Genomic DNA, 114,031 nt, shown 5'->3' on the forward strand with positions numbered 1-114,031 from the left:
CAGGTCGCCATCGGCGGCCCGGTCAGCGCCGGCAAGTCGACCCTGATCAACGCGCTGCTGGGCCGCTGCGTCGCGCCCGTGCGGGCGCGGGAGACGGCCCAGGTCACCACGGTCTACCGGCAGGCGCCGCCGGGCTCGCCGACCCGGGCCTGGCAGATCACCACCTCGGGGCGGCACCGGGTGCCGCTCACCGCCGACGGCCGGATCCCGGTGCTGCCGATCGCGCCCGAGCTGCTGCGCATCGAGGCCGAGGTGGACGCCGAATCGCTCACCGGCCTCGACCTGGTCGACACGCCCGGCCTCTACTCGGCCGACGCGGCCGGTCCCAGCGAGCGAGGCCGGCGGTCGCTGCTCGGGCGCGACGGCGAGGTGACCGTCTACCTGCTGGCCGAGGCGCCGAAGGGGAAGAACGCCGACACGATCGCCCTGCTGCGCTCGCGGCTGCCCGAGTCGATCCGGTCGCGCGGCCTGATCGCCGTGCGCAGCAAGGCCGACCAGCACGGCGGCCCGCTGGCCGGCGCCGCCGCCATGATCGCGGACACCCGCGCCAAGCTCGACGGGATCGAGGTCGTGGCGGTCAGCGCGCTGCTTGGCCAGGCCGCGGCCGCCGGATCGCTCGGCCTGGACGACCGCTCGCTGGAGCTGATCGAGAAGCTCGCGGCGGCGCCCGAACCCGCGGAGCCGGACGCCATCCGGATCCGGCGGATGACCGGTGCCACCCGGGACGAGGCCGACCGTCTGATCGATGTGCTCGGAGCGTACGGCGTCGGGGTCGCCGCCGAACGTGTCGCGGCCGGCCGGGACCGGGCCGGGACGCTGAAGGACCTGCGCGTGCGTAGCGGCGTGCCGCGACTGGTCGAGACGATGCGTGCCCGGTGGCTCGGCCACGCCGACCTGATCAAGGCCGTACGTCTGCTGACCGATCTTGTCGAGGTGGTGACCGACCCGGCCTTCGGCTCGCCGCCCGGCGTGCGCGCGTCACTGGCCGCCGAGGCGGAGCGCCTGCTGGGCCGGCCCGTCCTGCACGAGCTGCACGAGTGGCAGGCCGCGGACGGGCTGCGCGCCGCCGGACGGCCCGGCGGGCTCGGCCCGGTCTCCCGCCGCGACGCCGTCCGCCTGCTCACCGGCCCGACGCCGGCCGCGCGCCTCGGCCTGGCCGCGGACGCCGCCAATGCCGACCTGTACGACCGCATCGCCGCCGAACAGCGACGGTGGGCCGCGATCGCCGCCCGGCGGCAGGCGCTCGGAGATGCCGAGGCCGACGCCGTCGACGCGGTGCGGCGAACCCTCGCCGGCCTGCTGCACGACCTGAGCCTCGCCGGCCCGCTGCACGCCCCGAGCCTCGCCGGCCCGCTGCACGACCTCACCGAGGAGGAGACCCATGCCGGACCAGCCTGACCTGGACGGTCTGACCGCCCGCACCGAGGAACTCCTCGACGGGCTGGCCACGCTGGCGACCGATCCGCCCACCCCCGAGCAGATCGCCCGGCTGCGGGCCGGCCTCGCCCGCGCCGAGCGGACGCTGGTCGTCGTGGGCGAGCGCAATCGAGGTAAGAGCTCGCTGGTGAACGCCCTGGTGGGCGCCGAGCTCCTGCCAGTGGACGCGATCGCCGCGACCGCCGCGACCATCTTCGTCCGGCACGGCTCGCGGCCCGCCCAGGCGACCGTGCTGACCGAGGACGGCGTCGATTTCCAGGAGGTACGCGACCTGAGCGCCTGGGCGACGACGGCGCGAACCGGCGCCGGGCAGGTCGCGCGGATCGACGTCTGGTGCGACAGCCCGCTGCTCTCCGGCGGGGTCGTGCTCGTGGACACCCCCGGCGTCGGCGGGCTCGACGAGAACCACCGCGACCGCACGATGACGGCGCTGCGGCAGGCCGATGCGGTGCTGCTGGTCCTGGATGCGCACCAGCCGGTGAGCGACTCGGAGATCGTCTTCCTGAAGGAGGCCGCCGACCTGGCCGGCGCGATCCTCTTCGCCTTCAACAAGATCGACGACCGGTCCGAGGCCGACTGGACCGACGTCCTGGCCGGCAACCAGGGACTGATCGAGACGTGCGATCCCCGGTACGCGGGCGCCCGGATCCACCCGGTCAGCGCGCGGCTCGCGCTGGAGTCCGCATCGGCCGATGGGGAGCTCGGCGCCGAGTTGCTCGAGGAGAGCCGGATCGACGACCTGCGGCAGGTCGTGCGGGACACCCTGCTTCGCGACGGCGACCTGCTCCGGCTCGCCTCCACGACCGGATTCTGTACGGCGTTGCTCAAGCGCCTGCGGGCTGAGTCCCCACCGCCCTCGGCCGGCTCGGCGGAGGGGAGCAGGCGCCTGCGGGACGTCGAGGCGGCGCGCGCCAAGGACGCCGCGTGGCGGGTGGCGTTCAACGACGACCGCGACCGGCTGGCGAAGGACGTTCGCCGGGTCGGCCGGAAGCAGCTGGAGAAGCGCCTCCAGCGGGTGAGCGCGGCCGCGGACCGGCGGTTGCCCGCGGGCGAGCTGGCGGAGCGCGCGGCCGAGGAGCTGGAGGCGCTCGTCGCGGTGCTCGGGCGGCGGGCCGAGGACGGGCTGCGCGACCTGCGGGCCGGCGTGGTGACCGCGCTGCGGCTCGAGGATCTGGTCGACGTGGTGGCCGATTTCGCGACGCCGCGGGTTGGCTCGGTGCGGGCGAATCCGGCCACCGAGGACGTGTGGAAGCTCGCCGAGATGGGCGTGTCGGCCACCGAGATGATGGCGGCCCTGGGTGGGGTGACCCTCCGGAAGGTGCTGAAGTCCCTGAGCGGGAAGGCGGCCACGAAGGTTGGGCTCGCCGCGGTGCCGGGGATCGCGGGAGCTGGCGCGGCCGCGGCGGCTCCGGGCGCCGCGGCCGCCGCGCCGATGGCGGGCGCTGCCGCTGTGCCGGTCGCAGGGGCTGCTGCTGCCGTGCCCGTGGCGGGTGCGGGTGCCGCGGTCGCTGCGCCGGTGGCGGGAGTGGGTGCCGGTGCCGCGGTTGCCGCGCCGGTCGCGGGTGCTGCTGCCGCCGCCCCGGCGGCCGGTGCCGTTGTCGCCGCGCCCGCGGCCGGGGCCGCGGAGGTCGTGGTCGGGACCGGCGTGGCCACCGCCGCTACGGTGCTGACCGTGGCAGCCGTGACCATCGCGGTGGCGGCCGTGAGCTATGCGATCTACCGCGAGTTCGTGAAGCTGAAGGCGGCCGCGGTCGTGGACGAGACCGCCGCGCGCGGGGACGAGCTCACCCGCCGTACGGTCGACGATCTGCTCGCCTTCGCCGACCAGTTGGAGAAGGTCGTCGACGCCCGCCTGCGCCGCCGAGCCGAGAGCTTCGCCGCGAGCGAGGAGGAGCAGAACGCCGCCGCCGACCGCCGCCGGCAGCTCGACGACTGGGACGAGCGGTGCCGCGTGCTGCGTGCGGACATCGCCACCCGGCTTCCCGGCTGACCTTGACTGGCGTCTGGTGCGTCGACCTCGGCGGCCTTTTCACGAAGGCCGCGGCGGCCGGCGGTATCGTGCCGATCGAGGGCGGGCTGCCCGACCGGCCGCACCTGCTGCCCCCGGTGATGACGGCGGACGGAATGATCCGGCCCCGGGACCACCTGGGCGCCGGGCCGACCGCGGATGGTGCGTGCATCGTGGCCGGGCCGGAGGGACCGGTTCTGCGGTCGGCGCCGGGGCTGTGTGCCGTGCTGCTGGGCCGCGCGCACGATGCCTTGCGCGCCCGGTACGGCGGGCGGCCCGACCGGTTCGTGCTCACGCATCCGGGGCGCTGGCGACCGGGTTCGCCCCGGCTGGACGCCCTTCGCGAGGCGGCTCGGATCGCCGGCCTGCCTCCGGTCGACCTCCTCGCCGGGCCGCTCGCGATGCTGCCGGTCGGCGCGGCCCGGGGTGTCCACCTCGTCTGCGATCTCGGGGCCACTGGGGAGATCGCCGTGGTCCGCCGGGGCGTGAGCGGCCGGGCCGAGGTGCTGGCCGCGTGGTCCGATGGGTACGCGGGCGGCGACGCGCTCGACCGGGTGCTTCACCGGCAGGTGGTCGATCGGCTCCGGGCCACCGATCCCGACGTCGCGGCCCGGTATGCGCGGGCCGATGAACTGCCGCTGGTCGATCTTCGCTGGGACCCGCACCGGCGCCGGTTGGCCGAGGCAGTCACCGCCGCCCGCGAGCACCTGACCTCGGCGGCACAGGCGGAGGTGCTCGTCACTTGGCCCGGCGGCGACCGCACGATAGCCATCGGCAGGAATGATTTCGCCAAAGCCGCCGCGCCGCTCGTCGAACGCACGACTCGCGCCTGCCGGGCCCTACTCGAGCACGTTGGCGTGCCGATCGCGGACGTGCGCTCGGTGGTGACCGGCGGCGGCGCGTCCGCCACCCCGGCGACACAGGATGCATTGGCCAAGCTCGGCCCACCGCTCGTCGAGTCCGTCAGCGAGTCGCGGCCCGGCGGCGAGGCTGGGTCTGGCGGCGGGCCCAAGTCTGGCGGCAGGCCTGGGTCTGGCGGCGGGTCGTGGCCTTGCGGCGACCCGCAGCTTGCTGTCGTGCTTGGCGGGGCGGCTCAGCCGGTTGGCGCGGCGGCTGGTTCGGCGCGCGCGGCCCGCAACCACGGGGCTGTTTGGGAACCCGCCGGCGTCTGTCCGCTGCCGGCCGTGGTGCGTGACCTCGCCGTCGCGGCCGGCGGCAGGGTTGTCGCCGTTACCGACGCCGCGCCGGTCTGGTGTGATTTTGCCGAGCGGCCGGTGGTCGTGCGGTCCGGGCGGGCTGACGAGGCCGGCCTACTCGCCCTCAGCCCCGACCGGCGCGCGGTGGTCACGGGGCCGGTCGCGGGGCGGCTTCGCGCCTGGAACGGCCACGGCGACCGGCTCGCGCTGATCGCCTGCGGCGCGGGGGACGGGGAGATCACCGCGGTCGCGCTGGCCGCCGACGGGTCCGTTCTCGTGGTTCGCGCCGAGGGGGCCCTGGAACGCTGGCGGTCGGGCGTCCGGCGCTGGCGGATCCCGGCCGAAACGCACGCCCTGGTGGTGACCGGGCCGGACGGCGGGGCGCTGGTGGGCGGACCGGGCGGCCTTCGGCAGATCGACGGCGACGGTGCGCCCGTCCGGCGGCTCGATCCGCGCCCCGTGACCGCGCTGGCCGGAGGACCGTCGCGCGTTGTCATCGCGTACGGCGACGAGGTTGTGGTCTTGGATCTTGAAGTTGTCCGCTGGACCCGCCGGACCGACCACCCGGTGACGGCGGTGGCGATCGACCCCGGTGGCGCGATCATCGCTGGGGTCGACGGCACGACCGTGCGACTGTGGAACGGCGACGGGGACCGGGCCGGTGAGGTGACCCTGCCGGAACCCGTCACCGGCCTCGCCTTGGCGGGTGACGAGCTCTACGCGGGCCAGGCCGCGGCGGTCGTGCGTTACCGGCGGTCAGGGTAGGCGGAGGGTGCCGGTGGCGCTGACCACCGCGCGACCGGCGAGGACCGGAGCTTCGCCGCCGGATCCTGGTCACGGAAGGTCACCACGAGCCCGTAGAACGGTCCCCGGGAACGGGGATTGACCTGCTGCTGCTCCTCGCGCCACTTCGCGATCTGCCTGATGTCGGCGAACGTCCGCTTCCACTCGGCTGGCGGCTCCTGGCCCAGGCGATCCGACTCCGCCTTCGCCACAAGCGTCCGGGCGCTGATGAGGTACAGGACGACGTCCCGATCCTTGCTGTGCGTCTGCCACTCGGCCCACGCGGCCGCGGGCGCCGCCACGGTGCCGCCGGCGAGGTCCGGCACCTTGCGCAGCCGCACACGAACGGCCCGTACCACACCGTGATGGTGCCGACGATCTCGGTCTTCGCGGTGCTGGTGACGTCCTCAATGCTTGCACCCCGGAGCTGGCGTATCAGGGTCGTCTTGCCGGAGGCCCGCGCGCCCAGCACCGAGACGCTGACGCCCGTGGTTATCGCCCGCAGGCTGACCAATCCGATCAGCCACACCACGAGCAGGATCACGAGAGGCACAAACGCCACAGTAGACACCCGCGTCGCGAGTTCGACCTCCGCTGATGCGGCACAACTTCAGGTCCTCCGGCGCTGGATTTCCGGCAGTGTTTGTGTGCTGTGCCGGTCGGAACGCGCTCGGGGCCGTCGCGGGTCAGGACTCGCCGTCGGCCTGGATCTGCTGGCGGACCAGGTCGATCAGCGCCTCGATGTCCTGCTCCGACAGGCCCAGCGGGACGAGCAGCTTGCGGAGCTCCGCGAGCGCCTCGGCGTCCGGCGCGGCGTCTGGATGGACCGGTAGGCCCACCAGGCTTCTGGCAGCCTGCTCGGCCTCGTTCCTCTTCAGGCGATTCAGCCGGCGTTCCTGCAGGTATTCGCTCAGGCGGGTGGAGGTGAGGGTCACCAGGATCGGCAGGATCGACTGGCTGACGATCAGCTCGAACAGCTCCGCCGCCAGTGCCTGGCCGGGCCGGCCGGTGGCGTGGGTGGCGATCCTGGCGGCCAGTTCCCGGCGGACCACCGCGGTGGCTCCGGCAAGATCCTCGTCTGTCAACGTCACCATGACGCGCAGCCTATGCGGCGGCCGGTCCGGACCAGACCAGCCGTTCGGGCTCGATCGCTCGCTTCGTCAGCCAAAGCCGTACCGCACAGCCCTCGGCGGGCAGCTCGCCGAGGTCGGTGAGCGCCCCACAGGCACTGCGCGCCACCGCACAGCCCACCCGCGCATACGGGCAGGAGAACGAGCTCTCGGCGATCACCGCGTGCTGAAACGAGCGTCCGATGGTGCGCGACACGACCTCCTGCAGGAACGCGGGCATCGCATGCTCGGCGTGGGCCCGCATCGCGTCGGGCAGACTCACCTGAGCCGGCAGGTCGCGCCACGGCTGCGGATCGGTGGCCAGCCAGGCGTACGCGCTGAGCGTCTGCTCGAACGGGAACAGGACCACCTGCCGGCTCGACATCACCCCCTGCAGAATCTTCATTCCGTTGGGTGTCAGATGGAGCACCGGAACGAGCTGGAGCCAGCATTGCATCAGCGGCTCGTTGAGGATGGTGATCGCGGGCGAGCGATGCCGCTCGACCATGAGGCGGAACCGGTACGCGTCGCCGGCGCTGCGCCGCGCCCGCTTCAGGTACGCCAGCTTCCCCAGCCAGGCCTCCGACGTTTCCTGCCAGGTCGGCCAGTCGCACGCCTCGGCCACCAGGTCGAAGATCACGCGGTACAGGTCGTCGGTGTCGCCGCCAGCCGGCATGTCCGGGAATCCGCCCGCCCGCCGGATCGCGGTCAGCGCCGCGACGAACCGCAGGCCCGGCAGGAAGTCCGCCAGCTCGTTGCGGCCCGACTCGATGCGGCTCTCGATGAGCTCGATGGGCGGCAGATGGCAGGCGATGTCGGCGAGGAACATGCAGGCCAGGTCCGCCAGCCCGGACGGCGCCTGAGCGTCGCGGGGCCAGGGCGGCTGCTCGCCGGTCCCCATCGTTCCCAGCACCGCGGTGAAGACCTCCAACGCGTTGCTGTATGGCGGGCCGAGGTGCGCGGGCAGGGCCCCGATGTGCTCGCCCACCTCCTCCAGGTAGTCGAGGTCCTCCTCGGTCTGGCACCGGTGCCGCAGCGCGCGGGCGGCGTGCGCCGCGGCCAGGCCCTCCATCAGCACCGCACCGGACAGCTCGCACGGCTCGCGATCGGGTGTGCCGAACCGGACCAGCACCGTCTCGGACAGCAGCCGCTCGGCCAGCTCCTCACGGGCCAGGATGCTGTCCAGCAGTCGCACGCCGGCCGGGTCGAGACGGGAACGCATTCCGGTCAGCGGCAACCGCAGGGCGGGACCGCCGCGCCACCGGTCGAGCGCGCCGATCAGGAGGCCGAGCGACTCGTCGAGCTGACAGTCCCGCTCGACGGCGACGCCCAGGTACAGATCTTGAAGGAGGTGCGCGGTCTCGTGCAGCAGCGTGACCCCGCGCGCGGTACCGGGTATGCCCTCGTCACGGCCGACGCCACCGGTGATGATCCACGTCTCGTACGGCACGCCGGACATACCCTCGGAGTAGAAGCAGCCCGTCTTGTACGAGCCGACGTCACCGGAGCGCAGCGTGCGAACGCCGACGTGCTCGGCGGTGATGGTTCGGTCATTCACCCTCCTGTCCTCCCTGGGTGTCCCTGGCCCTCCCGCGCCGCCCCGCGCGACCTCCCGCCGACCTCTTCTGATCGACGCCCTTGATTCTGGCCGAACCGGGGGCACATGTCACCAGCCGTTCGACGCCGGAGGGGCCCGGTGCGCGTTGGTGATTACGCGACCTGTTCCCGCGACACCGGCCCCTCGGCCGCCAGCGCCGCCAGAACGAGCGCAGGTACGCCGCAACCGAGTCCGCGGCGGAGCCGGTGGTCGCGCTCAGCCGGCGGTTCGGGGACCGGACGTGGGCGGCGGAGAGCTGCGCCGGGATCGGTCGGCACGTCGCGCAGCGTCTGGTAGCCGATGGCGAGACCGTCATCGACGTGCCCGCCAAGTTGTCGGCACGGGTACGGGTGTTCGACACCGGGCAGGGCCGCAAGACGGACCCGGTCGACGCGCACAGCGTTGCGGTGGCCGGCCTGTGCAGCCCAGGACTGCGCCGCGTCCAGGCCGACGACACGGCGGTGGTGCTGCGGCTGCCGGTCGACCGCCGCGACGAGCTGGGCCGGGCCCGCACCGAGACCGTCAGCCGGACCCACCACCTGCTGCTCGAACTCGCGCCCGGCGGGGCGAAGAAGTTCCTGACCCGTGGCCAGGCCAGCTATCTGCTACGCACCGCCCCGGAGCCGGTCGGCATCGTAGCGCTAACCCGTCACCAGCTCGCCCGCGAGCTCATCGACGAGCTCACCACGATCGATGCGAAGATCCGGGCGGCGGACAAGCAACTGCGGGAGTTCGTCACCGCGGCCGGCAGCCGTCTCACCGACCTCAACGGCATCGGCCCGTCCGGCGCGGTCCGGCTGCTCGGCGACGTCGGTGACATCGACCGGTTCCCTACCGCCGCGCACTTCGCGTCCTGGAACGGCACCGCCCCCATTGAGGCGTCCTCCGGCGACCAACGCCGCCACCGGCTGTCCCGGGCCGGGAACCGGCGCATCAACCGCGTCCTGCACATCATGGCCATCGTTCAACTCCGCCACGACACCCCTGGCCGGTCCTACTACCGCCACCGGCTAGCCGAGGGCAAGACCACCATTGAAGCGCTCCGCGCGCTCAAACGTCACCTGTTCGACGTGGTCTACAAACGCATGATCCGCTACGCCAGACAAGCCCGAGCTGGGGCGGCGGGCCCGGCAGGACAACCGGGAGCGACTCTGCAATCCAGCGCGGCCAGCCCAATCCCGACATCTGGCACTAAGGACAAGCCACAAACCGAACCCGCCACCAACCAGCCCAGAACATTCTGATCCGAACCCCTTGGCCTAGAGGGGAGCCAGATCCGGAAGCTGAGCGGCGTCGAGTAGCGGTGTTGCCGTTGCGGGGCGCTCGCATCAGCCGGCGAGCCGGTGATCTGGCTATCCGCCGAAGCCCGAGGGGACCGGACTCGGTCGTGGGCGCAAAGGGCCTGGCTCAGTGCCTTGAGTGTTCCGCTGGCGCGATGAGCCGACCGCCTTGCTCGGCGGGTTCTCTGCGGCCCGGTGCCGGTACCGGCAACCCCGAACGTCGCAAGATCGCCGGGGCACCGTCGGAAACGATCTTCCTGTCGAGGTCTGAAATCCGGCCGAGGTCAGAAGCCCGGACAACCCTGCTGAACAGCGGTTCGACCGCCCGCGTCGCCGTCCAAGATCCAGACCAGTCGGCACAGACCAGCACGCACCGGCACGGGCCGGTCTGGACCCTTCCGAAACAGCCGATCACTTTTGGAACACATCAGGTCCACAGTGGACGAACGACGAGAGGCGGATGATCTACGTTTCCGCAGGTCAACCGGCTCTTGATATTGCGCGCCCGAAGGGACTCGAACCCCTAACCTTCTGATCCGTAGTCAGATGCTCTATCCGTTGAGCTACAGGCGCAGAGACTGGCCCCGAACGTGCCGCTACGTGCTGTTAGGTGCTCTGTGGCCGACCTAATGTATCGGTTGGTCTACCGTTGTCCAGCAGGGAGTCACCAACGCGGATGGTGACCTACCGGAGTGTGAGCACGGCCGTGCCGCATCTGCGGTTGCCGGGACATTCGCTGCGCGGCATACGCCTGGCCAGGCGTTCCACGGCCGGACGTCGGGGTTATCCACAGGTTGTGATTGATGCTGGTGCGCTCCCCCAGGCCGGCACCATGCTGAACATGGATGGCGACCGACTGGAGGGTCCGATGGCATCAGAGCCAGCGCTCGAACGCCTGGCCAACCGATACCGGCGGGCATCGTCGCTGTCGCCCGCGCAGGTCACCACTCCGCGCGGCCGGCAGCGGCTGCCGGAACGGTCGTTGCACGTCTGGATCCCGGCGGTCGCGGGGGGCCGCTGATGATCGGCTCGACGGTCGGGGCGCTCGGCGTCATGGCCGCGGACGGGCTGATGGTAGCCGCGGGTTTGCGCCCGCCGCCGGGTTGGTTCGGCGGCAGCTACTGGTGCCGGGCAGTGCTGGTCGTGGCCGGGATCGGCGGGCAGGCCGCGGCGCCCTAAACGGACGTTGTTTCGCATCACGACACGGGGAAGGTGTGCGATGTCGTTGATGGTTGAGCCGGAGGCGCTGCGCCGGTTCGGTGCGCTCATGCAACGCGCCGGGGAGGACGTGGCGGCCGGCGCGGAGCACGTGGATCGCTACGCGTTTCGTGAGGACGCCGGTGGTGCGTGGCTGGCGTGGTTCGCTCCGCTTTACGAGCGGACGGTCGACGAGGTCTCGACGGTCCTCGGCCGGCTGCGCGCGGTCGCCGATGCCGCACACGCCGGCCTGGATCAGGCCAGCGCCTACTACACCACCACCGACCAGACGGTCGCCGCCACGTTCGATGCCGGGCTGCCGCCCGGGCAGTGCCCGCCCGGCGACCTCGACACCGAACTCGCTGCAGTATGCCTGCCGGGCGGTTCGTTCCGTGACGTCCGCGAACCCCAGCAGCGGCTGCGCGAGCCAGAGCCACAGGAGCCGACCGGTCCGGGCGGCATCCCGGTCGGGCTCCTCGACACGCTGTCACTGTCCGGCGCCGCCCTCTACACCGCCCGGGCCGTGTTCGGGTTCGACCCCGTCGAACGGCTGACCGGCCCGCTGCTGGGCGACTGGGAACGCATCGCCGCCTGCGGGACCGTGCTGCGCCAGCTGGCCGCGCTGTGCAGCGACATCGCGGTCAATATCGCCGCCGGCGACCGCACTCTCATGACCTACTGGTCCGGTAACGCCGCCGCAGCCGCCGACGACTACATCACCACCCTGGCCGTGCGCACCGACCGGCTCGCCGACCCGATCACCACGATCGGCCAACTGCACGAGCAGGCCGCCACGGTCGTGTTCACCGTCGCCGAGACGATCAAGGGCGTGGTCACGACCCTCATCGATCTGGCCGTCGCCGCCGCGGCCATCATGGCTGCCGGGACGGCGCTGATCGAAACCGGCGTCGGCCCGCTCGTCGCCGCCGGGGTCGCCGCCACAATCATCGGCGAACTGTACGAAACCTACGACACCGGCACCGCCGCGCTGCGCACCGCCTACAACGTGCTGACCGGCCTGGCCGGCCTGATCGCCGCCGCCAGCAGCCGGCTGGAGACAACCTGGCGCTGCGTGAGGTCGCGACCGGTGTCCGCCGCGGCGAATTCTCCCTCCGCGCTGCGATGACCACCAGCGCCTACACCGACACGCTCGCCCCAGCTATCACCGCGACCGCCGATTGGTTCCACAGCCTCGACGAGACCAGACGCACGCACCTGCGGCAACAGAGCAGTGCAGACCTCGCCCGGCTCCATGCCGCGACACGGTAGCCAGAGTTGGACTCCACAATGACCGTCGACACCGGACAGTTGCGGCCGCCGGGCGACGCCCATCCCAGCGGCAAGTTGTTTCGTCCTGGGACGCGCAGGTTCACGGCCTTCTGCCGAGCATGCTGCGCCAGCTGATATACAGCACGTTCCCGACGAGGCAGACGCCGCCAACGAATCCGACGGCAGAGGCAACGTCCGCGTAGCGCTGGATGAACCGATGCAGCGCGTCCGTGGCCGAGTTGGCCGCTGCGTCGGGGATTGCCGCCGTGGCGGCGTCAGTGCCCATCAACGTGAGTCCGACCGCGACGACGGCGGCGGTCATGCCGATGGTGCGCCGCCACGCCGGCCGCACAGCCAGGTTGCCAACGCGCACCACGAATGTCGCCACCGCGTTGACGTAGAGGGCGTCGGACCAGCGGCTGCGGGGCGTGTCACGCCACCGTCTGAGCCCAGTCGCCATGCGCCGGTCGATCCAACCTGCGGCGCGGGTGTAGCCGGTGGTCCCGGCCCACCAGCCCAGAGCGATGACGGCGAGGGCGATGATCCCCGCGAGCAGGTAGTCGACTACCCTGACCAAGTCCGCCAGCGCGGGTGCGGGCACCGCCTTGCCGAGGATCCAGGCCGTGAGCAGCCGGGCCAGCACACCGACCGTCAGGAGCACGGCGTAACGAACGGTGAACTCGCGCACGAGCAGACTCCGTTCTTTCAATGCTCGGGATGACGCGGTCTGAGCACCGCTGCGGTGCTGGACCGTCGCCGTCGATTGTGGCGGATGCGGCAGATGCGAGGCTGGCGTACGTGCCGCGGACGCGGTCTCGTCGGTGGCCAAAGCGGCGTGGCGCGAGGGGATCATGGCGAGTGTGGCGATGTGGTGGGTGGTGCCGGCTATGACCGCCCCAGGGAAGCCGGGGGCCTATGGACAAGTGCACAGCCAGTGTGTCGAATAGGCTGCCGTAGGCGGCCAGCTGGGTGCGGGTGGCGAAGTGGGCGTGTCAGAGCCGGGGTGCCGTCGCGGTGCGGAACGATGCCGGCAGGTGGAGGCCCCCGCGACCTGGTCCGAGCGGTGGCCGCCACGGGCAACTGGGACCAGGCTGGAATCCGGGCCACCGAAAACCGAACGCATCGCCGCATCATCACCAACCGCGCTGGCAGGTGTCGGCCATAGCCGACCTGGTCCACGCAGTAGCGGCGCCGACGACCACGACCGTGCCCGTGCTCTCGCCGACACCAGATGCATCGTCGGCACCATCACCGACCTGTACCGGGCTGCGCAGGCCTTCGTGTCGCTGGCCAGGTTGGCCGGCGCAGCTGGGCGCGGCTGTGTATTGCGCCAGCACGATCCGTTGGGCCGGGACGCTCTCCTTGCGCCAGTGACGCGCGTCGAGCCCGTGGGCCTGCGGCGATGTGCGGATGAGAACGTCCGGGCTGCGACGCTACATCCGGTGCGCTGAGACGTCCGATGGAGATCGCCATATGCGGTTCCAGCACCTCCGCGTGCTGATCAGGTCGGCACCGTTCGCTGCGCCGCGTTGCCCAGTGGCCGCCTTGTGCGAGGCCAGCGTGCATGGATTGGCCTCGGCGTCGGCTGCTGGTCAGAGATGCCGGCCGGCAACCTCGCGCGACTGCAGGTGCGGGACGGGGCCGCACGTCGCCGCTGCCGGGTCGGCTGCGGCGCCGAACGCCTCGTTGGGGGCTATCTCGGCTGCCATGCGATGGTGCCGTTCGGCGCGACGACGCGGCCGGTGATGGTGATGTCGGTGTGGTCGGCGGCGTCGGTCCAGGTGCGCGGTTCGATGATGCCGGTGGTCCACCGGTAGTGAACGCTGGCGGTGCCGGGTGTGCTGGTGGTGACGGTGATGCTGCCGTCATCGGCCGGCTCGAGCTGCAGGTGCGGGTAGGCATCGACGGTCCAGGTCGGCTTGTCAGTGAAGGCGTACGGGCTGTAGTAGACGACGGGGCAGCTGTGCACGGTGGGTGGCGGCCCGACGGCGGGGGTGAAGCTGTGTTGCGCGGCGCAGCTGTCGATGCGGTCGTGGATGAGCTCGTTGATGGTGGTGGCGGCGGCGGGTTGGATGGTGGCCGGGATGGTGATCGGTATGGGTGCGCTGGCCGTGGTGATCGTGACGCTGGTGGTGGCGGGTTCGAGCAGGCTGGTGCCCGGGCGGGTGATCGTGTACTGGCCGGGGGGTGCCCAGAAGGCCCGGGGCGGGTCGGTGCCGGTGGGCGCCGACAGGCGGGCGGCGGCGATGCTGATCGGCGCGGGGGTCTGGGCGGGGGCGGCCAGTTGCGCGCCGGGTGGTGGGCTGGTGATGGCCCAGATGGGGCCGGTCAGGGAGCCGGTGTGGGTGGCGTGCACGTCGACGACGCTGGTCGCGCGGTGCCCGTCGAGGGTGTAGGCGACGGGGACGTGCCGGTCGTCGCCGGCGCCGGTGTCGTCGCCGACGGTGACGTCCTGAGGTGCCTGGTAGCCGGTGTGCAGCGCGCCGGGCCCGCACAGCGGGTTGTTCAGGCACTGCCCGGAGGGGAACCCGGACGTGTCGTGTGCGGTGAGGGCGTCGAAGAAGGCGATGACGACGTCACGGGGCCCGGGCCCGGACGCGGCCCGGGCGAGGACGGCCGCGATGAGCACGAGGACGACAGTGACCGCGATCATGGCAGTCAGCACGAACCGGCGGGTTGCCGGCCGGCCCGGCGGCGGCGGGGCGGCTGCGGGGCGCAACGGGGGCGGGACCAGCGGGGCCGGGACCCGGCTGGCGACCGGGAACCGGGCCGGGTACGGGCGGTCGAACGGGACGACGACGGCCGGGAACGCGGTGGGCGGTGGCCAGGGCCCGGCGGCCGGCTGGATGTGGGGTACGGCGTCGGTCATCGCGGGCTCCATGGCGTGGCACCGCTCGGGCCGCCGTGCGCCGGCTCGGGTGGCGGGCAGGCCTGCTGGCCGGTTCCGGTCTGCAGGCTGGTGATGAGGTCGGTGGTGGCGGGTTCGGGGGGCTGGCCGGCGGCGGTGAGGTTGCCGGTCAGGGTGGTGATGGCGCGGTGCAGGCCGTGGTGGTCGCCGGCGGCGGCGTGCCGGTGCAGGATGCGCCGGTGCACGGCCTGGTTGGCCGGGGCCAGCGCGGCGGCCCGGTGCAGCAGGTGCAGGGCGGTGTCGTGGTCGGGTTCGGTGTCGGCGAGGTGGGTGTAGAGGTCGAGCAGGTGCCGGGCGACGTGTTCCCGGTCGGTGCTGAGCCAGCCGTGGCGCCACCCGGCGGCCAGTTCGCCGCCGGGTACGTCGGCGGCAGCCTGCAGCAGCGCCCGGCGGCGGTGCGGGTTGGTGGTGGTGTCGGCGGCGTCGCACAGGTCCTGCAGCCGCCACAGGTCGACCTGGACCGCGGCCGGGTCGAGCCAGTACGAGCGCTGGCCGGGTGGCGCGCCGGCCGGGTCGTCCTGGCGCAGCACCGGCCGGCCGGCCGCGTCTTGCAGAGTGTGGCGCAGTGCGGACATCGCGGTGTGGAAGTTGTGGTAGGCGGGGCTGCGCGTCGTGTCGGGCCACAACGCTTCTTGCAGCTGGTCCGCGCCGATCCCGCCGCGGTTGAGGGCGAGCAGGACGAGGAGCTGCCGGCTGGCGCCGCGCCGGATGGGGACCGGCTGGTGACTGCCGTCGCCGTGTGGGCGCAGCACGGCGGGTTCGCCGAGGACCTGGACGAGCAGCCGGCCCGGCTCGCCGGACGGCGCGGGCGGCGGGTCCGGCCACCCGGTCAGTGCCGCCGCCGAGCCGGGCAGCGGCCGCGGCCGGACCGCGTGCGGCGGCGCGGCCGCACGGGGCGGGGCGAGTAGGTCGAGGCTGGTGAGGATGGCGACCGCGGTGGCCTGGTCGAGCATCGGCAGCCGGCCGATCGGTGGGGCCGGCCCGGTGATCGCCGTGACCGTGCCGTCCGCGGCGACGGACCAGCAGCTCCCGGCGGCCGTGGCGGCGAGCCGGACCGTGCAGGAGATCGGGTCGGCGCTGTCCGCGTCCGGGTCGGATGGTTCCCCGCGGCCGGCAGGGCCGTCCGGGATCAGGAACTGCACCAGCTGCGCTGCGGGCGGGCGGGCCTGCCCGGCCGGACCCTCGCTGGGACCGGTCGTGCGGGGCACCGGCGGGACGCCCGGTGCCCCGGTGCGCGGCGCGGCCGACCCGCCTGCCGGCACCGTGGGTACCCACGCGGCCGGGCCAAGACCGAGCACGGCAGCGCGGACGTCGGCGGTGAGCTCGAGGCGCACAGCTGCGGGCTGGGCGGCGAGGGCGACGAGCAGACCCCGCGCGCCGTCGTCACGGCCCGGCCCGACCAGGTGCACCGGACCGGCGGCCAGCACGGTGCGCGGCGACCACGATGCCCCGGTGCGGATATGCGCGCCGCGTGCCGGGCCGGCGGCGGCTGCTGCTGCGGCGGCGGGGTCGGAGTCGGGGTCGGGGTCGGGGTCGGGGTCGGGCAGAGCGTGTAGCAGCCGGTGGACGGGCGAGCCCGGCGCGGGTAGGTCAGGATCGTCGCGGCGCCAGCCGCCCGGCGGCTGCGGCGCGTACTGGTGCCGGCGCCTGGCCCATACCGCGGCGACGGTGGCGCCGACGGCCGCGGCGACCGGCAGCGGCAGCCACCCGCCCGGCAGCCGCACCCCGGCCGGTGACGTCGCCGGGTCCGGCGCGGGCGACGGCAAGGCCGGGGCCGATGGCAGGCTCGGGGTCGTGGCTGGTACCGGCGGTGGCGCTGGTCGGTCGCCCGCCGCGGGGACCGTTGCGCCGCGGATGGCCTGCACCGCCAGCAGGATGCCGCCAGCGGCTGCGGTCACGGCCGCGTGCAGCGGCACCGGCAGCCGCTTCGGCGCGCCGCGCAGGGTTCTGATCACGTCGCCGATCAGCGTCCAGAGCACGCTCGCCCACAACGCCCACCCGAGGCCGATCGCGGCGACGACCGCCCCGCCGGGCGACAGCCACTGGGCGCCGATGTCACGCCACGACAGCTGCACCGAGCGCTGGATCACGACCAGCGCGGCGGGCAATGCCGCCAGCACGACCAGCAGCACCACAGCGATGCCGATCGCCCGGGCCAGCCGGCTGAGCGTCCTCATCGCAGGCCGGTCCCGTCACCGTCCCACCGGCCGTTGGCCCCGCCGTCGCCGTGTCCCGCCATCGGCGGGTGTGCAGGCCAGGACGGCCAGGCAGGGGCAGGCCCGGCGGGCGGTGGGCCTGCGGCCGGGCCGGGCTGGTGTGCCGGGTACGTCGCCGGGTCCGCTGTGACACCGGCCGGACGGCGCAGGGCTGGGCTCAGCAGCAGCCACCCGCCCCGGCCCAGCCACCACGCGGCCACGGTCAGCGCGAAGCCGACCGCGACCGCGCCGGTCGTCGGCCACGCCGTCGACGCCCCGACCAGCGCCGCCAGCGGCACCCCGAGCAGCAGCCGCAGCCACGCCCGCCGGACCAGCAGCAGCGCCACCGCCGCGCCGATACACACCCCGCCGATCCGGCCGACCGGACCGATGATGCTCATCCCGCCCGACGGCATCCACTGCTCCAGCAGCCACGCGAGGGGCTGCAACACCCACGGCGCGCCGGTCTCGTCGAACCCGACCAGCACCGCCCCGACCGCCGCCACCGCGATCACCACCGGCGGCAGACGCACCCACCGCGGCCACGACCACCCCAGCGGCGGGTCCGGCCTGCGCCAGACCACCGCGCCCAGCCCGGCCACCGCCACCGCGGCGGGCACCACCGGCAGCACCGACCAGCGCAGCAGCGGACCCGGCGCCAGATCGAAAAAACCGGCCGCCACCAGCGCGTACACCCCCGCCACCACCAAACCGGCCAGCGCCGCACCGCCCAGCGCGACCGCAGTCAGCCGATGCCCAACCCAGCCCCAGCCCGCCCCGCCACGACCAGCCCCCGCCTCGCCGTCGGCGCGCGCGGCCGCCGCCAGCACCAGCCCGGCCACCACCGCGGCCAGCCCGAACATCGACGCGAACGCCAGCACCCCCCACGGCGCCAGCAGCATGCCCGGCTGCGGCAGCTTCTCCACCGGCCCATACCGCTGACCGCCCGCCAGGAACTGCGCCACCAGCGCCACCGAACACAACCCCGGCAGGACCACGGCCACCGCATCCCGCCACCCCACCGGCCGGGCCGGCCGCAGCTCCGCCCCGACCGCCGGGCCACGCTGCACCGCCCCCAGCAACGCCGCGACCTGCGGCTCAGCGACCAGCATCGGCTCGACCCCGCACACCTGCGCCAACTGCCGCCCCACCGCCACGTCCGCACCCGGACCGACCGCACACACCAGATCGAACACGCCCGGCGGCAGTTGCGCACCGGCCATCGCCCGCCGCGCCACCTCCGGCACCCAACGCCCAGGGCTGCCCGCAGCGGCCGGGTGCTCAAGGGCGGCCGGCAGCGCCAACATATCGGCTGCCACGGTCGCGGCATCCACCGTGGACATCACCTCGAACCCCCCTCCGGTGCGGCGCAGCACCGTCGCCGAGCAGCCCGTATCGACCGCACAGACCAGCACCAGTGCCCCCGGCGCCAGCGCTACGCCACCGGCGAGCAGATGCCAGCCCACCGCCACCGGCGCCGGTAGTACCTCCACCACAGCGAACCCGGCCAGCGCCGCGGCCGCGCGCACCTGCGGCAGCTGCTGCGCACGCCACCCAGCCGGCACCACCACCGTGGCCGCGGCCGGTCCCCCGCCGGTCACCGCCGCTGCCACCTGCGCGACCTGCCGGAACCCGGCGACCAGATCCGGTCCCCCATCCCGGCCAGCCGCCACCCAGTCCGGGCCGGTACCCGGCGCCGCGGCCGTCCCACCGGTCGTCGCGCCGGCGACGCGACCGAGCGGCAGGATCATGACCGTAGCGTCGGGCCAGGCCATCGCCGCCTGGAGTCCGTCCGGGCGTACCTCGACACCGATCCATCCCCCGATGATCGACACATGTACATTCTGCACTGTCAGATCAACGACAACCCGCGATTTTCCCCTTCTGAAAAAGTCACACAGCGTGGCGTAGATCGGCACCAGACCGCTCGTCACAATCCAGCGTCACGCTGAGTACTGGCAGCGGACGCGGGTCGGGCCATGACAACGCCTGCAGATTCGTCCGACACGACACCGCAGACGCTGATGGCGATCGCTGGGCTCCGGCGCCGCCACCAGTGCCGCCCAGGCGGGCTGGTCTCTGACGGTGCCCGCGGCGAGGTGACGGTGCGCCGGATCTGTGAGGGAGCGCAAGCGGCCCCGCATCTGCTCCGACGACTGTCCCCCGCCGGGATCGACCCTGCCGCGGCCGTGACGGTGGCGCAAGAGCCTGGTTTCGTGCGCGCGGGAGCGGACGCGATCCGGGTGCAGCGGGACGCGGTCGCCGTGTCTTCGTGCGCAGCACCGCACGCCTGGCTGCGGTGTTCCGGTGGGTCCATCCCGGGACAGACCTGACTGAGATTCCGTACGGAGTCGACGGCACGCCGTGTTGGTCGCAGCCAGCAGCGTGAGGTCACGCCGGTCGAACCAGGCCACTGGCCGGCACGGGAGCAGCACACCCAACGCTGTTTGACGGCGTCGTCAACCAGCGTTAACTTATAGCGACTTAGATTCTGAATGGCTATAAGTTTGGAGTTCGGTCATGACACCGGCTGTGCTGATCACGGGCTGCTCGTCGGGTATCGGGCGTGCCGCGGCCTTTGCTTTTGTCCGTGCCGGCATGCCGACGTGGGCGTCCGCCCGCCAGCCCGAGGCGCTGGCCGACCTGGAAGCTGCCGGTTGTCGCGTCATCCAGCTCGACGTCACCGATGAGTCGTCGCGCGTCCGGGCCGTCGAAGCGGTGGAAGCCGAGCATGGCGCCGTCGGCGCGCTCATCAACAACGCCGGTTACGCCGAGTCCGGCCCCCTGGAGGAGCTGTCGATGGAGTCCGTACGCCGGCAGTTCGAGACGAACGTCTTTGGGTTACTGCGCATGTGCCAGTTGGTGCTTCCCGCAATGCGCGCTCGGCGTCGTGGAACGATTGTCAACGTCGGTTCCGTCGGCGGCTTGATCACCGCGCCGGCCGCCGGCGCCTACCACATGAGCAAGTACGCGCTCGAATCGCTGTCGGATGCCCTCCGCTTCGAAGTTCGCAGGTTCGGTGTGGATGTGGTCCTGCTCGAACCCGACGGCGTACGAACGCAATTCCCCGTCACGGCCGCCGCGACGGCTCCGCGGGGCAGCACCCCAGGCCCCTACGAGGTGCTGAAAACCAGTCACCAGAACGTCCTGGCACGCAGCTACCGCGAGGGCGCACGAGGGCTGCTGACGCCGGAGGAGGTCGCGGACGTCGCACTCAAAGCGGTCACGTCCCGCCGCCCCAAGCCACGCTACAAAATCGGTCTTCAGGCGCGAGTAGCGCCGCCGGCCCGTCGCCTCATCGGCGACCGGGCCTGGGACCTGGTCATGGGTCGTCTGTTCCCAGTCGAATGACGAGGCGAGGCACAGGGGCCAAGAGCGGCGCCTACCACCACGGTGATTTGCGCGCAGCCTTGATCGACGCCGCCATCGGCGTCATCGCCGAGCGGGGAATTCGGAGCTTCTCACTGGCCGAAACCAGTCGTCGGCTCGGGGTTACGGTTGCGGCCCCATACAGTCATTTCACCGACCGCGACGAGTTGCTCGTCGCGGTCGCTCAGCGGGCGGTAGCAGCGCTCGCCGCCTCGCTCGCCGCTGAAATCTCGGACGCCAGGACGGCCACCGCTCGGCTGGCCGCCGCAGCACGCGGCTACGTCCGATTCGCCAGCGTCAACCGGCCGCTGTTCGAGGTCCTCTTTGGCGCCGGCCTGAACAAGCATGACCATCCGGAACTTGAGGAGGCAGCTCAACAGATATCCGAGCACTTTCTAAAACCAGCACATGTGCTCTGCCCGGCCGGAGTCCACGAGGCGGAAAATCTCGCCCTCACCGTGGCCACCGCAGCGCACGGCCACGCCACCCTGCTCCTCGACGGCGCATTCGGCACCGACGACCACGCTGTCCACATTGCCATGACACGCGCTGCGGACACCGCCCGCGCCATCATACTGGGCCGCAAAGCGATCACCGGAACGCCGCGACCTCAATGAAGCAATGACCACCGACCCGGCGTGCACGGCGGGCAGGCCATCGGTGTCGGCGCCGACCATCGGGGCAACCAGCCGAACCGCGGCCCCCGCCGGGCCAGCCAGGCCCGCACGGCCCTACGTTGGCACGGCACGAACCCGCAAAAGCGGGACATGTGCAGCCAGGATGCAACAACATCACGGTGATGCGACGCCTCGGGCGCCGCACCGCAGCTACACCACCGTGACGTACATGATGTGCTGCACGGAATCCGCTCCGTAACTCGCCGCAGCCATCGAGGCCACCCGGCCGCCGCGCGGGCCCAGCACGGCGCCGACGCGCTGCGGGCACGCAAACAGGCCTTGGATACCGCAGTCGCCGCCAGCGCAGCCCCGTCGACGACGACGAGACACAACCACCGACGGCGTTGTCCATCGGCGTCGCAGTCTTCGAGTTCGGCACGCCCCCCGGCTCTCCCCGCACTGGGCGACGAACAGGGCTGGACTGATGAGGTGGTTGCGGAACCTGTGGAAGCGGACCTCCGCCAGCCGGAACCTGCAGCAACCTACAACTCCGAAACGGCGACGTTCACGGTCGTGCCGTCGTCGTTGTCGAGTGGGCCTCACGGTATCGACGGGCGGCGCGTCGTCCGATACCGGAGGTGTCAGCGCTCCGTCCTGCGGCCCGGGCCAGGTCGGCGCCGTTGGGCTCCCGACCAGCAGCGACACCCTGCAGCCACGCGGCGTACATGGCCGCGTCTTGATCGCTGCCCGGCTGGTAGGCCGCAGCCGACGGCACGGGACGGGTAGGGGCGTCGCCGAGCTCCGCGCCCAACGCTGACCTGAGCTCGATGGTGGTAGCCGCTGCCGGCTGCCGTTCGGTGAGGACTCGGTCGGGCGGCTGTCGCCGCCGAACCGGCCCGGCGGGACCGTCCGCGCGGGCCGACACGCCGCTGGTAGATAGGTGTCCGTTCGCCGACTGCGCTGGACGGGCCGTCGGTAGCCGGGTGGCGGCAGGCGCGATGCCAGGCGGGCTCGTCCCGGCTGCTCGGGCAACGGTCGACGGCGCCGCCTGCTGGGATTCGGTGATGTGTGCGTGGCGGACGGCCAGAGCCGCAGCGCGGATGCCGGTCCGGCGTTGCGCACGCCTGGTGCCGCCGGTCGCGGCGCCGGCGTCACGGACCGTGTCGTGCCAGAGGTGGGCGTAGCGCAATGCCCGGTCCGGGTCCTGGAGGCTGTATTCCACGGCGAGCAGCCACGCCCGCACGGTCAGCCCGGGCATCACGAGCCACCGGACGAGCCGGAACTTGGCCGTGGGAACATCGATCAGGCCACTGCGGCGGCGGGCGGCCCGGTACCGATCGCGGAGTTTCAGCAGCCACAGCACGAACGTCACCACAGTGGCCGCGGCGTAGATCCGCCCGGCCCGAGGTCCGCCGTGGGTGAGGTTGGTCCAGGTCGCGAAGCCGGTGATCGCCGCCGCGAGCAGCCACAGCAGGGTCGGGCTGTCGCCGTCGCAGGCGCGCAGGTATCCGCCGAGGATCAGAAAGACCGCGGCGATCTCGAGGATCGCCGGGACGAGGTATCGGCGCCAGTCGGTGATGTCGGCACTGATCGCATACTCGATCTGGCCGCTGGCGGCCAGGGCGGTGGCCGCCGCGGCCAGCAGCCAGCCCAGCACATGGTGGATCATCCGGCTGAATCGTGGTCCCGGGTCCGGCGTGGTGCGGGGCTGCCGCGGTGCCGGCGCACCGATGCCAGCGGCGGCGGTATCCGTGGTGCGGCGGCGGGTTGTCGTGGCCATGGCGCAGCTGGCTCCCTTCCGTGCCGGCAGCCGGGGGCGGCCCCGGGCCTGCCTGGGTGTGGTGGTGCGAGGTGCTCGTCGGTGTGTGGCCGGTGCCGGGTGCCGCTGCGGATGCTCAGCCGTCCGTCGCGGGTGGTTCGGTGGTTGGGATGGACAACTCGGCGGCCAGCGCCAGGGTTGCCGGGCTGGGGGCCTCACCGATCGCGGCGAGGGCCTCGCGCAGCTGCGTAAGGCGCCGACCGGCCGCGGGGAGGTCGCCGATGCCGGCCAGCGCCCGGATCGCGCGCCGGGCGAGTTCGTCGTGCTGCGGGTCGAGATCGGCGGCGGCCTGCAGCAGCTCAGCGGCGGCGGCAGGGTCAGCCGGACCGAGCAACTCGGCCGAGCCGACCCGGGCGCGGATGCCGTGCCGGCGGACGCGTTCGCGGTGCGGGTCGAGCCACTCGTAGTTGCAGCCATCGGCCAGCACCCCGGTGTGCGCGTGCACGGCGCTGAGCAGGTGCTGGATGCGTTCGTCCGGTCCCGCGGCGGCCGCCGCGGCGCGCAGCGCGTCGTCCAGGCGCCACAGGTCGATGTCGACGGCATCGGGGTTGAGGTGATACCTGCCGCCGGTGTTCACCACCGGTTCCACCGAAGCCCGGCCGGCCGGCGAGGCACCGCCGGTGCGGCCGGACCGGGCTCGGCCCGCCGCTTCGCGGACGTGCCGGCGGAGATTGGCCACCTCCGTGGACAGCCGTTCGCCGGCGCGTTTGACGGTGGCGAGGGGCCACATCGCCTCCATGATGTCGGCCAGATCCGCGCCGTCGCGGTGCACCGCCAGATACACCATCAGCTCCCGGGCGTGCAGCCGCAACCCGGTACCCACGCTGCCATCTGCGTGGTAGACGGCTGGTGCACCGAGCAGCCGCACCCGCACCGGCAGCACCGGTGAGGCAGGCAGCCCTGCTCGACCGTCCGCGGGCGCGGCCTGTGGCCTGGCGCCATCCGCGGGCTCAGGCGCGCCCTGGGCGGCAGCGGTCGAGCTCGGCGCCGGGCCAGGATCTGGCACATCAGTGTCGCCGGCCGGGCCGGCAGCCGGGTGGTGTGATGGGTTGTTCGCCGGGTCGGCCGGCGCGGCGGCGGCTTGCCCTGGGCGCTGCGGGTCCAGGGCGCCGACCGGCCCCCGGTCCGGGATGCCTGGCCGCGCATCGACGTGTGCACCGGTGGACGATGTCCGGGCTGGCGGCGTGGGCGCCGGTGCCACCTGGGGGTCGTCGATGCTGCTCAGCAGCTGCCCGGCCGTGGCCGGGTCGAGGGTGAGCAGGCGATACCCGGCCTCCGCAACCTGGCCATCCGGGCGGACGGTACACGGCTCGCCGTCCGGCCAGTCGCCGAGCGTCGCTGCCGTGATGCCCACCGCGGCGCCGAGCTGCAGCACCGCGTGCAGCCGAGCGTGCTGATCCGGCGCCGGCGCGCCGGCCAGCAACAGCACCGGCGGCAGTGCTGCCGGGCCATCGGTGGCGTCGTCCTCGACGCGCCGGCCACGCTCGATCAGCAGCGCCTCCAGATCGGCGATCGCCTCGAGCAGCGACGCCGTGACGTGCACGCCCACGACGGTGGCCACCCGGTCGGCGGCGTCAGGAAACAGCGCCACCAAGGTCTCAGCGGGGATGACCACGCGGCCCCGCTCCCCCATGTCCGGGCCGGACGCGGACACCGTGGTCACCAGCAGGCCTCGAGCGGCAGCATGCGCGCCAGGCCCGCGCAGCGCACGCCCGGCAGCACCCAGAACCGGCACCTCGACACGGCCCGCTCCGGCGACGCCTCCCGACGCAGGCACGCGGCGAGTGCCCCCGTCATCCTGCCGGTCGCCGCCGGACAACCCCGGCATGACGGCACTCGGTGCGTCAGCCACGGGACCGTGCAGGGCTGCCCGGCGAGGCACGGCCGGCGGCTGCGGTCGCCCGCCGGCACGCCGACGCGCCGAGCCGGTCGCTGACGCGGCGCGGGAACGGCGGCGCAGCCACACCGTGGCACCGGTCGCCGCCGCGGCGATGATCGGGATGCTGAACCAGCCGCCCGGCAGCCGACGATCGGTCCGGTCCGGCGCGGTCGCAGTCCGGGCCGGTGCCGGTCCGCTGGTGCCGGTCAGTGGCGCGGCAGCACTCGCCGTGGGCGACGCGGCAGGCGCCGCCGGCGTCGCCGTGGCCGGTGCTGAGGGCACGGCGGTCCGGCCGCTGCCGGAGCCGACGGCGGCGCCGGGACGATGCTCGGCGGTGCCCCTGGCATGCCGGCGAGGCCCGCGGTCGTCGGCGTCAGCGGGCAGGACCAGCCGCCACCCGGCTTCGATGTGATCCGGCCCGCGCCGGCCGGACGTGTCCAGGATCAGGCCCGTGTTGAGCCGCGCCACCTCCGGATACCGGTCGGCGTCACCCAGAAAGCGGCCGCTGATCTGGCCCAGCCAGTCACCACGACGCACCACGTACGTCACCGTCGGCACGCCCGAGCCGTCAGCGACCGGCCCCGGTGGCAGTCCCGCCGGACGGCCGGCCGGCGACGCGGCGACCGGCCCGGCACCCGGCAACGCCGGCTGATGCACCACGGCGGCAGCAAACCCGTCGGCGACCGTGGAGGTCACGGCCGGCGGGGTGGCCGCCGCTGCTGCCGAGCTCTGTTCGAGCACGGCCGCAACGCCCGCGATACCGCCAACCAGCCCCGACCAGCCGACCGGCAGCCGCGGACGAACCTGCCGATGCCGCACGGCCGCGACCACATCATGGACCAGCGCCGTCGCCAGCCACAACCAACCCAGCCAGCCGACCAGCAGCACCGCATACACCACGGTCACCACAGTCGGCGGCTCAGCCAGCACGGCACGCCAGTCCGCGGCCCGCCCCAGCAGCACCTGCAACCAGCACAGCACCACCGGCAGCCCGACCAGACCACCGACCCATCCGACGAGGCCACCGACCAGGCGCAACAGCACCCCGCAGCGGTAGCGCAGCACGAGCCACCCCCACCGATACCCCCGGCCGGGATTGCCCCCCGGCCAGCCGCCCGCAGTCCGCACCGCCTGCACACCACGGACCTCAGCGCGGATCACGACGACTCCCGCCCGACCGACACCCCGTCCACGACATGGGCACGTCGGTACCATGCGCCGCAGCAGTACCGGCCTGCGGCCGAACCCTCGCCCGCCCGTCAGCACAGCCGGCACAGCCGGCACACCCGGCCATCACGACCCGAACGCTGCCCGCTGCGCCGCGACGGCGTCGCCTCGGTCGAAGATCAACCGTCAAGCGCACTATTGCACGGACACCCATCAAGATGATCAACACTCCAAAGATCGACAACGATCACCGGGAACACGTCCGACCGTAAATCCGCGGACTCGGCGCATGCACCTGTGCAGCGTTCACCGCCATGCACACGGATTTCCTGCGATTAACACCCCAGCTCAGGCCGACGATCGCAGCAGAGCCGCCATCGCGTCGCGGGCCATGGAGACTCCACGAACGGCGGACAGTGACGCGTCGGCCATCGCGGGCAGGAACCCGCGACACCTCGCCCTCGCCCTCGCGAGTTACGGGCGAAGCTTCCGACCGCCAGGCGGGGACGCCGGGAACAACGCGGCCGTATCGAGTCCCAGAGAGACAAAGACTGCTGTGTACCGAACGGTATCGGCCGTGGCGTTGTCCGTAGCACCTGGCCCCTCGAGCCGACCTGCCTGAAGTCACGGGCCTGCAGACGCCGCACCGACAAACGTTGACCACCTTGATCACGTGCACGCACATGCTGCCGGTCGATCCTTGATCAGGTGAGCGCTCATGCCGCGTCAGCGCGCCGCTCGTGGTAGATCGTCGCGCATGGTGTCGTGTCGCAGAGGGGCGCGCGTTGCGGTCAAGCATGGCTGCTTGGCGCTGGCTCCCAGCCGCCTTGCCCGAGGTCGGGACGCCAGCGCTCCCCCCGGATTGACTCACGCCGATGGCACCCTACGTGCTGATCAGGTGGGCTGCGTGTCCCACCACCGGGGCAGGTCGATGTCCGGTTCATCCGGGTTGGTGAACTGGAAGGGCACACCGTAATGCCTGGCGACAGCCTGCCCCTGCTCGCTCGCTTGTTGCGCCTCTGGCCACGGCGGCACCTGGCCGTTGAACAGACGGAGATCGCTACCGTGTCGCAGCACCGTCAACGGCACGTCGTCGAAACGCTCATGGTGGCGGCCGGGTCGGCGTACGACGGCCACCAAGCGGACGTGCCAGCCCTGGGTGTCACCGTCCCACAGCGCTTCGATGGCGGCGATCGGCTCGGTGAGCGCGTCCGTTTTCTCGATGAGGTCCTGGATCGTGGGTGGCGGCGGATCGGGCTGGACAAGACCCTGCCGGTCCAGTTCGGCCTGCCGCTCCGCCAAGAGATCCTGCGCCTGATGCAGGGCCGGCCGCGGTCGCAGTCCGCCCTCCCCACGCAAGAGCACGACAGCCGCGATCAGCCGGCGCGCGCACAGTAACTCGTCAATCCGCTTCCGCAGATCCGAGTCGATCGCGTTCCACCAGCCGTCCTGCCCATGCATCCGGCCATTGTCACCGACCGAGCAACCGGCAATTCCCGAGGCTGGCACGCCCAATTCGACATCCGCACATGCCGCCAAGGGATCGCTTCGGACCAGACCGCGCCACGCGCCCGCCGACGCACGCTCACCACCACGCAAGGCCAAGGCCGCAGCCCATCCACCACGACCCCCTGGTCGAAACGACGCAGCCAACATCGGGTTCGAGCCCGTCCGGCATCTCCAATGCCGACGGGCTCGAACCGCTTGCTACTGTTCAGGCGGCGGCACGGGCCAGCATCCGTCGATGATCACGACCTAGGTATCGCCGCCAGCCGCTGCCGCGCCCCATGCTCTGGGGGATCCGCCCCGGAGCGGGACCTGCGCTTCATCTCCGGCAGCAGCCCTGGCCTGCAGATATGCCTCCGCCAGAGTGCACACTCGGGGGTGCGTTTCGGGCTGCGGAAGATGGATCGCACCTGCGCGCAACCAGGCGCCGTCTCCAATGATGGTCGGCATGTCCGCTCGTCGCCTGTCGCAGCAACGACGAGCGCCCCATGCACCTTCGCCCGAGCCCTCGCACAGTGCCGGATCCACGATCCGCATCATGTAACTCCAGAGACGTCTTCCCGGAATCCGTCCGGCGCACCGTGGGCTTCCGGGGTGCGGTCGCGGAGCAATGTGGTTGCAACGGAACGGTGAGACCGTCAACCGCCGATGGGCCTGATGTGAAGCTATGGCTGAGCGGGCTTGCTCTGTTCGTGGCGACTGCTGTTGTCGCGCCGGACACGGTGAGCGCGACGCCGCCGCCGGTGTTGGGTGTCATCGGTGAGTACAGCGCAGCTGATCTGCAGCGTATGCACGTGGAGGGCGGCGCGGGACTAGCCCTTGTGGAGTTGCGCTGGTCGCGCGCGGAGCCGGCACCTGGCCGGTTCGATCTGTCGTATCTCGACGGTGTCCGCCAGCGGATCGGGCAGCTACGGGCGGCCGGCTACGCAGTGGCGCTGAACCCCGGTGTCCAGAACGCCCCGCCGTGGGTCCTTGACCAGCCTGGCGCGCGATACGTGGACCAGTTCGGCCAGCCGTACATGGATTCTGACGAGCCGAACCTGGTGTTCGGGCTCGTACTGCGTCCTCTGGCCGTCCGGTATCTGCGGCAGGTGTTCGCCCGGATCGGGCGTGATTTCTCGATCGTGCGGGCCGGGGGCGGGCACTGGGGTGAGCTGACGTACCCGGCGCGGCTGGACCCGAAGACGGGGCGGCCGGAGTACCGGTACTACGCCTTCGACGTGAACGCGTTGCGCGCCGACCCGGTGCCGGCCTGGCGGCCGGGTCAGCCGAGCCCGCGCGGGGAGTCCACGAAGTTCCTGACCTGGTACCTCGACGCGCTCGCCGCTTATCAGAACTGGCAGATCGTCGCGCTGCGCGAGGCGGGGTATGCGGGCACTGTCGCGGTGCTCTACCCGTCGTTCGGCATGCGGGCTGGGGACTTCGAGCGGGCCGTCGCCACCAACCTGGCCGGCGTGTCGAACGCGGAACGCAATGGTGAGGTGCAGCGCGGGTACGACGCCGCCCGGCAGATCGCCGCGCTCACCGATCCGAACGTCGTGGTGTACGGTACGTGGGCGGAGAACCCCGATACGATCGTCTACCTGACGAGCCTGGCGCGGGCACGGCATCGTCGTGTTATGGCGGAGACGAGCCACTCCTGCTTGGCGGCGCAGCTCCCTGCCGTCATGCGGGCCGCGCGGGCGAACCGGCTCGCCGCGGTGTACGTCGTGCGGTTGCCTGCGGCTGCCGTCGTACAGGGTGCCCGCTACCTCCGCCCGGCCTCGTAGGAGCAGGCGGCGACAAGGCGATGGGCGGCGTCGGCCCAGGTGAACTTCGCGACCCGCGCGGTGCCGCCGGCGATCAGCGTGTCCCGAACCGCTTGGTCGGTGGTGACGAGCCTGATCGTGGCGGCCCAGGCGGTGCTGTCGCCCGGCGGCACGTAGGCGGCCGCGTCGCCGCCGATTTCACGCAGCGCCGGCACGTCGCTGGCTATCACCGGTGTCCCGGCCGCCATGGCCTCGAGCACAGGAAGTCCGAAGCCCTCGACGAGCGAGGGATATGCGAGTACCGCGGCCTCGGCGTAGACCGCCCCGAGCAGTTCCTCCGGTACGAACGGCAAACGGACGACACGATCTGCGAGCTGGTGCCGCTCGATCGCCGGGCCCGCCTCGTCGGGAAATCGGGTGTCGGGCGAGCCGACGAGTACCAGGCGCACGCCTGGAACCTGCGCGACCGCGTCGATGAGGACGCCGACGTTCTTGTGCGGGCGCTGCGCGCCGACGTGCAGGACGTAGCCGCGGGCGAGGCCGAGTTCTTCGCGGAGTCGTTGCGTGGCGCCGGATGCGGCGGTGAGATGCTGGTCCACGCCGTTCGGGATCACCTGGTGCGGCTCGAGCCGCCGGCCGTAGTGCCGGTGGATCTCGTCGGCGCTGGCCCGGCTGACGGTCAGTGCGGTCGTCGAACGCGTAATGAGCGCTGTCAGCGTCCGGTACGCGTAGTTCACCGCCCGTGACGGGGCGAACCGCGCGTCGGTTTCGAAGATGCAGTCGTGCACCATGGCCAGCGAGGGCACGCTGACGAGCGGCGACGCGCCCAGGTGGTAGGGGAAGAACATCACGTCGACTGGGTGGTGGCGCAGGATCTTCCGCCAGCGCCAGAACTGCCGCACGTCGACCGGCGCCAGGTCGACTCGGTGAAGGATGACGCTGGGCTGCGCCGCCAGCGTATCGACGTCGAACCGTCGGGATCGGGTGCGGCCCTCGAAGATCACCAGTTCGGTGCCGGGCATCGTCGCGATCTCGCGGCACAACGCATAGGTGACGCGGCCGATGCCGTGATAGCGGTCGTCGAGGACTCGGCCGTCGATGCCGATCCGGAGTGTCATCGCCGCCTCCGCGGGGCAAGATCGGGAAAGGCCCTCAGCAGGACAACCGCGCCGGCCAGGGCTGCGACACCGAGCCAGGCGGCCGGATGCCTGACGAGCACCAGCGCTGCGGCGATGCCGCCGAGCAGTCCGATGTCGTAAGCCACGTCGCGGGTGGTGGCCAGGTGGCGCAGTCCGGGCCGGATCGACGGCATCAGTAGCAGCAGGGCCACGGCCGGTACGCTCGCGATGGCCGCGCCCACGGCCACGCCCGACACGCCGCGCGCGGCGCCGGACACGGCAACGACGGCGACGAATGCCACGGCCAGGCCCGCGACGGTGATTGCCGTCGATCCGCGGGCGTCGCCGGCTTGCAGGAACGTGACCGCCAGGTTGAACAGACCGACCATCACGCCGAGGACGGCTGCCCAGCCGAGCCAGCGGCCCACCGCGGCGAAGGAGTCCGGCAGGAGCAGTTGCTGGACCGGTGTCGGCAGCGTCACTAGGGCTATCGCCATGAGCGCCGACACGAGCAGGTAGGAACGCAGTGCGGCGGCCTTGCGCGTTGCTGATCCGTCGGCGCTGAGCTGTGCGAACGCCGCGGTGGACACGGCGTTCGAGGCGAACAGCGGCACCCTGCCGAGCGCGGACGCCGCCTGGTACGGGCCTGCGGCCGTGCCGGACCCTAGTACGGCAGCCATGATCACGTCCGTGGCCGATAGCACGGCGACGGATGCCTGTAACCGGGTCTGGCGCAGGGCGGCGCGCAGCAGCTCCGCCTCGGCGCCGCCCCAGGCTGGCCGTCGAACCATATGCCGCAGACCCAGCACCGGCAGCAGGAGCACCAGGCTGCCCACCGCGAAGCCGGCCAGCGCACCGGCGGACTGCCACCCAGCGGCGAACACGAAGACGGCACCGGCGAGGGCCTTGACGACCGCTTCCACGGTGAGCAGGCGGGCGATCGCACCGATCCGGCCGATGCCTTGGAGGTAGCCGACGCCCGTCGATCCGAACGACAGGATCACCGAAGCGGCGGTAAGGACCAGGGCGTCGGCCGCGGATCCGAACGTCAGGACACCGATCGCGACTACGGCGGTCAGTACGGCGCCGAGTGCCAGGTTCGACCAGAAGGCGAACGAGACCACGACAACCCGCCGGCGGTCGTCCTCCCCCGCGATGCTCACCTCTCGGGCGAGCACCCAGGAGATCGCGGCGCTGGAGATCGTGGCGCGCACCATGAGCAGCGCCTGGCCGGCGGCGAAGATCGCGTACTGCGCCGGACTGAGCCCGTGCGTCATGGCCAGCGCATAACCGTAGTTGGCCACACCGGCGGCGGTGGTCGCGATGAGCAGCCAACCGGCGCCGCCGCGACGACGAACTGGCCGGGCCTGCAGCTCGGTGGTCATGTCGCGCTGCGCCGCACGGCCCAGCCGATGCCCGAGATGGCGAGCGCTATCAGCGTCAGTGCGCCGATGAGCATCGCGACGAACCGCGCCGATGAGGCGTTCGCAGCGACTGGTGTGGCGGCGTTGCTGCACGGGTTCGTCAAGGCGGGCTGCTCTCCGGGCACCGACCAGAGCTCGATCGTCTCGTAGCGCCGGCTTTCCAGCCGGTACAACGGGGTGCCGTTGTCCCGGACCCAGCTGTCCAGTTCCGGAGAGCTGTTGCCGTAGCGGAGCCGACTGTCCTTCGTCGACAGCAGGAATAGGTGTACGCCGGATTGTTGGGCCAGCGACCCGTCGGTGTAGGCAGTGACGTGGTTTCGCGTCAACGCCGGCGACCAGCGTGGGGCGTTCCCGGTGGCGTTGACCGCCTGGCATGGAAACCGCGAAGTGATCATCGCGCTCATCCGCGTCGTCGCGTCGTCGCGCACGCTGGCAACGTTGACCGCCCACCCGGTGATCCCAGCAACGGCGGCCACGACGCATACCGCGGCGGCGATCCTCTTGCGCTCCTCACCCCAGGCAAAGAGTGTCAGGAGTACGGCCGGTATCGCGGAGTAGATGCTCAGCTGCTCGTTGGCCTGTCCCAGGAGCACGCAGTAGCCGAGGAATCCGTAGCTGAGCAGGCCGAAGCTCACCAGCCAGGCCGCTTCCCCGTCCAGCCGCCGGCCGCGCAACGCACCGTAACGCAAGATCAGGTGCAGCAGCCCGGCGGCGCCGATCAGGAAGATCAGATAGCCGGCGGCGTACTCGACGAAGGTGTCCGCGAAGACGGCTGATGAGGAGACACCGCTGCGGTTCAAGCCACTGACTTGCAGAAATCCGAACAGCCGCGCAGCGCTGACGTCATGCTCCGACTTCCACCAGGCTCCGGCGCCCTCGCTGACGGCCCACAGTGGGAACACGCTCCAGATCAGCAGTGCCACCACCACCGCGGCCACCGCGCGCCGCACGAGTGCCCAATCCCGCGACAGTACCGCCGCCAGCACGGGAACCACGACGGTGAACAGCAGCGGCTCCTTGACCAGCAGCGCCAGCCCGGACACGCCGCCGACCGCCCCGACATAGATCAGCACCGAACTGCGCCGCAGGCGGATCGCCAGATAGACCACGGCGACCTCGGCCAGCACGGCGGTCGGCTCGATCAGTGCGGTACGGCCGAACGCGAGCACGAATGCGTCGAAGCCGGTAAGCAGCATGGCGGCACCGATGAGCCACGGGCTTGCGGTGAAATGGCGGGCCAGGAGCCCGACGAGCGCTACCGACAGCAGGGTCGCCAAGACACCGAAGATCCGGGCGTCGAACAGTGCCGGTACGACCGCGGCGTGCGAGGCCCCGGTCACCAGACTCCACAGCCCGAGCAGCAGGAAGTGCAGCGGCGGGTGGACCGCGGTCGGCTGCTGCCCCCACGAGATCGATCCGTCGGCCGCGACGTGCTGCCCGGCGATGGTGTACATGACCTCGTCCAAGTCGTAGTCGCGGGCGGTCCGCAGGTTCGTGAAGTACGCCGCCGCGACCGCCGAGATCACGCCGACATAGATCCATGGAGCGGACCGCCGCCGGGCGACCACCGCCGAACGTCGGGCAGGATCATGAAGGGTGGTGTGCACCGGTGTCTGCCTTCTGATGGGTGAGAGCCGGCTCGATGCCGGTCATGATGAGCCGGGCCACGACGTCGTGACCGCGGTCGTTGAGGTGCGCGTGGTCGAGCAGGAAGTGGCTCCAGTACTCGACCGCATCGCGGGTCGGCACGAAGATCACGTCCTCCCGGTCCCGCGCGATCAGCTGCAGAAGCGTGTCGTTGCGGCTCAGCACCGGGTTCGACCGTGGAAACATGTAGTCGTCGATGCTCCACAGGCCGACCAGGACCTTCGGCACCGGCCCGAGCCGGTCTAGCAGCTCGCGCAGGCAGCGGTCGAACTCCTCGGACGAGAGGCGGTGGAACCCGCCCGTCAGCCCGACGATGATCCGCTTGAGCCTGATCTTGGCCGCCGACACAATCCGCTGCCGCAGCGCCCGGTACCTGCGGCTCGAGAAGTACGGGCGCGGTTCCATACCGGCCGGTCCTCGCCAGCTACGGGGGGCGAACCGGTCCAGGACCGCCTGCAGCCAGCGGCTGGGATGGACGTGCGCCTCGGCCGCCCCGAAGGACAGGATGACGAGGTCCGGACGGAACCGGCGTATCTGTTCCACCATCGCCGGCTCGACGTCGGCGATGGTCTGCGCCGAGCGCGACAGCTGGAGCACCTCGACGTCGACGCCGATCAGCTCCCCGACCCGGACCGCGTACGACCGGCCACGCACACCGAGACCGAGCGAGCTGCTTCCGCCCAGAATGACCAGCCTGCGGATCATGACACTCGCCGCATTCCGGTCACGGCGGCATACTGCTGGAAGTACGCCTGCAGGTCGTAGGCGCGTGGACCGCCGGTGCGTTTCCAGCCGACAAGGTCCGTCGGGCGCGCCACCCGCGCGGTGATGGACGACGTGTCGAGCCCGCACCGGTGCAGCAGGGCAGCGGCGTCGCACTCGTCGAAGCCCGCGAGCAGGAGCCTGACCGAGGCCGGCGCGCTACCAGGCTCCTCCCAGTCGATCTGGTCCACGCTGCGCAACCCACGGTAGTCGATCAAGATTGCCTGCTCGATTGGCATCTCGACCACCGTTGCCAGATCGCAGACCGCCCGGCGGTCGGCCTTCATACGCCGACAGTCCTCATGCATCAGCAGGCTCGCCATCCGGTCGGCAGTGGCGTTCCACGCGAAGCGTGCCGACCAGGCTCGGCACCGCTGTGCCCAGTCCCGCGCCGCCGCCGGGTCGTCCAACTCGATCAACGCGTCGGTCAGCCGCGCAGCAAGCAGCCCCGGGTCCGGCACCACCCAGCCCGAGACACGGTTGCGCACCGAGTCCCGCAGGCCCGGTGCCGCAAGCACCACGGCTGGGATGCCCAGGCTCATCGCCTCGGTCACCGCCAGCCCCCAGCCCTCAACCTCTGAGGTGCACACCGTAAGCCAGCTCGTCGCCAGCAGGCGGTCCCGGTCCTCCGCCGGAAGCCGGCCGTGCAGCCACACCCGGTCCCGCAGGCCGATCTCGTCGACTAGGGCCTCGAGCCGCGCACGGCAGGGGCCGTCACCGACGAGATGGAGTTCGACGTGGGGAAGAATCTCCGCCACCCGCGGCATCGCCCGGACGAGCAGCTCCCATCGCTTGTGCGGCACCAGCCGACCGACAACGACAATGCGTGGATTCACGCTGCGGTCCACTCCGGCAACCTCGATCGGCTCCTGCCCGTTCGTCGCGACGTACAGCGGACCGGCGAGGCCGAGCACGCGACGCACCTCGGATCGCGACGACGGCGAGACCACCGCGACCGTCCGCCGGCCGTAAACCTTCCGGTTGCCGACCCGCTCGACCCATCTGGCTACGGAGGCAACCGGGCGGGGAAGATGTTGCGCAAACATGGTCTGATGCACGTGGTGGATGAGAACCACGACCGGTACCTGCCGGCCGACCGCCAACGGCGAGAAAAACGGCACGCCATTGCACGTGTCGACGATCGCATTGATCTGACGGCGGTGGACCAACACCCAGAGCAGCGCCAACAGGTAGACCGTGTAGGAGCTGCCCATGCGCCGCACGGTCACGCCATCGACCGTCTCGGTCCGCTTCATGCCGCGAGGCCGTGCCGTGACGACCGTGACGCGCTGCCCCTCGCGCACGAGGCGCCGGGCCACCGCATGCATGAAGACCTCGGCCCCACCCGCCAGCGGGTGCGCGGAGTCCCGGAAGTTCAGCCACACCACGTGTTCGCCGGCGTGTGACCGATAGCGGCGCTGGGTCGTCATGCGCACATCCCGCGCACCGAGCGCTCGGGAGCGACCGTGCCGTACGCCGCCATCCGCAATCCGGCATAACCCGCGGTGTCCCGTGGCTTCGGGACGAAGTCGGGGCCGCCCGGCATCTCGTCCCCGACGATCATGGCGGCGATGCCGCTATCCATCGCCGTGAAGTGCCGCCCGCCCGACCTAACCGAGACGACATGTATTCCATCGGCGAGCAGACGCACCGCATGCGCGAGCAGCAGCGGGCCGCGACCGCCGAACGAACACGGGTCGCCGAGTCCAACCCAGGCAGCAGACGTCGTGGCGACCCCACGCAACGCACCGGCCGCCCAGCCAGGCCGGGAACTGCCCACCACCCGCACCGGAACGGGCGAGCACTCAGCGAACGCGTCAACAACCTCCACTGTCCGGTCGCTCGAGCCACCATCGATGACGGCGATCGCCCCTGGCGTGGACAAGCGCACCAACCCCTCGGCCGCCGCCGTCAACACCGCCTGCACGCCGGTCTCCTGATTGACCAGCGGCAGAATCAGCTCGACGCCGCTATTTCGCGCCGGCGCCGGGAAGTCCCACAAGTAACCCTCAACGGCCGATTTTCTGTCGAGAATCTGTCGCATCCTGTGCACTCCACCCGTGGCGCTTTCGAACCGGACCTACCGCTACCCGGGTTCGAAACTACGGGGGCAGAGCTCACGACGGGAACGCCTGGAACGCTCGACGACGCTCGCATCCAGCCAGTTCCACAGCCCTAAACGACCGACTGCCGAAGTGGTCACCCGAAGGCCCCACACAGGTACCAGCTATTCGACGGCACGGGGTCCTACTCGGTCGAGCACATTCCGGGTATCAATTGCGAACAACCCTCATAACTACGACGTTCGCTGATGGAGCGAAAGCCGTCACCCCCCGCTTCGGACACCGGCCCAATCCGCCAGATAACTCCGATCCGTGCCAACCAATTCAGCCCGACCGGTTTCCTTCATCAACGGCTTCCTCGCCCAGACCGGCCTGACCCTTGGCCCGCAGCCGCCGTAACCAGCCACACGCCTGTTTCAGCTACCCCGCCGCGAAGCCGGGCGCAAACCGGGCCGAGGGACCCCCGCGCTCGGCCCACCACCGTACACGGCGTACCTCCACACCCGGTATGTCGGTCAGCATCTGCTCTGGATCGACCACGCTGGCCAACGCCTGCGCCAAATCCCCGCGCAGCTCGGCCGCAGCGTCCTCAACCGTGTCCTGCTCACGCGACCAGTCGATGCCCGCATCCCGCAGCCGCCGCACAGCCAGTTCCGCGACCGCGACCGGATCATCGACCACGACCTCAACGCGACAGTACACCTGCATCACGACCGGCTCGCCTACCGTCACGACGGGCAGCATGACACGAAGGCGCAACCTCGGACCAACTCAAATCTCAGCAGTTCAACCTCTGTAGCGGTGCTCGAAATGGGTGAGCACGAGCGCTGCTTTCGCGAGGTCGCCGATTCTGGACAGGCTGGCGGTGACGTGTTGCAGGGCGAGCCAGCGTTGTGCGAGCAGGGCGAGGCCGCGTTCGCCGAGGCAGCGCAGGGACCGCAGCAGCATGTTGTGGTCGACCAGAGTCGGCAGCCCCCGCGCCGCCGCAGCGTAAACGGGCACCGAGGGCGTGCTCGCGAGCCACCGTCAGATCCTGCGGCGAGCCGGGCTCGACCTCGGACACCCAGATCGGCAACCCGTCCGGGCGCATCACCGCCTGGACGTTGCCGCCAAAGTCGTGGGTCTTGCCGGCATACCAGGCGTCGATGACGACGACGTGAGGTGCTGCCTTCCCGATGTTTCAGCGACCTGACAGAATCACGCGGATGCGGCGCCCGTCGGCGATTACATTAGTAACGGTCTCGGTCAGCCTGTCGCTGGTGAGCAACCTCGCCACCAACACGATCCAGATCCATGGAGCCGTGAGAACGACCGCTGTCTGGATTGCGTTGGCCGCCCTCGTCGGCGCGTCGATGCGGAGCGAACTCGCCGCCCGTGGCCGGTCATCGGATGACGCTTTGCGTCGTCTCATGAAGGAGCAGGCCGTGGCGGCCACGCACTCGTACACGTTTGCAAACGATCTACCGGTTCTGAGGGACTTGTACGTGGCGCCGACGCTTTCCGTGCCACCCAGGGCAGGCGATGCCGGAAGCCGCATCGGAGTTCTGTGTACTTTGGCGGCGGACCGACATGTCGTCCTCGTTGGCGACCCCGGAAGTGGCAAGTCCACAGTGGTCAACGCCCTCACGAGCGAATCCACCAACGCCGTGCTGAAGAACGACCGAGATTGGTTCATCAAGGCGAAGGTGGCGCCGTTCGCCCCGATCGCCCTACCGGCAACCGAACTGGTTGGCAGGACCATCGAGTCGGCTCTTGTAAATGCCTGTGCACAGCAGTTCCAGACGGACGCCAGAAACCTGTTCGGCGACCCGCCGCCGGGCTACACCGCGTGGCTGGTGCTCTTGGACGGCCTCGACGAGATCGTCAATCCGGGGGACCGGTCACGGGTTCTCGAACGACTGAACAACCTACTCTCCACACCCTACGGGCCATATCGACTCCTGATCACCACGCGCGCCTTACCTGCCGGGGAGATGGCGAAGCTACGCGTGCCCGGCGTTGCCAGATACGAGGTGCCACCGTTCAAAGATTCACAAGTAGAGGAGTACGCGACCAAGTGGTTCCGCGCAAGTAACACCAACTCCCCCGAAGCCGCACAGGAGAAGTGTCGCAGATTCTTGATAAAAGCGACTGAGGGTGCACTCCCGCGGATGATGCGCTCTCCCCTCCTGCTCTCGATCGCGGCAGCGGTCTTCGAGAAGGAAGACGAATCTCGCTTGCCCACCAGCCGTTTCCTACTCTACGAGAAGTACTTGGCCCACTTGCTCGGTGGCCGCGGCCAACGGACCGTGACGCTTGAGCCGCTCCTGAGGGCACTGAGGTCACACGGAGAACGCGGTGCCGAGCTGGCGGCCTGGTTCGAGCAAAAGATCGACGAGAGATTTCCAATTCTCCTGAATCATCTCGGCGACACTCGCATGAAGGATCCTCATGCGGATCTTCTCGCGGAGGCCCGGCAATGGCTGAGGGCCGATGCACCTCATGATCTTCTTGATGTCGTCGCACTAGCGGGAGTTTCCCCCTTTTCATGATCGACAGGCCGTGAATCGGGGGTTGGGCTGGACTGTCGTACCAAGATCTTGTATTACCCATATATGCCGTCGATCGTGGGGAAGCGCCGTGGGAACCAGACCTACTATTACCTGGTCGAGTCCGCCCGCGTGGATGGCAAGCCTCGGATCGTCTCGCAGCAGTACCTGGGTAGCGCCGAGGAGGTGATGGCCAGACTGGCTGGCGGTCCGGGCGGTCAGCCGGTGCGCAGCCAGCATAAGCGGTTCGGTGATGTGGCCGCGGTGTGGTCCATCCTGGAGGCCCTGGACGCGGTCGGGCTTGTGGATGATGTCGTGCCCCGCCATGTTCACGCGGGCGCGTCGGTGGGCACCTACCTGGCCCTGGCCACCCTCAACCGGGTGGTCGACCCGTGTTCGAAGCGGGCCTTCGTCGAGTGGTGGGCCACCACCTCGGGACCACGGTGGGTGAAGCTGGATGCTCAGGCGCTGGACCACCGCCGGTTCTGGGACGCGATGGACCTGCTCGGCGCGGATGACCTGCGGGCCATCGAGACGTCGATCTACGGCGGCATGATCGACCGGTACGGGCTCGACCTGGCCAGTGTCGCCCTGGACATGACCAACTTCGCCACCTACATCGATTCGACGAATGACCGGGCGCCGATCGCGCAGCGGGGCAAGGCCAAACAGAAACGCACCGATTTGCGGCTGGTCGGCCTGGCCCTCGTCGTCACCCGCGACGGCGGCATCCCGATCGTCTCGCACACCTACCCCGGCGACCGGCCCGACGTCACCCAGTTCTCCACGGTGCTGGACGAGTTGGTCGCCCGCTACCGGCTGCTGGTCCAGGGTGTGGAGTCGCTGACCGTGGTCTACGACGCCGGGCAGAACTCCCACCACAACCATGAGCAGGTCGAGGCCGCCGGGATCGGGTTCGTCGGGTCGCTGCCGCCCAGTGACCACCCCGACCTCCTCGACATCCCGCGTAGCCGTTACGCGGCCGTCGATGCCGACCGGTTCGCCGACCTGACCGCGGTCGACACCACGGTCACGGCGCTCGGCGTGACCCGCCGCGCCGTGCTCACCCACTCACCGACGCTGCACGCCGGTCAGTCCCGCGGCCTGGACCAGACCCTGGCCAAGGCCCGCGCGAAGCTGGCCGGGCTGCAGGCCCGGCTGCACCGCGGCAACACCCGCCGCCCCCGCGGCAAGGTCGAGGCCGACATCGCCGCGATTCTCAAGCCCCGCTGGGTCGACCAGATCATCAACGTCACCCCCACCGGCGAGGAGCCGGCCACCTTTCGGCTGTCCTGGCGCACCAACACCCGCGCCCGCGCCAAGCTGGAAGACCGCCTGTTCGGCAAGCGCATCCTGTTCACCAACCGCGACACTTGGCCGGTCGCCGACGTGGTCGCCGCCTACCGCTCCCAGTCCGACGCCGAGTTCGGGTTCCGGCAGTTGAAGGACCCGCAGGTCGTGTCGTTCAGCCCTATGCACCACTGGACCGACCAGAAGATCCGCGTCCACGTGTTCACCTGCGTACTCGCCCTGGCCGTGGCCCACCTCATGCGCCGCACCGCCGCCAAGACCGGCCTCCACCTATCTGTCCGCGAACTGCTGGAACACCTCGAAGGCATCGGCGAGACCGTACTGCTGCACCACGACGGCGGCAAAGGCCGACCCCGCGCCCAGCGCCTGCTCACCGACATGAGCGACACCCAACGTCGCCTGTTCGACCTGTTCGAACTCCAGCGCTACGCCCCAAACCGCTGACCAGCACCGCCACCCGGCTTGGGTAATACACCAGGGTCCTCACCAAATACACTTCTACCAGCACAAACACAAGAGTCGATCATGAAAAGGGGGAAACTCCCGCTAGACGGAGAACGGCTGCTGCGCTCGCTGCGTCAACGCGGCACGCTGCGCCGCGCTCAGCACGGCCAGCCGAGTACCCAACGCCGGCATCGGCACCCGCTCACCGGCAGCGGTCGCCGTCGCCAGAAACCCGGACAGGCCCAGCGTGCGCCACCGGTCCCGCCCATCGCGCACGCTGACCCGGGCGCCTTCCAGCTGCATCACCTCGACGACCTCACCGTCGAACGCGAACCGGGCGCCAACCTGCAACAACACCGACTGGCCAGTCATCCGGCCACATCCGGTGATCGGCTCGGCCGGACCGCGCTCAGCCCACCCAACGGGACCGTCAGATCGGTGACCAACACGCCGCGCCACACCAGATGCAGCACCACCGGCCGCACCATCGCCGCATCCCGGCCAGCCAGGGAACGTTCGACGTCTACGATCGTCGAGCCAGCACCGACCGCGGCACACACTTGCGGGACCAGGCTCTGATCCACCACCGTGTCCCGGCGATAGCCCGCAAGGAAGCCGACATTGGCCAGTACCTGCCGCGGCGCCCCGTACCACTCCTCGAAGCCCCAACCCCGCAGGCCCACCACGTCCCGAGTCCACGCCATCAACGCCTGCACCTGCGGATCATCCCGCTTATGCGGGGCCTTGACGTCAACCACAGTGACCCCGCCGATCCGGTCAACCAGCAACAGATCCGGCACGTGCCGGCGGGTACGGGCGCCATCGAAACCATTCAGCTGCAACGGTTGCGCGGCGATCGCGACCACCATCGGATCGAAGTCCGCGAGCATGATCAGCGCCAGTTTGAGGCGACTCTCGTAGACCACCATGCGCCGCATCTTCGAGGACCAATGCCAGCCCGAATAGTGCCGACGTCCTTTGTACCAACGGAACTCACGCACCGGAACGCCGCCGGCTACCTCGTCCACGACCACCCGATCGAGCGTCGACTCCACCTCTGCGCCGGTACCCGACCGGTACCGCACCGCGATATGCTCAGCGTCAAGCGAACGGGTCGCAGCCATAGCGCGATCCTGACAGCCAAGCCATCGACAGGTATCACGACACGCCGGAGTAGCTTCTCATCGATATGTCCCCTGGGACAGAACGTGGACATCTCTTTTGAGAATGGGCCATGTTATTTGAGAACCTACAATTCATGTAGGTTCCCGTTTCTGTTGTCCCGGTTGACCGCGCTGACCAGCGGCTGCGTGATCTTTTCTCAGCGTTTTGTCCCACCGGTTCCTCGCACGGGTGTGTCCATTTCTTCGGCGCTGCGGGACAAGCGCACCCGGGAGCCAGGTTGACGTGTGGGCGTTGCCGGCAGCGTTGCCAGGGGGTTGGCGGAAGCACTGCGGGTTGGGGGTCCGGCCGCTACCACCGCGAGTTGCGGCGCAAGTGACGGGTCGCCGGCGTCGAGCGGAGTCGCGGTCGGGGTGGGGGCGCGACTCGCCGCGGCTGATGCCCGTCATGTCAGCGCTGATCGCCGGTCTGGAGGCGGCGACTCTTGGGAGGCGGGAGCCTTCGCGCGGGTGACCGCAGCGGGCAGGTGGCGTTCCGGTTATGGGTGGACGTGTGCGTGCGGTGAGTTGAGGGTTCGACCGGCCAGCGTCTCGGCCGGGTGCTGGTTCAGGCTCTCCCGGTTGGCCGGGGCCAGCCGGTCTGGTCGGCGGGACCCAGATCGCGGTTATCCAGGCGTGTCGCCGTGCTCGCTTCTGAGGTGGGCCAGGACGGCCAGGACGCGGCGGTTGGTGTCGTCGGTCTGGGGTAGATGGAGTTTGGCGAAGATGTTGCCGATGTGTTTGCCGACAGCTGGCTCGGATATGACGAGTTGCCGGGCGATTGCCGTGTTGGAGTAGCCCTGGGCGATGAGGGCGAGGACTTCGCGTTCGCGCGTTGACAGCGTGGGTACCGGGTCGCGGCGGTGGCGCATCAGTTGGGCGATGACTTGTGGGTCGATGACGGTTGCGCCGGCGGCCACCCGGCGCAGCGCGTCGACGAAGTCCTCGACGTCGACTACCCGGTCTTTGAGTAAGTAGCCGATGCCGCGACCGTTGCCGGAGTCGAGCAGGTCTGCGGCGTAGCTGTGTTGGACGTACTGGCTGAGTGCGACAATCGGAAGGTTGGGGTTGGCGCGGCGCAGTTGCACGGCGGCGCGCAACCCTTCGTCGGTGTAGCTGGGGGGCATCCGGATATCGGTGATTACCAGGTCGGGGTTGTGCTCGGCTACCGCGGTCTTGAGTGCCTCGGCGTCGCCGACGATGGCCGCGGTGTGCATGCCGAAGCGTTCGAGCAGGCCGGCGAGTCCTTCTCGTAGCAGGGCTCCGTCTTCGGCGATGACTACCCGGATGGGGGCTGGTTGTGGTTGCACGGGAGCTCCACGCGTAGGTGTGTTGGCCCGCCGGTCGGGCTGGACAGCAGCATCCTGCCGCCGGCAACCGCAACCCGGTCGGCCAGCCCGGTCAGTCCGGTGCCTTGGTTCGGGTCAGCGCCGCCGTGGCCGTTGTCGCTGATTTCGACCGTGAGCATGGTGCCGTGCTGGCGTGCGCGTACGGCCGCGCTGGTGGCCCCGCTGTGTTTCGCGATGTTCGTCAGGGCCTCGGCGGCAACGAAGTACGCCGTGTTCTCCGTCTGGTCGGGCAGTCTGCCGGGCAGGTGGGCGTCGACGGTCACCGGGATGGGGCACTGATCGGCGAGTTCGTCAAGGGCTGCGGGCAGACCGAGGTCGGTCAGGATCTGCGGCTGGATGCCGTGGATGAGCTGGCGCAGTTCGGCCATCAGCGCCTTGGCCTGCTCGTGCGCCGTGGCGACGCCGAGGGCGGCGGACGAGTCGGGCGGCAGGTCGAGCCTGGCCAGCCCAAGTCGCAGGGTGAGGCTGACCAGCTTCTGCTGGGCCCCGTCGTGTAGGTCGCGTTCGATCCGGCGGCGCTCGGCCGCGAAGGCGTCCACCAGCCGGATCCGGGAACGCGACACTTCAACGAGTTCGGCGCGCAACTGTTCGGTGGAGCCGTCCAGCAGCAAGGCACGCGCCACCGTGGAGTGTCCTGCGGCAAGCAGCGTCAGCAGGTACGGAATCAGCGGCAGCAGCAGGACGCCAGCGATCACGTACGGCACCGTCTGCACGGGCGTCGCCGCCGTGCCGACGCCGAGCGCTACGGGGCTGCTACCGGGCTGTTGCGCCATTACCAGGAACGGGCTCGCGATGAACATGCCGACCAGCAGCGCGGACAGCAGCGCGGACAGCGACAGGACCGGCGCGACGGTGCCGAGCAGGCAGGCGTAGCCGACCTCGCGCCAGGTGGTCGGGTCGGCGTAGTGAGCTCGCAGCCACGCCACCGGCCCAGGGGACACCAAGGTCCGGTGACCAGCAACGGCCGGGCGGTTGTCCACGATACGCATGCGCCTGCGCTCCAACCCGGCCAGCGGTGGCGCGATCAGCGGCCCGAGTGTGCTGATCAGCGCGGCCCCGAGCAGGATCAGAAACACGATCACGCCGGCCTGCAGGCCGCCCGCGGTCAATCGCGCCAGCAGGACCAGCCAGGGAATCGCCAGCACGGTAAAGGCCGGAACTGCCATGGGGAGCGTGGTGAGCAGGTAGCCCGCCGACCGCCACGGCCAGCTACTGACCAGCAGCCGGCGCCAGGCCAGGGCTTCCAAGGCCGTCTGCGGCTTCCCGGTGCGCACGCTCAATACGGTAACCGGCGCTACGGCTCCAGTCCCTGTGCCTGGCCATACCCGGCAGGTATGCCTGGCCATACCTACGTTTCGGCACCTGGACGTAGTGATGTTCCCCCAACTGGATGGTTGCCTGGACTCGCAGGCAACCCGGACACGGGCCGCGGCGGCGAGAGCCGGTAGTTCGGCCCGTTCCGGCCGATCCGCCGGGCTTGGCGAGTACCACAAGGGAGGCGCATCACATGCTGGAGTTCGTCAATGTGACCAAGGTGTATCCGGGCAGCGTGCGGGGCGTCGACGGCGTGAGTATGCGACTCGGGGCCGGTCTGGTAGGTCTGCTGGGTCCTAACGGTGCGGGCAAGTCATCGCTGATGCGCATCGCCGCCACGGTGACCCGCCCGAGCAGCGGGCAGGTGCGCTTCGACGGTACCGACGTCGTGGCCCACCCCAATCGGCTGCGGCGTGACCTCGGCTACCTGCCGCAGGACTTCGGCGTGTACCCGCACTTGAGCGCGCGGGAGTTCCTGTCCTACCTGGCTGCGGTGAAGGGCATGCCGGCCAGGGCGGCGCGGACCCGGATCGGGCAGTTGCTTGAGCTGTTCGACCTGACCGGTGCCGGCAAGCGCCCGTTGGGCAAGTACTCGGGCGGGATGCTGCGCCGGGTCGGCATCGCCCAGGCTCTGCTGTCCGACCCCCGGGTCCTCATCGTGGACGAGCCGACCGCGGGCCTGGATCCGGAGGAACGGGTGGTATTCCGCAACCTGCTCAGCGACCTGGCCGCCGACCGGGTGGTGGTCCTGTCCACGCACATCGTCTCCGATGTCGAGTCAGTGGCCTCCGACATCGCGATCATGACCGGTGGCCGCCTCCGGCTACGCGGCAGCCCGCAGGACCTGCTGCGACGGGCACAGGGCCGGGTATGGGAGATGCTCGTGGCACCCGATGGGCTCGCCCGGCTACGGGAACGCTATGTGGTCAGCCGAATGGTCCGGACCTCGGCGGGAGTACGGGTACGGCTGCTGGCGCCATCGCCGCCCGGCCCGGACGCGGTAGCGACTGCCCCGGATCTGGAAGACGCCTACCTCACGATCATCCACGAGGCGCCCGGCCCGGCCGTGGAAGGCGCCACGGGAGCCCGGCGATGACGGGCCGGGTCCTGCCCGCGCTGGCGGTGGCGGACTTCCGGGAACGGACCCGGCGCCCCGCCTACCTGGTCACCCTGGCCGCCGCGGTCGTGCTGGGCTACCTGGTGCTCCCCCCGGCCAACTCCCAGTGGGTGATCATGAACGCGGGAGGATACCGAGGCGTCTACAACAGCGCCTACGCCGCCACCGCGACCGCACTTGCCGGAGCGCTGTGGTTGATGCTCGGCGGGTTCTACGTCGTACGCAACGCCATCGCCCACGACCAGCACACCGGCGTCAGCCAGATCCTCGCCGCCACCCCGCTGAGCAGGGCCGGCTATCTCGCAGGCAAGTTCTGCAGCAACCTGATGGTGCTCGCCTCGATGATGGGCGTACTCGCGGTCACTACGGTGGTCCTGCAGTTGGCCCGCGCCGAATCCCGGGCCGTCGACCCAGGTGCGCTGCTGCTCCCGTTCGTGCTGCTCACACTTCCCGTGCTGGCGGTAACCGCAGCCGCGGCGGTGCTGTTCGAGACCATCCCGGTGCTACGGGCCGGCGTGGGCAACATCGCCTGGTTCTCCCTGTGGACGTTCCTCGCGATTGGCGGCGGCGGCGTGCCGCTGGGTGGACTGGGCGCGGTGGCAACCTCGATGCGGGCCGCCATGGCCGCACAGCACCTGCCGGCGGCGGCAGAGTTCAGCGTGGGCTTCACCAAGATCGATCAGCCGTTGCGCACCTTCGCCTGGGACGGGCTGCACCCCTCTGGCGGGTTCGTCACCGGCAGGCTCATCATGCTGCTGGCCGCGGTGAGCCTCACGGTCGTACCGGCGGTGTGGTTTGGCCGGTTCGACCCCGCTCGCACCCGCCCCCGACCTGGGGGCGCACCGGACAGCGACGCGACGCCGGTCCCCGGATCCGCCACAGCGCCTGGCGCGGACCGGACGCCAACGGCACGACGTTCGCTGACCCTGGCGCCTCTACCGGCCCGGACCCGGCCGCGGCTGGTGTTCCGGCGGCTGCTGGCAGGCGAGGTACGCATCCTCGTGCAGGGCACCTCCCGCTGGTGGTGGCTGGTCGTCGCGATACTGAACGCCGCCAGCCTCGTCGTGCCCGCGAACCTGACCCAGCCCACGGGTGCCAGCACCGCGCTGCTGCTATCCGCGGCCTGGTTCTGGCCGGTGCTGATCTGGTCCCGGCTGGGCACCCAGCGCCGCGAGAACGGGGTGGCGGGCCTCCTCGGCGCTTACCCCAACGTCTACCGCCAGCTTGCAGCCGAATGGGCAGCCGGATTGACGCTCACCGTCGCGACCGGGTTGGGTCCCGTGATGCGGATGGCCGCAGCGGCCGACGGCCCACGGATGGCCGCGTGGGCGGCCGGCGCCGTGTTCATCCCCTCGCTCGCCCTCATGCTCGGCATCATCAGCCGTACCCACCGCACGTTCCAGATCGCCTATGTCACCTTGTGGTACGCCACGGTCAACCAGGTCGCCGCCGTCGACTACATGGGCACCGTCCTCGACCACGGCCGTCCGGTTGGGCCGTCGCCGCTGCTCATCGCCGGGGTCGCTCTCGCCATGATCACCACCGCGTTCGCCGTACGGGCCGCGCAACACGCCACCCGGTGACGGCCGAAACACCGAAAACACACTCCGCGAACCGCCGCCAGGACGCCGCCGCTCCCGAACTTCGCGCGCTGGTGGCCCGCGCGGCACACGCCGCAACCGCAACGGAAGGAACCGCACGAATGTCGAGACTCAGGGGCCTCGTCACATACCTCCTGATCAGCTTCGGCGTGACCTGGACAGTCGAGATCACCGCGAGACTGCTGGGTTTCTCGCTCGCCAACGCACTCGTGCAGTTGGCGTCCCTCGGCTGGATCGCGCCCGCCGCCGCAGCGATCATCGTCCGCCGTTGGGTCACCCGGGAGGGTTTCGCGGACGCCGGACTGGCGCTGCGGATACGTACCGCCTGGCGCCACTACCTCGCGGCCTGGCTCGGACCGCTGGCGTTCACCGCGGCCGCCGTCGGGCTCGCCGCACTTCTCGGGCTGTGGCGGCCGACCCTCGCGCCGCTGAACCACGTGATACCCGGGCTGCCGTGGTGGGCGTTCCTGGCCGTGCTGATGCTCGTGGTCCCCCTGCTGGCGCCGCTGTACTGGGGCGAGGAGTTCGGCTGGACCTCCTACCTGCGGCTGCGGATCTTCCCTGGGCGACCACTGGCCGCGACCCTGGCTACCGGCCTGATCTGGGCGATCTGGCACTACCCGCTACCGTTCCTCGGGTACTTCGAATTCGGGAACGTAGCACTGGGCCTGCTGGTCTGGACGGTGTCATTCCTGTGCCAGGAAATCATTCTCACCTGGCTGCGGCTACGCAGCGGCAGCATCTGGACCACCAGCGTCGCCCACGCCGGGAACAACATGACCCTGTCGCTTCTGACCGGCACGTTACTAGGCAGTACATTCGGCGCCACTACCGTCATCGCCGTCGCGACCGCGCCGATGGCGGTGGTGGCCGGCTGGATCCTGCTCAGCGGCCGGTACCAGTCCACGCCACCGCATACGGCAGACCGGGCCGATCGTCTGCAGGTATCAGCACCGAGGCCAGCCTCCCGGCGGTGGTAGCACGTGGCGTAACGGTGCCGCCTCCACCCAACTCAAGTCGGCAGGCTTGCCTCCAGAGACGCCTGAACCGGCCACCATCGCAATCACGCCCGACAGAGCAACAAACAGCAGCAACCAAACCCCGTGCCAGAACCCCGCGGAGACGGCCGCTCGGGATCGTCGAGAACCCACCAACTACACCGAGACACGGGTCGCTGTCCGGTGACAGGCATCTCGGCCCGGCAGTGCGCCCTTGACCTGCACGGGCCTTTTCGGTTGGCAAAAAGGTAGTCGGCGTCGTGCCATCGAAGTTGGCCGCCGGGTGCTTGGGCAGAGTTTTGCCAGTCATTCTGGCCCGGCGGGGTGAGGGTTGAGTTCGGCTGCGGCGAGGGTGATGGCGTCGGGATAGATCGCTGCGTGAATGTAGGCGTCGTGGTCGGTGGGGGTTCCGTAGCGGTGGTTGGCGGTTTGCAGTGTGAGGAGCCGGTGCCTCCAGTGGAGCGGGATGGCTGCTGGTGAGGTTGGCCAGGGAGGGATCGATTTGGCCGCGGCTTGGTAGGTGAGTAGTAGTTGCTGGGGGGTGTGGCGGCGCAGGAGCCGGTTGGCGCGGTGCTGGGCGGTGATGATCTCCGGGCAGGCGGCGAGGTCGAGGTGGGCCTGGCTGGTGTCGCTGAGCCAGATGCCGTGGCGGGTGCAGATCTTGTGGTGGGCGGGCAGGTGAACGGGGACGGGTTGGAGGATGCCGCGGCGGGCGGTGCATCGGTGGCAGGCGGTGGTAGCGCGGACCGGGCCGTGCGTGTCGGTGGTGCCGAAGGCTGGAAGCGCGCGGGCGAGGCCGGCGGGAGTTGTGCTGGTGAGGCGGGCGAGCGCGTGCAGGGCATCGGTGGTTGCGGGGGCGAGCATGTGGTGCTGGGCGCGCTCGTCGGGGTTGTTGGTCTTCGTGGTGAACCAGGTGGGCAGGACGGCGAGGACTTCGCCGATGGTGAGGTGGTTGGCGGCGGCGAGGCGGGTCAGGTAGGAGAGGAGCGCCTCTCCGGTGACGGGTGGGACTCGTCGTGGCAGCACCGGGGTGTGCGTGGGGGCGATCGGGCGGGACACTGAAGTTCCACCCCAGGATCGGACACCGGGGTTTCATGCCGCGAGGGCGGTGGCCTGACGGTAGCAGACGCGGGCCTCGTACGGGGTTCGGTGACTGAGTGTCGAATGTAGACGGTTGCGGTTGTAGTAGGCAAGGTACGCGAACACGGCTCGGCGGGCGTCGGCCCGGGTGGCCCAGACCCGGGTGCCGATCTCGGCTTTCAGGGTCGCGAAGAACGATTCGGCGACGGCGTTGTCATAGCACGAACCCACGCGGCCCATCGACCCTCTCATGTGGAGCGTCCTGAGCGTGGTGCGGAACTCGGTCGAGGTGTACTGGGAGCCGCGGTCGGAGTTAAACCGAAATCGGTTTAACTCGGATTACGCCGAGTTCTGCGTTAAGCCGAGGGATCGTGGGATGGTCGGTGCCGGAAGGGTTGTCGTGTCTGATTCCTCGGCTTAACGACGGCATGTCATCGGAGGCTGTAGAGGGCCTGGAGCCTGTCCTCGGTGAGTGGCTGCGCGGCTGGCGAGTCGATTGCAGGCGTGGCCGCCTCCACGGCTTGTCGCATCATGTCGATGGTGGCGAAGGCGTAGAACGCTGCTGTGGTCGACATGTTCTCGTGGCCGAGGAGCCGCATGATGACGGGCAACGGGATGCCCTGCTGGTAGAGGTCCATGGCCTTGGTCTTGCGCAGTATGTGGCAGTGGATGTTGTTCGGGATCGAGGGGCAGCTCTGCCGTGCGGCTGTGGCAGCGTGCGTGAGCACTGCGGCGACGGTATCGGTCGACAGCGCTGTTGGCTTGCCGTTGTGCAGGCTGTAGAACACCGGCCGGGTCGCGGGAAGCTGCGTCGTGCCTGGGTGGAACTCGGCGAGGTAGGCGCCCAGGTGCTCGATCGTCTTGCCGGTGAGGGGGACGATGCGGGTCTTGTTCCTTTTGCCGGTGAGGACGACGTGTCCGGGCTTGCCCAAGCGGAGGTCCTGCAGTGTCAGGCGGGTGATCTCACCGACGCGGGCCGCGGTGTCGTAGAGCAAGATCAGCAGCATCCGGTTGCGGCGCGATTTCGCGGTGCGGCCGGTGCAGGCGGCGAGGACGGCCCGTGTCGCGGGTTCGGTGAGGTACTCGATCGGTTTCCGCGCGCTGGCTGGCGTGCGTAGCGCCTTGGCTGCCTGACTGAGCGCGACGAGGGTGATGTCCTCGGCGGAGCAGTAGGTCAGGAACGCTTTGACGCTGGTCAGCCGCAACGCGATGGTCCTGGGCGCGTAGTGCTGCTGGTCGGCCATCCAGGCCAGCCAGCTTTTCAGGTGTGGCCGGTCGAAGTGGTCGAAGCCCACGTCGGGGCGGTCGATGTGCTCGTGTTCGGCGAGGTAGTGCAGGAAGCATTCCAGGCTGATCCGGTAGGCCTCGATCGTGTTCGGTGAGCGTCGGGCCACGGTGGGCAGGTAGGTGTGCAGGTAGTCCCGGGCGAAGCGGTAGAAGTCCGGGGCGCCGGTTGCCGGGTCACGTTTCATCGAACCCGACCTCCGGTAGCAACGACTGGCTCGTGGCGGTGAGGTCGGCGTAGGCGTGCAGGAACTCCGGCGAGGTGTGGATGTAGTAGAAGCTCGACTCGATGTCCGCGTGCCCCATGTAGCGGGCCAGGTAGGGAAGCATCGCCATGACGTCCTTGCCTTGGGCCATCCATCGTTCGACGTTGGCGTAGGCGAAGTGGTGGCGGAAGTCGTAGGGCCGGGGCTGCTGACCGCCCACCGGTCGTGGGAGACCGGCCTGGTCCCAGGCACGGTTGAACATCTTCCCGACGGTCGCGGCGGTGACCTGGTTGCCGGCCGCGGAGACGAAGAATGTGCACCGCGTTGGGCCGAAGCGTGCGCGGGTGACCCGGTCGCAGCCGGCCAGGATCTCGGCGACTTCGCCGGTGATAGGTAGGCGTCGGGAGCGGTTGCCTTTGGAAGCCACGATGTCGAGGTGCCGGTCGCGAAGGTGCACGTGTTCGGGGCGCAGCAGGCGGGTTTCCCCGGTCCGCAGCCCGCAGGAGTGCATCAGCGTGAAGAACGCGACCGCCTGCCACCGCCACGGGGAGGCGGCGTTCAGCGTTGCGGCGGCCGCGAAGAACGCCTCGATCTCGTCCCTGGTCAGCAGGTAGGGGTGGGCGGGGACGACTGCGGCCTTCCACCGATCGGACAGGACGTAGGCGTCGCGCTGCCCGTGGGCCTGCAACCAACGGCCGACGTCGCGGATGTAGGACATCCAGGACCGGTACCGCCCTGAGCGGGTCAGCTGCTGGCTGACCCATCCCTCGACCGTGTCGCGGTCGAAGACGGTCCGCTCGTGTGTGGTGCAGTAGACGTCGAACTGCTTCAGGTACCAGATCCGGGAGACGCCGTAGAAGCCCATCTTCTCCTTGAACGCGAGGTAGGCCTCCAGTTGCGGTGCGAAGGCACTGGTGAAGCGGCGGGCGTTCATGACCGCATTCCGACGGGGACGTCGAGGACGCAGTCGAGCAGACGGTCCTCATCGACGCTCAGATACAGGTCAGTCGATTCCGGGCTCGTATGGCCCAGCACGGCCGAGATCGTCGGCAACGGGACCGCCGCGCGCAGCAGCCGCGACGCGGCGTTGTGGCGCAACAGGCGAGTACCGGCCCTCACGTCGGTGACGCCAGCCTTGCCGAACACGGTGGCGATCACCCGGTGGATCGATGCGTGGTCCGACAGCCGCGTATGTGGCGCCACGCAACGCAGGAACACGTGGTCGTCGGGCGAGTCCGGCCGTTGATCCAGAACGTAGTCGGCGAGCCTGCCGACCAGCAGATCGGTCAGCGGCACGGTCAGCGGGTTGTGCGTCTTCTGCTGCACGATGTCGGCGGTCCGTGCGCGCCAGTCGATGTCGGCCAGCCCCAGGTTGATGATGTCGCACGCGCGCAGCCCCGTCGTCATCGCGAGCAGGGTGATCGCGGCGTCCCGCGCGGCGATCGCCGGTGTCGCGCATGCGTGCACGACCAGGCGTTCAACCTCGTCGGAAAGCACCGGCAGGATCGCGTGGGAACGCCTGACCCCGGCCAGCCCGGCCGCGTCGACCAGGTCGTTGCGGCCGGTGAACTTCAAGAACGGCCGGAAGTTCGACAGCACCCAGAACAGCGACGACGTCGCCCACGTGCCTGTCAACGAGTCCAGAAACCCCAGAACGCTGGACCCGTCGGCGCCACCGAGGCAGGCGATCCCGCGCGCCTCCAGAAACACCAGGTAGGCGCGGCATACCCGGCCGTAGGCGTCGCGGGTGGCCAGCGCCAGGTCACGGTCGGCCATGTCGGCGTCCCACGCGGCAGCCAGCGCGGTGAACTCGCGCGAGACCGGTCGTGAGCCACCCCCGCCACGCTTACGGCACGACAACTCCACCCGGCCGGTCAGCATGTAGGCGTCGAACACCCCGATCAGCCGGCTGTAGTCGAAGCTGCGCTGCGCACTGAACCTGCCAGTACGCGGACTGATCGTCATCGACGCGAACGCAGCACCCAGGGCAGGCGAGTAGACGCCACCGCACTCCGCGGCAAAACACGTCAACGCTTTGATCGACTTCCTGTACTGGCCGATCGTCGACTCCATGTAGCCGGCTGCCCGCAACTCCGTGACAACAACCGACCCGATCCCTGTGACCGTCGTATCCATGGCCGTCTCCTCTCCGCAACGCGAATGGACACGACGGACGGTAGCCACCAACCGCAGGATCGTTAAGCCGAGGAATCAGCCAGGGCCACCCGGCCACCACAGGCCATCCCACGATCCTCGGCTTAACGCAGAACTCGGCGTAATCGGAGTGGAAGATGGCCCGTGGCTTGACCAGACCGCGCCGGTGGGCCAGCTCGACCGCGCCGCACACGAGGTCGGCGCGCATGTGCTCGGCCATCGCGTGGCCGACGACCTCGCGGTTGAACAGGTCGATGGTGGTGGCCAGGTAGAGCCAGCCTTCCTGGGTGGGCAGGTAGGTGATGTCGCCGACGAGGCGGTGCCCTGGAGCGGGCGAGGTGAAGTCGCGGCCGATCAGGTCCGGGGCGGGCGCGGCGGTCGTGTCCTGCTTGGTCAGCGACCGCCGTCGGCGGCGGGTGATGCCGACGATGTGGCGTTCCCGCATGATCCGCTCGACGCGCTTACGGTTGACCCGGCGGCCGCGCCGGCGCAGCTCGTCCGTCACACGCGGCGAGCCGTAGGAGCCCTTGTGCTCGCCGTGGATGGTGCGGATCTCGGCAGCGAGGTCGTCCTCGGCCTCAGCACGCTCCTGACGGGCGGGCTGGGCAGCGACCCACTCGTAGTAGCCCTGCCGGCGACCGACCGCCAGAACGCGGCACAGCCGCGTGACGCCGTAGGTGGCGTGGTACTCGGAGATGAACCGGTAGCGGTGGATCATCGACCCATCTCCTTGGCAAAATACTGGGCCGCCTTCCGGAGAATCTCCTTCTCCAGCTCCAGCTCAGCGACCTTCTTCCGCAACCGGCGCAGCTCCTCCCGCTCATCCGGGCTGACCTGCCCGTCGCGCTCGGAGCTGCCCCCGCTGCCCGCGCCGGCCTGCTCAGCCTGCTTGGCGACGTTCACCCAGTTGCGCAGGGTCTCGTGGTTCACGCCGAGCTCTCGGCCGATCTCACGAATCGTCCGGCCGGGCGAGGAGCGGACCAGCTCGACCGCATCCCGGCGGAACTCCTCGGGGTACTTCGATGGACGTGGCACCAGGACATCCTTCCCCAGACCAACTGTCTGGTTTCAGGGTGTCCGGTCCGCGGGTGGAACTTCACACCTCGTCCAGGTCCGGGGCTGTCGCCTGCTGGGTGGGAGATTGTGCGTGGCTGGATGGTGCGAGCCGGCGTTGGGTCAGCTCCCGGTAGAAGGTCGAGCGGCTTGCCTTGAAGCCGAGTTCGGTGACTTCGTTGAACAGGGTGCTGGGCCGTAGGTGGGGATCCTCGGCGAAGCGTTGTCGGCAGTAGCCGGCGAACAGGTCGGTGAGCAGGCTTGGCCGCGGCGCTCTGACTCCGGGTGTCCTGCGCCCGGCCAGGTAGTCGCGGATGGTTGGCTCGCTGTGGCCGAGGTGGGCGGCGATGGCGGGTACTGACCATCCGGCGGCGCCCAGGGTGAGGATTTTCTCGGCGCGGTCTCGGGGCAGCATCGGTGATCACGCGGCGGGTGGGCGCGGGGTCTGCGAGGTGATGTCGGCGTCGACGGTGTCCAGGGACTTCTTGGTGATCTTCTCGGTGCTGTCCAGAACGGCGTTGATGGCGGCGCTGCGGATCAGCCAGAGCAGGCTTCCGATCATGCCGTGGGTGCGTTGGTGCAGGTAGCGATCGAGCTTGGTGAGAGTGTCTGGCCGGTGGTGGTGGAGCCGGAGGCTGTCTTCCAGGGCCGCGATCAGCGCGGTCCACTGTGGATCCTGGCCGAACGGGCCGGTGCGGACCATGCCGAACCGGCCAGCGATCTGTTCCCCACGGGTGCCAGACAGCAGCCCGGTGCGTTCCAGGCTGATCCCGGCATAGCAGAAGGTGGCCGGGATGCGTTCGGAGAAGTACTTCAGAGTGTCGGATGCTTCGGCGCCCGCGCGGGTGGCGGTGTTGAGGTTGTGCAGTTCGTCGACGGCGACCAGGGTGACGTGGGCGTCCAGGCTCACGCCGCAGACCGCGTCGGCGATGTCGGTGATGTTGCTCCGGCGCGACAGCGGGAGGTCGAAGAACCGGGCGAACTCCATAGCGATCATCTTCGGGGTCGCCGCCGGCGGGACGGTGATGTAGACGACCGGGATGTCGCTTGTCGAGTGTGGGTGGCGGCGCCGGTGGATCACTTCGATGGTCTTGCCGAGCTGGGTGAGCGCGGTGGTCTTGCCGGTCCTGGCGGGACCGGACACCATCAGGCCGCACCGCCCGTAGTGAGCGTTCTTGTTCAGCTGGATCAGGCGGCGGCCGGAGGTGATGACCTGGCGGATCGCGGGAGTCTGGACTACCAGCAGTCGAGAGTGGTGGTCGATGCGGTCATCGTCGTAGCAGGCTCGCTTGTCATCGGTCAGGGCGGCCCAGACCGTTTGGGGCAGCAGATCCGGCACTGCGGGCTTCTCCGCGACGAACCCGCGCCAGCCCGCCAGGGTGGTCAGCTGCAGATGCTCGTGATCGCCGGCTGGATCGCCGCCCGGGCCCGGGCGGGCCGCGCGGGTCACCATCGCTTGTCCGCCTCGGCGAACGGGTCGAAGATGGGCATCGGGATCACCTTCGCCAGCGGCGCGTCCTGTTCTGCCTGCCCCGTGGCCGCGTCCGGTTGCGTGGGGTCGCCGGATGCAGGCTGGTCGAGCTTCCCGCTCGGAGCAGCGACTGCCCTGGTGCGGGCGGCGACTCGGCGGTCGCGCTTGCTCATCTTCGGCTTCTGCTGGTCTTGCGGGCCGGCGTTCGCGCGGCGCAGCAGCGCCGCCACGGCGTCGGCGATCTGTTCTTCGGTGGCATCGCGGCCCAGGCTGCGGCGGGCGTGGTCCCAGGCCAGTTCGCCGAACGGAACCGGGGCGCGGTCCAGGTGCTTCCAGAACACGGTGATCCACCCGTCCGGCCCGCGGACGTGGACGCGGGAGACGTCATATGGATCGTGGCGGACCTCCCACAGGTTCTTCTTCTCCCGGACCCCGGACGGCTGCAGCCGCAACGGGTTCAGCTCCGCACTGTCGTAGCTGCGCCGGCTCAGCTTGATGCCGTAGGCGTTGACCGCGCGCCAGGAAGCGGGCAGCAGCTCGATGTAGTCGTCCGGGCCGAGCGCGACAGGCACGTAGCCGGCGGCCTCGATGAGGGCGGCGTACTTCTCGTTCGGGGTGAACGCCCGCCCCGGGTGCTCAGGGTCGCGGAGCCCGTCATGTGGCCGGTTCATCCAGACCGAGACCAGCCATTCATCGAGCAGTTCCTGCAACTCGCTCATGGACCAGAGCGGCTGGTCCTCGACATGCCGGCCGCGGCGGTCCGGGCTGCGCCCGGCATACCCGGACGCGAACTGGCAGAACAGCGAGGCCACCGACCCGAAATACCGTTCGATGTGGCCTTTCTCCGATCCGCTGCCCAGGTGGGTGGGCTGGATCGAGATGCCCAGGTGCCGGCAGGCGGACCGGAACGCGGCGGACACGAACACGCTGCCGTGGTCGATCACGATCGTGTCCGGGACGATCACCGGCCTCGCGGCGGCGTGCTCGAGCCGCGCGTCCACTGAGAGCAGACGCTCGTAGGGAAGGACCGAGTGCGCCATCTTCAACGCCTCCGACCAGCCCGGCCGCACCGGTTCGGGGGTAACGGCGCGGGCCAGCAGCACGCTGGCGTCCACCGACCTCGTCGTGGGCCGCAGCACCGCAGCGGGCACCACCCTCGTAGCGACGTCGATCATGCCGGTCAACTCGACCCGGCCGGGAACCCCGTCGTCCAGCAGCACCAGCACGTCCAGCGGGGTGGAGTCGATCTGCACCACCTCGCCCGGCGCCGCCGCAGGCAGTGACCCGAACATGCCCTCCGGACGACCAGCCAGCGACCGCCGGGTCGACGCCGAACCCGTCACCTGCCGGCCGTGTGACAGCGTGCCGAACAGCCGGTAGAACGTCCGGTCCGACGGCACGGCACCGTCATAGCCGGCCCCGGCGAGGATCTCCCGCGCCCGCCAGATCACGAAGCCCGCCGTCCGGGAAGAAGCCCTGGCCGTCTCGCTGATCGCCTGCTGCATCGCCGCCACGACCCGCTCGTCGGCCCGCCCGGCGGGCCGCATCCGCCGGGCAAGACGACGGTCGACCAGGCCGGGCAGGCCGTGCGCCTCCCACCGCTGGCGGCGGTGCTTGACCGTGCTGGCCGGGACGGGCCGGCCTGCGGCCGACAACTCGGCGGCCTTGGCCTTCTCCCTTTCGGTCAGGCTGGTCCGCTCCGGGTCGTACTGCGGCCTCGGCCGCGTTCCGACGGCCGCGTCCGGCCGCAGCCCGTAGACGACCTCCGCGATGTGCGCCTCCCACCAGGAGGCTTCCTCCACCGCGGCGGCAGGCAGGCCCTCCAGCCCGATCTCCGGTCGCGGCCCCCGCGGCGAAGCCGCTGCCGCGATCTCAAACCGCTGGTCGGTGGCAAGCTCGGCCGCCGTGACCGTGCGCACCGCACCCTCATCATCGGCCAGCCGGACCCGCGTCCCGGACACACTGACGACCACGTTCGGCTTGCCGCCGACCAGGATTCGGTCACCGATACCGACCCGGCGCCGCCGCACGCCGCTCACCGTGGCCCGCCCGCGTGCACCACGGTCGTCATGCCCAGCGGCCCGGCCGCCAGGTCAGCCACCAACTGCCGCTGCCACATCAGGTGGAACAGCACCGGCAGCACCCGCAGCCGGTCCCCAGCCAATTCAGCGCCCTCGAACAGGGCCCGCCCGCCGGCGAACGCCGCCAGCAGCACCCCCGCGATCCCCGGCACCAAGCACCGCCGGTGCCGGTAACGCGACAGCCACCGCACGTTCGCAGCCAGCACCGGGTCAAGATTCCCTAACCGGCGGTACTCCCAGCCCACCGCCTGGCACGCGGATGCGGTCAGCGCAAACGTCTCCGCGTCCCGGACAGGGATCCGGTCATCAGGCCGGACATCAACGACCACCCCAGTCCCGTCAGCCAGCCGGGCGAAGAAGTCCGGCGCATGCCGCCGGGCCCGACCCTCCCTGTCGCACCAACGCAGCCAGAACGGCTGCGCCGACACCGCCCGCACCGCAGGGTCGAAGTCCATCAGCATCAGATGATCACCTTCCAGCCACGACTCGAACCCCACATGAGCACCCGTCGTAGCGAAGTACCACCAGCCCGCGAAACTCCGCAGCCGCTTCTCGAACCGGAACGGCCGCACCGGCAGCGCCCCCTCGAACCGCACGCCACCACACGACGACAGCGAGCCATGCTCCCAGGCACCACCAACGACCTGAAACTCCAGCCAGAACCGCTCATCCGCAGCATCCGCCGCCGCACCAACAGCACCCGTCACCGTCCGCCCCAGCCATCACAGGGATCAGGAACGGGCCAACTCTAGTGGCAAAACCAGCAGACGGGCCGCATTAACTGGCAAAGGGCTGTCTTGCGTGTCACGGGACAGTCGCAGCCATACCGCGATCCTGACAGCCAAGCCATCGACAGATGTCCCGTCTCATTCCAGTTGGCATCCGACCCGGCGTCTACCTGGCATGGGACAACATGGATGAGACGAAGATGGGGTCGCGTCTCACTGGAGTTGGCTCGTCGCTGCTGAATGCCCCAAGTTGTCTCAGCGAATGTGGCGTGGAACGGGGGTCTCGGCGGCCGACATCAAGGGCTGAAGCTGGGGACCGCTCGGTGCGGGTTGCGGCTGCGGCCTTGTGGTAGTCGTTGAGTTGGCGATGGTTCGGGCCTCAATACGGCTCAGGGGGACCGACTTTGTTGTTGACGCAGCGGCGTTGGACGAGGTCGCGGTAGGCGGCCTTCATCGGCAGGTCTCGGTCGACCGTGATGCGCCGCCGGGTGGCGGTGACCTCGATCTGGCGTATGGGGTCGTAGCCGGGTCGTTGGTAGGTCTCCCACCACAGTCCGATGCCGCGGCGTTGCCAGGTGGGCAGGTCGTTGAAGTTGATGTCGTGGCGGAACAGCAGTTCATTCTTGTCCGCGGTGCTCGCATGTTCCAGCGCGGCAGTGGCCTGCTGGCGGGACCGACCTGCCTTGCGGAGGGTCCAGTAGCACCAGCCGTTGAGGGCGCAGCGTGCCGCATCGGCCTGCCGCCAGGAGAAGTAGTCGACCACGTCCGGGACACCGACCCCTACCCATAGCCGGGAGTCGAAGTGCGCCGGTTCGCTGGCGGCGTGGGTGAACGCCGCCGTGGCGATTCCCGCCGATATCGATACGAGCTTCTCCACGCCGCGGCCGAACAGGTCGAGACTGGGGTCGAAGAGCACCGAGATCTCGTCGCTTTCGGTGTAGGCGTAGCGGCCGCCCAGTTCGGTCAGCACTGTCTCTGCCGTGGTGACCATCAGGTCACTGAAGCGGGCGTCGAACGGCTTGTCGAAGCGCTGCTCGGTGAGGCGGGAGAACCCGCGTCCGTCCAGCCGGATCACCGTCCACGCGCCTGGCAGGACGGTGAGTGCGTGGAAGTATTCGCGGGCGCGCTGCGCCGCCTCGAACGTGTCGGCGTCCACCGGCGACTCAGTCCTCCTCGTCCATGGTCCGGACGTCGAAGCCACCCGCGCCGTCGAAGGAGACCAAGTAGAGGCGGTCGAACCCGTCGGCCCGCGTGGGTGGTCGAAGCTGTTTGAGCGTGGCATACAGCCCGACGTCGGGAACGCGGGCGCGGCCCTCGCGGATGGCGTTGCGTTGCTGGGTCGCGGTCAGGTCGGGCGGAAACCAGTACCCAACCGGCGCAGCACCGTGCTCCCGGGCGGCCTCGATGAGCGGCTGCCACTCCTGCGGCGAGGGGTTGGTGTTGTCCACCGCCACGCTGCGTCCCTCGGCGAGGGCTTCGCTGATCAGCCGCAGCTGGCGGCGTTGCCGGTGCCGCGCGTTCGGGAAGGCGTCCTTGCTTACCACCACATGATCTGCCGCCAATACTTGCCGGCAGAACGTCGTTTTCCCCGACGCTTGAAGGCCGATCATGATAGCCACCTCCATGTTCTCGCCTCCCGGTCCGAGTCTGCCCGATCTTGGTCGGGCTCTCCACGCTATTGATGCTCAGGAGATGAGTTGCGCTCGTGCGGCATGCGGTCTGCTGCTCATGTGGACGTCTCGACGGCGGGCTGGTGCCAGCGGTCGACCTGGGCGCCTCGGACGGCGGCGAGGAGTTGAAGGTCACCGTTGGCGAGGTCGCGATGGGCCGGTGGGAGGCGGCGCTGAAACTCGACCCGGAACCGGTCGTGGTCAGCGGTGGAGGCAGACATGGCGAACGGGCGCCAGTGCGGGGCGACCAGCAACTGGGTGAGGGTGATGATCTCGGGGTAGGTGGTCGCAGCGTGGACCGGGTCGCGGGCGTCGGCCGGCCAGTTCTGGTGTCCGAAAGCGGGTGGTAGCGGGATGTCGCGGGCGATGGCGTGGGGCATCCCCCAACCGCGGTAGGTGAGGGTTTCCCAGATCAAGCGAGCGGTGTGGTAACCGGTGTGCACGACGCCGTGCCCGTTCCGGCGGATGAGGCGTAGGTGACGGACCTGGGCGTGGACGATGTCCGAGTGCGCGGTGAGGTTGACTTGGTCGCGCGGATGGTCCGCGCCGGGGCCGATCCAGAGCCGGTGGCGCAGGCAGATGTTGTGTTCGTGCCGATGCCAGACGTCGATGCGTTCCGCGATGGTCCGGACGGCGGCGCAGTGGCGGCAGGCGGGACGCACCGTGTTGGGTTTGGCGGGCAGGGTGCGTCCGCGCAGCGCCATCGCGGAGTGGTCGGGGTGCTGAGGTCGCAGTTCGGGCAGTGCGTAGGCCAGGGCCAGCGGCGGCTGACCGCTGGCAGTCGCGAGGGCCGCAAGGTTGACCTTGTCGATGGACTGGGACGTGCCGGCGGTGAGGTAGTCGACGAGGTCCGCTCCGGTGATCCGGTTGGCGATGCCCAGTCGCAGCAGGTAGGAGCCGGTGGTTTCGTCCTGGGCGGGGCGGCAGGTCCGCGGCAGTGCGCGTCTGGGCCCGGCACGGAACAGATGGCTGATCGCCGTGACGCTCATGTCTGCGTCTCGCGGGGTCGGGGTGGTTTGGGTGCGGCGGACTCGGTGGCGTGGTCGACCACGATGAGGTCGAGCAGGTCCCGGGTGATCTGCTCGCCGCCTTCCACGATGGCGTAGATCGCCGCGGCACGGATGATGTGTGACAGGCTGCTGATCAGCCCGCCGGTGCGTTGGTGCAGATACTTCGCCTGCCTGGTCAAGAATCCGGGCTCGTGGCGGTGCAGCCGCAGGGCCTGTTCCATAGTGGCCACCATGGAGCGCCATTCGTCGCGGTAGGGGAACTTCCCGGTGCGGGTCATCACGCAGCGGGCGGCGATCTGCTGACCCCGGATCCCGGTGAACAGGCCGCCCGATTCGACGTTGATGCCGGCGAAGACGAACGTGGCGGGCAGGTGCTCAGTGAAATACTTCAGGTGGTCGGACAGGTCTTCTCCGGCGCTGGTCGCCAGGTTCACGTTGTGGATTTCATCGACGATGACCAGATCCGTGCGGGCTTCGGTGAGGACTTCGCAGACGGTGGTGGCGATGTCCATCTCGTTGGCCCGCGACTTGAACGGGGGCATGCCCAGGAAGTGCGCGAACTGGGTGGCCAGCTTCTTGGGTGAGCCCTTGGGTGGTGCGGTGACGTAGACGACCGGGATTCGGTCGGCAGCCGGGTAGCGGTTACGGACCAGCAGTTCGTGGGCGCGGCCGAGCTGTTTGATGGCGGTGCTCTTGCCGGTGGCCGCCGCACCGGAGACGATCAGGCCGCGGCGGGCGCAGACCTCCCGCTGGTTAAGCAGGCTGAGCAGTCGCCCCTGGCGGATGACGTCGCGGACGGTGGAGGTCTCCACCACGATCAGCTCGGAGTGGTACTTGATGCGGGCCTCGTCGTACTCGCCACGGCCTGTGGCATCAAGCTCGGCCCAGTCCGGTTCGGGCAGCAGATCCAGCGTGACCGGATCGTCCTGCACGAACTGCCGCCACCCGGCCAGGGTGGTCGTGGGAGCCCGGCGATCGTCGATGATGCCCAGCTCTGGTGCGCTCACCACCACCGGCTGGCCTCCTCTCGCGCGTCGAACACCCGCAACGGCACCACCTCGGCGAGCGACCCGGTGTCCTCACCGTTGTCCACGTCCTCCTGCACCGGCGGTGGGGCCGGCAGGTCGGGTCGCGGCCAGGCCGGCGCCGCGGTGGCCTTGGTGCGCGCCGCGACCCGCTGCTCCCGTTTGGACGGTTTGCCGGCCCGATCTCGGTCTTGGGCGGGGCCGCGGTCGGCGCGTTGCAGCAGCGCGGCGACTGCTTGCGCGATCTCCGCTTCGGTGGCCTGCCGGCCCTGCGCGGCAAGATGCTGCCGGGCGTGGTCCCAGGCCAGTTCACCGAACGGGGCGGGCACGCTGTTCAGGTGCTTCCAGGTGGCGGTGATCCAGCCGCCTTGGCGGTGGTTACGCACCCAGATCTGGCTGACGTCGTATGGATCGTGGTGGACCTCCCACAGGTTCTTCTTCGCGTTCACACCGGAGGGTTGGCGGCGCCACGGGTTGAGCTCGGCGCTGTCGTAAACCCTGTGGTTGATCTTTATGCCGTAGGTGTTGATGGCCTGCCACCGCGCGGGCAACAGCTCGATGTAGTCCTGCGCGGACAACGCGACCGGCACGTAACCGGCCGACTCGACCAGCGCCGCGTAGCGCTCGTTCGGTGTGTAGGCCCGACCCGGGGTGACCGGATCGCGGAGCCCGTCGTGGGGCCGATGTTGCCACCCGGCCAGAATCCACTCGTCAAGCAGTTCCTGCAGTTCCAGCAGCGACCATAACGGTTCGTCTTCCACCCGTCGGCCCCGGTGCTCGGCGCTGCGCCCGAGGTAGCCGGACACGAACTGGCAGAACAGGGTGCTCACCGATTCCAGGGTCCGCTCGATGTGTGGCTTGTCGGTCGGGGTGTGCGGGTGGGCCGGCTGGAAGTTGATGCCCAGGCTCGCGCAGGCGGTGCGGAAGTTGTGGGAGATGAACACGTTGCCCCGGTCGCACACGATCGTCTCGGGCACGATCACCGGCCGAGCCGCGGCGTGCTCCAGCCGCTGGTCGAGTTCCAACAGCCGCCGGTGCGGCAGCACCGACCGCGACATTGCCAGGGCCTCAGCCCAGCCCGGGCGCATCGGCTCCGGCGTGACCGTGCGGGCCAGCAGCAGCGACGCATCCACCGACTTCGTCGTCGGGCGCAGCACCCCGGCCGTGATCGACCTGGTCGCCAGATCCACCATCCCGGTCAACTCCACCCGGCCAGGCACCCCGTTGTGCAACAAGACCAGCACATCCAACGGGGTCGAGTCGATCTGCATCAGCTCACCCGGCCGCAACGCCGTCACCGCACCGAACGGGCCCGGCGGCCGATTGGCCAACGACTGGCGGGTCCGGGCCGACCCGGTCGTATGCCGGCCGGCCTTGACCTGGTCGAACAACCGGTAGAACGTCGCCCGCGACGGCATCTCCACCACGCCGTCGCCGTGCTCGGCGGCCAGGATCTGCTCGACCCGCCACTGGAGATAGGTCACCGTGCGCGTGGATCGGTCGGTAGCCTCTTCGATCGCCTGCCGCAACGCGTCGACCACCCGCGGATCGGCGCGTCCGTGCGCCGAACGGTGCCGGTCGATGCGCCAGTCGATCAGCCCGGCCAGCCCATGGGTCTCATACCGGTGTCGCTTGCGTTTGAGTGTGCGGATACTCACCTCGCGGCCCTGCGCGGCCAACTCGGTGGCCTTGGCCTGCTCCCGCTGCACCAAGGAACGCATCGCCGGGTCGTAGCCCAGCCGCGGCCGAGCACCGGCCTCGGCATGCAGCGGTCTACCGGTGATGACCTCGAGGATGTGGCTCTCCCACCACTGCGCTTCCTCGATCGCCTCCTGCGGGACCGCGTGCAGCAGCCCCGGCGGCAGCGCCGGCGTCGCGACCCGTTCACCGAGATGTTCAAAACCGTCCGCGGCCAGCAGATGCGGCAGATGCACCACGCTGGTGCGGCCCTGCTCATCAGCCAGCCGGACCAGTGTGCCCGACAACCCCACCACCGTCTGCGCCACAGCGTCGAACCGGACCCGGTCCCCGACCCGCAGCACCATCGGCCTCGACATCAACCCGTCCCCTCCACCGATGCGACCAGGCTGCGCGGTCCGAGGACCGCACCAGCCAGATCGGCACGCAGTGCCTGCCACCACAGCAGGTGGTAGAGCATCGGTAGGACCGCGATCGGGTCGCCGACCTCGCGGGCGCCGGCCAGCACCGGTATCGGCTGACTGAACACCCTCGACAAGTCCTCGGCGATGTCCGGGCGCCGGCACCGGGGATGCCGGTAACCGGCAAGCCAGCGAACATTCGCCGCCAGCACCGTCGGCGGGCCACCCGTGCGGCGAAACTCCCAGCCGACCTCCGCACACGCCTGCGCCGTCACCGCGAACGCCTCAGCCGCCGCCGCGTCGACCCGATCATCCGGGCGCACATCGAGCACAACGCCACCACCGTCGGCAAGCCGCGCGAAGAAGTCCGGCGCGTGTCTGCGCGGCCCGCTCCCACCGGCCCAGTTCAGCCAGAACGGTTGAGACGAAAACGCGATCACCGCACGGTCGAAGTCGAGCATCATCGCCACGTCGCGTTCGACCCAGGACTCGTAACCCACATGGCGACCAGTCGTGACCGACCACCAGTAACCCGGCCAGTTCACCTGATCCTTCGCCGACGGGAACGCCCTGACCGGCAGCACCTTCTCAAACGGCCGGTCCCAGCAGGCCGACAGCGGCTCTCTGCGGCGACGCCCCTCCTCGTCGACGAATACCACGTCGAACGACGAGCCCGCCGCCGAAGCCGTCAGTGCCGCCGAACCCGCCATCGCCTCCCCATGATTGGGATAGCTAGACCTCGATCTTCAACTCGGCACGTTAGCAGCTTCCAGACCACATTCGGTGAGACGACACGCCCAGCAGGCCAACTTCAATGAGACAACCCGACCCGGCCGGAGCGCTCGTGCCAGATTCAGTGAGACGCAAACCCGAACCGGGCCAGCTACACCAAGACAGGTGCCAAATCACGTGAGACGGGACACATCACGACACGCCGGACGAGCTTCTCATCAATATGTCCCATGGGACAGAACGTGGACATCCCTTTTGAGAATGGGCCATGTTATTTGAGAACCTACAAATAGGAGCTATTTCACGACGCGTCGGATGATGGAGATCTGGTTGACCCACTGCGCGATCTTTGTGATCTTGACGGTGTCGCCGGTGTGCGGGGCCTGGACGAGCAGGCCGTCACCGATGGCCATGCCGACGTGGCCGGGGTGCTGCGGGGTGCCGTGGGCGCCGGGGATGAACAGCAGGTCGCCGGGTTGGATCTGGCTTGGGTCGGTGACTGCGGTGCCGGCGTAGATCTGGTCGGTGGTGGTGCGTGGGATGCTGATGCCGGCGGCCCGGTACGCCTGTTGGACCAGTGATGAGCAGTCGCAGTGCGTGCTGGGGTCGGGGCCGTGCGGGTCGGTGCAGGAGCCGCCGAATGCGTAGCTGGTGCCGAGTTGACCGAGCGCCCAGAAGATGGCGCTGGCGACCGCGGGTGGGGTGTTGGGTGGGAGGGTGTAGTCGGCGGGCAGCGGCAGGTCGTCGCCGTTGGGTTGGCCGTCGCCGCCGTCGCCGCACGCGAACCCGGTGTCGGTGCCCGCGCTGGGTTCGGCGCTGCGGTCCCAGAACACGCCACCGCCGATGGCGTTGACGAGCATGGTGGCGTCGGACTCCCACGTGGCGAACGCGTCCGGCGTCGCGCTGGCCTGTACCGCCTGTGCCGCCTCGGTGAGCGCCAGGTCCTGCCAGTTGGGGACGGTCAGCAGCTTGGCGAAGAACTGCTGGCTGGCGTAGACGGGGTCGTGCAGCTGCTGCGGGGTGCCCCAGCCTTGGCTGGGGCGTTGCTGGAACAGCCCGATCGAGTCCTGGTCGCCGCCGGCCGGGTTGGAGAGGCTGGATTCCTGGATGGCGGTGGCGGTGGCGATGACCCAGCCGCGGACCGGGACCCCCATCTGGGCGCCGACCGACACGATGGTGGCGGCCATGGCGACCTGGTCGGGGCTGTAGGCGCCGATCTGCGGCCAGCCGCCGGCGGGTGCGCTCACCGCGGGGCCGGCGGGCACGGGCAGGCTGCATCCAGTCCCGGCGGCGCCGAACAGGGCGGCGCCGCCCACCGCGCACAGCACGATGATCCCGAGGAACGCGGCGATGGCCGCGCCGATGGCTTTGGTGGTCATCGCGGCACCGCCCCGGCCTGCCGGGCCCGGTGTTCGGGTGCGGTGTGGAGCGTGTGGTGTGTTGGCATGGAAGCCTCCAGAAACGAAAAAGGGCACGCTGCGCGCGCCCGGGACAGGGAATGAACCCGGAAATGGGAAAAGGGCGCGCTGTGTGCGCCTATCACGGCGAAGCAGGGGTGGCTGGATGGGTCCTTGTGACTTGCACGTTTGGGTGGCATCTGACACTGCGCCGTTGAAAGCGGTCGCAGGCTTGCGGTTGCACCTGAGTGCCACCAACCGGCTGCGGTCGGCATGCTGGCGGCCGCATCTTTTTGGCTCCGGTCATGTGGGGTTGAGCGTGTATCGATGGCTGGCAGGTACGCCGCTGTGTCGTGTGGTCCAGTGCCCGGCGCTGGGCAGTTCGAGCGCGGTGAGTTGGGTGCGGTTTGACCTGTGGCCGACGGGATCCGCGAGGGCAAGTGGTGACCGTTGCCCGAGCCGGGAGGGACCGGGCGACGGTGCGCCGGGCCACCGGGTGGCCCGGCGCGTGGGTGGTGGTCAGGTCGTGGAGGTTGCGGGAGGGGGCAGGTGGCCGTTGCTGCGGGCCAGTTCGGCCAGCCGTACGGCGGGTGGGGTCGGCGAGTTCAGCAGTCCGGTGGGTCCGACGCTGCGGATCCACTGGGCCTGCCGCAGCGAGATGCTGTGTTGCTCAGCGAACACGTGCAGGTCGATGTCAGGGACGGCAGCCAGTTCGGTCCACAGCTGCCGCCACCGGTCGTAGGCGGCCTGGTTCGTCGGAATCCGGCGCAGCACATCCGTGGGTGGCATCGCCGGGCCTGTGGCCGGCGCGGCGCCCGGGTCGCCGCCGTCCGCGGTGACGGCGGCCGGCAGCGGCGGGGGCAGCAGGTCGGCGCCGATCACGCGGGCCCAGCCGGCCACGTCGGCGTGGGCGCTCAGCGCGGCGGCGACGGCGTCGATGTCCAACGTGGTGGCCGCGATCGCCGCCCGGACCGGGTCGGCGTGCCGGGACCGGATGAGGGTTTCGACGTGCTGCGCGAGCGCGGCGCGGCGCTTTTCGTCGCGGAGTTGCGTACGGGCGGCGTCGAGGGACTCGTGCAGGGTGTAGCCGTATGCCAGGGCGAGGGAGTGGGCGCGGCGGGTGACGGCAGGCTCGCGCCGCCACTGTGCGAGTCCATAGACGGGTGCGGTGTCGGCCAGTTTGCCGGCGGCGCGCAGCGCGTCGCGGCGGCGGGCCGCGGCGTGCAGCAGCCACACGGTGTAGGCGAACACGCCGAGGCCGCCGAAGACGACGGCCAGATAGGGTACGTCGGCGTGGCCGAGGATGTTGATCGCGACGCCGGTGGTGACGGCTCCGGCGGACAGGACCCGCCAGCCGTAGGCGGCCTCGCCGAGGCGCTGCCGGGCGTCGGCGAACGCGGAGGTGACGACGCCGCCGAGGTCGATGACGGCGGCGAAGGGGGTCACCATCGCCGCGCGCCACCACCAGTCCAGATTGGCAGGCCAGGGCGGGGTTTGCACGCCGACCCAGATCTGGCCGATGGTGGAGCCGGCCGCGGCGATGCAGTAGAACACCCAGGCCGCGCGTTCGGCGGTGTGGCTGTGCGTGGTGTCGGTGCCGTAGGCGGTGTCGCCGGGGTTCATGCGCCACCTGCACGGCGGCGGGAACGGTCGATGATCCAGTGCACTGGGTTTCCTCCTGCACAGATGTGCAGGCGTAGCGCCCCCTTTGCGGCGGGACGCTGCGCCTGGCACGGCGTGGGCGTCCCGCAGGTGCGGGCACCGGATGAGCGCCCGCCGCCGAAGTGGCGTGCAGGCGCGATCGTGTGGTCGATCAGGGCTGGCCGGACACGTGACCGTCCGTTGTGGATAGACGGTGTTGCGGCGCGGGCCGGTGTGGGTTAGGCGGGCGGGGCGGCCTGGTAGCGTTCCGGCCGCTGGGTGGTGCGGATGGCGAGGGTCTCGTCGGCGAGCTGCCGGCAGATCTTGATGATCGCGCCGCGGGAGGTGCGCCGGTCAAGGGCGTTAGCGAGCTCGGCCGGGCTGAAATCCAGCGTCGGATGCACGCGCAGGTAGGCCAGCACCATGACGTACAGCTGCCCGGCGGGCAGCGCGGGACGGCGCGGCGCAGGCCGGCCTACGGTGGTGTCTGGTCTGCTGGCGGCCCGGCGGCGGCGGGCTCTCACCGTGGCTCCGGCCGGTCCGGGTCGTGCTGCTGTGGCGTGGTGAGGTCTTCCCACGCCTGGCCGGTCCACAGTTGCCACCACGCCCCGTCAACGACGGTCAGGCGCTCCAGCTGTGCGGTGAGGGCGTCGCGCTGGGCGGGTGTGGTGACCTTCGCCGCGGTGTGGTGTCCAGCGGTGGAGTACACCGCGTCCAGGCCCTCGTCGGCGCCGAGCGGCGCGCGCAACCGGACCGGGCTGCGGCCAGTCCTGGTGGCGCTGGCGACGTGGCCGGCGTGCTCGTATTCGGTGACGAGTTCCTCAAGCAGTGCCTCCTCGGTCAGCGGCCGGCCGTCGGCGCCGCGGCTGGCGGCGACGAACTCGGCCAGGCGGCGGTGACCGAAGGTGGACCCGGCCGACGGCCAGAAGCTGGTGGCACCGCCCGCGCCCTCGTTGTGGATGGCGCCGACCGGGACACGGCCCCACTGGACGGTGGCGGTGTACGCGACCCCGTCCGGGGTGGGCAGCTCCTGGTAGGACATGACCCGCAGCGTCGGATCCGGGACACGGATACCGGTATGCGGCAGGGTCACCCGCGTCATGGCGGGTTCCACGGCCGGCGCTGTGGTGCGTCTGGTCGTGGCCGGGGTGCCGCGCGGCGCCGGGGCGTTGCGCCCGGACCCGGCCTGGACGGTGCGCCGCAACGCGGCCTGCAAGGCCGGCAGGTAGGCGCCGAGCTCCGGCAGCGCCGCGACGATGACGAGGGCTCCGGCCGGGTTGTCCGGGTCGCCGATGACCAGTGCCGATCGACCGGCCGGGTCTTCGCCGAGCACGGCCCACCAGGCCGTGTCGTCGGGCCCGACGAGCGCGATGAGTGGCGTGGCCGGTAGGACATACAGCATGAATGCCGTTCCTTATCTTGTCGGGGAGGTGGGATTGCGTGACAGCAGCGCCGGGCGCCTTGCTCCTGGCGCGCAGCACGCGGCATGGATGAGGCCGGGCAGGCGGTGTGGCTGTGCGGTCGAGGCGGTGGTGGCGTGCCCGCAGCGATACCGCGGTTGCCGCGCTAAGCAGCGGGCGAGGTCGCGGTTGGTGGCGTGGTGAGGTCGGCCAGCACGTCGGTGCTGCCCCGCACGAGGCGGGCCTGCGAGTGGGCGCGCAGCGTCTGGTGGGCGCCGTCGGACAGGACGGAGGTGACCGGGCCCGGCACCACCATCGTCGGGCGGCCCAGCTCGATCGCGTGCCGCACGACGGTGAGCGCGCGGCTGCGGCCGCCGGCTTCCACCAGCACGGTCCCGGCGGTCAGGGCGGCGACCAGCGCCGCGGTGGCGATGTACCGCGCCCGGGTGAGTCTGGTGGCGGGTGGCCACGGGCTGACCAGCATGCCCTCGCGGGCAACCTGCTCAAGCAGGTCGGTATTGGCGTGCGGGTGGGGCCGGTCCACGCCGCTCGGCAGTACGGCCACCGCCGTGCCGCCGGCGGCGAGCGCGCCGCGCAGCGCGGCGGCGTCGACGCCGAGGCCGCCGGTGGACACGACGCTCCAGCCGGCACCGGCCAGGTCGGCGCCGAGCTGCCCGGCGACATGCATGCCGTAGCTGGTCGCGGCGCGCGCCCCGACCACCGCCACCGCACGGCCCAGCACGTCGGACACAGTGTGTGGCGGGTTACTGCGCACCCACAGACACAGCACCGCCCCGCGACCGGGGGCGGTGGCCAGGTCCGGCAGGCGTGCGGGCCACTCATCGTCCTGCGGGATCACCACCCGCGCCCCGGCCCTGGCCGCCTGCCGGGGGACGGCGGCAGCCTGCTCGCGCAGGTGGCCGCCGGTGGCACCGTCGGGCAGCACCCGCAGCAGTGCGCTGGGCAGGTTCCGGTCGGCGAGCCGGGCGAGGGCGTCGAGGGGCCCGTCGGTGGCGATCAGCTCCACCAGCTGCGGGTGGCGGTCGTGTGCCAGCCCGGCGAGGGTGGCCCGGGCGGCGCGGACCTCGTCGATGGCGGCCATCATCGCACCTGCCCCGGGTCGAGGTTGGCCGGGCGCAGCGTGACGGCTTCGGTCAGTTCGGCGTCGCCGGGTGCATCCTTTCCGGCGAGGTCGGCGAGGGTGCATGCGACCGCGAGGACCTGGCCCGCGTCCTGGAAGGTCAGATGCGCGGCGGCTGGGCGGGACCGTAGCCCGGCCAGCAGCGCCGCCCACCGGCCGACCAGGTCGGCGCGCAGGGCCGCGGTGGCGGCCTGGGCGTTGGTGGCGAATCCGGACCGGCGCCAGCGGGCCGCAGCCACGGACCGGGCCTGGGCGACCCAGGCGGCCACGACGCTGGTCGACTCGCCCACCGGCAGGGCCCGGCCGGTGGTGGCCGGGAACGGGCCGGGCTGGGTGACGCGCAGGTCGATGTGGTCCCGCACCGGCGTGAGGCGCCGCAAGTAGCGGTGGCGTACCTCGGCCGGGCAGTCGCAGACGCCGCCGGGGTGCTGTGCGCTGTTGGGGCAGCCGCGGGTGGCCATGACGAGTTGGATCCGGGCCGGCTGGACCCCGCGCGTGCCGCCGCTGGCCACCTGCAGGCGGCCGTCGATCAGCGGTTGGCGCAGCACCTCCAACGCGCGCGTGGGCAGTTCGCCGACCTCGTCGAGGAAGAGCACCCCGCCCTGCGCGAGACCGACCGCGCCCGGCCGGGTGGAGGTGCCGGTCAACGCCGCGAGGCTGATCGTGTGGTGCGGGGCCTGCCACGGCGGGCGCGCGACGACGGGGGCGTCGGGTGCCAGCAGTCCGGCCGCCCGGTACGCCTGCGCGACCTGGCCGGCCGTGGTGGGGTCGAGGGCGGGCAGCAGGCCGGGCAGCTGCTGCGCAAGGATGACGGTGCCCGATCCGGGCGGGCCGGACAGGAGCAGGTGGTGCCCGCCGGCGGCGGCCACCTCCAGGGCGCGCCGGCCCGGCAGGTCGGCGCGCAGGTCGGTGAGGTCGATGCCCGGTGTCGGGGTGTGGCTGGGCCACGCGGGTGGCCGCAGCAGGTGCACGTGCCCGCGGAGGGCGGCGACCAGGTCGTGCAGTTTGACGGCGCCGCGGACGGCGCCGCCGAGCATACGCACGGCGTGGGTCAGGTCGCCGGCCGCGACCACGGCGGCGGTGAAGCCGCCGCCGGCGATGGCGGCGGCCCGCTCGCGCAGGCCGCGCACGGGGTACAGCTGCCCGTCCAGGCCGAGCTCGGCGACGACGGCAAGCTGCTGGATGGCGGCGGCGGGCACCTGTTCGTCGACGGCCAGTAGCGCGAGGGCGAACGCGGCGTCCAGGCCGCTGTCGCCGACCGGCAGCGGCTGCGGGAACACCCGCAGGGTGATCGCCCGGTCCGGTCGGCGCAGGCCGCTGTCGTGGATCGCCGCGAGCAGCCGGTCGCGGGTGTGCCAGGCCGCCTCGGCCGGCAGCCCCGCCAGGCTGATTCCGGTCGCGCCGGCGTCGGTGAACGCCTGGATACGGATGAGGTGGGTGGTGACGGCGGTGTACGCGGCGGCGGGAACCGTTGCCGCCGGCGTGCCGCCGGTGGGTGCTGTCACTGTGGTGTCCTTTCTGGACAGTGCAGGTGGTCGGCGTGCAGACGCCGACCTCGATCGGGTGAGGCGTGGGCCGCTTGGCACGCGTGGGCCGCTGCTGGCTGGTGCCACGCGGGACCCGCCGCCCGCCCGTGCTCGCGTGGACTGGCCTGCGGCGCGGGTGCGCGACGCAAAGTGACGGGTCCGGTATCCAGTCGTGGTGGATGTGCCGGCGCGGATTGCCGGGGTTGTGCCTGGTCGGGTGGCGGCCCGCGCGTCGGCGGGTCAGAGGCGCTTTCGAGTGCCTGCCTGGCCGCGAGGTGTTCGGCTTCGGCGATGTCGGTGGTGGCGACGCAGAGGAACCACAGGCCCTCGGGGAAGGTCTGCTCGTCGCCGCCGTAGACCTCGTGGCGGCCGACGACGACGGCGACGACGGGCTTGTCGTCCTGCCAGACGCCGATGACGGTGTAGTCCATGGGTGCTCCCTTGGGATTGGGCCGCGGTCATGCGGCAGCGGCCGGTCGTGGTGGGGACGGGCGGCATCCGGGGCGCCCGCGCCCGGCGCTGGCGCTACGGGCGCGGCATTCGCGGGTGCGGCACTCGCGGGTGCGCCGACCCGCGCGGCGAAAGGGTGCCGCCCCGACGCACGGCAACGCCCCGGTCGAACGGCGCGGGGCGTGGTACGTCGGGGCGGCGACCCGGGGACAGGGGGGTTATCGGCGGGTCAGGGTCAGCAGTTGCCGGTGGGCCCGGGACTTGATGTCGTCGTTGCTGCCTTCCAGGACCGCGGTCGCCCGCGCGGCGAGGTCACGCCCGCGCAGCGACCCGGTCGGCCGGATCGGCTGCTTCCAGTCGACGTACTCGGTGATGGCCCGCTCTGCCGCGTAGGCGGTGGCGCCGAGCCGGGCGCTGTTGGCCGCGTACAGGTCGCGCAGCGCGTCGACGCGGTTGGTGTGATGGGTGATGGTCCGCTTCGGCGCGCCCTCGTCCGGGGAGGGCCACAGCTGCTCCAGCAGCTGCTGGAACTCGGCGATGGTCAGCTCGGTCTGGGCGAGGGTCTCCTCCTCGGCGGCGAACGCCTGGAAGTACTGCACGGACAGGCCCAGGGTGCGTCGGGCCTCGGCGATGCGGTCGAGGGCGTTGCGGGTGTGCCGCGCCCCCCAGCGGGTGAAGGCGTCGCGGACGGCGAACCGTTCGGTGTTGCCGCACTCGATCCGCCACGGCGTGACCACCACGTGGGCAATGCTGGACCCGTCGTGGGAGTTGATCGCGGCGATGTAGGGCACGATCTGGTCGTTGACACCGGCGGCGTCGATGGTGACCGTCTCGGGCAGCCGCAGGCACACGAACACCCGCCGGCCCCCGCGCAGCGCGCCAGCGGACTCCCAGATCACGTCATGCTTCGCGACGAGGTCCTGGAGGAATTCGAAGATGTCCCGGTTCTGGAACACCTCGTACCGGCCACCGACGACGCCGAGGCCCGCCTCGGTGTCTTGCCGGACGGTCACGAACTGGTCGGCCAGGACCTTGGTCGGGCCGCCGAGGATGTTCTGGTAGAGCACCGGGCGGCGGATCACCTCGAAGCCGATCCCGCCGGCGTGAAGGACGGTGTCGATGTCGCTGGTGCCCTCAGGGATGACGGTGCCCAGTTCGTGCCAGCCGGGCACGCGGGTGTAGAGGGCGACCGTGCCGGTGGTGGTGTCCAGGCCGTGCTCGGGCAGGACCTCACCGTTGGTGAGGGTCCAGACTTCGCCGTTGTCCCAGCTGCTGGGGTCGTTGACCTGGTAGCGGTTGTTGCCCAGCGGCACGAGGGTGCCCGCGGTGATGCGGGCCTCGATGTCGGCCCGCCGTCCGGCGGCCGCGTTGAGCTGGCTGTGCCGCTCGGCGGTGAACGCCGCGTTGCGGTCGCTCACGGGTAGGGTGTTGGTCATCGGGTCTTGACTCCTTCCAAGGGTTGGTGACCCGTTGTGGGAGCCCCGGGCGGTGCCACGCCCGGGACTTCCCGGTGTGCTGACCGCACGCGCCCGCGACCACCCAGGGCGCGGGCGCTGGTGCGCGGTCGGGTGGTTATCGCGATGCCGACCCCAGGCCCGCTACGGGGCGTGGACGGGGGCGGCGGTGGTGCCGATGCGGGTGGTGCGTTGGTCGCCTGCCGATCAGGCGGTGCCGGCGTCGTGTGGCTGCGCAGGTGTGTGTGCGTGGTGGGCTTACCAGCCGCGTTGCTGGCGCAGCAGATGGTCGCGGATCTCGCCGATCGCGCAGCAGACGGCGGCGTCGGCGGTGGTGAACGCGACGACGTGGCCGGCGCGTTGCACGTGGTAGCCGACGTTGGTGGACATCACTTCGACGGCGTAGGTGTCGCCGCTGTCGTTGACGGTGATGGCGGCGTAGGCGCCGGGTGTGCCGAACCTGAAGGTGTCCACGTCCACGCCGGGCGGGCTGACGGTCACGGCGCGGAAGGTGTGGTTGATGACGGTGTCGTGACGTTCCCGGTAGACGCTGGTGTAGCCGTCGGGTACCGCGATGGCGAGCACGGCGTCGAGCATGACGCCGACGTGGTCATCGGTCATCTGATGGTCTCCATGGATCACGGTGCGGGTCGCGGTGGCTGCGTCGACCGGCGCCGGTTACCAGGGCAGCAGGTGCTGCCAGGTGATGGGGCGGATGCGTCGGGGCCGGATGCCGGCGTAGGACGCGGCGGGCTGGCCGTTGCGGGGGTCGACGACCACGGTGTAGTGGGTGAGCCAGACCGCGAACCAGGGTTCGGCCGGCGCACCGAGCCGGGCCGCCTGGTCGGACGCCGCTGCCATGCGGGGGCCAAGCCGCAGGGGTGTGGTGCGGTAGTGGGTCAGCCGGCCGGCCACCATGGGGCAGGCGGCCTGCGTGTATGCGGCGCAGACCGGGTCCAGCGGGGGCTCGCTGGTGCGCTGCTGCGGCAGGTCGGACAGGCGCATGAGCAGGATCAGCCGGTCGCCTGACGCGTCGCGCAACGCGCGTCCGCAGACGCTGCACAGCTGACCGGTCAGGCAGCGGCGTTGGCGCAGCGTGTCGACGCCGCCGAACAGGTACCGGCCGTCGTCGGTGCGCGGGGTGATGTACGGGACCGCGAGGCCGCCGACGGTGGGCCGGTGCGCGAGTCGGACCGGGATCGGCGGCACCGCGGGGTCGGCACGGGTCGGGGCGTCCGGGTCGGTTTCCGTGGGATCATTGCTGGGGTGGGGCACGTGGGCCTCCTCCCGGTCGCGTGGCCGGTCGCGGCTGCGACCCGCCACTGCCGTGATGGGCTGACAGTGTGTCCAGGCCGAGGGCCGCTGACCGTGCGGCCTGGGCCCGCATGCCAGGTACCTATCGGTCCCGGCGGTTCGGTGGGGTGGCCGGCTGCCGTGCCGTCAGGATGCGGGCTGGCTTGCCGGCCCCGGGTCTTTCGGTGCCGGCGATGTGGCGGCGGTGGCCGGTTGGATGTCCACGTGCACGTGCGGGCCGTCGCGGCCGACGCGGGCGGCCATCCAGGGCTTGTCGTCGCAGTCGATGAACACGTCCCCGTCGCGCAGGTCGGCGATAGCGACCTCGTCGCCGTCGCGGATCACGGTGTAGTCGGTGTCGTAGTTGGCGCAGCCGTCCCCGTCGTGGTGGTCGTGGGCGGGGATGCCCAGCAGGTCCGGGACGTTGTCGCCAAAGTCGTCGAAGTCCACCGCCCCGGTGTGCAGGTCCACCCCGAGTGCCGCGCTGCTGCCGCGGGTGCCGTAGGCGTCGGTGAGCAGGTCGTCGACGCAGCTGCCGTCGAAGTCGACCTCGACCGAGTCGCCGTCCGGGAAGTAGACCTCCGCGGCGGTGCCGGTGAGGAAGTGGCCGTTGTCCCACTCGTCGGTGTGGAAGATGACCCAGCGGGGTTCGCGGCGGTAGAGCTCGTGCGGGATGGTAGCGAGGTGGTCGCGGATCGCGGCGAGCAGCGCCGTCTCGTGGTCGGCGTCGTGGGCGTCCTGCAGTTCGTGCAGCAGCGTGTCGCGCAGGGTGGCGTCGAGGCCGTCGAGGGTGTGGACGGTGGCGTGGCCGCGCATCATCGGCCAGGCGGTGTCCAGGGCGTGGCGGATGCCGCCGTCGTCGACGGCGCGGCGCAGCACGGCGGCGAAGTCGCCGGCGGCGTCGGCCTGCGGCAGGTCGTACTCGCGTGCCCAGTCGGCGGCGTCGTAGTCGAATACGAGCGCCAGGATGACGTTCATCAGGATCTGCCTTTCCGGTCGTGCTGGTTTTTCGGCGGGCAGCCCGAACGCGCCGGCCCGGTCGGGTCGCTTCGGGTTGTCGGCGGGTGCCCGGGCCGCCGCCGCTGGTGGTGGTGCCGCCGCCGCTGGTGGCGGCGGTCGGGGTCAGGTGGTCGTGGGTCGGCGGTGGAAGACCTCGATGCCGTGCCAGGGTTGCCAGCGGTCCAGGTCGATGCCGGTCACCGCGTGGGTGAACAGGTGCTGTTCGAACCTGCGGTGGTCGAAGTAGGGCTCCAACCCGTGCGTACGCAGCAGGTCCGTCCAGCCCAGCTGCTGCATGCGGTGCTCGACGTAGTGGCGGCGGGAGGCGAACCGGCCGATGTAGGCGTCGGTGAACTGGCCCGCCAGCAGCTGCGGGTCGACGTGGCCGGCCAGGCCGTGCGCGTCGTCGATCCAATGGCCGACGATGGCGAGGGACACCGGGTGTGCCGCGACAATCGCGTGCATCGCGCAGAGCACCGCCAGGCTCAGCCGGTGGGCGTGGTCGCCGTGGTGGCCGTAGCCGACCGCGGTGACGATCACCGCGTCATCGGCCGCGCCGCCGCGCACCGCTCGGGCCACGGCGGCGCGGGCGGTGTCGAGGTCGGCGCCGACGCGGACCCACCGGGTGGCGGTCGGGTCGGCGGCGGGGGCCACCCGCAGCGCGCCGGGCATGGTGCGCTCGTCGGCGGTGTCGGTGGTGGGCCGTGCGTCGCGGTGGTCGCGTTCGTCGGCCAGGGCGCGCAGGGTGGCACGGTCCAGGTCGGCGAGGACGGCGACGGCCTGCCGTTGGTGTCTGGCCTGGATCGCTGTCATCGGCAGGTCCGGGGTGACCACGGCGGCGGTGACCGTGGCCCAGGCCACCGGCAGCCCGTCGGAGAACACGAGGTACTGCGGAGTGTCGGCGGTGACGGTGCCGGCGGTGCGGGCCTCGACCAGGCCGGCGAGGCGGGCACCCCACGGGGCGGGCACGGTGTCCAGTCCGGTCAGGTCGTGCAGGTGGTCGGCCACGTCCACGCCGCGCAGCCGACCGGTGTCGGCGTCGCGCAGGTGCCGCATCTCGTGCAGCGCTTCGGCCATCGTGTATCTCACAGGGTTTCCTTTCGGGTGTGCGGCGCCGCCGGCGACGCGCGCTCGGGCCGCCGTTCCGGCGGCGGGTTCGGCGCTCCGGGCTCGGGTACGGCTCCCGGACCTGGTCCGCGGCTGCCGGTGGGCACGCGACGGCGTCGCCGTTGCCCGACGGTGGCGTGCGGACGCCTGCCGGCGTGGCCGTACGCGGGGCCGGGCCGATCAGGACACGCCGGTGACCAGCCCGACGACGGCGGTTGCCGGGCCGTGCGGGGTGTCCAGCACCAGCGGCGCGGCCCGCAGCTGGTCGACCAGCGCGGTGAACACCACAGCCCGGGTGATCGGGTCGCGCAGATCGGCGTCGGCGTCCACGGTGATGTGCGCGGTCAGCGTGTAGCCGCGTCGGGACCGGGCGCCGGCGGGCGGTGTCGGATCGGTCACGGCCGACCCCCCGGGCGTCCAGTCCCACAGCGGCACGGTGACGGTGGCCGGCTGTGCCCGGCCCCGGCCAGGGATGCCGTCGCGCCACTGCCACACCGGCAACTGGGTCGCCTCGCCGGTCTTGGTCAGCTCGCCCAGGGGCGTGCTGATGCTGCCCGGGCCGCCCGAGGCCCGGACCACGATCCGGCCGTCGTGCGACGGACCGCGGAAGGCGCTCGGGCGCAACGTGATGGACCCCGCACCGGGCAGCGGCTGGCCGACGAAGCCGTCGAGGACGCCGATGTCCCCGGCGTCGGCCTCGTACCACGGTGTGGTGAGCCGGACCGCGTCGCCGCCCTGCGGCCCGCGCAGTCCGGCCTCGATGTCGAGGAGGTCCCACAGGGCCAGGTCGGTCCACTCCTGGCGCAACCGGGTGCCGGGCAGCCCGACGTAGTCGTGGCGGATGCTGCGGGTGGACGCGGTCGCGGGCACCAGGTATTCCTCGGTGCGGAACCGGCCCGTGCCCAGCCGCACCAGCACGTTGAGCTGGCGGCGTCGGCTGCCGGGGGTGAGGCCCAGGACAATACCGGGCACCAGGGCCGTGCCAGTGTCGAACACCAGCGCCGACACCCTGGTTCCTGTTGTGGTCGGTACCAGGTCATTCACGGATGAACTCCTTCGCAGAGGTGGTGGTGCGCGGCCTGCGGCCCCGCCGCCTGAACGAGAGCAACGTGCGTCGCCACGCGGCGGCGGTCGCGGGAATCCGCGCCGGCAACCCGGGACGGCTGCACGAGCCGTCCGCTGTGGGCGCGGGCGGTCGTGCGTATGAGGGCTGTCACCGGGCGGGTGCCGTGCCCACCGGGTGCGCCCACTCACGGTTACGGCTTGGGCCGCCGCAGTGCCCGCACGCTCAGGCCACGCCGCTGTGGATGGACGATTGCTGGTGCCTGGTTCGGGCTACCGGCCAGCGCCGTCGCGGGAAGCCTGGTCCGGGGGCGGGGGTGCAGCGGCCAGCATCCGCACGACCGTGCTGGCCTTGATGGGCTTGTCTTTCGGGCCGCGCACCTGGGGCACCACCAGGAAGGGCCGGCGCAGGGTCCGGCCAGGTCCGTAGGCGAGCTGGCGCCAGTGGGCCTTCACCCACCATCGGTACTCGTGCGGGGTCGGCGGCCGGTCACCGGCCGGCCGTGGGGTGCCCGCGCTGGTGGCCCGGGTGGGGTTGGTGCCGCGGATGCGGACCAGCCGCACCTCGGGTGCAGGTCGGCCGCTGCGCTGGTACGCCTTGCGGATCGCCTTGTCTACCTCGACCGGCGTGGTTTCGGCGAGGCGTTGGGCGATCAGCAGCCAGGTCGCCACCAGCACCGCGGCGGGACTGGTCGCGTCGAGCGGGGCGCCGGGCGGCACGTGGGTGTGAACGCGCGGGCCGAGCCAGCCGAGCTGTTCGCGCAGCTGTTGCAGGGGTGTGGGTGGCAGGCCGGCGCCGATGCTGCGGTAGCCCACCACGCGCAGCCCGTGCGGGCCGCTGCTCCACGAGGCGGCGACCAGGTCGGCGCGTGGGCCCACCGGGTGGGCCCAGGCCAGCAGGCCGTGCGGGGCGGGCAGGTCCACCGGCGTGAGGGTGGTGGCCGGCAGCGACCCGGCGGCGGAGTCGGCGAGCTCGGTGAACTCGGGGTCGATCCAGAACAGCCGCGCGACTGCGACGCTGCCGGCCACGTCGGCGCGGATCTGGGGGTCGTCGAGGCCCAGCGGCAAGCCGAGGGCTCCGCCGAGCAGGGTGGCGAGCCGGTCGCGGACCTTCGGCAGGATCCCCGCGGGCACTGGGGTGGCGGGCCAGCGGCCGATCGCGGCCACAGCCGCGCCGGGCAGCAGGCTTTGCACGACCGCCTGGTGCATGACCCGCACGGCCGCGGCGCCCTGGCGATCCAGCGGTGGCCCGTACTGCCGCAACTGCTCAGACAGGCCATCAAGATCGTTGGCCTGCAGGTGGCCGCCGCACGGGAAGCACGCCGACCAGTCGGTGCCGTACTGCTCCACCAGCCGGCCGCGGCCGGTGTCGGCGACCACGCCGATCGGCGTGGTACGCAGCGTGTAGGCGATGCGTTCGTCGCCGCAGAAGTCGCACACCTGTCGGGTGTCGATCTCGTCCATCGGCGCCGGGTCGGGGTCGTGGCCGACCGGGTCGACGTCGACGCCCAGCGGGTGGGTGTAGGTGACCTGCCCGGTGGTCAGGTCCACGTAGCGGCTGAGCGGCACGGTGCAGGTGCGGCACGCCATGCGTGGGATGTCGTCTGGGTTCACGGGGACACCTGCCGCAGCCGGCCGTGGTGCCGCGTGGCGGACGGCGTCCGCCGCGCGGGTCCGGACCGTTCGCGGTGGGTGCGCGGGCGGCGCAAGGTGGTGCGCATCGTGGTTCCTCCCTCGTGGTGCGCCGGATGTGGCGCGCGCCGTCGCGGGGGAACCGGTGCGTGGGCGCCCGCCGCCGCGGGCGGGACCACACACCGGTGTCCCCCGTGGCGGGGCGGGAATCATGCTCGGGCCGGCCGTCCCGGCTGGACGGGGCGTTGGGCTGCCCGGGCGGGCAGCCGCAGCGGGCCGGCGATCTGTCGCGGCCGGCTGCTGCTAACCGTCGAGTTGCTTGGGGTATGGCAGACCGGTGATGCCGCGGCCGGCCAGGCAGCTGACGGTGCCCACCAGGAAGCTGCCCGGGTCCGTGTCGGCGCCGCTGGGCAACCGCAGGAGTACCTCGCGGCGCGCGGCCCGCGAGGTGAGCATCGCGTAGCGCAGGTTGCCCCCGTGCCGCAGCCGCACCGCGTGCACGTCATCCAGCGCGTCCCACACCCACACCGCCGGGTTCATCCCGGCCCGCAGCCGCCGTGCTCCCAAGGCGTGCAGCCGCCGCTCCACATAGGAGTGACCGACGTCCTGGGCGCGAACCTTTTGCAGCGCTCGGTCCGACAGGCTGGTGCCATCCGGCAACACGATCAGGTACCGCGGCGTCGACCGGCCCGTCAGCACCGCGTTGCTGGACTGATAGATCGTCCCGACGTGACCGACGAACAAGGTTCTGCCCGCAACGACTCTCGGGACCGGGTCAGCGAAACTCACCACCCCGGCTATGCCATCGACGGCCAGGAATCGGTAGCACTGGCGCAGGAACCAGCTTTCCGAGTTGCCCGGGGCGCGGCCCGCCGGCGCGGACGGCCCGGCGGCAGATAGTGGTTGCCCTTCCAACACGAACCTCGCCAGTTCCAAACTCTCGACGTAGGGGCGAAGCTCGGGAAAGACATTTGTCAATACTCTGGGCTGGGCGGGGACGGCGAACACGGCCACGCCGACCAGGTCCAGCCCGTCCGGGGTGCGGACGAACAGGCCGTACCGGCGCGACGCCGCGACATAGCTGCCGCTGTAGTGCATCCGCTCCACATAGGACTTCGCGACCGGGTCGCTGATCGGGTGGACCTCGTACCGGTCCGGGTTGAAGCCGCCGTCGGATCGGCGTACCCAGGAGTGCCAACCGCCGTACCATCGCTGTTCGACAGTGGACGACGGGTCGAATTCCGGGAGCCGCCCGTGCTCGGGCAGCCGGTGAGCGCGCCGCGCCGCGGTCATGATGCGTGGTCCTGGCCGGGTTTCGGGTGTGGCGTGGCCGGGCCGCGGCGCCGCGGTTGCGGGTGGGCCGCGGTGGAGGTGCGTGACGTCATGGAGGTTGTCCTTTGCGGTGTCACCGCGGGACCTGACGCGCGCACGTGGTTGGCCCCGGACCGAGCCGGGGGCGCCGCGTTGGCGTCAGGTCCCGACTTCGGGTGGGCAGTTGCGTGGACGGGGTGGCCCGTCACAGGTGTGGCAACCGTCGATCGGCTGGTCTGCCGGCCGGCCTGGTTACGCGGCTGGCCGCCAGGTCCAGGTTTCGCCGGTGCCGTTGGAGCCGGCGCGGAAGCCGTACATCACAGTGGCGCCGGCGTCGTTGACGACGCGGACCTGCCAGTAGCAGCCCAGGCCGCGCAGCTGGGTGCGCACGTAGGCTTTGACCGCGTCGAGGTCGGCGAAGCGGGTGCCGATCCCGGGCGGCACCGCCTCGACCGGGTGCACGTTCGGTTGCCCACCAGATAGCAGGCTGTGTCGCTGTGCACGGACACGCACAGCAGCCGCAGCGCCGTGCCCGGTGGCCCGGCTGGTGGGGTGTCCGTCGGTGCCTCGGGGTCGTCGAACACGCCGGGCATCCGGTCGAGCAGGTCGGCACGCGCCTGCGCGTCGGTGCCCCACACCTCGGCGCGGCGGCTGGCCGCGTCGGCGATGGCGTCCCACTGGGTGACCGGGATCTGCCAGTCCTCCGGGTGGATCCGTCCGCTCCCTCTGAGGTCGGCGAGGCGGCGCCCCTCCTGCTGCAGCAGCGCGTCGTAGACGTGCGCCAGGACCGTGGCCAGCAGGGTGGCCGGCTCGTCGACGGCCTGGATCGCGTGCTGGATGGTGGTCATCTGGGCGCCGGTGAGGGTGCGGCGGGTCGGGGCGGTCACGGCTGCCCCGGTGCGCTGCCGGCCGGCCGCATGGTGGGTACCGCGGTCAATTCGAGGCGGCACCGTTGGGCGCAGGTCGGGCAGTAGATGGTGTGCCGGCTCTCGCAGTCGCACGGCTCGTCGCGGTCGCCGTCGTCGTAGGCGAGGCAGTCGCGGCACTCGGCGTACGGCGCGCCCGGGGTGCGGCCGAACACGTCGCGGAAGTCGAGGTAGCTGCCGGTGTCATCGAGCAGGCTGGTGTGGTCCAGCCAGGTCCAGCGGTGCCCGGCCGGGCAGACGATGTCCACCGGCTCGACCTGCGCCCAGGAGTCGTCGTCGGTGGTCAGGTCGAGGTAGACGTCCGGGTCGTCGTGGCCGATCTGGACCAGCGCGTACGCGCGCCGATCCTGGTCGGTCGCCAGGACGATGCTGACCGATTCGGACAGCTCGTCGTGGGTGTGGTGGTGGGTGCTTTCCGGACCGGTGCTCCAGCCACGGGCCGCCGCCCACAGCTGCATCCGGGCGCTGGTGTCCACGTGCAGGTGCAGGTCATCGAAGACCGGGTGGTCGGTGAACTCGGCCAGCGCGCTGGTCAGCTCCGCCACTCGCGCGCCGGTGCGCTGGCGCACCCACGCCGCGGTGTCGATGGTGTGGTAGCCCGCTTCGATGCGCACGGTGTCATCCATCGTCGTTGGTTCCTTTCCGCAGGGTCAGGCCGGTTGGTGCTGTGGATGTGCGCGGTTCGAGTCGTCGCCGATGGCCTGGCGCCGCGGGAACGTGGCCAGGTGCGTCGGGCAGAACCGGCTGCCGTCCGCGGCGTCCGCGGCGCAGCCGACCGGGCCGTCACCGCGGTCCGGGTCGAGGTACTCGCACAGGTACGGCTGGGAGTAGGGCACGCCCTGGTGCAGCCGGGCGCACAGCGTCTGGATGTGGTGCGCGTGCCGCTGGGCGAAGCGGCGCGCGTCCTGGCCGATGCTGTTGTCCTCGTGCTGGCGGGCGATCTCCGCGCTCCAGGCGAGCCAGCCGGGCCGGCACCAGTCACACGGCTGCGGCAACGGCAGGATCTTCAGGGGTCGCATCAGTTGTCCTCGTGTTGAGGTCCGCGCAAGAGCGGACCCAGAGCCGGTTGGGGTTGGGGTTGGGTGGCGACTACGGCAGGTCGGGACTGGCGGGCGGTCCGGCGAGCCAGGCGGTGAGCCGGGCACGGATGCCGGCGTCGAGTGCTTCGTCGGTGGCGAGGTGGTCGGCGAGCAGCACCGCCATCTGTTGGTGGGTCTGGCCGATGCCGTTGCTGCGCAGGTCGGCGCCGCAACGGCGCAGCCGCTCACCGTGCCACAGCCCGTAGATCCAGCCGTTGTTGGCGTAGGCGCGGCCCACCGTGCCGCCGCCGAGCGCACTGATGCCTAGCCGCAGCGGCACGTCGGTGTCGGCTGTGGCCGCGATCGTCCACACGGCTTCGGGTGTGGTGCGATAGGTGGCGAACCAGTCGCGGGCCGCCGGCTCGGTGGCCTCGTCGGTGACCGGCCCAGGGGTGGGGTCGTGGCGCGTCGCTGCCGCCCGGCGGCGCGGCACATGCACGCCCGCCGCGACGTTGTCCGGGTCGGGTGGGCACACGCTTCGGCCGCCACCCGGGCTGGTGTAGTCCATGCCGCCCAGGCGCCGTTGACCAGCGTGATGGGGGTGCCGCAGCGCGCGCATACATGTGCTGCGGTGGCGGCGTAGGCGTCGCCGGCCTCGTTGTGCCAGCGGCGGACGTTGCTGTTGATGGCGTGGGTGTTGGCGCGGTCGTTGACCAGCCAGGCGTTGGGGAACACGCCGCCGGCCAGCATCGCTCGGGCCAGTTCGAGCTCGGCCACGTCCTGGCTGGGATAGTCCCCGACCCGAGTGCCGTCGAGGCTGACGTGGTAGCGGCCCGCTCGAGGGTGACGTAGGCGTCGCCGTCGCCGGGGACGCCTTCCCACTCGTCGAGGATCTCCTCGTCGACGTCCTCCGCGAGGTGGTGCAGGCTTTGCGCCAGCAGCGACGCGCTGTCGTAGCCGCCGCCGACGCGAACCCGGATGGTGGTGTGCTCGGCGCGGATGGTCAGGGTGACCTCGCCGGCCGCGTCGCGGTCGACACCGAACTCGGGTTCGGGGTCCTACAGGGTGACCTCGCCCATCACGCCCCATCCCCGCAGCCGTCGCCGACACCGGTGCCGTCGAGGTCGGTGTCATCGGCGTAGGCGGCGATCACCTCGGCGGCGCGGGCGGCTGCCGCCGGCGACAGGCGCCGCGCGGACTCCAGCTGCCCGGCGACCCAGTCGGGTGTGATGTCCTGCGCGCCCAGGTCGATGTCGTGCGTGATCACCCGCACGTGGTCGGTGCTGCCGTGCGGGCGGACCGTGCCGTCAATGACGACGGTGGAGTCGTTGCTGGCATCGGGGTCGCGCACGACGACGACCTCGACGGTGTGGTGCGCCAGCAGGCCAGCGCGCTCGGCCAGGCTGCGCTGGGCCTGGGCGAAGGTCAGGTTGTACTCGCCGTGTTCGGCCTTGCTGCGGTCGGGCCAGACGTACACCCGCAGGGTGGCGTACGGCTCGCGGGGGGTGGGTTCGCCGCAGTCGACCAGGACGACGAACTCGGCCGGGTGCTCGGCGGTGCTGACCCGCACCGCCGACAGCACCGGCCACCGCAGATCGCCGACCGTCGTCGGCACTACCACAGGGTGCATGGCATCTCCCGTTGTGGATGTCAGGCGGAACTGGTGGGTGGTTGCTCAGCCGTCGAGGTCGGCCTGCAGCAGCGCGTAGGCGCGGGCCGCGAGGTCGAGCTGGCGGCTGGAGAGGTCCTCGCGCATGCCGTACACGGCCTCGGCCGCCGTGACGACGAGGGCCTCCACATCACGGGGGCTGAACCGTGCACTGATGCCGACCAGCCGCACGTCCGCCGTCGGCTGCGCCGGTGCCGCGCCGGTGGCCGCGTCGCCGGGGGCGGCGTCGAGGATGACGGTCAGGTGCTCCATCAGCCGGGCGTAACGGGCCGCCCGCGCCGCGGCGGACCGGCTGCCGGTCGCGTCGCCGCCGGGTGTCGCGTCGGTGTGCGGGGTGGGTTGCGGGGCGCCGTCGGGCGGCGCGGCGGTGCTGGTCCACAGGTTCAGCGCGTCGCGCAGCCCCTGGTACAGGGTGTGCGTGTCGGCAACCGACAGCAGCAGCGGGATCAGGTCGTCGCCGGGGGCCGGCAGCCAGGCAACCCCGGCGCCGGCGAGGGGGTTGACGTCGCGGCGGCGCAACAGCGGCCGGGTGCCGTCCGGGCCAGATTGCGGATCGCGGACCGGGTCGTATACCCGGATCTGGTTGCCGCCGTCGCGTTTGGCGGTGTACATGGCGGCGTCGGCGCAGGCACGGACGTGGTGCGCGTCACCCGGCGCCTCGGCGCGGTGGTCGGCCGGGTCGGTGGCGGCGACGCCGGTGCTGGCCCGCGGCTGGAGGTGGTAGCCGGCGATGACCGCCGGACCGGCCAGGGCCGCGCCGATGTCGTCGGCCAGCTGCTGCGCGGTGGTGCCGGGCGCGACGATGCTGAACTCGTCGCCGCCGTGCCGCACCAGCACGCCACCGGCCGGGACCGCCCGGGCCAGACGGTCGGCGACGACGCGGAGGTACTGGTCGCCGGCGGCCAGGCCGAGGTTCCGGTTGACCATGTGCAGGCCGTCGACGTCGGCGAGGGCGACCGTCACCGGCGTACCGGTGCGGGTGGCCCGGTCGAGCATCTCGTCGGCGAGGGCCCGGTTGGGCAGTCCGGTCAGCGGGTCCCGGCGGGCCTGGGCGACCTGGTCCCGACCACGGTAGGCCGCGGTGGCGTAGCCGGTGCCGTACAGGCCGATCAGGGCCAGCACGCCGAGCACGGCCAGCAGGGTGTGGCCGGTCAGTACCGCCAGGATGGTGGCGGCCGGCAGGGTCAGCACGGCCAGGTGCGCCACGGTCAGCAGCCGGCGCACCGACGCTGGGCGTCGTTGGGCGAAGCAGGTGGCGAACGTGTTGGACACGAGGTCCTCCCCAGTGGATCTGTCGTTGAGCCGGTACCGGCAGGCGTGCCGGTAGCGGTGCCGCCGGGCCCCGGTGACCGGGGTCCGGCGGGGGTCGGCTTCGGTCGGCGTCAGGTCAGAGCCCGAACTCGAACTCGCGTCCGAGCAGGGCGGGGACGGTGGATGCGGTGATCCGCACGAAGTAGGCGGCGTCGCCGTCGGTGCGGCCGGTGCCGGTCGCGGCGAAGATGTGCTCCTGGCACCAGTCGTCGTAGGCGTCGCTGTCCTGATCGGCGGGCGGCACCGGAATGGTCACGGTCGCGGTGGTCTCGACCATGCCGTAGCGCTCGTAATGGTTTTCGATGTGCAGGGTGACGGTGGCCAGCTGCGGTGCGACCACCCCGTCGACCGCCCATCCGCGGTTGGCGGCGTCGTGCGGATGCGAGGAGTCCCACAGCTCGGTGAGGACCGAGTGGCCGTCGTGGTCAGCCCACCGCTGAGCCCCGCGGTCACGGGCCTCGCGCGTCGCGTAGGCGACGACGCCGGGAGTCTGGCTGTGATGCCGCCGGACCCGGAAGGCACGCAGCGGCTTGACCGGCACTGGAAGGTCGTGTTCTGACATGGTGATGCGCTCCGTGGCGTGGGTTGTCGTCGTGCCGGCCCGGCGCGCATCCCGCCCCTGTGGCTGGCCACCGGCGCACAGCAGGCACGCGTCGCGCATGGCCCTGAGCCACGCCCGGGAACTCGGCCGGAAACGGCCGGGACGGGACGCGTCCGGCGGCGCCGGACGGTGCGGCAGTCGGGCACGGGCTTGCAGGAGCGACGAGGAACGGTCCACCAGCCCTCGCCGCCACCGAACCGCCGCCGCGTATGTGCATTGGCTCGCGCGAGTCACGCAGTGCGCGGCTCGGGTCGATCGATCGGCAGGACGGTGCGCTGGCGCGGGGTGAGACTGGCCCAGGTGTGGGGGTCGCTGCCGTCGCGCAGCGTACCGTCGAACCCAGCCGCTTCTGCTTCGTCGAAGCTGAGCGGGCGGTCACGCTCGTGCAGCAGCGTGTCGATGCGGTCTTGCACTGCCGTGACGAGGTCGTCCTCGGCTCCGTACGCCTCGACGTCGGCACTGATGCGCAGTTCCTCGAAGTAGCAGCCCTCGTCGATGTACTGGCTCAGGTCGTGCCAACAGCGCACCGGCGCGTCGCGCAACGGTCCGCCGGCGCGTTCGTCGCGCTCGATCAACGCGAGGACCCCGTGGGCGTAGGCGTCGATTGCGGTGGTGTTGGCGGCGACGAACCGCGGCCCGGCGTAGGCGATGTGCCCGAACAGGTGATGGCGTCTGTCGATGTCGTCAAGGCGGTCGACCAGAGCTGCCCGGTCGTTCCACCGGTGCACGATGACGTGGTGGCCGCCGCCGGTCACCTCGCGGGTATAGAGGCCGGCCGGTACCGGCACGCCACTGACCATGGTGTCGGCGGGTACGTCGTAGGCGATCAGGGCGAGCTCCCAGTCGACGCTGTCGCCGGCGCCCCGCCACGGCTCCAGCTCGTGCAGCGCCTCCACCACGAGGTCGTCGGTCACCTGAACGTACGGCCAGGGACTGGTGCGCCGGTCGGGCTCGGGCCGCCGCGTCACCGCCGGTCTCCCGCCACCCCAGACCCGCTTGCTCGCGCTACCGGTACGCCGATGACGGCTGCACCGCCGGCGGCGCCGGGTTCGTCGCCGAACGACTCCTCGGTCAGCCGCGCGCCGGTCCCCAACAACGTGTCGAGGTCGAACGGCGGGCCGTCGCTGTCGTTGCACTCGATCCGTTCCATCTCGGCGACCCGGTTGCGGACCGTGTGCCGGCCCGCGATGGCGCGCCGCCTGACGGTGTTCACGGTCGGTGCCCTCCCGAGGCCGTGGCGGCCTGGTGGCGGCAGCGCAGCTCGATGAGGGTCAGCGGCCGGGAGATGCCGCCGCGGCGCTCGCGCAGGATGGCCACGTCGCCGAGCTCGGCGCGTAGCTGCTGCTCGTGTTCCTCGGCCTGGGCGTAGCGGTCTGGGAACACCGTCAGCAGGTGCAGCCAGTGCTTCTGTCCACCTCGGACACACACCCCGCCACAGTTGTTGTGGCTGAACCCCAACTCGTACAGCCGCGGCGGCGTCAGCCCGGCGGCGCGGGCTGCATCGAGCATGTCCTGTTTGGACAGATGGGGCTCGTCGCACATCGGGAACCGCACCGTCCATGGCGCCCAGCCACGCACGATCGCGGGTGTCCGGTGGGCTTCCGACCAGTCGATGCCCACGTACAGGACCGTGGTCGCCGGGTCGGCGTGCCCGTCCAGCCACGCCCGGGCCGGTCGTTGCTTGAGCAGCGACGAACAGGGCGCAAGCCGAGAATTTCCCAGGAACCGCTGGTCGGCGAACACCTGGAACGGGGTCCGGCCGTCGGCCACCACGGTCGGTGACACTCCGATGTGGACTGTGCTGTCCCGGACGAACCGCCACAGGTCCGGGTCTTCGACCCGGGTGTCGGCTGCCAGTAGGACCAGGTTCGTCGTACCGTGCTCGGCGACGACCCGTTGGGTGGCCGCCCAACTGCCGATGCCGCCAGAGTACTGCACCACATGCAGCGTGCTCATCGTGCGGCGCCCAGCACCACGAACGACCCGGGGTCGGCGGCGGGCGGGGCCGGGTCGCTGCCCGGGTGCACAGTACCGTCGAGGGGCGCGTAGCCCTCGACAGTGTGCGGGTCGGCGACCCAGACCTGCAGGTGCGGCGGGCACCCGCGCAGCCGCTCGATCAGCTCGGCCACGGTGACCCGGCCCGCCGTGACCGCGGCGCTGCCGGTCGGGGCGGCGATGCCGTGGCAGGGGTTGGCGGCGTGGTAGGTGTCCAGCAGCAGCGACACCTGGTTGGCGATGTGGGCCAGGGCGGCCAGTACGGCGGGGATGCCATGCTGGCCGCGGCGGGCGAAGGCTTTGACGTCTTGGTGCAGGGTGCACAGCCTCACCCCGTCGGCGAGGTCGACGGTGATCAGGGCACCTCCCTCGCCGTCGTGGACAGGCCACAGCTCGACGCGGGTGAGGTCGGCGCGGCGGTGCAGCCCGTCCGGCTCGGCGGCCAGGATGTCGTCGATGGTGCCCAGGAAGTCGCCCATGCCGGGGGCGGTCAGTTCGTCGTCGACGCCGAGGTGCTCGGTGCGGGTCTCGTCCGGGTGCTCGCCGGCAGGCTGGGCCAGCCATGCCTGGATGGCGGCGGGGTCGACGATCAGCGGAGGCGTGTCATACACGGTGATCCTCACTCAGGTGTTCGTCCCCCTGGTCGCCGCGCTGGGGCCGCGTACCGATCCCCGGGGCGTCCCCGGGTGGCGGCACGCGGCCGGCGCAGGTCCCCGGGGAGGGGTCAGCAGGTTTGGTGAGCAGGTCCAGCACGCGGTCAGCGCCGGGTAGGCACGGCGCGGGTGCCGGTCGGCTGCGGCGGTGTGGCTAGTCGTCCGTCAGGGCGGGCAGCGTTGCCGCCAGCGCGGCGGTCTTGGGGGCGGTGCGGAACATCGCCACCGCGTTCTGTGGGATGTCTGCGATGCCGTCGGCTTGCTCCTGGCGGGTGAAGGGCAGCCGGGCGTGGGGACCGACCCGGAACGCGGGCAGGTCGGTGTGTTCGCGGGCGACGATCGTTTCGTCGGGTGTGCGGTAGTCGTAGCACGCGCCGAGGCCGAGCCCGTCGATGTCGGTCTCCTGGTTGCCGGTGCAGACGACTACCAGGTCGTAGCTGCGGCCGTCGATGAGGCCGGCGCCGGGCAGCGCGACGGGCCGGGCCCGGCGGCCCAGCACGGTGAGCAGCCGGTCGGGTCGCAGGTAGCGGCCGATGGCCTGGTAGCGGCCCCGGATCTGCTGCTGCCACGCCCCGCAGGTGCCCGGCAGGTCGGCGGCGTACCAGTCGATGCGCTCGACGCTGTCCAGCGCGGCGGCGGCCATCAGCGGCTGCGGTGCGATGCCCAGCAGCGACTCGACGGCGCATTTGGCCGAGTCACCGCTGCCGACGACCGCGGCGCGGCGTACCCCGCGCAGCGGCCACATCCCGCCCATCCGCGCCATGAACTGGCCGAAGGTGAGGATGCTGACGCCGTCGGCGAAGCCCTGGCTGATCGGGTCGCCCGCCCCTCGCGCGTCGATCAGCCGACCGGCCGGCAGCGGGCCGCGGCCGGCCACCTCGATCTGCACCCCGCTACTGTCCGGCGTCGCGGCGCGCACGGTGGCGTTGGTGACGACGTCGGCGAACTGGGCCAGGGCGAGCCGGATGACGAACGCCATCTCGGTGTTGGTCTGGTACTCGGTCATGCCCACGTTGGATGCCTGGATCGGGGCGCCCGGCAGGTGGTTCAGCGCGGCCGTCTGGTCGCCGGCCAAACCAGCGTTGCCGGCCCGGTTGCGGGAGTTGAGGTAGAACGTGGGCCGGGCGGTCATCGCGAAGGTGCCGCCGGCGCGCGGGCCGCGTTCCAGCACCAGCGGCCTGGGGTGTCCGCTGCGGACCCGGATCGCGGCGTACACGGCGGCGTGGAATCCGCTGCCGATGATGACTTCCCGGCCGGTGCCGGCCGAGCTCAGCGTCTGCTGCTGGCGCGCCTCGTCGGCCCAGTAGGCGTCCAGGAACTCATCGGCGTAGCCGCGGGCGGCCGGGTCCAGGGCGATACCGGTGAGCTGGGCGGCCAGCCGGTTCGGGAACTCCGCCTCACGTTCGGCCATCGCCCGCATGGCGTCGGCGCCGCCCTGCTGCAGCAGGATCGCGGTCAGCAGAGACTCGATCGGCGCGGCCGGCACGGCGGGGTCAACCATCAATGGGTCGGTCACGGTGCTTCCCCTTTCTCGGGAGTGCACCGGGTCACCGCACCGGGGCGCGCACGCCACACCCGGGTCGGCCCGGGGGTGCGGCACGCGGCCGGCGCGGTGTCCCGGGGTCGGGTCAAACTGGGTTGATTGGCTGGGCTCCCTGGTGGCTACCGGTGCCAGGCGGGCAGGGCGCCGACCTGGTCGGCGTCGGCATCGAACAGCACGTAGTCACAGCCCAGGTGGCGGGCGTAGCGCTGCACGGCGACGACTTCGCCGGGCAGGTCGGGGTGGTCGGCGGCGTGCGCGTCGGGGTCCGGCGGCACCCACATCAGCCAGCCGTGTTCCAGCTGGTAGGCGATGACACCGTCCACACCGGACAGCCAGGCCCTACGGCCGGTCGATGCGAGTGCCCAGGCCGAGTCGGGCGCCGATGGTCGGTCCCTGCCGGACCGCGGCGACCGCGGTGAGCAGGTGCCGGCGCCGCCAGCCGAGTAGGGCGCCGGTCAGGTCCGCGCCGTGGCGGGTGTGCTGGCGCAGCGCGGTGACGAGGCCGTCGGCCTGTTCGATGCCGTTGACGGCGCCGCGGGCGGTGTGGGCGCGGGGCGGGGCGAGGGCGTCGCCGAGCAGACACGCATGGCCGTCGCCGACCGGCCAGGCCATCCGGGTGGGTGGGGCGATGTCCAGCACCGGCAACGCGGCCCGCCCACTCGTGGCGTGCACCAGGTCGGCCAGGTGGGCCGGCAGGTGCGCGGCGGCCTGCGCGTCGACGTGGTCGCGGGCGGCCGGGCTGACCTGCGCCGTGGTGGCGTAGACCCGCTGCCGGGGTGGGGCACCGAACCAGTCGGTGTACTGCTGCGCCGTGGCGTTGAGAAAGAAGATCCAGTCGGCGCCGCCGGGCACCGGGGCGAGGTTGAACTGCACGCCGGGGCACGGCTCCCACCGCTGGAAGTCGTCCAGGTCATCGGGGCGGGTGCTGGCGGTGCCGCGGTGGGCGATGTATCCGGCGTAGTGCAGCCGCCGGGCGGGGTCCAGCAGCCTGCGGCCGACCGAGGTGCGGCCGTCGCAGTAGGCGACCAGGTCAGCCGGTTCGCGCCCGCCGTCGGTGAAGTGCAGCATCGGCCGGCCACGCTCGGCGGTCATGTCGGCGATGCGTCGTCCGTGCTGGACCACGCCGGTCGGCAGGCGGGCGGCCAGGGCGTGGTGCAGCAGGGTCCAGGTGGTGAACCGGCCCGGGTAGGTCCGCCGACGGTGGCGCTGGTCGTGCGGGCCGTAGCCGCGGATCTGGGTGATCGTCTCGAACCCGTCTTTGACGTACTCGTGTTGCGCGATGTCGAGACGGTCCAGCACGTCCAGAGCGGTGTGCTCCAACGACAGCACCCCACCGGTGGCCGTGGGCAGGTCCGGGTTGGCCTCGTAGACGGCGACCTGGTCGAAGCCGGCCTGGATCAGCAACAACGCGAGGACCGGCCCGGTCAGCGACCCGCCGACCACCGCGATGCGAGGCCGCCGCCGGACCAGCGCCGGGATCGCCGGGAGATGGCCGGCGACCAAGGTCCCGGGCGGCATCGGCGGGTGATGGTCGTGCTCGTGGTGGCCCATTCGTGGGCTCCCTTCCGATGCGGTGGGCAGCCCAGGCACGGGCCGTGTCGGCCGTGCCCGGGCGGTGCGCGCAATGGCGCGGTGCAGTGCTGGCCGGGCAACGGCCACGGGGTGGTGCGGGGCGGAACCGGCGGCGTGCCGGCGGTGCCGGCGCACCGTTGGGTGCGGTGTCCAGGTATGCAGGTCAGACGGGTTGTCGGCCTCGGTCGGGTCCGACGGGACGACGCGGTGGTATGACCTGCTGGCGGCGGTCGTGCGGCAGGGGTTGGGCTAGTCGATGCGCTGCTCGCGGCGCAGCCCGGCGAGCAGGCCCGCGAGGGCCTGGCCGGCGGCGGTGCCGCGTCCGGTGATGGACTCAGCCGCCACGATGCGCCGGGCCGCCTTGACGAGCTCGGTGAGGCTGGGCTGGTCGGCCAGGTCGGTGGTGATGATCTCCACTTCGGGTTCGTCGACGATGCGCGTGTCATCCTGGAAGGCGGTCAGCCGGTCGGCGAGCTGATCGCCGACGCGGCCGTGCAGCAGCGACGGGTCGGCTGTCACCGCCGCGACGCTGTGCCGGGCAGCGCCCGCCACCGAGGCCAGGTTCAGGTGATCGCGGTAGGTTTCGGTGCACGTCCAGGTGATGGTGATCGTGGCGGGCGCGTCGACGGCGCCCTGGTCAATGGTCATGGCGAATGTCCCTCCTGTGGACAGGTGACGGCCCGCCCCGCGATGGGCGTGACCGGGGAGCCCCCACGTCGGCGCGTGGCGGCATGGGTGGTGGGCGGCGCCGGGCCGAGCGGGGTCAGCTGATGTCGGGCTGCCGCTCGGCGTCCTCGGTGCGTGCTCCCCCAGGCAGCTGGCGGTGGCAGACCCGCGGGCCTGCCACATTCGGGTCGGCGACGCCGACGAGCGTCTCGACAGCCTGGCGGGCCTGCCCGGCCGACGTGCAGCCCTCGCCGATCAGCCGGCCGTCGGCGGTAAACGGCAGCCAGAGCACCGCCGCAGGTGCACCGGCGCCGTCACCGATGGCCCGAACGACCCGGGCGGCCCGGCCCAGGACGTTCCCGGTGCGGTGCAGGACCCAGCCACGCCAGGCGACCTCGGCGACCTCCAGCCAATGCCACTGCGGGGCCGGATCGGCCTCGGCGGCCGGGTCCACCCCGTAGCGGTGCAGGCAGGCGGCCATGGTGGCGCGGGTGACGGACGGCACCTGCCAGTGGTCGTAGCGGCGCCACACCCGGCCGCTCGGGGCGGCGTACTCGGGGCGGCCGTCGTCCTCGAACGTGTCACAGTAGAAGGTCACGTCGCGGGGTGCGTGGTCCTCGCGGGCCTGCGCGACCCGCATGTCGATGTAGGCGGTGGAGCTGTGCAGCATCGCACCCCAGGCCCGCAGGTAGGGGTAGTCGGTCTGGTCGCGGGTGGGCATCAGTTCGGTGTTCCTTTCCCGATCACTGCGGTCGCGTGATCGCCCTGTCGACCGATCAGCCGCCTATCCCCGATCCCGCTGCCGTGTCGGCCGCCGCCACGCGGGTGATCATGCGGGCGGGTTCGGGCAGGACATGCACGGCGAGCAGGAACAGCCAGCGCCGGGCGCCGCGGGTGACACCGAGGCGCAGTTCGTCGCGGTGCAGCGCCGGGTCGGTCAGGGCGTCGCTTGAGTCGTCGGCGCGCCAGTGCAGCCGCAGCACGTCACCGGGCCGCAGCAGCGCGGCGATCGACCGCCACACCTCGTGCAAGTGCGCGGCGTCGAACACGGCCAGCGCGGCGGCGCCGGGCAGGTCGTGCTCGCGCCAGCGGCGCACGTCGTCGAAGCCGGCGATGGCCCCACCGACCTGGATGCGGCGGCGCCGGTCGAGCCGGTCACCGTCCGGGAACAGTCGCTGCTGGCGGGAGGTGTAGATGCGCGGCTGCGCGAACGCGGCGCTACTCAAACCCGCGTCGATGCGGGCGACGCTGGCGGCGTTGGTGTGGAAGGTGATGGTGTCGGCGGCGCGCAGCGCCAGCACGTCGTTGGGGTCCAGCTGGCCGACCGAGCCGGGGTGGCTGGTCGTCGGGTCGGTGTGTTCGGTCTGTCGGTGCTCGGCCATGGTGATGCCTCCGTCGAGGTCGAACGGTTTGGTGTGGTGGCCGCGTGCGGTGCCGCCGGCAGCGCGCCGGAGCGAAGCGCGCGGGTGTGCGGCGGCCCGGGGCGGCAGCGCCGACGTGGTGTGCGGGTTACCGGTCCCAGTCCGCCGCGTCGGCCAGGTCGGTGTCCGGGTGCTCGACCGCGGCGTGCGCCTCGACGAGCAGGGCCACCTGCCGTTCGGACAGGCCGACCGTGTCGCCGGTGGCGGTGGCGGTGAACAGTGCCGGGCCGCACACGAACGGCAGCCCGTGCGGGCCGGTGAACACGCCGCCGGACAGGGCGGCGCACATCTGGGTCGCGGCCCAATTCAGTTCGCCGCTGCCGTCCTGGTCGTCACCGTCCAGCCAGACGGTGACACCGGCGCGCAGCGCGACGCGGTGCACGGCGCCGCCGATGGTGCGCCCGGCCAACGCCACGCCCGTAGCAGAGCCGTTAGCGGCGTCCATGATGGACAGTCGGTGATTCGGGTTGACGGTGACGTAGCAGCCGCCGTCGGTGTCGGCCGGCCGGGTCGCGGTGGGGGCGGCCGTAGGCCGGGTCATCGTGATGGTCATCGTGTGCCTCCGTGTCCGTCAGTTCGAGTAGGGAAAGCCAGCCGCGAGTGCGGCCGGCGGGCATGGGCGATCGGTCGACCGGGCACCTGGCCGGGTCGACGGGTGGCATGCGATGGGTGGCGCGCCGGTGACCGGCGTCGTGGCCCGCGCGGCTGGCGTGGGCCGGGGTTTGGTCAGGCGGCGACAGTGACGAGGACGTCGTCGGGGGCCGCGTCGGCCAGCTGGAGGATGGCCTGCTGCATGTGGTCGATCAGAGCCTGCGGGCTGGTCTCCTGCGGATACAGGCAGGCGCCGGTGGCCATGATGATCAGGGCGTCGCCGGTCAGCCGGCGCAGACTGTGGTAGGTGACGTAGGCGGCCGGTCCGGCGGCCAACAGCGCGGACTCGACCGGATTGGGGCGCCGGGCGCCGATCCGGCCGGTCGCCGACCAGGTGTCGTACCGGGCCCGGGCCTCGGACGCGGCGAGCGCGCCGGTCGCGGCGAGGTCCAGCAGCCGCAGCGGGCCGCCGGCGCACCGGATCGGGTCGCCGTCGCCGGGCGCGGCCAGCAGACCGCGGTTGGCGCGCGAGTGCGGCTCTGCGAGGAGCCGACGCGCCGGGCGCAGGTCCTCGTCGAACAGGCAGGCGAGGGTGGTGCGCCAGTCGGTGATGCCCAGGATGGTGGCCGGGTACCAGAACGTGACGGTGCGGATGGTCAGGCCGGTGGGCAGGTTGATGGGCATGGTGGTGCTCCTTCCACGCATGTGATGGCTGTGCCGGGAATCCCGGGCTTGGTGTTGCTGCGGCGGCACCGGCCCGAGCACTGTGTGGGCGGGCTGCGGCTCCGTACGCGGCTGGATCGGACGTGAGGCAGCGGCCGAGGCCCGCCAATCGGCGCATGGCGGTTTGCAGCGATGCTCGGAGCGGTGTCGGTGTCCTCGGATGCCGCAGCCGTCGGTTCGGCATGCGCGGCGGTACCCCGCGTCCCAGGTGGTCAGGTGGTGCCGCAGGGCGCGGCGGCGGTGGGCGCGCCGCTGATGTCGCGTAGGCACCAGGCGTGCGGCTGCCCGACCGCGTCCGGGGCGATGCAGTGCTCGGCCAAGCCGCGCCCGCAGCGGTCGCAGCCACGACGGCGGGTGAACGCGGCGAGGATCAGCTTGACCCGGGCCCGGTTCCGGTGGCGTCGGAATGCGGCTGGTGGTTCATCCGTCCGCTCCGTCGAGGTGGACCAGCCGGCCGATCAGACACGTCGCGGCGGCCCGGTCCACGGCACTCCACTCGCCGGGCAGGGTGAGCGTGAGGGTGTCGCCGTGCAGGGTGCCGTCGCCGCAGCCACGGCCAGCCGCGTCGGCCAGGATGATCCTGGTCAGCCCGCGCGCCGGCCGGTCCGCCCACACCGTGACCCGGTGCGCGCCGACCGATGTGTGACCCAGCCGGACGGGCCGGTCGGTGAGCGGCGGTAGCGACACTGTGAGGTTGGTGAGGCTGCCAGGGTGCGGTCCGGTCATCGGGCGATCACCACCTCGTCGTCGAGGATGGCGAACCACGGGTCCGCTGTGGTACGGCGCAGCCATGTCAGCCATGCGTCGATCGCCGTGATCGGGCCGTCGGGGTCGGGCAGCGGATGCTGGTCGGTGAGGTCCGGCGCGTCCTCGACCAAGCTGTCCGCGGCAGTGCGGGTGCTGGCGAAGATCCGGATCGCTTCGCGTTTGACCGCTGCGGCGGTGGCGCCGACGATGAGGATCGGCGCGTCGTCCCAGTCGATCAGCCCGTACACGTCCCCACCCGCTGCGACCGTGGGTCGCGCGCCGAGGCGGCAGATGACCAGCCTGCGGGTGTTCATCGGCCCCGCCTGCCCTCGGTGTGGGACGCGGGCGGGCCATCGAAGCCACGCATCATCGCGGGGCCGAAGATGGCGGTGTGGCCACGGCCGGCCTGTTTCGCCGCGCGCATGGCGTGGTCGGCGCGGACGAGGGCCAGCCGCGGACCACGGTCGGCGCGTGGCGTGGAGGAGGCGACGCCGGCGCAGGCGGTGATTGCGGCGGTGACCGACCGGCCGGAGAGCAGGATCTCGGTCGGTTCGGCGACGGACGCCAGAAGGCGCGAGGTGTGGTCCGCGCCGCCGGCGGGGTCGTTGAGGACGACGGCGAACTCGTCGCGGCGCAGGCGGAACACCGCCCCGTGCGCGGCGGATGCGAGGTGCTGGACACGTGCGGCGGTCAGCACGAGCAGCTGGTCGAGCGCCCGGTCGCCGAAGCCGGCCACGAAGACCCGGCTGCCGTCCAGGTTGACCACGATCACCGTGACGGGTCGGTCGGTGCCGTCGGCCAGGGCCGTGTGGAAGCCGGCCCGGGTGTCCAGGCCGGTCAGGGTATCGCGGCCAGCGACGTGCACGGCGGCGCGGTGGACGGCGGCGGCGTGTAGCGCGATGAGCAAGCAGGTGATGGCGGCGGAACTGGCTATCACCCCTGCTGTGAGCTGTGCGGGGGTGGACATCGGTGCCCACACCTCCAATCCAGGGTTGGGGAGGTGTCGAGGGCAGCCGGGTTGCCGCCGGCTGCCCTCACCTCAGACGGTGGGCAATCCAGGCTTCGCCGGGAGTGTGCGAGGGGCGTGGCCGGTGGCGCCCGGACGGGCACCGGGCTGGTACGGGTTAGTCGGTGGTGTGGTGGCGGAGCCGGACCGCTGGACGCAGGCCGGGCGCCAGCGCGTCTGCCAGGTGAAGGGCGTACGGACACCAGGTTTCGGGAGGTCTGCACACTGTGGGTCACAGCCACAAGCTGGGCTCTGGTCCCCAGACGAGAGGTTCTGCCCGGCGGAACGCGAGCACCGCCGTGGTGTCGAGTGTGCCGAGGCGTGTGTTGGCGGCGGTGAGGTAGCCCAGCCGCTGCGACAGCAGCGGGCTGCGGGCCCGCATCGGTTCCTGGTTCACGCCTTCGATCAGCGCGTCCCCGACCGCCGCCGCCAGCCGGTGATAGGCAATGTATGTGCGCCTGCCGGCCTGCAAGGCGTCGAGTTCGTCTGGGTCCAGCGCGACGGCCGGACATCTAAGGTTGTGGCGGAGCATCGCCTCGACACGGGGCTGGTGCAGAAACGCACGGCGTGCGGCATGCAGCGCTCGCCTGTCGGTGCCGATGCGGTGTGCCTGCGGAGCCCATGCTTCAGCATTCGGGGTGCCCCGGACGACGTCGAGCCAAAGGCTGTATCGCGCGGCTGCATGCTCGGCGCCGCGTTCGCGGGTAGCGGCGATGTCAAACTCGGTCACCCCGGCGGCGAAGTACAGGCTCGGTGCACCGCCCGATGCGGTCACCGCTGCTGCACGTCGCTGGTCCCGGGCGGTACCCCGGCGCACAATTCGAAGGTCGAACTCGACAGGCGCGCCAACAAGTCGGCGTACGGTAGCCATGTCGTAGTCACGGCCATCGTGCATGCAGACGAGGCCGGTGCGAATCCAGTACCCGTCAGGGACGACGAGGCGGTCGGCGAACGCTGTGTGAACACCGTACTGGTTGCCGCGGTAGAAATCAGATGACATAACGACGGCCATGGTGAAGCCTCCTGGGTCGTGGGGCCGGATGTTCCGTCGGGCGAATCGGTCCTGGCGCAGCCGATGCCCGGCTTGGGTCGGGCAGGCTGGGATGAGCAGCGGCGACACGCTGGTCGCTTCGGCGTTCTGGCGCCGCGTACAGGTAGCCGGCAGGTCCGCTGTGGACGGATCGGTGGGAGCGGGACGGGATCAGTTGCCGTTGATGGGCGCTGCCGTATGGTGCCGGGTGAGCGTCATGGTCCAGCCGTCACGGGCGAGCTGGGCGGCCTCGTGCGCGCCCAGCGCGTGCAGCTCGCCGCTGATCGTGTCGGCCTCGCCCTCGATTGCCGCGGCGCAGGCAACGAACTCGTCGCGGTGGGCGAGGACGCCGAATCCGACCAGGGTCAGGTGCGCGTCGTACAGCCGGGCGTTGTCCGCCCGCAGCACCTCGACGCGGGCCATCAGCTCGCGGATCCGCGCGAAGCGCGGCAACGGCCGGTACTGGCGCAGCAGCCCCTGCCAGTGCGCGCGTTGCTGGTCGGCCCAGGTCGGCGCGGCGTCGGCCGGGTCGTCGGCGGGCTGCGGACGCTGGGTGGCCCGGTCGCGGCGTCGTCCGACCGCGATGTCGATGCCCGTGCCGGACAGCAGGACTGTGACGGTGGTGGCGCCGGCCAGGGACGCGACGCGCAGTTGGCCGAGCAGCGGGTTGCCGGTCGGCTCGTGCAGCGGCAGCTCGTACCGCAGCGGGATCGCTTCGGTACGCAGCAGCCGGTTCACGTCCAGCCACGGGGTGCCCGGCGGGCACTGCCGGGCGAACGCAGCGCGGCGGTCCAGGGTGCCGGGCTGGTTGGCTGGTGCCGGCTGCGGGTGGGGGCCGTTGCTGGTCAGCCAGATGCCGTTGCTGCCGGAGCGCAGCAGCAGCGCCGGTCCCGGGCGTGCGGCGTCGGCGTGGCCGGTGCCGGTGGCCGCGGCGGCGGCGTGTTCGGCGACCTCGCACACGGTGTCGAGATCGAACGTCAGCCGGATGGTCATGGTGGTGCCTCCTCCACGCGGTATGGGATTGGGGTCGAGACGCGTGTGACGCGCGCCCGAGATGCGGGCGCGCGTAGGTGTGGATGTGCCGTGGGTGGTTCAGGCCGGGCTGGCCACGGCGACGAGGTGCGCACCTGGGGGCAGCTGGGCCAGGTGACCGTTGGCGATGCCCAGGTAGTCCAGGGCGTCGAACAAGCGCTGGCTGCGGGCGGTGAGCCAGCCCCCGTGCTCGGGGGCGAGCCCGTCGCCGGGGACCGCGGCCAGCCAGGCCAGGTTGACGTAGGTGCCGTAGCCGGCCTGGAAGGCTTCCAGGTGCCTGGTGGGCAGCGGGCAGGGCTGGCCGGGGATGGCGTTGTGCGCCGTCATGGCCAGGATCTGCGGCTGGGCCAGGTAGTCGGCCTGCGCCCTCGGGAGGGGGTAGCGGTGTTCGTCGGCGCGGTGCCGGTCGAGGAACGACCAGAACGGTTGCGCCGGCCGGAGCCGGGCGACGACCTGCTGCCACAGCAGCCACTCGGCGGCGGCGCCGGCGGCGGCGCGGGTGCGCATGCCGTCCAGGTCGAGCAGTTTGATCGGGCCGCCGGCGGTCAGGCCGTTCCAGCGGTCGACCAGTTTGCCAGTGCGGCGGGTGTGGGTGTGGAAGTGCGGCAGGACGCCACTGCTGGATAGGCCGCGGGCCGCCAGGGTGGCGGTGGCCTTCGCCGCGAGGGCCGCGGCCGGGGTGTCTGCGGGTAGGCAGACGACGGCAATGCCCATGCTGCGGGTGGGCAGGTGCGGCCGGCTGGTGCTGGTGGACGTGGTTGACGAGACGTGCATGGTGGTTCCTCCTTGCCGGTGGATGTGGTGCGCGAACGCGCGGAACCGGACCCCTGTGCGGGGTCGGGCGTGGGTGCGCAGGGCACGCGCGGGGATTGGCCCGAGTCGGGTCGACGCTCGGGTCGAGGTGACCCGGGGCGACCGCGTGCTGCGGCCGATTCGCGGCGACCGTGCCGCGGGGTGGTGCTGTGTGGCCAAGGGGCCGAGGGTGGTGCGGTCCGGCCAGGGGCCGGTGGGTGGTGCGGGATGGGCGTGGGTGCCCGGTTGGGGTGGTCGCGGCCGACCGGCCAAATGGCGGGTGGGCCGGTGCGGTGTCCCTGCCGTGGCGAGCGTGCGCCCGGGTGGTGCGGTGGTGCGAAAGGGGGATTCTTTGAAAGAAGCTCTCACCGTAGGGCCGCGACCCAACTGGTCCGGATCGTCCGACCTCGACCTGTCCGAAGGTTGTGAGCTGGGCGGTTGGGTACCGGCTGGGGTGCAGTTGAGGGCTGGCGGCCACCGGCCAGTTGGCTCGGTTGGGTTGCCCGCCAGCCGGTTGCCCGGTCGTGCCCGGCCGCAGTGGTGTTCAGGCGGCGGGCTGGACGGCGCCCCGATCGGTGGGTGCGGCCGGCGACGTGGGCGCACGGTGGCGCCGGCGGCGGGCGGCCCGCTCCGCGTCGACGTCGTGCTGCCACTGGCTGAAACGCCGGCCGGCGAGGCGGCGCAGGAAGTGCGGGATGCGGTTGGCGGGGATACCCACCAGCCGCGGGCCGAGCACGGCAAGCAGGTCGGAGGCTTCCTGCGAGGACCAACCGGCCATGGCGATCGCGGCCTCGTCGGGGAAGACGTCGGCGACCCGGTCGGTATCAGGGTGCAGGAGGTGATCCTGGGTGCCGCCGTAGGAGTAGACCCACAGGAAGTTGGCCGGCGGGTCGGGCTCGACGAGGCGGCGGAAGCGTTCGACTTCCTTGGTGTAGGCGTAGAAGGTGACGTCCCGCCGGTGCCGGCAGATCCGCAGCCACGCCCGCAGGTAGTCGTCGGTGAAGAAGTCACCGGCGTCGTGGACCCGGACCCAGGCGTTGCGGAACTTGGCGGCGCCGAGTTCGGCGGTCATCGCCGCCTCCCAGCCAGGCAGGTCGTCCAGGACGAACGCCAGGTTGGCCTGGTGCCGGCCACGCACAACCGGCCACAGATAGGTGCCGTTGCGGGCGTAGCAGACCTGCACGCAGATCCCGGCGGCCGGGCAGGTGTTGTAGGTGCGCCCGTCGGGGAGCCTGCCGGCCCAGGCCGGCAGGCTCCAGTCCCACACCCCGATCGCTTTCATCTCACGGTTCTGGGTCAACAGCCGCTTCGGGCGCGGCACACCGCCCCGCGGCGGCACAGGTTGAGACATCAACATTCCCCTTGAAGGTGGGTGCGGTTGGCTGATCCGCGTCGGCGCCGGACGTCGTCGGCTCGCCGCCACCAGACGCTGTGCAGCGCGGTGGCGCCGGTCCGGGATCCGCGCCAGAAACGCAAAGAGCCCCCACACCGGCGCGCCGACGAGGGCGGCCGGTGTGGGGGCCAGGTGGTGCAGTGTGAATACCTGCTGAGGACTCAGAACGTGCAGTTGGGCAGCGGCTACCTGCTCGTCAGCCAGTGCGCGGCGCGGTCGCAGGAGCGCTCGTCGGACTCGATGAGGACCGCGTGGCGGCCGGCCGCGCGGGCGGCGATGCCGGTGGAGCCTGACCCGGCGAAGGGGTCGACGACGGTTCCGCCAGGTGGGCTGGCGTAGCGGATGAGCAGATCGAGGACCGCGAGCGGCTTCTGGGTGGGGTGGATGCCGGTGCGGTGTTCCGATCGCGCGTAGATGACGGATCGGGCCAGCCGGGTGGGTCCGTAGGTATAGCCGGCCGATCCGATGCGCCCGGTGTGTGGGGGCTGCGGCCGATGGGCGATGGTCGCGGCGGGCGGCCGTGGTTGGCCAGCGACGCTGGGCACGTCGTGGTAGATCGATGACCACGGTCCGCGGTACCAGTGGGTCGCGGTTTCGTGGATGCGCCGGAACCTGTCCGTGGCGAATCCGGAGCCGTTGTGTTTGGCCCAGGTCCAGTGGTCGTGCTCCGTGTCCAGGTCCGGTTCGAGGTCCTGGGAGAGCCGCCACCCGGCGGCGGCGAATTCGCGGCCCCGGAAGGGCGGCATGGCGAACTGCCGCAGCGGCAGGAAACACCACAGGGAGTTGGTGCACTGCGCCGCGGCGGTCAGCCAGCCGGTGGGCCATCGGTCCCACCGCAGCGAGGTCTGCTGGTAGGGCGGGTCAGCGATGATCGCATCAGCGTGCAGCAGCGGCAGCAGGTCGCGACAGTCGCCGTGAAACAGCACCACGGTCTCGTCGGCATAGTACGGCTGAGGTTTGGCCAGCGTGGTTCTCCCTTCTGCAGTGGCGTGCGAGGGGGTCTGCCCGGTGGGTGGTGCAGGCCGTCGGGCGGACGGGCGACGGCCGAGACCCGCCGCCCGCCCGCCCGCCGGGCGGACGGGCGGGCGCTCATCGACGGGTACACCAACACCCGTCGGAGCGTGAGCTCGATCGCGATGGCCGTGGCAGTCCCGGCTCGGTGTCGTCATGACAAGCGGGCACCACAGCAGCCGGATCAGGCCAGCGTGGGCGGCGGGTCGCCGCGGAGCAGGTACAGCGGGTCCTCGTCCGGCGTCGGCCGGCCGGGCCGCCCCGCGGTACCGGCGTCGTTGTCGCCGGTGCCGAGCAGGCTGGGCAGTTCGGCCAGGCGGAGCCGGCGGCGGCCGTTGCCGATCACGTGCCAGACCGGCCCGGCCGGGCCGCCGCGCCCGGCGGCGTGGTCGCGGTTGGCCGTGGCGACCAGGACACCGCTGGTACGGCCGGCGAGGTGGCGGTGGAAGTTGGTCTCGATGGCGGCGGTGGGCAGCCAGAACAGCACCGGCCAGGCCATCCCCTGGTTCCGCAGACTGCGATACCCGGGCAGCTTCGCCGCCCGGTCGGGATGGCTCATCGTGCCGGTGTCGTGTTCGAGGAAGAACCCCACCGGCTCGTCGTCCTCGGCCCAGACACCGTGCCCGTCGGGGCGGGCGGCGGGCTGGGTGACGCGGTCGGCGAATCGGGTCGGCGACCACCAGCGCTGCAGCCGCGTCTCGGGGTGCTGCCGCTGATGTGCGAGGAGGTCGATGAAGAACTGGTGCGCACCGTCGTCGTGGATGAGGTGGCCGATGCGGGTGGCGGCGGCCGGGTAGGTGTCGCGCTGGTCCCGGGCCGCCCGCGCCGATGGTGCCGGCTTGCCCTGGTAGAGCGCGACGTACCGGGCGGAGAGCCGGCCGGGGACCCAGTGCACCGGGAGCGGGCCCAGCTGTGGGTGTCTGGGCATGAACCAGTCGATGAAGCCGATCTTGCGCAGCACGTTGAGCCGGTTGCGGCAGGTCCGTACCGAGGTGAACAGGACGGCGGTGATCTGCTCGGTGGTGAGGAACCGGTGCTCGGACAGCAGGTGCGCGATGACGTAGTCGCGGGGTTCCAGGCGTCTGGAGATGGCCAGGAGGTCGTCGCGGGTGGCGGATCGGCGGGGTGTAGCGCGAAGGGGGGTAGACCCTGCGCGGGGATGGGTCACCCCCGCGCGGGGAGTATCCCCCTGAGGGATATTTCGGGGTTGGCGCGGATCGTTGGTCATGGGCTCCTACCAGCGTGGTTGGGTACCGACGGGCGCTGTTGATCACAGGTGGGGCGGCGCGGGGTTCGCCCGGGGGTTGACCCGCTGGTGCGCCTGCCCCGCTGCCCGCCTCGTGCGGACCGGTTCGGGGTGCGGTCACGGCTTGGCGCTGGTGCGGCGTGGCCCTCTGGCGAGTTGCTCGATACCGGTCGGCTCGTCGTCGGTGTCGGGGCGGGCGACGGCCTGACGCAGGGCGGTGGTCTCGCCGATGATCGGCAGCGGCGGCCGGGTACGCATGGTGAACGCCGCGGTTTCCCGGTTGGCCACGACGAGGCGGCTGGCGGTGGTGTAGGCATTCAGGTGGGATAGGTCATGCTCGTCGAGCTCGGGCAGGGTGTGCCTCGCCAGCTGGTGCGCGTCCTCCGGACTGACGTTGAAGAACATCTTGTTGCGGGCGTTGGCCGACAGCGCCAGTTGGGTCTCACGCGGCAGCTGGGTCAGGTTCTGGTGCGCGAGGACCAGGGACAGGCGATAGCCGCGGGCCTCGGCCAGCATGTCCCCCACCGACCCGGCCAGATTCAGCACGTTGTGCGCTTCGTCGATGTACACCGATGCGTCGCGGCGCTGGTCTTCCGGGATGCGGGCGCGGGCGGTGGCCGCCTGCCACACCGAGGCGAACACGAAGCTGCCCATCAGCTTCGCGGTCTCCTCGCCGATCTGCCCTTTGGGCAGGCGGGCGATGAGGATGCCACCGTCCAGGACACGGCCCATGTCGAAGCTCGACGTGGGCACGCCGAGGGTGTCTTTCACGAAGTCGCGCAACAAAAAGGCCCGGAGCCGTGCGAGCACCGGGCCGATGATCTGGGAGCGGACGGGGGGTGGGGTGCCCTCGTACCATTCCCAGAACCCTTTCAAGCCTTCGGGATCGTCGAGGTCGTGGGTGAACGCGGCCCGGAACTGCTTGTCCAGCAGCAGCGGCGGCACCAGGGTCAGGGTGGCGCGGGCCTTGCGCATCAGGGTCAGGCACGCCACCCGCAGCACGTCGTCGATGCGAGGCCCCCAGTGCCTCTGGAAGATCTTGCTGAAGATGCTGACGATGTTGTCCACGACGAGGTCGTCGTCGATCCCAGACAGCGGGTTGAGGGTGGCGCCGCGCTCCTGGTCCGGGTCGATGAGCACGAGCCGGTCGGCGACCGTCGCGGGGAGCCGATCGAGGATGTCGAGGGCGAGGTCGCCTTTGGGGTCGATGACGACAACGCCGCGGTGGGCTTTGATGTCGTCGAGGACCAGGTGGGTCATCTCGGTGGACTTGCCGGAGCCGGTGGCGCCGATCACGTGCAAGTGCTCCCGCGCGTCGACCACGCGCAGCGCCACGGAGTGGCCGCCGACTTCGGCCCGGCCGAGGACTTTGGTGCCGCGCCCGCCGGTGGGCACGGCGACCGGGGCGGGGACGGCCTTGGCGCGGGCCCGGTCGAGGCCGGGGACGGCCACGTCGGTGGGCAGCGCGGCCAGGACGGTGAGCTCGTCGGCGGACAGCAGGAAGCCCCGGGAGAACCGTCGCTGCGCGAGGACCGCCGCCGGGTGGGCCAATCTGCTGCGGCGCAGCCGGTTGCGGCCGGTGTAGATGCCGTAGGCGGAGCCGACGCCGTGGGCGACGGTGACCAGCCGGCGGCGGATCGCCTCAGCGTCCGGGTCGGTGCTACGGCCGGGTTGGACGGTGACCGCGTAGCGGATGCCGACCTCCCACTGCGGAGCGAGGGACTTGTCCATCGCGGGGCGGGCGTCGTGGTCGCGGATCGGGTCGCTCGGCGCCGCCCGCCCGTACCCGCCGCCCCGCGCCGTGTGGCTGCGGGACGGGGTCAGCAGTTCGGTGACCAGGTTCAACCCGCCGCGCAGCCAAGTGGTCGGGTCCAGCAGGCCGCCGCCGGGGGGCCGGCCGGTGCGTAGCCCGGCGGCAGCCCGCCGGGCCTGGGTGACGCGGCGGGGTGCGGCGGGGCGGGCCAGGATCTGCACGCAGGCGCGCTCGCCGGCGGCCAGGCCGGCACCGGCCGCGACGAGGGCCCGGGTGGGGTCGGTGTCGTGGTCGGTTTCCAGGGGGTACCAGGCCGGCATCGCCGGGGCGAGGGCGCCGCCCTCGTCCCGCACGGTGTTGTCCGTGGTGGGGACGGGGACCGGGGCGGTGGCCTCGGTGATGGTGGCGGAGGCGCCGGGCCAGGCAGCGCGGACCGCGGCGGCGACCGGCCCGGCCGCCACGGCGCCGGGCAGCCACACGTAGATGGTCAGCTCCCGGCCAGTCCACCGGTACTCCAGCGCGGCGTGCGGGGTGCCGTAGACCAAGCGCCGCCACCCGGAGGGGGCGAGGAGCTCGTACAGGTTGGCCCACCAGGCGGCGGCGCCGGCCGGGTCGACCTCCGGCGGCGGGGTGATGTGGACCTGCTGGGCGTGCCGTGCGAGCCGCCGGTGCCGCAGGGCACGGACCCGTGCCGAGGCGATGGTGCCGGCCACGGCGAGCACGATCGGGACGGCGGCCAGCCACGGCCGGGGCGCGACCCATCCGGCGGCGGCCTGGATCAGGTCGAGCAGGTGGGAGTGCGGTGCGGTGGGCACCATGTTCGGGTCCACCGGCCGCGACGGGGACGGTGCAGGTGTGGGAGGCATGACAAACTCCAAGACAGTCCAATGCGGACAGACACGAGGTGCGGGAAGAGGGCGATGGGCCGCTACAGGTCGGCGTCGTCGGTCAGGTCGGCCAGCCCGGCGCAGAGCTGGTGCTCGCGGGCCGAGGCGACGGTCTGGAACGCGACCCGGTGCGAGCCCGCCAGGAGCAGGGCCTCGCCGCGGCCGGCGGCCAGCAGCATGCGGGCCTCGCCGCCGGTCAGCGCGAACGTGGCGGCGATGAGGTCGATGGCCTGTGGGGCTTGGCGCATCAGGATCTGGGTGGCGGCGTTGGCGATGACCGCCTGCCCGAGGTCGGAGCCGAGGAGGTCGGCGGCGTCCTGGGTGACCACCGCGACCCCGGCCCGCCGCTTGCGGGCCGCTTTGGCCAGGCGGTAGAGGAACTTGGCGCCCTCGCCTTCGCGGAGCAGGGTCCAGGCTTCGTCGACCACGACGAGGCGGCGTGCGCCGAGCCCGTCGGCGCGGCTCGAGGTGGGCACGTCGACGTCGCGCCAGATCGCGTCGAGGGCGAGGAGCATGCCGGGGGCACGCAGCTCGTCGGCGAGTTGCCGGGTCGACCACACCACCAGGTGCCCGCGCGGGTGGAAGGTCGTCGGCCCGTCGAAGAGCTCCTTGAAACTGCCCTCGGTCCACGGCGACAGCCGGGCGGCGAGGGTCTGCGCCCCCGGGGCATCCGCGGCCTGCAGGGTGGCGGCCAGATCGCGCAGCAGCGGCGCCGGCCGGGTCCAGGTGGCCGGGTCGTTGCTGATCCCGGCCACCGTGTAGGTGGCGCTGATCGCCTTGTCCAGGGCGGCCTGCTCCTGCGGTGGCGGCTGCTGCCCCAACAACACTGCGACGAGCGTGTGGATGAACAGGGCCCGGCGGGTGAGGGCGTCGGCGCGGCGGTCCCCGGCCGGAATGTCGAGCGGGTTGATCCGGATGCCCGGGGCGCCGAGCTGGATGGCGGTGCCGCCGACCGCGTCGCACAGCCGCAGGTACTCGTCCTCAGGGTCGATGATCGACACCTGCACCCCGTCGTAGAGCGAGCGCAGGGTTTCCAGCTTGACCAGGTAGGACTTGCCCGCGCCGGAGCGGGCGAGGACCACCGAGTTGTGGTTGTCGCAGGACCAGCGGTCCCACCACACGACGCCGTTGGACGCGGTGTTCAGCCCGTACAGCACGCCGCCGGCGGGGGTCTGCTCCCCCGGCAGCGGGGCGGGCAGGTCCGCGCTGGCGAGGGGGAACGCGGCGGCCAGGGCGTCGGTGTCGAACACCCGCCGCATCCGCAGCGAGTCCACGCCGAGCGGCAGGGTGCTGGTCCATCCCTGCAACTGCCGCCAGGTGGCCGGCTGCGTATCGAGCAGCACGGACGCGGCGGCGGCCCGGACCTCGGCGACCGCCTCCACCAGGTCGGTTTCGGTGGGGGCGTGGACGCACAGGTAGTGCCCGGCCCGGAACAACCTTGCGGCGCCGCGGGCGAGGCGGTCGGCCAGGTCGGCGGCGTCTTCGGCGGCAGCGTCGGTGACCGGGTCACCCAGGCGGCCGTGGTCGAAGTCGAGGCGCCGGTTGGACTCCAGCCGGGCCCGCTGCCGCCGCAGCCGGGTGGCCGCGGCAGCGGCGGGGATGGGTTCGATGTGCTGCACGACGTCGACCCGGCCCGGCCAGGCCAGGAGGGCGTCGAGCCAGGCCAGGCCGACCTCGGGCGGGTACCCGGTGATGATCAGCACGGCGGTGTAGCCGTCGCCGACCTGCAGGTGCCTGGCGGTGGACTCCACCGCGGCCGGGCCGATCGCCGCGGCCAGGGCCGCGGCGTCGTCGCCGCCGCCCAACGACGAACGGCGCCCCCTGCCGGGGGCACCGTTCGTGATCGCGGGCGTGGTTGTCTTCGTGCGTCTCATGGGCTGAGCTCCTCGGCGAAGCGGGGTCCGATGACCGGCTGGTGCACGGGGGTGCGCGGCCAGGACGCGTCGGTGTACTGGTAGGGGTCGACCGCCGCGGTCAGCACCGCCGCGGCGGTCGCGCCGTCGAGGACCCGGGTCTGCGCGCCGAGGGTCGACAGGGTCGCGGCGGTGTGCTCGGCGCGGCGCATCGCCTCGGCGGCGGCGCCGCGCTCCCCCGGTGCGGTGTGCGCGATGGTGACGGTGCGCCACAACGGATCCCGGCGGGCGGCCACGTCGAGCAGGAAGTCGCTGTAATCGAGGGCCGCGTCGGCCAGCGCCGGGTGCGGCAGGGAATGGGCGGCGTCGGCGACCCGCATCGCGTGGCTGGTCAGGTCGACGCGCTGCGCGGAGACCACGACCTGCACCGGCCCGGTCAGGCTGTTGAGCCAGCGGGCGTAGGAGCCGACCAGGGCGGCCTGTTCCGCCCCGGTGCGCAGGCCCACGTTGACGGTGGTCGCGGCGACCAGCACCGTCGCCCCGCCCTCGCCGAGATCGATGACGCCGTCGTCGCCGATCGCATCGGCGGGCAGCCGCAGCACCGCCGGCGGCGGCCTGTCCGCCGCAACGGCCGGCGCCCACACGGGTGCCCGGGTCGCTCCTTCCGGGGCGGGTGCCGCACGTCGCGGGGTGCGCCGGTGCATAATCGCGGCCCACAGCCACGCATCCAGCGGCAGGCCGTCGCGGCGGCCCAACGCGAGCGCGACCGCCACCCCGGCGAAGGGAATGAGCAGGATCGCCACCGCCGGCAGCGGCAAAACCCGGCCGACGGACTTGAGGATCAGGTAACCGAGCACGGCGGCAGCGCCGAGGATCGCGACCTGCCGGGCGGTCAGGCCCCACACGATCCGGTCGGGAGCCTCGATGTCGGCCGGTACCCGGGCGTGCACTTCTTCGTCGTCCACAATGGACTCCTATGGTCAGGTGATGGGAGGAAGCAGCCGGCGCGGCCACCACGGCCCACGACGCAGCTCGGCCGGGCGCCGGCGGATATATCGGGACCAGCGCGGCGTCAGCGGCGGGGTGGGGTGTTCCACGGGCCGCGGACCGGCGGCCGGACCGGCCGGCTCTTGGGCATCGCGGTGGCCGGGTTGGCACCGGCCGGGAGCACCGGCCGCGGGCCAGCCGGCGGCGCCGGTTGCACCCCGGCGGCCCGGATCGGCGGCCGCGACGAACGCGGCAGGGCGGGCGCCGACCGCCTGGGCACGGCCCGCCAGCCGGAGTCGACCCCGGCAGCCAGCTCCTGCGAGGTGTAGGGCCGTACCGGCCGGCCGGTGGGCCAGGCCACACCGACCTGCCCCGGCCCGGCACCGGCCGGCTGCGGCCGGGGGCCGCGGCCGGTGCCGCCGCCAGGGCGGCCGCCGGTCGACGGTGTACCGGCGGCGCCCAGCGTGGACGGCATCCGGGTCCGGCCGCCACCGGGCCGGCCGCCGCGGCCCGCCGAAGTTGCCGCCGCCCGGGCGGCGCCGGTGCGCCGCACCGGCAGCCGCAGCGCACCGGTCACCTGCTGGATCAGCACCGTCCGCATGATCATCCCGGCCACGTTGGGGCCACCGCCCATGGTCGCGTAGCGGCGCAGCAGCCCAGGGATCTTGACAACCACCCACAGCAGGCACATGACGATGAACAGGTTGAAGGTGCCGTTCAGATCGTGCGGCAGGCCCAGTTGCGGCACGTTGGCGTCCGGGTCGAGGAACACCGACAGAGCGGTGTGCAGCGCGACGGCCTGCAGCAGCACCGTGGCGAGAATGGCCAGCATGGAGCGCCACCACAGCCGGGCCACGGGATCGGTGTACGGGGTGGCATGGCAGGCCAGCGCGAGCGGACTGATACCCACCAGCACGATCAGCATACCGAGGCGCACAATCCAGGTGACCAGCAGCATCCCCGTCAACGCGGCGATGATCAGGCCGATGACGACAACGAGGAACTGGCTGGGCGGGTTGTTCATCGCGTCGAAGGTGACGTTCCGCAGCTGGACCAGCGAGCCCTGGGAGGTCACGCTGTCGCCGGTGAGCGCCTGGGTCAGCGCGTTGGCGAACTGGACGAGGTGCTGGCAGATCGGGATGGCGAAGTTCGCCGCGATCCACCCGAACACCAGCCGGGGCACCAGTTCACCCACGCCGTAGCGGGACGGCACGGTGCCGCTGGCCATGACCACGATCCCGGCGGTGATGACGGCCAGGACGAAGCAGACGTTGACCACCATCATCGACCTGGTGGTGATGGCGGTGACCTGCGGCAGCGTGCTGACATCCGGCGTGGTGAACGCGTTGCTGGACAGCAGTCCCCACAGCGCGGTGAGGGTCGCCAGGATCGCTTTGGCGATCCAGGTCATGGCTTGGTCAAGCAGCCAGGCAGCCATATCAGCCGCCCAGGATGTTGCGCAGGATGGTCAGGATGACCGGGGCCAGCAGCGCCAGGGCGTAACCGATCCCCGCGCCCTTGAGCGAGCCCTTGGCACGCTCCAGTTCGGACGGATCACCACCGGCCATCAGGTACCGGGAGCCGCCGATGGTCAGGAACAAGGTGGCGACCGAGGCGATGATGCCGGTGATCCAGGCGGTCAGGTTGCCGATGACCGTGGGCAGGTCGTTGACCGCCAGGGGAATGCTGTCGGCGGCCCACGCGGGGGTGGCCGCGATCAGCAGCGCCGGGAGGGTGGCCGCGACGATGGTCGCGGCACGCCGGACGGCGTTGCGGGAGTTGGGTTTGCGGTGCATGGTGGGTCACACCTCCCGCCCCAGCTGCCTGGGGCGTTCGCGACGAGCGGATGGGAGGCGTCACCGCAGGAGCGGCAAGGGCAAGCCGTGGGAGCCTTGCTCCGTCACGGATGCCAGCGACAACGGGTGTGAGCACGGCCGTCTCGGCCGGCCCTCCGCGCAGGCCCTGGGGTGGCGCGGGAAACCGCGCGGCGACCCGGGTCGTTCAGGGTCGGTGGCGATTCCTTGCCCACCAAGGGCTCCCGTTGGGTACCCAACACAGCACCGAGGCCGGCTCGGGCACCCAACTCACTCAACTGGGCACCCGGATGGCTGGGCCGGCGCCGTCGCGTGGCGGGTCGTGTACCGACCCGATCAGAACGCTGCCGGGGCGGTTACGCGTCGCGGACTGTCGAACGCGACCGGCCCAGGCGTGCACGATCGCGCGTCAGGCCCGAGCAGCCGCGCCGCAAACGCCAACAGGCGAGGCGACGACCCGGGAAGGTCGCCGCCCCGCAGTGTTGGCCGGACCGCACGCCGCTGGCCGGCGGTGAGCGATGCGGTCAGCCGATGCCGCCGGCCAGGGTGGCGTAGACGTCACGGGTCATCGCGTCCCACGCGGCGCCGAGCTCGCCGAAGCCGTGGCAGCGGAGACCGAGCGGGCCGACGGCGGCAAGGAACACCCACACCGCCGGGCCGGGGTCCGCGCGGCGCAGCACCAGGCTCCACCGTGCCGCGTGCAGCACCGCCACGACCGGTCGGCCCCGATAGTCCCGGCCGATCCGCACCGCCCCCGGCGGCGGGGCGGCGGCCAGCACCCGGGCGTACCGGATGATGTTGCCCACCACCTCCCGCCCCGGCAGCCACAGCAGGAAGGCGTGGGGATCGTCGAGGTTGACACTCATGCCGTCGTCGACGAGATGGCCGGGGCCGAGCGCGGCGCGGGACTGTTCGGTCAGCGCAGCGGCGAGCTGGTTGGCAGCACGCTGCCACGGCTGGTGCCGGCGCAGGTAGCCCGGCAGGATCGCGGTGGCCGGGCGCACCACGACGATCGGGAACGGCCCCGGCCCGTCGCAGTGCCGTGCCCTGGCGCGGCCCGGCGCTGCGCCGGCCGACTGCGCGTCTGTCGATGGCATGGCTCGGCACCGCCCTACCGACTCGCCGGCGTGGCGGTCACCAACGCGGCACTGTCGCCGGCGACCGCCGGGGCGTCGCCGAGACCCAGCCCGAAGTCCAAGCCGGCATCCGGGTCGGGGCTGCCCGTCGTCAGCGGCACCAGCGGCACCCAGTCCAGTTCACCGGCGCGGATCGCCTCGGCCAGACGCAGCTCCGCCTTGCGCCGCCACGCCGCAGCGAGCGAGACGGCGAGGCCGAGCTTGTCCGCCACCGTGGCCAGGGCGAGCTCGTCCAAGCGAGTGCCAGCGATCAGCAGGTACTCGTCAGGGTCGATGACCGCCTGCGCCACCGCCCGAGTCAGCACCCAGTCCGGATGGTCCCAGGGCTGCTGCGGCGGCATCGACCAAGTGGCGTGCACCCGAATCGCGTCGGCCCCCTCCTCGCGGGCCCGGGCGGCCTTGACCGCGCGGGCGCCGGCGTCGATCAGCTTCCCGGCAATCCGGGTGTCACGCAGGTCGATGCTGCGGAGCCGGTCCACAAACGCGGCGAGGAGTTCGCTGTCGCGGTCGCTCGAGTCTCCGGGCCAGCCTTTGGCCAGCAGACCTGCCGTGCGGCGCAGCCCGGGCATGGCGATACCGACCGCGGCAATGACCCAGGCCGGGCCGTCGCGGCGGGCCCGCACGACCAGTTCCCGCCACACCGCGTCGCGGACCGACCGGGAGGTGGCGTCGTTGATGAGCAGCTTCTTCAGCTCGTCGAGGGGCAGGATCCGGTCGGGCAGGCCCGCGAAGCCGCGCCCGTCAACGGCGAGGGGGGCGGGTGGGCAGACCAGCAGGTCGAAGGCGCGCTGCGCGGCATCGAGGGCGGTGGTCGGCCAGGGCCGGCCGGTCGACCGGCGACCCGACCGCGAATACGGCCGGGACGGCTGCCGCGACTGGCGTCGGGACTGTGGTGTGGTCATCGGTGGGCTCCCGTGTCAGGCGGAACGCTCCGTACCCGGCCACGAAAAAAGGGGCCGTGTCGGACGTTGGTCGCCGTTCATGGCCGCATGCCAACCCAACGGGTTGGCCAACCCGCGACCACCCAACCGGATCATGACGGTGACGCCGAACGCTGCTTGTTTGTTGGGTGGTTGGGTCCAGCTCAGGCCCGTTGGCGGGCGTCGGCCCGGAACGCTGGACCGTCGCCGGGGCGGCGGTGCCGCCGCCGGCGGAGCCGGTGACGTTTGCGCACCTCGCAGGGGCCGCGTTGGGTCCGTTGGAAAGCCGCTACCCAACTGGGCGCCACGCCGGACCGCCGAACTGGCGGGGCCTGACTGCGCCCGGATCGGCCGACAGCGGCTACCGGGGACGCAGCACCGCCGTCGCCGCGGTCAGTAGCAGGTCTTCGGCGACGGTGACCACCCTCTCGGATGGCCTCGACGCTCAGCGCACCGAGCCGTCGCCGCCCGGCCACGAATGGCAGCTACGCGTTGAGGGCGGCATCCAGGCTGTCATCGAGCCGGCCGAAGTCGTTGCCGCGCTCCGCACGTTGCATCCGCCCGGCCAATCGTCTCCTGGTCAATGTTCAGGAGGAACACCGCGTCGAGCCGGGCCGCCAATTCCAGGGCGTTGCTGGCCTGGCCGCACAGCCACAGCGATGCCGCACCGACCTGCTCGGCCTCGGCGATGATCTCCTCCAGTCGGCCGGGATCCCACCGCCACTGGTGCACGGACAGCCAGGCGTGTCCGGGCGGGCCGGCCGGGTCACCCGCCGCCACTGGACGTCGCACTACCCGAGCAGGACGG

General features: G+C 71.5%; 105 protein-coding genes and 1 tRNA gene (1 of these 106 cut by a window edge). 15 read left to right on the plus strand and 91 right to left on the minus strand.

The features are described 5' to 3' along the window. The 3 genes in view from ACQPXD_RS48595 to ACQPXD_RS48605 are tightly spaced (at most 2 nt apart) and all read left to right on the plus strand, a layout consistent with a single transcriptional unit that may run on beyond the window. A protein-coding gene (locus tag ACQPXD_RS48595) for a GTPase (protein ID WP_432830691.1) crosses the window boundary here: on the plus strand, positions 1-1,398 show its 3' portion. It extends 117 nt beyond the left edge of the window; only the last 1,398 of its 1,515 coding nucleotides appear in the window; its start codon lies beyond the left edge, outside the window; the stop codon is at positions 1,396-1,398. Then, positions 1,382-3,427, plus strand: a complete 2,046-nt coding sequence (locus tag ACQPXD_RS48600) for a dynamin family protein (RefSeq protein ID WP_432830693.1) — start codon at positions 1,382-1,384, stop codon at positions 3,425-3,427. Before ACQPXD_RS48595 ends, ACQPXD_RS48600 begins: the two co-directional genes overlap by 17 nt. A gap of 2 nt (positions 3,428-3,429) precedes the next feature. Next, entirely contained in the window at positions 3,430-5,406 is a 1,977-nt protein-coding gene (locus tag ACQPXD_RS48605; protein ID WP_432830695.1) for an Hsp70 family protein, read from the plus strand. On the opposite strand, the gene ACQPXD_RS48610 is transcribed toward ACQPXD_RS48605, so the two are convergent. From ACQPXD_RS48610 to ACQPXD_RS48620, 3 genes are all read right to left on the minus strand, one after another. Next, positions 5,388-5,783, minus strand: a complete 396-nt coding sequence (locus ACQPXD_RS48610; RefSeq protein WP_432830697.1) for a hypothetical protein — start codon at positions 5,781-5,783, stop codon at positions 5,388-5,390. The two genes, ACQPXD_RS48605 and ACQPXD_RS48610, sit on opposite strands and share 19 nt — an antisense overlap. A gap of 327 nt (positions 5,784-6,110) precedes the next feature. Further along, the gene (locus tag ACQPXD_RS48615) at positions 6,111-6,518 is read right to left on the minus strand and encodes a hypothetical protein (RefSeq protein WP_432830699.1); all 408 of its coding nucleotides are present in this window, start codon (positions 6,516-6,518) and stop codon (positions 6,111-6,113) included. 10 nt (positions 6,519-6,528) lie between these two features. Then, positions 6,529-8,091 (minus strand): hypothetical protein, encoded by a 1,563-nt coding sequence (locus tag ACQPXD_RS48620; protein ID WP_432830701.1) that lies wholly within the window; start codon positions 8,089-8,091, stop codon positions 6,529-6,531. Between the two features lie 245 nt (positions 8,092-8,336). On the opposite strand from ACQPXD_RS48620, the gene ACQPXD_RS48625 reads away from it, so the two are divergent. Next, positions 8,337-9,374, plus strand: a complete 1,038-nt coding sequence (locus ACQPXD_RS48625) for an IS110 family transposase (RefSeq protein WP_432830703.1) — start codon at positions 8,337-8,339, stop codon at positions 9,372-9,374. Positions 9,375-9,910: 536 nt separating this feature from the next. On the opposite strand, the gene ACQPXD_RS48630 is transcribed toward ACQPXD_RS48625, so the two are convergent. Continuing rightward, positions 9,911-9,983, minus strand: a tRNA-Arg gene (locus tag ACQPXD_RS48630). Positions 9,984-10,278: 295 nt separating this feature from the next. Between ACQPXD_RS48630 and ACQPXD_RS48635 the strand changes: the two genes are divergently transcribed. From ACQPXD_RS48635 to ACQPXD_RS48645, 3 genes are read left to right on the plus strand one after another with little or no spacing between them, the layout of a single operon-like run. Further along, entirely contained in the window at positions 10,279-10,431 is a 153-nt protein-coding gene (locus ACQPXD_RS48635) for a hypothetical protein (protein ID WP_432830705.1), read from the plus strand. After that, positions 10,431-10,589: a hypothetical protein gene (locus tag ACQPXD_RS48640; RefSeq protein ID WP_432830707.1), complete on the plus strand. Its 159-nt coding sequence runs from the start codon at positions 10,431-10,433 to the stop codon at positions 10,587-10,589. Before ACQPXD_RS48635 ends, ACQPXD_RS48640 begins: the two co-directional genes overlap by 1 nt. A 40-nt stretch (positions 10,590-10,629) precedes the next feature. After that, the gene (locus tag ACQPXD_RS48645; protein ID WP_432830709.1) at positions 10,630-11,733 is read left to right on the plus strand and encodes a hypothetical protein; all 1,104 of its coding nucleotides are present in this window, start codon (positions 10,630-10,632) and stop codon (positions 11,731-11,733) included. A gap of 243 nt (positions 11,734-11,976) precedes the next feature. Here ACQPXD_RS48645 and ACQPXD_RS48650 read toward each other — a convergent pair whose 3' ends face one another. The 4 genes from ACQPXD_RS48650 to ACQPXD_RS48665 all read right to left on the minus strand — a co-directional run bounded on the left by ACQPXD_RS48650 (position 11,977) and on the right by ACQPXD_RS48665 (position 18,814). After that, positions 11,977-12,564, minus strand: coding sequence for a hypothetical protein (locus ACQPXD_RS48650; protein ID WP_432830711.1), 588 nt, complete (start codon positions 12,562-12,564; stop codon positions 11,977-11,979). 1,005 nt (positions 12,565-13,569) lie between these two features. Then, positions 13,570-14,745 (minus strand): hypothetical protein, encoded by a 1,176-nt coding sequence (locus ACQPXD_RS48655; protein WP_432830713.1) that lies wholly within the window; start codon positions 14,743-14,745, stop codon positions 13,570-13,572. Next, a complete protein-coding gene (locus tag ACQPXD_RS48660) occupies positions 14,742-16,961 on the minus strand; it encodes a hypothetical protein (protein ID WP_432830715.1) in 2,220 nt (739 codons plus the stop codon). Before ACQPXD_RS48660 ends, ACQPXD_RS48655 begins: the two co-directional genes overlap by 4 nt. After that, a complete protein-coding gene (locus tag ACQPXD_RS48665) occupies positions 16,958-18,814 on the minus strand; it encodes a hypothetical protein (RefSeq protein ID WP_432830717.1) in 1,857 nt (618 codons plus the stop codon). Before ACQPXD_RS48665 ends, ACQPXD_RS48660 begins: the two co-directional genes overlap by 4 nt. A 685-nt stretch (positions 18,815-19,499) precedes the next feature. Between ACQPXD_RS48665 and ACQPXD_RS48670 the strand changes: the two genes are divergently transcribed. Beyond that, positions 19,500-20,330, plus strand: coding sequence for an SDR family NAD(P)-dependent oxidoreductase (locus tag ACQPXD_RS48670; RefSeq protein WP_432830719.1), 831 nt, complete (start codon positions 19,500-19,502; stop codon positions 20,328-20,330). A gap of 59 nt (positions 20,331-20,389) precedes the next feature. Further along, on the plus strand, positions 20,390-20,965 hold the full coding sequence (locus ACQPXD_RS48675; RefSeq protein ID WP_432830721.1) for a TetR/AcrR family transcriptional regulator: 576 nt from the start codon (positions 20,390-20,392) through the stop codon (positions 20,963-20,965). Between the two features lie 565 nt (positions 20,966-21,530). Here the strand turns inward: ACQPXD_RS48675 and ACQPXD_RS48680 are convergent. The 3 genes from ACQPXD_RS48680 to ACQPXD_RS48690 form a co-directional block, all read right to left on the minus strand. After that, a complete protein-coding gene (locus ACQPXD_RS48680; RefSeq protein ID WP_432830723.1) occupies positions 21,531-22,745 on the minus strand; it encodes a DUF2637 domain-containing protein in 1,215 nt (404 codons plus the stop codon). A gap of 115 nt (positions 22,746-22,860) precedes the next feature. Further along, positions 22,861-25,824, minus strand: coding sequence for a hypothetical protein (locus tag ACQPXD_RS48685; protein WP_432830725.1), 2,964 nt, complete (start codon positions 25,822-25,824; stop codon positions 22,861-22,863). 900 nt (positions 25,825-26,724) lie between these two features. Beyond that, complete coding sequence (locus ACQPXD_RS48690) at positions 26,725-27,291, minus strand: hypothetical protein (protein WP_432830727.1); 567 nt, start codon at positions 27,289-27,291, stop codon at positions 26,725-26,727. Between the two features lie 737 nt (positions 27,292-28,028). On the opposite strand from ACQPXD_RS48690, the gene ACQPXD_RS48695 reads away from it, so the two are divergent. After that, on the plus strand, positions 28,029-29,105 hold the full coding sequence (locus tag ACQPXD_RS48695) for a beta-galactosidase (RefSeq protein WP_432830729.1): 1,077 nt from the start codon (positions 28,029-28,031) through the stop codon (positions 29,103-29,105). Here the strand turns inward: ACQPXD_RS48695 and ACQPXD_RS48700 are convergent. The 8 genes from ACQPXD_RS48700 to ACQPXD_RS48735 all read right to left on the minus strand — a co-directional run bounded on the left by ACQPXD_RS48700 (position 29,084) and on the right by ACQPXD_RS48735 (position 37,188). Beyond that, positions 29,084-30,202 (minus strand): glycosyltransferase family 4 protein, encoded by a 1,119-nt coding sequence (locus tag ACQPXD_RS48700; protein ID WP_432830731.1) that lies wholly within the window; start codon positions 30,200-30,202, stop codon positions 29,084-29,086. The two genes, ACQPXD_RS48695 and ACQPXD_RS48700, sit on opposite strands and share 22 nt — an antisense overlap. Further along, positions 30,199-31,587 (minus strand): hypothetical protein, encoded by a 1,389-nt coding sequence (locus tag ACQPXD_RS48705; protein ID WP_432830733.1) that lies wholly within the window; start codon positions 31,585-31,587, stop codon positions 30,199-30,201. Before ACQPXD_RS48705 ends, ACQPXD_RS48700 begins: the two co-directional genes overlap by 4 nt. Beyond that, on the minus strand, positions 31,584-33,152 hold the full coding sequence (locus tag ACQPXD_RS48710) for an ArnT family glycosyltransferase (protein ID WP_432830735.1): 1,569 nt from the start codon (positions 33,150-33,152) through the stop codon (positions 31,584-31,586). Before ACQPXD_RS48710 ends, ACQPXD_RS48705 begins: the two co-directional genes overlap by 4 nt. A gap of 61 nt (positions 33,153-33,213) precedes the next feature. Further along, on the minus strand, positions 33,214-33,978 hold the full coding sequence (locus ACQPXD_RS48715) for a hypothetical protein (RefSeq protein WP_432830737.1): 765 nt from the start codon (positions 33,976-33,978) through the stop codon (positions 33,214-33,216). Continuing rightward, on the minus strand, positions 33,975-35,465 hold the full coding sequence (locus ACQPXD_RS48720) for a glycosyltransferase family 4 protein (RefSeq protein ID WP_432830739.1): 1,491 nt from the start codon (positions 35,463-35,465) through the stop codon (positions 33,975-33,977). Before ACQPXD_RS48720 ends, ACQPXD_RS48715 begins: the two co-directional genes overlap by 4 nt. Next, positions 35,462-36,079, minus strand: coding sequence for a glycosyltransferase (locus ACQPXD_RS48725; RefSeq protein ID WP_432830741.1), 618 nt, complete (start codon positions 36,077-36,079; stop codon positions 35,462-35,464). The genes ACQPXD_RS48720 and ACQPXD_RS48725 overlap by 4 nt, the downstream gene beginning before the upstream one ends. A 439-nt stretch (positions 36,080-36,518) precedes the next feature. Beyond that, entirely contained in the window at positions 36,519-36,842 is a 324-nt protein-coding gene (locus ACQPXD_RS48730; RefSeq protein ID WP_432830743.1) for a hypothetical protein, read from the minus strand. 34 nt (positions 36,843-36,876) lie between these two features. Continuing rightward, positions 36,877-37,188, minus strand: a complete 312-nt coding sequence (locus ACQPXD_RS48735) for a hypothetical protein (RefSeq protein ID WP_432844230.1) — start codon at positions 37,186-37,188, stop codon at positions 36,877-36,879. 169 nt (positions 37,189-37,357) lie between these two features. On the opposite strand from ACQPXD_RS48735, the gene ACQPXD_RS48740 reads away from it, so the two are divergent. Further along, positions 37,358-38,629: an NACHT domain-containing protein gene (locus ACQPXD_RS48740; RefSeq protein WP_432830745.1), complete on the plus strand. Its 1,272-nt coding sequence runs from the start codon at positions 37,358-37,360 to the stop codon at positions 38,627-38,629. A gap of 75 nt (positions 38,630-38,704) precedes the next feature. Then, positions 38,705-40,381, plus strand: a complete 1,677-nt coding sequence (locus tag ACQPXD_RS48745; protein ID WP_432830747.1) for an IS1634 family transposase — start codon at positions 38,705-38,707, stop codon at positions 40,379-40,381. A gap of 102 nt (positions 40,382-40,483) precedes the next feature. Here ACQPXD_RS48745 and ACQPXD_RS48750 read toward each other — a convergent pair whose 3' ends face one another. From ACQPXD_RS48750 to ACQPXD_RS48765, 4 genes are all read right to left on the minus strand, one after another. After that, positions 40,484-40,753: a hypothetical protein gene (locus tag ACQPXD_RS48750; protein WP_432830749.1), complete on the minus strand. Its 270-nt coding sequence runs from the start codon at positions 40,751-40,753 to the stop codon at positions 40,484-40,486. After that, positions 40,750-41,505: a TnsA-like heteromeric transposase endonuclease subunit gene (locus ACQPXD_RS48755; RefSeq protein WP_432830750.1), complete on the minus strand. Its 756-nt coding sequence runs from the start codon at positions 41,503-41,505 to the stop codon at positions 40,750-40,752. Before ACQPXD_RS48755 ends, ACQPXD_RS48750 begins: the two co-directional genes overlap by 4 nt. A 662-nt stretch (positions 41,506-42,167) precedes the next feature. Next, a complete protein-coding gene (locus tag ACQPXD_RS48760; protein ID WP_432830752.1) occupies positions 42,168-42,851 on the minus strand; it encodes a response regulator in 684 nt (227 codons plus the stop codon). Continuing rightward, a complete protein-coding gene (locus tag ACQPXD_RS48765; protein ID WP_432830754.1) occupies positions 42,821-44,164 on the minus strand; it encodes a sensor histidine kinase in 1,344 nt (447 codons plus the stop codon). The genes ACQPXD_RS48760 and ACQPXD_RS48765 overlap by 31 nt, the downstream gene beginning before the upstream one ends. A gap of 233 nt (positions 44,165-44,397) precedes the next feature. On the opposite strand from ACQPXD_RS48765, the gene ACQPXD_RS48770 reads away from it, so the two are divergent. From ACQPXD_RS48770 to ACQPXD_RS48780, 3 genes are all read left to right on the plus strand, one after another. Continuing rightward, positions 44,398-45,300, plus strand: a complete 903-nt coding sequence (locus ACQPXD_RS48770) for an ABC transporter ATP-binding protein (protein ID WP_432830756.1) — start codon at positions 44,398-44,400, stop codon at positions 45,298-45,300. Further along, on the plus strand, positions 45,297-46,904 hold the full coding sequence (locus ACQPXD_RS48775; RefSeq protein WP_432830758.1) for a hypothetical protein: 1,608 nt from the start codon (positions 45,297-45,299) through the stop codon (positions 46,902-46,904). The genes ACQPXD_RS48770 and ACQPXD_RS48775 overlap by 4 nt, the downstream gene beginning before the upstream one ends. 119 nt (positions 46,905-47,023) lie before the next feature. Further along, positions 47,024-47,902: a lysostaphin resistance A-like protein gene (locus tag ACQPXD_RS48780; RefSeq protein WP_432830760.1), complete on the plus strand. Its 879-nt coding sequence runs from the start codon at positions 47,024-47,026 to the stop codon at positions 47,900-47,902. Positions 47,903-48,226: 324 nt separating this feature from the next. Here ACQPXD_RS48780 and ACQPXD_RS48785 read toward each other — a convergent pair whose 3' ends face one another. The 68 genes from ACQPXD_RS48785 to ACQPXD_RS49120 all read right to left on the minus strand — a co-directional run bounded on the left by ACQPXD_RS48785 (position 48,227) and on the right by ACQPXD_RS49120 (position 114,003). After that, complete coding sequence (locus tag ACQPXD_RS48785) at positions 48,227-48,979, minus strand: TniQ family protein (RefSeq protein ID WP_432830762.1); 753 nt, start codon at positions 48,977-48,979, stop codon at positions 48,227-48,229. 33 nt (positions 48,980-49,012) lie between these two features. After that, positions 49,013-49,231 (minus strand): integrase core domain-containing protein, encoded by a 219-nt coding sequence (locus ACQPXD_RS48790; RefSeq protein WP_432830764.1) that lies wholly within the window; start codon positions 49,229-49,231, stop codon positions 49,013-49,015. Positions 49,232-49,431: 200 nt separating this feature from the next. Further along, complete coding sequence (locus tag ACQPXD_RS48795) at positions 49,432-50,472, minus strand: tyrosine-type recombinase/integrase (protein ID WP_432830766.1); 1,041 nt, start codon at positions 50,470-50,472, stop codon at positions 49,432-49,434. After that, on the minus strand, positions 50,462-51,424 hold the full coding sequence (locus tag ACQPXD_RS48800) for a tyrosine-type recombinase/integrase (RefSeq protein WP_432830768.1): 963 nt from the start codon (positions 51,422-51,424) through the stop codon (positions 50,462-50,464). The genes ACQPXD_RS48795 and ACQPXD_RS48800 overlap by 11 nt, the downstream gene beginning before the upstream one ends. Then, positions 51,421-52,455 (minus strand): tyrosine-type recombinase/integrase, encoded by a 1,035-nt coding sequence (locus ACQPXD_RS48805; protein ID WP_432830770.1) that lies wholly within the window; start codon positions 52,453-52,455, stop codon positions 51,421-51,423. The genes ACQPXD_RS48800 and ACQPXD_RS48805 overlap by 4 nt, the downstream gene beginning before the upstream one ends. Continuing rightward, a complete protein-coding gene (locus ACQPXD_RS48810; protein ID WP_432830772.1) occupies positions 52,337-53,362 on the minus strand; it encodes an IS3 family transposase in 1,026 nt (341 codons plus the stop codon). The genes ACQPXD_RS48805 and ACQPXD_RS48810 overlap by 119 nt, the downstream gene beginning before the upstream one ends. Further along, positions 53,359-53,679 (minus strand): transposase, encoded by a 321-nt coding sequence (locus ACQPXD_RS48815; protein ID WP_432830774.1) that lies wholly within the window; start codon positions 53,677-53,679, stop codon positions 53,359-53,361. Before ACQPXD_RS48815 ends, ACQPXD_RS48810 begins: the two co-directional genes overlap by 4 nt. 61 nt (positions 53,680-53,740) lie before the next feature. Further along, positions 53,741-54,112: a hypothetical protein gene (locus ACQPXD_RS48820; RefSeq protein WP_432830776.1), complete on the minus strand. Its 372-nt coding sequence runs from the start codon at positions 54,110-54,112 to the stop codon at positions 53,741-53,743. Between the two features lie 6 nt (positions 54,113-54,118). Further along, on the minus strand, positions 54,119-55,150 hold the full coding sequence (locus tag ACQPXD_RS48825; protein WP_432830778.1) for a TniB family NTP-binding protein: 1,032 nt from the start codon (positions 55,148-55,150) through the stop codon (positions 54,119-54,121). Next, on the minus strand, positions 55,144-57,198 hold the full coding sequence (locus ACQPXD_RS48830; RefSeq protein ID WP_432830780.1) for an integrase: 2,055 nt from the start codon (positions 57,196-57,198) through the stop codon (positions 55,144-55,146). Before ACQPXD_RS48830 ends, ACQPXD_RS48825 begins: the two co-directional genes overlap by 7 nt. Before the next feature lie 5 nt (positions 57,199-57,203). After that, positions 57,204-57,956: a TnsA-like heteromeric transposase endonuclease subunit gene (locus tag ACQPXD_RS48835; protein WP_432830782.1), complete on the minus strand. Its 753-nt coding sequence runs from the start codon at positions 57,954-57,956 to the stop codon at positions 57,204-57,206. A gap of 400 nt (positions 57,957-58,356) precedes the next feature. Further along, positions 58,357-59,133 carry a tRNA(His) guanylyltransferase Thg1 family protein gene (locus ACQPXD_RS48840; protein WP_432830784.1) on the minus strand — a complete coding sequence of 259 codons (777 nt, stop codon included), beginning with the start codon at positions 59,131-59,133 and terminating at the stop codon, positions 58,357-58,359. Positions 59,134-59,140: 7 nt separating this feature from the next. Next, positions 59,141-59,602 carry an AAA family ATPase gene (locus ACQPXD_RS48845; RefSeq protein ID WP_432830786.1) on the minus strand — a complete coding sequence of 154 codons (462 nt, stop codon included), beginning with the start codon at positions 59,600-59,602 and terminating at the stop codon, positions 59,141-59,143. Positions 59,603-59,703: 101 nt separating this feature from the next. Beyond that, entirely contained in the window at positions 59,704-60,636 is a 933-nt protein-coding gene (locus ACQPXD_RS48850; RefSeq protein WP_432830788.1) for a TniQ family protein, read from the minus strand. Beyond that, positions 60,633-61,667, minus strand: a complete 1,035-nt coding sequence (locus ACQPXD_RS48855; RefSeq protein WP_432830790.1) for an ATP-binding protein — start codon at positions 61,665-61,667, stop codon at positions 60,633-60,635. The genes ACQPXD_RS48850 and ACQPXD_RS48855 overlap by 4 nt, the downstream gene beginning before the upstream one ends. Then, on the minus strand, positions 61,661-63,739 hold the full coding sequence (locus ACQPXD_RS48860) for an integrase (protein ID WP_432830792.1): 2,079 nt from the start codon (positions 63,737-63,739) through the stop codon (positions 61,661-61,663). Before ACQPXD_RS48860 ends, ACQPXD_RS48855 begins: the two co-directional genes overlap by 7 nt. Beyond that, positions 63,739-64,491 (minus strand): TnsA-like heteromeric transposase endonuclease subunit, encoded by a 753-nt coding sequence (locus ACQPXD_RS48865; RefSeq protein ID WP_432830794.1) that lies wholly within the window; start codon positions 64,489-64,491, stop codon positions 63,739-63,741. Before ACQPXD_RS48865 ends, ACQPXD_RS48860 begins: the two co-directional genes overlap by 1 nt. Positions 64,492-64,809: 318 nt before the next feature. Continuing rightward, complete coding sequence (locus tag ACQPXD_RS48870) at positions 64,810-65,892, minus strand: C40 family peptidase (RefSeq protein ID WP_432830796.1); 1,083 nt, start codon at positions 65,890-65,892, stop codon at positions 64,810-64,812. A gap of 537 nt (positions 65,893-66,429) precedes the next feature. Then, positions 66,430-67,533: a hypothetical protein gene (locus ACQPXD_RS48875; RefSeq protein ID WP_432830798.1), complete on the minus strand. Its 1,104-nt coding sequence runs from the start codon at positions 67,531-67,533 to the stop codon at positions 66,430-66,432. Between the two features lie 257 nt (positions 67,534-67,790). Continuing rightward, the gene (locus ACQPXD_RS48880; protein WP_432830800.1) at positions 67,791-67,976 is read right to left on the minus strand and encodes a hypothetical protein; all 186 of its coding nucleotides are present in this window, start codon (positions 67,974-67,976) and stop codon (positions 67,791-67,793) included. 95 nt (positions 67,977-68,071) lie between these two features. Continuing rightward, positions 68,072-68,953 carry a hypothetical protein gene (locus tag ACQPXD_RS48885; RefSeq protein WP_432830802.1) on the minus strand — a complete coding sequence of 294 codons (882 nt, stop codon included), beginning with the start codon at positions 68,951-68,953 and terminating at the stop codon, positions 68,072-68,074. Positions 68,954-69,117: 164 nt separating this feature from the next. Further along, positions 69,118-70,056, minus strand: coding sequence for a DNA-processing protein DprA (locus ACQPXD_RS48890; protein ID WP_432830804.1), 939 nt, complete (start codon positions 70,054-70,056; stop codon positions 69,118-69,120). Continuing rightward, complete coding sequence (locus tag ACQPXD_RS48895; RefSeq protein ID WP_432830806.1) at positions 70,053-71,597, minus strand: ATP-binding protein; 1,545 nt, start codon at positions 71,595-71,597, stop codon at positions 70,053-70,055. The genes ACQPXD_RS48890 and ACQPXD_RS48895 overlap by 4 nt, the downstream gene beginning before the upstream one ends. After that, on the minus strand, positions 71,594-72,049 hold the full coding sequence (locus ACQPXD_RS48900; protein WP_432830808.1) for a hypothetical protein: 456 nt from the start codon (positions 72,047-72,049) through the stop codon (positions 71,594-71,596). The genes ACQPXD_RS48895 and ACQPXD_RS48900 overlap by 4 nt, the downstream gene beginning before the upstream one ends. Before the next feature lie 237 nt (positions 72,050-72,286). Next, a complete protein-coding gene (locus tag ACQPXD_RS48905; protein ID WP_432830810.1) occupies positions 72,287-73,504 on the minus strand; it encodes a DUF932 domain-containing protein in 1,218 nt (405 codons plus the stop codon). Between the two features lie 276 nt (positions 73,505-73,780). Next, complete coding sequence (locus tag ACQPXD_RS48910; RefSeq protein ID WP_432830812.1) at positions 73,781-74,143, minus strand: hypothetical protein; 363 nt, start codon at positions 74,141-74,143, stop codon at positions 73,781-73,783. 57 nt (positions 74,144-74,200) lie between these two features. After that, positions 74,201-74,797 (minus strand): hypothetical protein, encoded by a 597-nt coding sequence (locus ACQPXD_RS48915; protein ID WP_432830814.1) that lies wholly within the window; start codon positions 74,795-74,797, stop codon positions 74,201-74,203. Between the two features lie 165 nt (positions 74,798-74,962). Then, entirely contained in the window at positions 74,963-75,793 is an 831-nt protein-coding gene (locus tag ACQPXD_RS48920) for a hypothetical protein (RefSeq protein WP_432830816.1), read from the minus strand. A 144-nt stretch (positions 75,794-75,937) separates the two neighbouring features. Continuing rightward, positions 75,938-76,903, minus strand: a complete 966-nt coding sequence (locus tag ACQPXD_RS48925) for a hypothetical protein (protein WP_432830818.1) — start codon at positions 76,901-76,903, stop codon at positions 75,938-75,940. 198 nt (positions 76,904-77,101) lie between these two features. Then, on the minus strand, positions 77,102-77,965 hold the full coding sequence (locus tag ACQPXD_RS48930) for a hypothetical protein (RefSeq protein ID WP_432830820.1): 864 nt from the start codon (positions 77,963-77,965) through the stop codon (positions 77,102-77,104). 291 nt (positions 77,966-78,256) lie between these two features. Next, positions 78,257-79,597 carry a hypothetical protein gene (locus tag ACQPXD_RS48935; RefSeq protein ID WP_432830822.1) on the minus strand — a complete coding sequence of 447 codons (1,341 nt, stop codon included), beginning with the start codon at positions 79,595-79,597 and terminating at the stop codon, positions 78,257-78,259. A 321-nt stretch (positions 79,598-79,918) separates the two neighbouring features. Next, the gene (locus ACQPXD_RS48940; protein ID WP_432830824.1) at positions 79,919-80,908 is read right to left on the minus strand and encodes a hypothetical protein; all 990 of its coding nucleotides are present in this window, start codon (positions 80,906-80,908) and stop codon (positions 79,919-79,921) included. 335 nt (positions 80,909-81,243) lie between these two features. Further along, entirely contained in the window at positions 81,244-81,813 is a 570-nt protein-coding gene (locus ACQPXD_RS48945; RefSeq protein WP_432830826.1) for a hypothetical protein, read from the minus strand. Beyond that, positions 81,810-82,478 (minus strand): hypothetical protein, encoded by a 669-nt coding sequence (locus tag ACQPXD_RS48950; protein WP_432830828.1) that lies wholly within the window; start codon positions 82,476-82,478, stop codon positions 81,810-81,812. The genes ACQPXD_RS48945 and ACQPXD_RS48950 overlap by 4 nt, the downstream gene beginning before the upstream one ends. A gap of 24 nt (positions 82,479-82,502) precedes the next feature. Next, positions 82,503-82,871: a hypothetical protein gene (locus tag ACQPXD_RS48955; protein WP_432830830.1), complete on the minus strand. Its 369-nt coding sequence runs from the start codon at positions 82,869-82,871 to the stop codon at positions 82,503-82,505. Between the two features lie 70 nt (positions 82,872-82,941). Beyond that, positions 82,942-83,439, minus strand: a complete 498-nt coding sequence (locus ACQPXD_RS48960) for a hypothetical protein (protein WP_432830832.1) — start codon at positions 83,437-83,439, stop codon at positions 82,942-82,944. 510 nt (positions 83,440-83,949) lie between these two features. Then, the gene (locus tag ACQPXD_RS48965; RefSeq protein WP_432830834.1) at positions 83,950-84,501 is read right to left on the minus strand and encodes a hypothetical protein; all 552 of its coding nucleotides are present in this window, start codon (positions 84,499-84,501) and stop codon (positions 83,950-83,952) included. Between the two features lie 45 nt (positions 84,502-84,546). Then, a complete protein-coding gene (locus ACQPXD_RS48970; protein WP_432830836.1) occupies positions 84,547-85,812 on the minus strand; it encodes a GGDEF domain-containing protein in 1,266 nt (421 codons plus the stop codon). Positions 85,813-85,927: 115 nt separating this feature from the next. After that, the gene (locus ACQPXD_RS48975) at positions 85,928-86,413 is read right to left on the minus strand and encodes a hypothetical protein (RefSeq protein WP_432830838.1); all 486 of its coding nucleotides are present in this window, start codon (positions 86,411-86,413) and stop codon (positions 85,928-85,930) included. Positions 86,414-86,682: 269 nt separating this feature from the next. After that, on the minus strand, positions 86,683-87,420 hold the full coding sequence (locus ACQPXD_RS48980) for a hypothetical protein (protein ID WP_432830840.1): 738 nt from the start codon (positions 87,418-87,420) through the stop codon (positions 86,683-86,685). Continuing rightward, the gene (locus ACQPXD_RS48985) at positions 87,417-87,665 is read right to left on the minus strand and encodes a hypothetical protein (RefSeq protein WP_432830842.1); all 249 of its coding nucleotides are present in this window, start codon (positions 87,663-87,665) and stop codon (positions 87,417-87,419) included. The genes ACQPXD_RS48980 and ACQPXD_RS48985 overlap by 4 nt, the downstream gene beginning before the upstream one ends. Then, positions 87,662-88,408 carry a hypothetical protein gene (locus ACQPXD_RS48990; protein WP_432830844.1) on the minus strand — a complete coding sequence of 249 codons (747 nt, stop codon included), beginning with the start codon at positions 88,406-88,408 and terminating at the stop codon, positions 87,662-87,664. The genes ACQPXD_RS48985 and ACQPXD_RS48990 overlap by 4 nt, the downstream gene beginning before the upstream one ends. Next, on the minus strand, positions 88,405-89,058 hold the full coding sequence (locus ACQPXD_RS48995) for a hypothetical protein (protein WP_432830846.1): 654 nt from the start codon (positions 89,056-89,058) through the stop codon (positions 88,405-88,407). Before ACQPXD_RS48995 ends, ACQPXD_RS48990 begins: the two co-directional genes overlap by 4 nt. 196 nt (positions 89,059-89,254) lie before the next feature. Next, the gene (locus ACQPXD_RS49000; RefSeq protein ID WP_432830848.1) at positions 89,255-90,616 is read right to left on the minus strand and encodes a hypothetical protein; all 1,362 of its coding nucleotides are present in this window, start codon (positions 90,614-90,616) and stop codon (positions 89,255-89,257) included. Positions 90,617-90,762: 146 nt separating this feature from the next. Further along, positions 90,763-90,966: a hypothetical protein gene (locus tag ACQPXD_RS49005; RefSeq protein ID WP_432830850.1), complete on the minus strand. Its 204-nt coding sequence runs from the start codon at positions 90,964-90,966 to the stop codon at positions 90,763-90,765. 16 nt (positions 90,967-90,982) lie between these two features. After that, on the minus strand, positions 90,983-92,194 hold the full coding sequence (locus ACQPXD_RS49010; protein ID WP_432830852.1) for an FAD-dependent monooxygenase: 1,212 nt from the start codon (positions 92,192-92,194) through the stop codon (positions 90,983-90,985). Positions 92,195-92,464: 270 nt separating this feature from the next. Then, a complete protein-coding gene (locus ACQPXD_RS49015) occupies positions 92,465-92,863 on the minus strand; it encodes a hypothetical protein (RefSeq protein WP_432830854.1) in 399 nt (132 codons plus the stop codon). A gap of 115 nt (positions 92,864-92,978) precedes the next feature. Next, positions 92,979-93,602, minus strand: coding sequence for a hypothetical protein (locus ACQPXD_RS49020; RefSeq protein ID WP_432830856.1), 624 nt, complete (start codon positions 93,600-93,602; stop codon positions 92,979-92,981). 55 nt (positions 93,603-93,657) lie between these two features. Further along, complete coding sequence (locus tag ACQPXD_RS49025) at positions 93,658-94,263, minus strand: hypothetical protein (RefSeq protein WP_432830858.1); 606 nt, start codon at positions 94,261-94,263, stop codon at positions 93,658-93,660. Between the two features lie 127 nt (positions 94,264-94,390). Further along, positions 94,391-94,855: a hypothetical protein gene (locus tag ACQPXD_RS49030; protein ID WP_432830860.1), complete on the minus strand. Its 465-nt coding sequence runs from the start codon at positions 94,853-94,855 to the stop codon at positions 94,391-94,393. 173 nt (positions 94,856-95,028) lie between these two features. Continuing rightward, on the minus strand, positions 95,029-95,577 hold the full coding sequence (locus ACQPXD_RS49035) for a hypothetical protein (RefSeq protein ID WP_432830862.1): 549 nt from the start codon (positions 95,575-95,577) through the stop codon (positions 95,029-95,031). A gap of 459 nt (positions 95,578-96,036) precedes the next feature. Then, on the minus strand, positions 96,037-96,342 hold the full coding sequence (locus ACQPXD_RS49040) for a hypothetical protein (protein ID WP_432830864.1): 306 nt from the start codon (positions 96,340-96,342) through the stop codon (positions 96,037-96,039). Further along, positions 96,339-96,611 carry a hypothetical protein gene (locus ACQPXD_RS49045; RefSeq protein WP_432830866.1) on the minus strand — a complete coding sequence of 91 codons (273 nt, stop codon included), beginning with the start codon at positions 96,609-96,611 and terminating at the stop codon, positions 96,339-96,341. Before ACQPXD_RS49045 ends, ACQPXD_RS49040 begins: the two co-directional genes overlap by 4 nt. A gap of 62 nt (positions 96,612-96,673) precedes the next feature. Beyond that, positions 96,674-97,270 carry a diguanylate cyclase domain-containing protein gene (locus ACQPXD_RS49050; protein WP_432830868.1) on the minus strand — a complete coding sequence of 199 codons (597 nt, stop codon included), beginning with the start codon at positions 97,268-97,270 and terminating at the stop codon, positions 96,674-96,676. Positions 97,271-97,601: 331 nt separating this feature from the next. Beyond that, positions 97,602-98,381, minus strand: coding sequence for a hypothetical protein (locus ACQPXD_RS49055; RefSeq protein WP_432830870.1), 780 nt, complete (start codon positions 98,379-98,381; stop codon positions 97,602-97,604). Positions 98,382-98,570: 189 nt separating this feature from the next. Continuing rightward, on the minus strand, positions 98,571-99,392 hold the full coding sequence (locus tag ACQPXD_RS49060) for a hypothetical protein (RefSeq protein WP_432830872.1): 822 nt from the start codon (positions 99,390-99,392) through the stop codon (positions 98,571-98,573). A 99-nt stretch (positions 99,393-99,491) separates the two neighbouring features. Continuing rightward, on the minus strand, positions 99,492-100,205 hold the full coding sequence (locus ACQPXD_RS49065) for a hypothetical protein (RefSeq protein WP_432830874.1): 714 nt from the start codon (positions 100,203-100,205) through the stop codon (positions 99,492-99,494). A 562-nt stretch (positions 100,206-100,767) separates the two neighbouring features. After that, positions 100,768-101,574: a GP88 family protein gene (locus ACQPXD_RS49070; RefSeq protein WP_432830876.1), complete on the minus strand. Its 807-nt coding sequence runs from the start codon at positions 101,572-101,574 to the stop codon at positions 100,768-100,770. Positions 101,575-101,801: 227 nt separating this feature from the next. Further along, a complete protein-coding gene (locus tag ACQPXD_RS49075; RefSeq protein WP_432830878.1) occupies positions 101,802-102,545 on the minus strand; it encodes a DNA-methyltransferase in 744 nt (247 codons plus the stop codon). Between the two features lie 266 nt (positions 102,546-102,811). Beyond that, positions 102,812-103,795 carry a replication-relaxation family protein gene (locus ACQPXD_RS49080; RefSeq protein WP_432830880.1) on the minus strand — a complete coding sequence of 328 codons (984 nt, stop codon included), beginning with the start codon at positions 103,793-103,795 and terminating at the stop codon, positions 102,812-102,814. Positions 103,796-103,990: 195 nt separating this feature from the next. Further along, positions 103,991-106,492: a type IV secretory system conjugative DNA transfer family protein gene (locus tag ACQPXD_RS49085; protein ID WP_432830882.1), complete on the minus strand. Its 2,502-nt coding sequence runs from the start codon at positions 106,490-106,492 to the stop codon at positions 103,991-103,993. 62 nt (positions 106,493-106,554) lie between these two features. Next, positions 106,555-108,387 (minus strand): VirB4 family type IV secretion system protein, encoded by a 1,833-nt coding sequence (locus tag ACQPXD_RS49090; protein ID WP_432830884.1) that lies wholly within the window; start codon positions 108,385-108,387, stop codon positions 106,555-106,557. Continuing rightward, on the minus strand, positions 108,384-109,331 hold the full coding sequence (locus ACQPXD_RS49095; RefSeq protein ID WP_432830886.1) for a PrgI family protein: 948 nt from the start codon (positions 109,329-109,331) through the stop codon (positions 108,384-108,386). The genes ACQPXD_RS49090 and ACQPXD_RS49095 overlap by 4 nt, the downstream gene beginning before the upstream one ends. 107 nt (positions 109,332-109,438) lie before the next feature. Continuing rightward, positions 109,439-110,791, minus strand: coding sequence for a conjugal transfer protein TrbL family protein (locus ACQPXD_RS49100; RefSeq protein ID WP_432830888.1), 1,353 nt, complete (start codon positions 110,789-110,791; stop codon positions 109,439-109,441). Between the two features lies 1 nt (position 110,792). Further along, a complete protein-coding gene (locus tag ACQPXD_RS49105) occupies positions 110,793-111,149 on the minus strand; it encodes a pilin (RefSeq protein ID WP_432830890.1) in 357 nt (118 codons plus the stop codon). Between the two features lie 542 nt (positions 111,150-111,691). After that, on the minus strand, positions 111,692-112,264 hold the full coding sequence (locus tag ACQPXD_RS49110) for a hypothetical protein (protein WP_432830892.1): 573 nt from the start codon (positions 112,262-112,264) through the stop codon (positions 111,692-111,694). 14 nt (positions 112,265-112,278) lie between these two features. Then, entirely contained in the window at positions 112,279-113,205 is a 927-nt protein-coding gene (locus ACQPXD_RS49115; protein ID WP_432830894.1) for a hypothetical protein, read from the minus strand. 531 nt (positions 113,206-113,736) lie between these two features. Further along, entirely contained in the window at positions 113,737-114,003 is a 267-nt protein-coding gene (locus ACQPXD_RS49120) for a hypothetical protein (RefSeq protein ID WP_432830896.1), read from the minus strand. Positions 114,004-114,031 lie beyond the last annotated feature (28 nt).

Source organism: Dactylosporangium sp. CA-092794 (assembly GCF_050948465.1).
GTDB lineage: Bacteria > Actinomycetota > Actinomycetes > Mycobacteriales > Micromonosporaceae > Dactylosporangium.

Excerpts from the sequence above, each read along its gene's own strand:
- ACQPXD_RS48600 (WP_432830693.1), top strand. The coding sequence starts at position 1,382 with ATGCCGGACCAGCCTGACCTGGACGGTCTGACCGCCCGCACCGAGGAA.
- ACQPXD_RS48615 (WP_432830699.1), bottom strand. The coding sequence starts at position 6,518 with ATGGTGACGTTGACAGACGAGGATCTTGCCGGAGCCACCGCGGTGGTC.
- ACQPXD_RS48635 (WP_432830705.1), top strand. The coding sequence starts at position 10,279 with ATGGCATCAGAGCCAGCGCTCGAACGCCTGGCCAACCGATACCGGCGG.
- ACQPXD_RS48640 (WP_432830707.1), top strand. The coding sequence starts at position 10,431 with ATGATCGGCTCGACGGTCGGGGCGCTCGGCGTCATGGCCGCGGACGGG.
- ACQPXD_RS48645 (WP_432830709.1), top strand. The coding sequence starts at position 10,630 with ATGTCGTTGATGGTTGAGCCGGAGGCGCTGCGCCGGTTCGGTGCGCTC.
- ACQPXD_RS48655 (WP_432830713.1), bottom strand. The coding sequence starts at position 14,745 with ATGACCGACGCCGTACCCCACATCCAGCCGGCCGCCGGGCCCTGGCCA.
- ACQPXD_RS48660 (WP_432830715.1), bottom strand. The coding sequence starts at position 16,961 with ATGAGGACGCTCAGCCGGCTGGCCCGGGCGATCGGCATCGCTGTGGTG.
- ACQPXD_RS48670 (WP_432830719.1), top strand. The coding sequence starts at position 19,500 with ATGACACCGGCTGTGCTGATCACGGGCTGCTCGTCGGGTATCGGGCGT.
- ACQPXD_RS48680 (WP_432830723.1), bottom strand. The coding sequence starts at position 22,745 with ATGGCCACGACAACCCGCCGCCGCACCACGGATACCGCCGCCGCTGGC.
- ACQPXD_RS48690 (WP_432830727.1), bottom strand. The coding sequence starts at position 27,291 with ATGCATGGGCAGGACGGCTGGTGGAACGCGATCGACTCGGATCTGCGG.
- ACQPXD_RS48700 (WP_432830731.1), bottom strand. The coding sequence starts at position 30,202 with ATGACACTCCGGATCGGCATCGACGGCCGAGTCCTCGACGACCGCTAT.
- ACQPXD_RS48705 (WP_432830733.1), bottom strand. The coding sequence starts at position 31,587 with ATGACCACCGAGCTGCAGGCCCGGCCAGTTCGTCGTCGCGGCGGCGCC.
- ACQPXD_RS48715 (WP_432830737.1), bottom strand. The coding sequence starts at position 33,978 with ATGATCCGCAGGCTGGTCATTCTGGGCGGAAGCAGCTCGCTCGGTCTC.
- ACQPXD_RS48720 (WP_432830739.1), bottom strand. The coding sequence starts at position 35,465 with ATGACGACCCAGCGCCGCTATCGGTCACACGCCGGCGAACACGTGGTG.
- ACQPXD_RS48725 (WP_432830741.1), bottom strand. The coding sequence starts at position 36,079 with ATGCGACAGATTCTCGACAGAAAATCGGCCGTTGAGGGTTACTTGTGG.
- ACQPXD_RS48730 (WP_432830743.1), bottom strand. The coding sequence starts at position 36,842 with ATGCTGCCCGTCGTGACGGTAGGCGAGCCGGTCGTGATGCAGGTGTAC.
- ACQPXD_RS48735 (WP_432844230.1), bottom strand. The coding sequence starts at position 37,188 with ATGCGCCCGGACGGGTTGCCGATCTGGGTGTCCGAGGTCGAGCCCGGC.
- ACQPXD_RS48750 (WP_432830749.1), bottom strand. The coding sequence starts at position 40,753 with ATGACTGGCCAGTCGGTGTTGTTGCAGGTTGGCGCCCGGTTCGCGTTC.
- ACQPXD_RS48755 (WP_432830750.1), bottom strand. The coding sequence starts at position 41,505 with ATGGCTGCGACCCGTTCGCTTGACGCTGAGCATATCGCGGTGCGGTAC.
- ACQPXD_RS48770 (WP_432830756.1), top strand. The coding sequence starts at position 44,398 with ATGCTGGAGTTCGTCAATGTGACCAAGGTGTATCCGGGCAGCGTGCGG.
- ACQPXD_RS48775 (WP_432830758.1), top strand. The coding sequence starts at position 45,297 with ATGACGGGCCGGGTCCTGCCCGCGCTGGCGGTGGCGGACTTCCGGGAA.
- ACQPXD_RS48780 (WP_432830760.1), top strand. The coding sequence starts at position 47,024 with ATGTCGAGACTCAGGGGCCTCGTCACATACCTCCTGATCAGCTTCGGC.
- ACQPXD_RS48795 (WP_432830766.1), bottom strand. The coding sequence starts at position 50,472 with ATGAAACGTGACCCGGCAACCGGCGCCCCGGACTTCTACCGCTTCGCC.
- ACQPXD_RS48800 (WP_432830768.1), bottom strand. The coding sequence starts at position 51,424 with ATGAACGCCCGCCGCTTCACCAGTGCCTTCGCACCGCAACTGGAGGCC.
- ACQPXD_RS48805 (WP_432830770.1), bottom strand. The coding sequence starts at position 52,455 with ATGACGATCAGTCCGCGTACTGGCAGGTTCAGTGCGCAGCGCAGCTTC.
- ACQPXD_RS48810 (WP_432830772.1), bottom strand. The coding sequence starts at position 53,362 with ATGATCCACCGCTACCGGTTCATCTCCGAGTACCACGCCACCTACGGC.
- ACQPXD_RS48820 (WP_432830776.1), bottom strand. The coding sequence starts at position 54,112 with ATGCTGCCCCGAGACCGCGCCGAGAAAATCCTCACCCTGGGCGCCGCC.
- ACQPXD_RS48825 (WP_432830778.1), bottom strand. The coding sequence starts at position 55,150 with ATGGTGACCCGCGCGGCCCGCCCGGGCCCGGGCGGCGATCCAGCCGGC.
- ACQPXD_RS48845 (WP_432830786.1), bottom strand. The coding sequence starts at position 59,602 with ATGGAGGTGGCTATCATGATCGGCCTTCAAGCGTCGGGGAAAACGACG.
- ACQPXD_RS48850 (WP_432830788.1), bottom strand. The coding sequence starts at position 60,636 with ATGAGCGTCACGGCGATCAGCCATCTGTTCCGTGCCGGGCCCAGACGC.
- ACQPXD_RS48860 (WP_432830792.1), bottom strand. The coding sequence starts at position 63,739 with ATGTCGAGGCCGATGGTGCTGCGGGTCGGGGACCGGGTCCGGTTCGAC.
- ACQPXD_RS48865 (WP_432830794.1), bottom strand. The coding sequence starts at position 64,491 with ATGGCGGGTTCGGCGGCACTGACGGCTTCGGCGGCGGGCTCGTCGTTC.
- ACQPXD_RS48870 (WP_432830796.1), bottom strand. The coding sequence starts at position 65,892 with ATGACCACCAAAGCCATCGGCGCGGCCATCGCCGCGTTCCTCGGGATC.
- ACQPXD_RS48875 (WP_432830798.1), bottom strand. The coding sequence starts at position 67,533 with ATGAACCCCGGCGACACCGCCTACGGCACCGACACCACGCACAGCCAC.
- ACQPXD_RS48880 (WP_432830800.1), bottom strand. The coding sequence starts at position 67,976 with ATGGTGCTGGCCTACCTGCGCGTGCATCCGACGCTGGATTTCAGCCCG.
- ACQPXD_RS48885 (WP_432830802.1), bottom strand. The coding sequence starts at position 68,953 with ATGCTGTATGTCCTACCGGCCACGCCACTCATCGCGCTCGTCGGGCCC.
- ACQPXD_RS48890 (WP_432830804.1), bottom strand. The coding sequence starts at position 70,056 with ATGATGGCCGCCATCGACGAGGTCCGCGCCGCCCGGGCCACCCTCGCC.
- ACQPXD_RS48900 (WP_432830808.1), bottom strand. The coding sequence starts at position 72,049 with ATGGACTACACCGTCATCGGCGTCTGGCAGGACGACAAGCCCGTCGTC.
- ACQPXD_RS48905 (WP_432830810.1), bottom strand. The coding sequence starts at position 73,504 with ATGACCAACACCCTACCCGTGAGCGACCGCAACGCGGCGTTCACCGCC.
- ACQPXD_RS48910 (WP_432830812.1), bottom strand. The coding sequence starts at position 74,143 with ATGACCGATGACCACGTCGGCGTCATGCTCGACGCCGTGCTCGCCATC.
- ACQPXD_RS48920 (WP_432830816.1), bottom strand. The coding sequence starts at position 75,793 with ATGAACGTCATCCTGGCGCTCGTATTCGACTACGACGCCGCCGACTGG.
- ACQPXD_RS48940 (WP_432830824.1), bottom strand. The coding sequence starts at position 80,908 with ATGACCGCGGCGCGGCGCGCTCACCGGCTGCCCGAGCACGGGCGGCTC.
- ACQPXD_RS48950 (WP_432830828.1), bottom strand. The coding sequence starts at position 82,478 with ATGGATGACACCGTGCGCATCGAAGCGGGCTACCACACCATCGACACC.
- ACQPXD_RS48955 (WP_432830830.1), bottom strand. The coding sequence starts at position 82,871 with ATGCGACCCCTGAAGATCCTGCCGTTGCCGCAGCCGTGTGACTGGTGC.
- ACQPXD_RS48960 (WP_432830832.1), bottom strand. The coding sequence starts at position 83,439 with ATGGACTACACCAGCCCGGGTGGCGGCCGAAGCGTGTGCCCACCCGAC.
- ACQPXD_RS48965 (WP_432830834.1), bottom strand. The coding sequence starts at position 84,501 with ATGCACCCTGTGGTAGTGCCGACGACGGTCGGCGATCTGCGGTGGCCG.
- ACQPXD_RS48975 (WP_432830838.1), bottom strand. The coding sequence starts at position 86,413 with ATGTCAGAACACGACCTTCCAGTGCCGGTCAAGCCGCTGCGTGCCTTC.
- ACQPXD_RS48990 (WP_432830844.1), bottom strand. The coding sequence starts at position 88,408 with ATGAGCACGCTGCATGTGGTGCAGTACTCTGGCGGCATCGGCAGTTGG.
- ACQPXD_RS49010 (WP_432830852.1), bottom strand. The coding sequence starts at position 92,194 with ATGGGCCACCACGAGCACGACCATCACCCGCCGATGCCGCCCGGGACC.
- ACQPXD_RS49015 (WP_432830854.1), bottom strand. The coding sequence starts at position 92,863 with ATGACCATTGACCAGGGCGCCGTCGACGCGCCCGCCACGATCACCATC.
- ACQPXD_RS49020 (WP_432830856.1), bottom strand. The coding sequence starts at position 93,602 with ATGCCCACCCGCGACCAGACCGACTACCCCTACCTGCGGGCCTGGGGT.
- ACQPXD_RS49025 (WP_432830858.1), bottom strand. The coding sequence starts at position 94,263 with ATGGCCGAGCACCGACAGACCGAACACACCGACCCGACGACCAGCCAC.
- ACQPXD_RS49030 (WP_432830860.1), bottom strand. The coding sequence starts at position 94,855 with ATGACCATCACGATGACCCGGCCTACGGCCGCCCCCACCGCGACCCGG.
- ACQPXD_RS49035 (WP_432830862.1), bottom strand. The coding sequence starts at position 95,577 with ATGCCCATCAACCTGCCCACCGGCCTGACCATCCGCACCGTCACGTTC.
- ACQPXD_RS49040 (WP_432830864.1), bottom strand. The coding sequence starts at position 96,342 with ATGACCGGACCGCACCCTGGCAGCCTCACCAACCTCACAGTGTCGCTA.
- ACQPXD_RS49055 (WP_432830870.1), bottom strand. The coding sequence starts at position 98,381 with ATGGCCGTCGTTATGTCATCTGATTTCTACCGCGGCAACCAGTACGGT.
- ACQPXD_RS49060 (WP_432830872.1), bottom strand. The coding sequence starts at position 99,392 with ATGACCATCCGGCTGACGTTCGATCTCGACACCGTGTGCGAGGTCGCC.
- ACQPXD_RS49065 (WP_432830874.1), bottom strand. The coding sequence starts at position 100,205 with ATGCACGTCTCGTCAACCACGTCCACCAGCACCAGCCGGCCGCACCTG.
- ACQPXD_RS49070 (WP_432830876.1), bottom strand. The coding sequence starts at position 101,574 with ATGTCTCAACCTGTGCCGCCGCGGGGCGGTGTGCCGCGCCCGAAGCGG.
- ACQPXD_RS49085 (WP_432830882.1), bottom strand. The coding sequence starts at position 106,492 with ATGCCTCCCACACCTGCACCGTCCCCGTCGCGGCCGGTGGACCCGAAC.
- ACQPXD_RS49090 (WP_432830884.1), bottom strand. The coding sequence starts at position 108,387 with ATGAGACGCACGAAGACAACCACGCCCGCGATCACGAACGGTGCCCCC.
- ACQPXD_RS49100 (WP_432830888.1), bottom strand. The coding sequence starts at position 110,791 with ATGGCTGCCTGGCTGCTTGACCAAGCCATGACCTGGATCGCCAAAGCG.
- ACQPXD_RS49105 (WP_432830890.1), bottom strand. The coding sequence starts at position 111,149 with ATGCACCGCAAACCCAACTCCCGCAACGCCGTCCGGCGTGCCGCGACC.
- ACQPXD_RS49110 (WP_432830892.1), bottom strand. The coding sequence starts at position 112,264 with ATGCCATCGACAGACGCGCAGTCGGCCGGCGCAGCGCCGGGCCGCGCC.
- ACQPXD_RS49115 (WP_432830894.1), bottom strand. The coding sequence starts at position 113,205 with ATGACCACACCACAGTCCCGACGCCAGTCGCGGCAGCCGTCCCGGCCG.